This window comes from Streptomyces sp. CB02056 (assembly GCF_001905545.1).
In the GTDB taxonomy this organism is placed as follows: domain Bacteria; phylum Actinomycetota; class Actinomycetes; order Streptomycetales; family Streptomycetaceae; genus Kitasatospora.
This window is the reverse complement of the sequence record NZ_LIPD01000011.1, coordinates 116,838-232,180: the sequence shown is the minus strand read 5'-3', so window position 1 is coordinate 232,180 and position 115,343 is coordinate 116,838. Positions and strand designations below refer to the sequence as shown.

Below are 115,343 nucleotides of genomic sequence, written 5' to 3'. Positions count from 1 at the left end.
GCACCGCGTGGAGCGAGGGCGTCGGCATGCTGATGCTGGAGCGGCTCTCCGACGCGCGCCGCAACGGGCACCGGGTGCTCGGCGTGATCCGCGGCAGCGCCGTCAACCAGGACGGCGCCAGCAACGGCCTGACCGCCCCCAACGGCCCCTCCCAGCAGCGGGTGATCCGGCACGCGCTGGCCGACGCCCGGCTGGCGGCGGCCGAGGTCGACGTGGTGGAGGCGCACGGCACCGGCACCACCCTCGGCGACCCGATCGAGGCCCAGGCGCTGCTCGCCACCTACGGCCAGGAGCGTGAACTCCCGCTGCTGCTGGGCTCGGTGAAGTCCAACATCGGCCACACCCAGTGCGCCGCGGGCGTGGCCGGGGTGATCAAGACGGTGCTGGCCATGCAGCACGGCGTGCTGCCCCGCACCCTGCACGTGGACGAGCCCACCCCGCACGTGGACTGGACGGCCGGGTCGGTCGACCTGCTCACCGAGGCGCGCGCGTGGCCGGAGACCGGCCGCCCGCGCCGGGCCGGCGTCTCCTCCTTCGGCGTCAGCGGCACCAACGCCCACGTCGTGCTGGAGCAGGCCCCGCCGGTCGAGGCTCCCTTGGTCGAGACCCCCTCGGCCGCGCCGACCGGCCCGGTCGCGCTGGCCTTCTCCGCCAAGAGCCCGGCCGCGCTCCGGGACCAGGGCGCGCGGCTGCGCGAGCTGCTCGCCGCCGACCCGGCGCTCATCCCCGCCGACCTCGCCTCCTCGCTGGCCTCGTCCCGCTCCGGCTTCGTCCACCGCGCGGCGGTGGTCGGCGCCACCACCGCCGAACTCCACGACGCCCTCGGGGACTTCGCCTCCGGTACGGCGGACGTCACCGGCCGGACGGTGTTCGTGTTCCCCGGGCAGGGCTCGCAGTGGGTCGGGATGGCCGTCGAACTCCTCGACAGCGAGCCGGTGTTCGCCGCCCGGATCGCCGAATGCGCCGACGCCCTCGCCGAGTTCACCGACTGGAACCTGATCGACATCCTGCGCGGCGCCGACGGCGCACCCGGCTACGACCGGGTCGACGTCGTCCAGCCCGCCCTCTGGGCCGTCATGGTCTCCCTCGCCACCCTCTGGCAGGCCCACGGCGTCCAGCCCGACGCCGTCATCGGCCACTCCCAGGGCGAGATCGCCGCCGCCACCGTCGCCGGCGCCCTCACCCTCCAGGACGGCGCCCGCGTCGTCGCCCTGCGCTCCCAAGCCATCACCGCCATCGCCGGAAACGGCGGCATGGTCTCCATCGCCCTCCCGGCCGAGGACATCGACCTCACCCCCTGGCAGGACCGGATCTCCGTCGCCGCCGTCAACGGCCCCACCTCCACCGTCGTCGCCGGAGACGCCGACGCCCTCGACGAACTCCTCGAACGCCTCACCACCGACGGCATCCGCGTCCGCCGCGTCCCCGTCGACTACGCCTCCCACTCGGCCCACGTCGAGCGGATCCAGGACGACCTGCTCACCGCCCTGGCCGACCTGCGCCCCCGGCCCCCGAAGGTCCCGTTCTGGTCCACCCTGGACAGCCGCTGGACCGACACCGCCGCCTTCGACGCCGCGTACTGGTACCGCAACCTCCGCCACCCGGTGCAGCTGGAGGAGGCCGTCCGCGCCCTGCTCGCCGAGGGCTTCACCACCTTCGTCGAGATCAGCCCCCACCCCGTCCTCACCCCCGGACTCCAGGAGACCCTGGACGAGGCGACCGCCCCCACCGTCGCCTGCGGCACGCTCCGCCGCGACCAGGGCGGGCTCGCCCGCTTCCTGGCCTCCGCCGCCGAACTCTGGGTGCGCGGCGTGGCGGTGGACCTCTCCGGCCGCTCGGCCGGCGCCCGCCCGGTCGACCTGCCCACCTACCCCTTCCAGCACGAGCGCTACTGGCTGGAGCCCTCCTCCGGCACCGGGGACGTCACCGCGGCCGGTCTCGGCGCCACCGACCACCCGCTGCTCGGCGCGGCCCTGCCGCTGGCCGAGGGCGACGGGGTGGTGCTCACCGGCCTGCTGTCGCTGCGCAGTCACCCGTGGCTGGCCGACCACGCCGTCTCCGGCACCGTCCTGCTGCCCGGTACGGCCTTCGTGGAGCTGGCCGTCCGCGCCGGTGACGAGGTCGGCTGCGGCCTGGTCGAGGACCTGGCCATCGAGGTCCCGCTGATCCTCCCCGAGCGCGGCGCCGTCGTCCTGCAGGCCGTGGTCGGCGCGGCCGACGAGTCCGGCCTGCGGCCGGTGGCCGTCTACGGCCGCCCCCAGGACGCCCCGCACGGCGAGCCGTGGACCCGGCACGCCGGCGGTCTGCTCGCCGCCGACGACGCCCAGGCCCCCGCCGAGAGCGGGCCCTGGCCGCCGGCCGGCGCCGCCCCCGTCGACCTGGACGGCTTCTACGACCGCCTGGAGCAGGCCGGTTACGGCTACGGCCCGGTGTTCCGGGGCCTGACCCGGGCCTGGCGGCTCGGCGAGCAGGTGCACACCGAGGTCCGGCTGCCGCGGCAGGCGCACGCCGACGCGGACCGCTTCGGCCTGCACCCCGCGCTGATGGACGCCGCCCTGCACGGCATGGGGCTGGCCCGCCGGGAGGGCGCGGCCGAGGGCAACGGCCTGCCGTTCGCCTGGAGCGGCGTCCGTCTGCACGGCACCGGCGCCACGGCGCTGCGGGTGACGGTCTCCCCCACCGGGCCGGACTCGGTGTCGCTGGCCCTGTTCGACGAGACCGGCGCCCCCGTCGCCTCGGTGGCCTCGCTGGCCGTCCGGACGATCTCCGCCGGTCAGCTGCGGGCCGCCCGGCGCGGGCAGCGGGACGCGCTCTTCCGGGTCGAGTGGACCCGGGTCGTGCCGGGCGACGGCGGGCGGGCGGAGCGCTGGGCGGTGCTCGGCGACGACCGGGCCGTCCCCGGGCTCCGGCTGGACGGCCTGGCCGGACTCGACCGCCTGGACTCCCTGGCCGGGGCCGCCTGCGGGCCGGAGGTCCTGCTCCTGCCCGCGCCGCCGGCGGACGGCGGGTCCCCGGCGGACGCCCACCGGGTGACCGGTGAAGTCCTCGGCCTGCTCCAGGAGTTCCTCGCCGACGAGCGGTTCGCCGGGACGCGGCTGGCCGTGCTGACCGGGGGCGCGGTCGCCGCCACCCCCGGCGACCCGGTGCCCGGCCTGGTCCACGCCCCGCTCTGGGGCCTGCTCCGCTCCGCGCAGGCGGAGCACCCCGACCGGTTCGTCCTGGTCGACCTCGACGGCACCGTCGACGCGGCCGCCGTCCTGCCCGCCGCGCTGGCCAGCGGCGAGCCGCAACTGGCCATCCGGGAGGGCGAGTTGTTCGCCCCCCGGCTGGTCCGGGCCACCCCGACCGCCGACCTCCGTCCGCTCGACCCGGCCGGGACGGTGCTGGTCACCGGCGGCACCGGCACCCTCGGCGCCCTGCTCGCCCGCCACCTCGTCACCGAACACGGCGCCCGCCACCTGCTGCTCACCAGCCGCAGCGGCCCCGACGCCCCCGGCGCCGCCGACCTCACCACCGAACTCACCGAACTCGGCGCCACCGTCACCGTCACCGCCTGCGACACCGCCGACCGCGACCGACTCGCCGCCACACTCGCCGACATCCCCACCGACCACCCCCTCACCGCCGTCGTCCACACCGCCGGCGTCCTCGACGACGCCGTGGTCGAGACCCTGACGCCCGAGGCCCTCGCCCGGGTGCTGCGGCCCAAGCTCGACGCCGCCGCGCACCTGGACGAGCTGACCGCGGAGCTGGACCTGGCCGCCTTCGTCCTGTTCTCCTCCGCCGCCGCCACCTTCAGCAGCCCCGGCCAGGGCAACTACGCCGCCGCCAACGCCTACCTGGACTCGCTCGCGGCCCGCCGCCGGGCGGCCGGGCGGCCGGCGCAGTCGCTCGCCTGGGGCCTGTGGGCGCAGCCCAGCGGCATGACCGGCCACCTGGGCGAGGCCGAGCTGGAGCGGATGAGCCGGGGCGGCACGGTGCCGCTGTCCGAGCGGGACGGGCTCGCCCTGTTCGACGAGGCGCTGGCCGTCCCCGCCCCGCTGGTGGTGCCGGCCGCGCTCGACCTCGCGGTGCTGCGCGGGCGGACCCCGGTGCCGCACCTGCTGCGCGCGCTGGTCCGGCCGGCCGCGCGGCGCGCCGCCCGGTCCCGTACCGGGGAGGACGGCGGCCGGCTGGCCGAACGGCTGGCCGCGCTCTCCGGGGCCGACCGCCGCCGTGCCGCGCTCGACCTGGTCCGGGCCCAGATCGCCGGGGTGCTCGGGCACTCCTCGGCCGAGCAGGTCGACCCCGAACTCCCGTTCAGCAAGCTCGGGTTCGACTCGGTGACGGCCGTGGAGCTGCGCAACCGGCTCTACCAGGCCTCCGGTCTGCGGCTGCCCGCGACGGCGGTCTTCGACTACCCGACGGCCGGCGCGCTGGCCGAGCGGATGCGGGCGCTGCTGCTGCCCGAGGCGGAGGCCGACGGCGGCACCGACGGCGGCACCGCCGAGGAGCAGGCCGCAGAGGAGGCCCGGGCGGCCGAGATCGACGGCATGGACATCACGGACCTGGTCGAACTGGCGCTGGGCACCTCGGTGGACCCCGCAGGCGTCTGAGGAAGAGGACAGCATGACTACCCCGCCGGAGCGGATCGTCGAGGCGCTGCGCGCCTCGATCAAGGACAACGAGCGGCTCAGGAAGCAGAACGAGCGGCTGTCGGCGATCGCCGACGAGCCGATCGCCGTCACCGGCATGGCCTGCCGGCTGCCCGGCGGGGTGCGCACGCCCGAGGACTTCTGGCGGCTGCTCACCGAGGGCGGCGACGGCATCGGGCCGTTCCCCGCCGACCGCGGCTGGGACCTCGGCGAGCAGAGCGCCACCGCCCAGGGCGGGTTCCTCTACGACGCCGCCGAGTTCGACCCCGGCTTCTTCGGTATCGGCCCGCGCGAGGCCCTCGCCATGGACCCGCAGCAGCGGCTGCTGCTGGAGACCTCCTGGGAGGCCGTCGAGCGGTCCGGCATCGACCCGCTCACCCTGCGCGGCAGCCGGACCGGCGTGTTCGCCGGCGTGATGTACCACGACTACGCCGCCCGGCTGGACGAGGTGCCCGACGAGGTCGCCGCCTACCTGGGCAACGGCAGCGCGGGCAGCGTCGCCACCGGCCGGGTCTCGTACGCACTGGGCCTGGAGGGCCCGGCCGTCACCGTGGACACCGCCTGCTCCTCCTCGCTGGTGACGATCCACCTGGCGGTCCAGGAGCTGCGCCGCCGGGGCTGCGACCTGGCCCTGGCGGGCGGCGTCGCGGTGATGTCCACGCCCGGACTGTTCGTGGAGTTCACCCGGCAGAAGGGCCTGGCGGCGGACGGCCGGTGCAAGGCCTTCGCGGACGCGGCGGACGGCACCGGGTTCTCCGAGGGCGTCGGCATGCTGATGCTGGAGCGGCTCTCCGACGCCCGCCGCAACGGGCACCCGGTGCTCGCGGTGCTGCGCGGCAGCGCCGTCAACCAGGACGGCGCCTCCAACGGCCTGACCGCGCCCAACGGCCCGGCGCAGGAGCGGGTGATCCGCCAGGCCCTGCTCTCCGCCGGCCTCACCGCCGCCGACGTGGACGCCGTCGAGGCGCACGGCACCGGCACCACCCTGGGCGACCCGATCGAGGCCCAGGCACTGCTCGCCGCCTACGGCCAGGACCGTGAACTCCCGCTGCTGCTGGGCTCGGTGAAGTCCAACATCGGCCACACCCAGAGCGCGGCCGGGGTGGCCGGGGTGATCAAGACGGTGCTCGCGCTGCGGCACGGCGTGCTGCCCCGGACCCTGCACGTGGACCGGCCGTCCTCGCACGTGGACTGGTCGGCGGGCGCGGTGGAGCTGCTGACCGAGCAGCGGGAGTGGCCCGAGACCGGCCGCCCGCGCCGGGCCGGCGTCTCCTCCTTCGGGATCAGCGGCACCAACGCCCACGTCATCGTCGAGCAGGCCCCGGAGGAGCAGCCCACCGAGCAGCCCGCCGAGCAGCCCGGCGAGGAGCAGGCCCCGTCGGCCGGCACCGGCGCCCCGTGGCTGCTGGCCGGCCGCACCGAGGCCGCCGTACGGGCCCAGGCCGGGCGCCTCGCCGAGCACCTGGACGCCCACCCCGCGCTCGCGGCCGTCGACGTCGCCCACTCGCTGGCCACCGGCCGCTCCGCCTTCCCCCACCGCGCGGTGGTGGTCGGCGCCGACCGGACCGCGCTCGCCGCCTACGCCGCCGGGCAGGACCCGGCCGCCGTGGTGGCCGGCACGGCGGACGTGACCGGCCGGACGGTGTTCGTGTTCCCCGGCCAGGGCTCCCAGTGGGCCGGCATGGCCGTCGAACTCCTCGACACCGAGCCGGTGTTCGCCGCACGGATCACCGAATGCGCCGACGCCCTCGCCGAGTTCACCGACTGGAACCTCCTCGACGTCCTGCGCGGCGCCGACGGCGCACCCGGATACGACCGGGTCGACGTCGTCCAGCCCGCCCTGTGGGCCGTCATGGTCTCCCTCGCCGCCCTCTGGCAGGCGTACGGAATCGAGCCCGACGCCGTCATCGGCCACTCCCAGGGCGAGATCGCCGCCGCCACCGTCGCCGGCGCGCTCTCCCTCCAGGACGGCGCCCGCACCGTCGCCCTCCGCTCCCAGGCCATCACCGCCATCGCCGGAAACGGCGGCATGGTCTCCGTCGCCCAGCCCGCCGGGGAGATCGACCTCACCCCCTGGCACGACCGGATCTCCGTCGCCGCCGTCAACGGCCCCTCCTCCACGGTCGTCGCCGGAGACGCCGACGCCCTCGACGAACTCGTCGAACGCCTCACCACCGACGGCATCCGCGCCCGCCGCGTCCCCGTCGACTACGCCTCCCACTCCGCCCACGTCGAGCGGATCCAGGACGAACTGCTCACCCTGCTCGCCCCCGTCACCCCGCGCGGCGCCGACATCCCCTTCCACTCCACCGTCGACAGCCGGTGGCTGGACACCACGACGATGGACGCCGCCTACTGGTACCGCAACCTGCGCCGGACCGTCCGGCTGGAGGAGGCCGTCCGCGCCCTGCTCGCCGAGGGCTTCACCACCTTCGTCGAGATCAGCCCCCACCCCGTCCTCACCCCCGGACTCCAGGAGACCCTGGACGAGACGGCCGCGCCCACCGTCACCTGCGGCACGCTCCGCCGCGACCACGGCGGCCCGACCGCCTTCCTGGCCTCCGCCGCCCGGCTGCACGTCCGGGGCGTCCCGGTCGACTTCTCCCCCGCCCTCGCCGGGGCCCGCCGGGTCGACCTGCCCACCTACCCCTTCCAGCGCGGCCGCTACTGGCTGGAGGGGCCCCGCGAGGACGCCTCGGCCGGCGCCCTGTTCCGGACGGTCTGGCGGCCCGTCGGGGGCGCCCGCACCGGCCGCCCGGACGGCCCGATCGCCGTCCTCAACGCCGGGCCCGGGTCCACCGACGGGCTGGTCCCGTACGCCGACCTGGCCGCCCTCGCCGCCGCCGAGGCCGTCCCCGCCACCGTCCTCTACCACCTGCCCGCCGCGGCGGGCCCGGACGCCGGGCTGCCGGCGGCCGTCCGCGCCGCCGTCAACGGGACCCTCGACCTGCTCCGCGCCTGGCTCGCCGAACCCCGGCTGGCCGCCTCCCGCCTCGTCCTGGCCACCCGCCGCGCCGCCGGCCCCGGCCTGGACGACCTCGCCCTGGCCCCGGTGTGGGGGCTGGTCCGCTCCGCCCAGGCGGAGTACCCGGGCCAGTTCGCCCTGCTCGACCTGGACGACTCCGCCGCCTCCGCCGCGGCGGTCCCCGCCGCCCTGGCCACCGACGAGCCCCAGCTGGTGATCCGCGACGGCGTTCCGCACGCGGCCCGCCTGCTGCCCGTCCCCCACGAGCCGGCCCGCCCGATCGACCCGGCCGGAACGGTGCTGGTCACCGGCGGCACCGGCACCCTCGGCTCCCTGCTCGCCCGCCACCTCGTCACCGACCACGGCGCCCGCCACCTGCTGCTCACCAGCCGCAGCGGCCCCGACGCCCCCGGCGCCGCCGACCTCACCACCGAACTCACCGAACTCGGCGCCACCGTCACCGTCACCGCCTGCGACACCGCCGACCGCCACCAACTCTCAGCCCTGCTCGCCGACATCCCCACCGACCACCCCCTCACCGCCGTCATCCACACCGCCGGCGTCCTCGACGACGGCATCCTGGACTCGCTCACCCCCGAGCGGGTGGACACCGTGCTCCGCCCGAAGGTCGACGCCGCCGTCCACCTGCACGACCTGACGGCCGGCCACGACCTGGCCGCCTTCGTGCTGTTCTCCTCCGCCGCCGCCACCCTCGGCAGCGCGGGCCAGACCAGCTACGGCGCGGCCAACGCCTTCCTCGACGCGCTCGCCGAGCGCCGCTGCTCCCGGGGCCTGCCCGCGCAGTCGCTCGCCTGGGGCCTGTGGGCGCAGCCCAGCGGCATGACCGGCGGGCTGGCCGAGGCGGAGCTGTCCCGAATGGTCCGCGGCGGGGTGGCCCCGCTCTCCTCCGCCGAGGGCCTGGCCCTGTTCGACGCCGCGCTGGCGGCCGGGGACGCCACCCTGGTGACCGCCCGCCTGGACCTGCCCGCCATCCGCCGCCGGGCCGCTCCCGGCCCGCTGCCCGCACTGCTGCGCGACCTCGCGGCCGGTACGCCGTCCCGGCGCCCGGAGCCGGCCGGGGAGTTCCCCGAGGACACCGCGGGCCCGTCCGCCGCCGAGCGGCTGGCCGGGCGGCTGGCGGACGCCGGGGAGGTGGAGCGGGAGCGGATCCTGCTCGACCTGGTGCGCGGCGCGGTGGCCGGGGTGCTCGGCCACGCGGGGCCCGAACAGGTCGACCCGGGGCTGCGGTTCCTCGAACTCGGCTTCGACTCGCTGACGGCGCTGGCGCTGCGCAACCAGCTGGGCGCGGCCACCGGGCTCCGGCTGGCCACCAGCCTGATCTACGACCAGCCCTCCTCGGCCCTGCTCGCCGCCCACCTGCGCGAGCGCCTCGCCGAGCGGGCCGACGCCCACGCCGACGGCCGGACCGCCGGAGCGGGCGCCACCACAGGCGCCGAGCCGGACGGCCCGCTGGCGACGCTCTACTGGCAGGCCTGCGAGCAGGGTTCCTCGATGGCCGCGCTGGACCTGCTCAAGGCCGCGGCCGGCTGCCGGCCCGCGTTCCGGACCGCCGAGGAGGCCCCGGCCGCCGAGCCGGTCCGGCTCGCGCAGAGCCCGGACGGCCCGGTGCTGGTCTGCCTGCCGTCCTTCGGCCCGGTCTCCGGCCCGCACGAGTACGCCCGGTTCGCCGCCGCCTGCCGCGGCCGCCGCGAGGTCCTGGTGCTGCCCCAGCCGGGCTTCCTGGCCGGTGAACTGCCGCCCGCCGACCTGGACGCGCTGGCCGGCCTGCACGCCGGGTCGGTGCTCCGGCACACCGGCGGCCGGCCGTTCGTCCTGGTCGGCCGCTCGGCCGGCGGCTGGATCGCGCACGCGGTGGCCGCCCGGCTGGAGCGGCTCGGGACGGGCCCGGCCGGGCTGGCCCTGGTCGACAGCTACGACCCGGACTACGACCAACTGCCGCTGCTGGAGCCGTCGATGTCCGCCGCGATGAGGGACCGCGAGTCGGCCTTCGCGCTCGCCGACGACACCCGGCTGGCCGCGATGGGCGCGTACCACCGGCTCTTCGCGGGCTGGCGCCCGGAGCGGATCGCCGTACCGACCCTGCTGGTGCGGGCGGCCGACCCGTGGACCGAGGAGATCCGGGAGTCGGCCGGCTGGCAGGCCGTCTGGTCGCTCCCGCACACCGCCCTGGACACCCCCGGCGACCACTTCTCGGTCCTGGAGGACCACTCCGACACCACCGCGCGCACCGTGCTGGCGTGGCTGGCCGACGCCGTCGAGCCCGCCCTCAGACCCCTCTGACGGCCGGCCGCTGATCCACCGTTCTAACCTCCTCAGGAGACAGCTCATGAAGATCGTCATCATCGGTGCAGGGCTCGGCGGCGTCGCCTCCGCCCTGGCGCTCACCCGCTCCGGCCACCAGGTCGAGCTCTACGAGCAGGCGGACGAGCTCCGCAAGGGCGGCTACGGGGTGATCCTGTGGCCGAACGCCACGGGCATCCTGACCCAGCTGGGCATCGACCACACCGACCTCGGCCACCGCCTCGACCGGGTGGACATCACCTCGGAGACCGGCCAGCCGCTGGTCAAGGTCGACCTCGACCGGATCGCGCGCGACTTCGGCTCGCCGAACAAGGTGATCCGCCGCAGCGAGCTGGTCGAGGTGCTGGCCGCCGCGCTGCCGCCGGGCGTGCTGCGGTTCGGTGCCCGCGCCACCGTCATCGACGAGCCCGCGCCGGGGACAGACGGGCCGGTCGCGATCACCTTCGAGGACGGCCGGCGGATCGAGGCCGACGTGCTGATCGGCGCGGACGGCCACCGCTCCTTCGTCCGCAAGCACCTCTTCGGCTTCTCGCCGGCCGAGCACACCGGCTGGGCGACCTGGCACGGCACCACCCCGCTGCCGGTGGAGCTGACCAACAGCAACCGGGTGCAGACCATGGCCGGCGAGCACGGCCTGTGCGTGATGCACCCGCTCGGCGAGTCCATGCTCTACTGGGCCTTCGAGACGCCGTGGGCGGACGGCGACGCGGTCCCGCCCGGCGCGCCCGGCTCCCCCGACGGCACCGGCCCGCTCGGCGCCGACGGCCGGCCGCAGTCCGCGGTGGCCAACCTGCGGGCCCGGTTCGCCGGCTTCTCCTCCCCGCTGCCCGAGCTGCTGGAGTCGATCAGCGACGAGGACGTCCAGGTCTTCCCGCACATCCTGCACCAGGTCCCCAAGGTGTGGGGGCGCGGCCCGGTGACGCTGCTCGGCGACTCGGTGCACGCCGTCCCGCCGCGCACCGGCATGGGCGCCAACCAGGCGCTGGAGGACGCCTGGGTGATCGGGCGGGCGCTCTCCGGCCAGGGCTCCCCCGCCGAACTGCTGCGCCGCTACGAGAAGATCCGCCGCCGCCGGGTCAAGATGCTCTACCACTACGCCGCGGCGACCGGGAAGCAGGGCCAGTCGGTGCCCGGCCTCTTCAAGCGCTCCAAGGACGGCATCTCCTTCACCGGGTTCCAGCGCTTCCAGATCAAGGCCTTCAGCAACTACCTCAACGCCAAGCCGCGCTGACGGTCCGTCAGTTCACACGCCACCCGTTCCCAGAGAGAGTGACACCCGCCATGAAGATCATCCGTCAGCACGCCTACGGCGGCCCCGAGGTGCTGGAGCTGGAGGACCTCGAACTGCCCGAGCCCGGCCCGGGCCAGGTGCTGCTGCGCACCCACGCCGCGGCCGTCACCTTCTTCGACATCCTCAACCGGCGCGGCGACCTCGCCAAGCGCGACTACTACCGGGCCGACGCCGCGCTCCCGCTGGAGCCCGGCTACCAGGGCTCCGGCTACGTCGAGGCGCTCGGCCCGGACGTGACCGGCGTGCGGGTCGGCGACCGGGTCGCCTGGGCCCTGGCGGCCGGCTCGTACGCGAGCCATGTCATCGCCCCCGCCGCGCAGTTGATCCCGGTGCCGGAGGACATCGACCTCGGCGAGGCGGCCGGCCTGCCGGTGCAGGGCCTGCTCGCGTACAAGCTGACCCACGAGGCGTACCCGCTGGCCGAGGGCGACTGGGCCCTGGTGCAGTCGGCGGCCGGCGGCGTGGGCACGCTGATCACCCAGTTCGCCCGGATGCGCGGCGCGCGGGTCATCGGCGTGGTCTCCGCCGAGGAGAAGGCCGTCGTCGCCAAGGAGGCCGGCGCCGAGGCGGTGATCGTCTCCGGCGGCACCGAGGACGTGGCCGCCGAGGTCAAGCGGATCACCGGCGGCGAGGGCGTCCGGGTGGTCTACGACGCGGTCGGCAAGGACACCTTCGAGGCGAACCTCGACAGCCTGGCCCCGCGCGGCTACCTGATCAACTTCGGCCAGGCGAGCGGCTTCGTCCCGCCGCTGGACCTGATGACGCTGAACGACAAGGGCTCGCTGTTCGTCACCCGCTTCTGCCTGCCGCACTTCTTCGACGAGTCCTGGCCGCCGCTGAACTTCCTGGAGCGCTGCTTCCAGTGGATGCGCGAGGGGAAACTGACCGTCCGGATCGACTCCCGCTTCCCGCTCGGCCAGGCCGCCGAGGCGCACGCCGCCGTCGAGGAGCGCCGCACCAGCGGCCGCGTCCTGCTCATCCCCTAACACCCCCCTACACCCCCTGAATTCCCCTCAGAACACGCTTCTCGCACCATATTCGGATCTGCCTCGCAGACCGGGACGGGTAGGCTCCGCATCATGAGTGACACGAGTGCGATTTCGGTCGCGCGCGCCACGATCGACGAATTCACCGGCTCGACCCCCGCCGAAATCGACGGCGTATTCCGCCGGCTCGCCGCGGAATTCCAGGCGGACGGTTCCCTCCGCCCGGACGCGCTCGCCGGAATTCCGGCCCTGCTGGACGCGCTGGACACCGTCCCGCCCGCACACCAGGCCAGGCTCGCCCTGCTGCTCGGGCTGCTGGCCGAGGCCGCCGGCCCGGACGGCGGCTTCCCCGCCCACGAGGCCGTCCGGGCCGGCCTGGACCGCTACCTCCGGCTGCTGTCGGACGGCGGGACGGACGCCGGTCGCGGCGCCGCCCTGTTCTTCCTGCTGGGCCACTTCCCCGAGGACGGCGAGCGGATCCTCGCCGCCCTCCCCGGCACCGGGGTGGACCGGGACGACCTGTCCCGGCTGGCCCGCTGCCTCCAGCCGTGGGAGACCGCGGACGCCGCGACCCGGTGGAACCTCGGCCGGGTCTTCCCCTCCCCCGCCGTCTGGGGCCTGACCGAGCAGGAGCGGGCCACCGCCCCCGCGCTCGACCAGTGGCTCGGCCTGCCCGCCGAGCGCACCGCCGAGCTGTGGGCGACCGAGACCCGGGCGCTGCTGGCCTACTCCGGTGCCAAGGCGGTCTGGGCCTGCGAGCACGGCGCCACGGTGTCCCCGTTCGTGGTGCCCGCCCCCGAGGAGGAGCGGACCGCCGAGCCGTCCCCGGCCGCGGACGTCCTGCGGGGCCACGCCCGGGCCGTCCGCTGCCCGCGCTGCCGGCAGCCGCTGGCCGGCGGCGCCGAGGCCGCCGTCTGCACCGGCTGCGAGGCCGTATTCCCGTCGGTGGACGGGCTGTTGGACTTCCACGACCAGCCGTCCGGCCCGAGCGACCCGCTGCTGGCCGGCCGGTACGAGCGCGGCCTGCGGGCCGGGTTCGTCCGGATCATGGGCGCCAACTGGGGCGGCTGGGTGTCGCTCGACGACGAGGACGCCTACCTCAGCGAGCACGTCCGGCCGGTCGACGGCCCGGTGCTCGACCTGGCGGCCGGCGCCGGCCGCTGGACCAGGGTGCTGGCCCGTTCGCTCGGCGAGGAGCGGGTGATCGCGCTCGACCTCTCCGCCGAGATGCTGGCCCAGCTGCGGGCCAAGCTGGACCGGGTCCTCACCGTCCGCGGCAGCGCCCTGGAGCTGCCGTTCGAGGACGCCTCGCTGGGCGGGGTGAACTGCTGGAACGCGCTGCAGGCCATCCCCGACCCGGAGCGGGCGATCCGCGAGGTCGGCCGCTGCCTGCGCCCGGGCGGCACCTTCACGGTCATGACCTTCCGTCAGGCCGCCGACCCGCTCTACCGACAGTTCCAGAGCCGGCTGGAGCGCCAGGCGCACCGCGGCTCCTTCGACCCGGAGCAGCTCACCGGCTGGCTGGCCGACGCCGGGATGACCGTGCGCGACCTGTCCGGCCCCGGAAACTTCCTGTTCGTCACCGCCGTCAAGGCATAGTCCCGCACGAGGAGAGGCCATGCCCGTCAGCCCCGACCCTTCCCAGACGTACCTTCCGGGAATGGACAACAAGGTGGTGTTCCTGAAGAACCTGATCAGCTCGCCGCTGATCGAGGTGGGGGAATTCACCTACTACGCCGACATCGACGACCCGGCGGCGTTCGAGACCCGGAACGTGCTCTACAACTTCGGGCCCGAGAAGCTGGTGATCGGCAAGTACTGCGCCATCGGCACCGGCACCCAGTTCATCATGCCGGCCGCCAACCACCCGATGATCGGCTCCACCACCTACCCGTTCTTCATGTTCGGCGGGGACTGGACCGCGCGGACGGTGGACGCACTGGCTACTGTCGCCAGCCGCGGCGACACCGTCATCGGCAACGACGTGTGGATCGGCCGGGAGGCCGTGATCATGCCGGGCGTGACGATCGGCGACGGCGCGATCATCGGCACCCGGGCCGTGGTCACCTCCGACGTGCCGGCCTACGGCGTGGTCGGCGGCAACCCCGGCAAGCTGATCAAGAAGCGTTTCGAGGACGCGGACATCGACCGGCTCGCCCGGATCGCCTGGTGGGACTGGCCGGTCGAGGCCGTCACCGAGCACGTCCGCACCATCTTCACCGGCTCCCCCGCCGAGCTCGAACTGGCGGCCAAGGAAGCCGGTCTGATCAACTGATGTTTTCCCCGGTCCCCGGCCGCCCTCGGCCGGGGACCGGCGTACGTTCGGCCCGATCACCTGTGAATGGAGTAGCACCATGGACGCCGCAGTCCTCCACACGCTCGGCAAGCCGCCCCGCTTCGAGCGGTTCCCCGAGCCGACCGCGGGCGAGGGCGAGGTGCTCGTCCAGGTCCTGGCGGCCGCGCTCAACCCCTCCACCAAGGCGGTGGCCGGCGGCGGCCACTTCGCCAGCTCCGACAACCTGCCCGCGGTGGTCGGCCTGGACGGCGTCGGCCGGCTGGAGGACGGCAGCCGGGTGTTCTTCGGCGGGGCCCGCAAGCCGTACGGCTCGATGGCGCAACTGACCGTCGCCCGCGCCCCGTTCACCTGGCCGGTGCCGGACGGCGTGGACAACCTCACCGCCGCTGCGCTGCCCAACCCGGCGCTCTCCTCGTGGATACCGCTGGAGCACGCCGCCAAGCTGCAGCCCGGCGAGACCGTCCTGGTGCTGGGCGCCACCGGCGCCGCCGGCAAGCTCGCCATCCAGATCGCCAAGCACCTGGGCGCCGGACGGGTCGTCGCCGCCGGCCGCAACCAGGAGGTCCTGGACACCCTGGGCGAGTACGGCGCGGACGCCACCGTCCCGCTGAACGGCACCCAGGAGGAGATGGCCGAGGCCTTCGCCGCCGCGGCCGGCGACACCGGGTACGACGTGATCCTGGACTACCTGTGGGGCAAGCCGACCGAGGCGCTGCTGACCGCGATGACCCGCAAGGACTTCCACCTGAAGAGCTCCGGCCCCCGGCTGGTGCAGATCGGCGAGTCGGCGGGCGCCACCATCGAGCTGTCGGCCGGCACGATCCGCAGCGCGGGCCTGACCATCGTGGGCGGCGGCTTCCCGCCGCCGCAGGCGTTCCTGGACATGTTCAACCGCCTGATGGCGGGCGCCGCCGCCGGTGAGATCCGAATCGACACCCGGGCCGTGCCGCTCGCGGAGATCGAGCAGGCCTGGCAGGCCGAGGACACCGGGCACAAGCGCCTGGTCATCGTCCCGTAGTCGCCGCGGTCGACGCGGTCACCGCACGACGACCGAGGCCGCCGCCGGATTCCCGGCGGCGGCCTCGTCGTTGCCGTCACTGTCGCGTCAGGTGCCGGTCCACTCCGGTTCGCGCTTCTCCAGGAAGGCCAGCGGGCCCTCCTCGGCGTCCCGGCTGTGCATCCGGCGCTCCTCCCAGACGTAGCGGGTGGCGAAGGACTGCTCCAGCGGCGTGGTGAGGGCCTTGGCCGCCGCCTCCTTGACCGCGCGGACGGACAGCGGGGCGCAGCGCAGGATGTCGCGCACCCAGCCGTCCACGCAGTCGTCCAGCTCCCCGGCCGGCACCACGTCGTTGACCAGCCCGTACTCCAGCGCGCGCCGGGCGCTCAGCCGGCGGCCCGTCATCAGGTGGCCCAGCGCGGCCCGGTAGGGCAGCTGCTGGGCCAGCCGGAACACCCCGCCGGCGCCGGCGATCAGGCCGAGCTTCGCCTCGGGCAGCGCGAAGACGGCGTCCTCGGCGGCGACGATGATGTCACAGGCCAGCGCCAGCTCGAAGCCGCCGCCCATGGCGAAGCCCTGGACCCGGGCGACGACCGGCTTGGAGAGCGCGAACCGCTCGGTGAGCCGGGGGTAGCCCGGCTTGCCCCGGCTGCCGAAGGTGGAGGTGGCGGTGCCGGCCCTGACCCGTTCGGCCAGCTCCTTGAGGTCCTGGCCGACCGAGAAGGCCCGGTCCCCGGCGCCGGCCAGCACCACCACCCAGACCTCGGGATCGGCCTCGACCTCGTCCCAGATCCCGCACAGCTCCTCGTGCATGCGCAGGTCCATCGCGTTCAGCACCTCGGGCCGGTCGAGGGTGACGTACCCGACCCGGCCCTTCCTCTCGTACCGCACCCGTGTCGGCTCGGCCATCAGAACGGGTACCTCGCCGGGGTCTCGCGGACGGTCAGCCACTGCCACTGGGTGTACTCGTCCCAGCTGTGCTCGGAGCCGTGCCGGGTGCCGTTGCCGGAGGCGCCGCGGCCGCCGTGCGGCACGTGGGCCTCGTCGTTGATGGTCTGGTCGTTGACGTGGACCATGCCGGTGCGCAGCCGGTCGGCGATCGCCCGGCCGCGCCGTACCGAGCCGGTCTGGACGGCGGCGGTGAGCCCGTACGCGGTCCGGTTGGCCAGTTCGACGGCCTCGTCGTCGTCGGCGACCACGGTGACCGGGGCGACCGGCCCGAACACCTCCTCGGTGAAGGCGGGCATGTCGGGGGTGACACCGGCCAGCACCGTCGGCTCGAAGAACGGGCCGCGCCGGGCGCCCCCGGCCAGCACCACGGCGCCGGCCGCCACCGACTCGCGGACGATCCGCTCGACCCGGTCGAGCTGCCGCTCGCCGATGACCGGGCCGAGGTCGACCTCCTCGCGGAAGGGGTCGCCGAGGCGCAGCTTGCGGGCGCGGTCGGCGAGCAGCTCCAGGTACCGGTCGGCGACGGCGCGGTGCACCAGGTGGCGCCCGGCGGCCATGCAGATCTGGCCCTGGTGGAAGAAGGAGCCCCAGGCCCCGGACGAGGCCGCGGCGTCGAGGTCGGCGTCGTCGAGGACGATCAGGGCGTTGTTGCCGCCGAGTTCGAGCGAGACGCGCTTGAGCATGCCGCCGGCGACCGCGCCGATCCTGGCCCCGACCTCGCTGGAGCCGGTGAAGGCGATCATCGGCACGTCGGGGTGGCGGACCAGGGCCTCGCCGACCTCGGCGTCGCCGGGCAGGACCTGGAGCAGCCCGGCGGGCAGGCCCGCCTCCTCGAAGAGCCGGGTGATCACCCGGCCGCCGGAGACCGGGGTGTGCACGTCGGGCTTGACCACCACGGCGTTGCCGAGGGCCAGCGCGGGGGCGACCGCGCGCATCGCCAGCACCAGCGGCACGTTCCAGGGGCTGATCACGCCGACCACCCCGAGCGGCACCCGGCGGGCGAAGCTCTCCCGGCCCGGCTCGGAGGCCAGCAGGTGGCCGTTGGGGCGGGTGGGCAGCGCGGCGGCGGACCACAGCTCGTCCAGGACGGCGCCGACCTCGAAGTCGGCCTTGCCGCGCACCGATCCGCCCTCGCGGACCAGCAGGTCGACGATCTCCTGGCGGTGGCGCTCCAGCACGGCGGCGGCGCGGCGCATGACGGCGGCGCGCCCGGTCGGCGGGGTCGCCGCCCAGCCGGGCTGGGCCTGCGCGGCGGCGGCCACGGCGGGGTCCACGTCCGCGGCCGCGGCCAGCGAGACCACGGCGATCGGGCGCCCGGTGGCGGGCTCCCGTACCTGGAGCTCGCCACCGGAGAGTGCCGGGTCGAGCCCGGCGTCCAGCTGAATGAGACCGCTCATCGCGGCCACCTCCCTTGTCAGTGGTTCGGCCCCGACGAACGGCGTACCGGGGCGTGTCCGTCGGGCACGCCCCCGGTTCAACGAGGCGGGGTGTGCCCGGTGATGGGCACGTCGACCAGGAGCGGCGCGGTCGCGGACGCCGACTTGGCGACGATCTCGGTGAGTTCGGCGGGGTGGGAGGCCCGGACGGCCTCGATGCCGAAGAACTCGGCGGCGGCCCGGAAGTCCAGCCGGTGGCGCCCGCTGTCCGGGCCGAAGGCCAGGTCCAGGCCGAGGTAGCGCCCGCCCCGGGTGGAGCGGCTGTCCCAGGTGTCCAGGGTCTCCTTGAGGGTGCGGTACTCGCCGTTGTTCATCACCACGAAGGTCACCGGGACGCGGTAGTGGCCGGCCGCCCACAGGCCCTGGAGGCCGAACATCGCGCAGCCGTCGCCGAGCACGGCGACCACCGGGCGGCTGTCGTCGCCCATCCGGCGGCCGACGGCGGCGCCGATGCCGTGGCCGAGGCCGCCGCCGACGGTGTGCAGGTACGAGCCCGGGCGGTCCTGGCGGAGCACCTGGCGCAGCCGCAGGCCGGTGGTGATGGCCTCCTCGACCACGACGGCGTCCTCGGGCAGTCCGGCGGCCACGGCGTGGGCGGCGGCCAGCGGGTCGAGCGGGCCCGGTCCGTACGCGGCGAGCGCGGCGCGGTCGGTGGCGGCCCACCCGGCCGCCGCCCGCCGGCCGGCGGCGGCGGTCCGCTCGGCGGCCCGCGGGACGCGTCCGGCGAGCTGCTCCGCGAGGGTGGCCAGGGAGGGCCGCAGCGCGCCGTGCAGGCCCAGTCGGACGCCGAAGTTGCGGCCCAGTTCGGCGGCGTCGGCGTCCAGTTGGAGGACGGTGGTGGTCTCCGGGATCGGCGAGCCGGGGGTGTAGTGGTGGGCCATGAAGGCGTGGGTGCCGACGATCAGGACGGTGTCGTGGGCCGCCAGGGTCTCCCGGATCGCGGCGTGGGTGGCGCCCAGCATGCCGCCGTACAGCGGGTGCGAGGTGGGGAAGTCCAGGTTGTCGTTCATCGGCTGGTGGTACGTCACCGCGCCGAGCGCCTCGGCGAGCGCGGTGAGTTCGGCCACCGCGCCGTCGCGGCCGACGGCGTCCCCGGCCACCAGGGCGGGGCGCTCGGCGGCGGCCAGCAGCCCGGCGGCGGCGGCGAGTTCGGTGGCCGGGCCCTGCGGGGCGAGGGTGGAGCGGCCGGGCATCTCGACGTCGACGTCCTCGGTGAGCAGGTCCATCGGGATGGACAGGAACACCGGCCCGGCGGGGGCGCGCCGGGCGGCGGCGAAGGCCCGGGTGAGCATCAGCGGCAGGTCGTGGGCGTGCTGGACGTCGAAGGTCTGCTTGACCGCCGCGGAGGCCAGGCCGATCAGGTCGCCCGAGAGCATCGGGTCGAAGGCCAGGTGGCGGCGGTCCTGCTGACCCGCGGTGACGACCATCGGGGTGCGCGAGCGGCTGGCGTTGAGCAGCCCGACCAGGCCGTTGGCGAGGCCGGCCGCGATGTGCAGGCTGACGAAGGCGGTGCGGCCGGTGGCCCGGGCGTAGCCGTCCGCCATGGCGACCACCGAGCCCTCGTGGGCGCCGAGCACGTAGTCGATGTCCCCGGCCGCGCTGAGCGCGTCGGTGAAGGGCAGTTCGCTGGTGCCGGGGTTGCCGAAGACGGTGGTGACGCCCTCGGCCCGGAGGATCTCCAGCATCGCCTCGACCGGGCGCATCAGGCGTCCTTCGCGGGGCGGCGGGTCCAGGACGCGCCGACCTTGGCGATCACGTCCAGCCCGTACAGCCGTAGGGCCTGCTGGAGGGCGAACTCGGCGAGGTAGTGGCGGAAGGTCTCGACGGGCTCCTCGGCGTGGTGGAGCATGTGCCGGTTGGCGACCACCGCGGGGCTGGCCAGCCGGGCGGCGGCGGCCTCCACGGCCGCGTCCATCGCCTTGGGCTCGACCACCTCGTCGAACAGCGCGGCGGCGTCGGGCTCGCGGGCCCAGATCTTGCGCCCGCCGAGGATGACCTGGCGGGAGACCCGGCCGCCGGCGAGCCGGGTGAGGCGCAGGTTGCCGAGGCCGGGGACGATGCCCTCCTGGGCGGCCGGCAGGCTGAAGTAGCTGTCGGCGGCGGCGATCACGTGGTCGAAGACCATCAGCAGCTGCGCCCCGCCGCCGATCGCGAAGGTGTCCACGGCGGCCACCCAGGGCTTCTCCAGCGTGCGCTGCGGCCAGGCGCGGTCGTCGTCGACCAGCAGGCCGCGGTAGATCTTGCTGATGTAACCGATCTCGCGGCGCATCAGGAAGTCCGCGTACGAGATGGTGCCCTCGTGCAGCTCGGTGAGGTTGATCCCGGCGCTGAACACCCGGCGGCCGAGGTAGCGCCGGTGGGTCATCTCGCCGCCGCGCAGGACGCCGACCTCGGTGGCCGGGTCGAGCAGGACGAGGTCCACCGCGGTCTCCATGTCCTCGACATGGGCGTTGGTCTCGGCGTTCAGGCAGTGGTCGTTGTGGACGGTCACGTGGGCGGTGCCGTCGCGGCGCTCGATCCGGACCACCCCGAGGTCGGCGCTGCCGGTGCGGCTGAACTCCGGGAGCAGGGCCAGCGCCCGCTCGGTGGGGCGCAGCATCGCGTCGATCAGGTGCCGGCCGCACTCGGGGTGGGCGAGGACGGCCTGGAGGAAGATGCCCTGGTCGATCTCCAGGCCCTCCTTGTCGGCCTGCCGCAGCCCGTGCTCGGCGGCCAGCTGCGCCTCGCCGGGCACCAGGCCGGGGTAGCGCTCCCCGGCCCGGCGCAGCAGCTCGTCCAGTCGCAGGTGGACGGTGCGCTCCTCGGTGAGCGCACCGTAGACCTCTGCGACGTGCTCCCGCAGGAAGCGCTGCCGGGACAGCCTGGCCTCCGGGGCGGTGTCCACGCTGCGCGCGGTGTCCAGGGTGAAGACTGGGACGGTCATGACAGCTGTTTCCCTCGGTGGGTCGGGTACGGGTCGGGTCGGGCGCCGGCCGGCCCGGGCGCGGGACGGTCGGGCGCCGGACGGGTCAGGCCCGGTCGGCGGACTGGTTGCGGAGCGTCCGGTCGCAGGCCGCCAGGTGGGCGCCGAGCGACTCCTCGAAGCTGGTGGTGGTGGCGTCCAGCAGCAGCCGGCGGCGGATCGCCAGTTCGCCGCCGACCAGCCCGCCGAGCAGCGCGCCGGCGCTCTCGACGGCGGCGGCGACGCCCGCGCGGTCCTCGACGACCCGGTCGAACAGGCCCAGCTCGGCGCCCTCCGCCGCGGTGACCTCGGTGCCGAACAGCACCAGGCGGCGGGCGCGGGCGACGCCCAGCTGCTGGACCAGGCGGTGGACGGCCATGCCGGGCCACAGCCGGCCGGCGGTGACCGCCGGGCTCAGCCGGGTGTCCGCCGTGGCGATCCGGTGGTCGGCGGCCAGCAGCAGGTCCAGCGCCGGGCCCGCGCACTCGCCGGCCGCGACGGCGAGGACGCCGGCCGGGACGCGCTCCAGGCGGCGCAGCGCGCGCTCCCACTTGTTGACCAGGTGGATGCCGACCTCGCCGGGCCAGGCCTGCTCGCGGACGCCGGCCGTCCCCTCGACGTGCAGCACGGCGAAGGTCGCCCGGTCGGCGTCCTCCAGTTCGTCGCAGACCTCGACGACCTGGCCGATCAGCTGCTCGGTCAGCGGCGCGGAGCAGTCGATCAGGACGTGGCGCCCGGCCGACCCGGTGCGTTCGGGAAGCAGTTCGCTGACGGACATGGGAATTCCTCTTTCGGAAGGTGCGGGCTGTGTCTGGTGCATTCCGGTCAGTACCGGACGAGGGCCGTCTCGATGGTCGATCCGGGGCCCATCGTCATGAAGACCCCGAGGTCGCCGGGCCGGACCTGCCCCTCGGCCATCAGCCGCTCGTAGGAGAACAGGAACGAGCCGCTGGAGAGGTTCCCGTAGTCCCGCAGCACCCCGGTGGTGTGCCGGACGTCGTGCCGGGTCAGTCCGAGGTTGATCTGGACCGAGTCGATGACCTTCTTGCCGCCGGAGTGGACGATCCAGTGGGCGATGTCGCTGCGCCGCAGGCCGGTGTCCTCCAGCAGCCTGTCGACGACGAGTTCGGCGTGCGCGCCGACCACGTACGGCACGTCGCGGTCCAGGAAGAAGCTGAACTTGCCCTGGTCGTCGTCCCAGTCGTAGCGCATCGCGTCGACGGCCTCGGGGATGATGCGGCTGGAGAACTTGAGGACGGTCGGGCCCTCGGCCCGCACGCCGCTCTCCGGGCGGTCCAGCAGGCCGTCCGGGTCGGCCATCAGGATCACCGCCGCGGCGCCGTCGCCGAACAGGCTGTTGACCACCGCGGTGCGCATGGTGCCGTCGAAGACGTAGGCCGCCGAGCAGGTCTCGACGCAGACCATCAGGGCTGGCCGCCCGGGGTTGGCGGCGGCCCAACCGGCCACCGCGGTCAGGCCGTTGAGCCCGGCGTTGCAGCCCATGCCGACCACGTCGAGCCGGCTGGTCCGGACGTCGAGGCCCAGTTCCTTGATCAGGTGGGCGGAGAGCCCGGGGGTGAGCAGACCGGTGGTGGTGACGCAGCAGATGTAGCCGATCTCGGAGAGGTCGAGGCCGGTGCGGGCCACGCACTCGCGCACCGCCCGCGCGCCCGTCTCCACGCCCGACGCCCGGTGCTTGCGGAGCAGTTCGCCCTGGGTCTCCATCCGGCGCCCGCCGTCCGGCCCCTCCGGCGGGAGAATGAGGAAACGGCGATCGATCGCGCTGTTCATGAAAAGCGACCGAATGCGCTGGTCGGTTATCCCGAATATGTCGAGGATATCGCTCTGCGCATAGGAGTCCGGCGGGTTCGCGGTGGCGATGCCGATGATCCGGGGCAATGCCCCGTCCTGTTCCGCGAGCGGTGGCACGTCCTTCTCTGACAAGGTCAGCGCCATGTCGCCCCCCTTTCTGGAAAATTCCGGCCATGGACGACTGACAGACGCATTCCAGCAGGGGCGGACCCGCTCGAACACCCCGGTCCGCCCCTTAGGGCCCCCTGTCCCGGCGGGGCCCCCTGCCCGGCCCCGCCGGGGCTCGGCCGGGGCTCAGCCGGCCCGGGTCAGCGCGCCCATCGCCGTGGGCAGGTCGACCCGGGAGCTGACCCGCAGCTTCCGGTAGGCCCGGGTCAGGTGCTGCTCCACGGTGCTGACCGTCACGTACAGCCGCTTGGCGATCTCCCGGTTGGTGTAGCCGTGCGCGGCCAGCTCGGCGACCCGGCACTCGGCGTCGCTGAGCACCGCGTCGGACACCGCCGGGGCGCTCTCCCGGGCCGACTGGTCGCCGCCGCTGCTCCAGCCGAACTCCACGCCCAGCAGCCGGGTGAGCGGCTGGGCCTGGCACTCCTCGGCCAGCATCCAGGCGCGGCGGGCGGTGAGCCTGGCCCGGCGCAGCTCGCCCAGGTCGTGGTAGGTCCTGGCCAGGTCGGCGAGCGCCCGGGCCAGCTCGTACCGGTCGCCGGCCTCCTGGAGCACGTCCGCGGCCTTGCGCAGCAGGGCCGGGCGCTGGCGCAGGTCGCCGGTGGCGGCGAGCTGGCGCATCGCCACGCCCCGCGCCCGCGGCGCGCACTGGTCGACCATCGCGAGCTGCTCCTCCAGCAGGCGCCGGGCCCCGTCGCGGTCGCCCAGCTGGAGCATCGCCTCGGCGGCCTCGCCGCGCCAGGCGACCAGGCCGGGCACGTCCAGCCCCCACTGGCGCATCAGCTCGCCGCAGGCGAGGAAGTCGCCGAGCGCGGCGTTCAGGTGGCCGGTGGCCAGCTGGTACCGGCCGCGGGCCTGGAGGTAGTGGAGGCCGTAGCGGCTCTGCAGCATCGCCTCCGGGACGGGCAGGTTGAGCTGGTCGGCGGCCTCGTCGTGGCGGCCCATCGCGGTCAGCGCGGTCAGCAGGCTGGCCAGCGCGCCGCCGACCGCCACCCCCCAGCTGCTGGCCGGGATGATCTCCAGCGCCTGCCGGGCGTACCGCTCGGCGCCGGGCAGGTCGCCCTGCCGTACGGCGATCTCGGCCCGGATGGTCGCCAGCCGGGCCTGGCGCCCCGGGGACTGGCGGGCGGCCGCCTCCGCGATCAGGCCGTCGCACCAGGGCGCGGCCCGGTCGGCCCGGTCGCCGTAGGTCAGCGCGAGCAGCGCCGACTCGACGGTGTCCATGCCCGTCTCGTCCAGCCGGGAGGTGCGCAGGATCCGCTCGGCCTCGGCGACCGCCTGCTCGGACGGGCCGCGGCTGAGCACCGAGTCCAGCGCGGTGGCCGCCTCCAGCCGCCAGCTGACCGCGGTGGACGGCGCCGGGCGCGGGTCCGGCTCCTCCTCGGCGGACGGCACGTGCGCCAGCAGCGGCGCGTACCAGCAGCGCAGCCACGGCCGGGTGGTCCGCAGCTCGGCCGCGGTCTCCGGGTCGTGCGGGCCGCTCTCCAGGCCGAGCCGGGACAGCACGTCCCTGGCCTCCTCGAAACGGCCGTGCCACAGCAGGGCCTTGGCGAGCACCAGGCCGTCGCTGGGGCGCAGGTGGCCGCGGTGCAGGGCGGTGGTGAGCTCGGTGAGGTGCGGGGTCGGGGCGCCCGGGTTGATCCGCCACTCGGCGCGGACCAGGGCCGTCCTGATCCGGGCCAGCCGGGGCCCGTCCGCGCAGACCCGGCAGGCCAGCCGCAGGTACTCGACGGCCTGGCCGACCCGGCCCTCGGCCAGCGCCAGCGTGGCGGCCTCCTCCAGTACGGGGACGGTCCAGGCCTCCTCGACCCGCCCCGAGGCGAGCAGGTGCTCGGCCGTCGCGGCCGCGGCGCCCCCGCCCGCGTGCAGCAGTCCGGCGGCCCTGCCGTGCAGTTCGGCCCTGCGCTCGGAGCCGGTGTCGAGCAGCACGGCGGCCCGGGCGGCCGGGTGGCGGAAGCCGTCGGGGGCCAGCAGGCCGCAGTCCGCCAGCTCGCGCAGGCCGCGCGCCGCCTCCGCGCCGTCCACGCCGAGCAGCCGGCCGACCCCGTCCGGGGCGCCGAGCACGGCGAGGGCCTGGACGAGCGGGAGCAGCCCGGGGGCGCTCCGGTGCAGCAGGTCGCGCACCGCCTGCCCGTAGCCGTCGGCGACGGCCAGCCCGCCGTCGTCGGTGCCGGCCCGCACCGCCGCGAGCTGGCCGTCGAGCAGGGCGGTGAGCAGCAGCGGGTTGCCGCCGCTGATCCGGTGGCAGTCGGCGGCGAGCCGGTCGGCGGCCTCCCGGCCCAGGCGCTCGGCGACCAGCCGCTCCACACCGTCGGGGGTGAGCAGGGGCAGGACCAGGCTGTGGCAGCCGGGGCGGCGCAGCAGCTCCTGGTGGAACTCGGCGGTGCGGTGGGCGGCCCGGCCGGTCCGGCCGAGGACCGCCATGATCCGGGAGCGGCCGAGCCGGCGGGTCAGGTGGGAGAGGCAGGCCAGCGAGTCCGGGTCGGCGTGCTGGACGTCGTCCACCACCAGGGCGAGCGGCTGCCGTTCGGCCAGGTCGAGCAGCAGGGCGCTCAGTTCCCGGGCGGCCGACTCCCGCCGGTCCGGGCCGGCCGCGAGCAGTTCGCGGACGGCGGCCCGCTGCTCGGCCGGCACCGGGGCGCCGCGCAGCAGCTGGCCCAGCACGCCGAGCGGCAGGCCGGTCTCGGCGGCCGACCCCACCGCCGTCAGCGGCAGGACGCCCGCCCCGGCCGCCTGCTCGACGAACTCGTCCAGCAGGGCGCTCGTTCCGGTGGCCGCCGGGCCGCTCACCACGGCGATCCGTCCCCTGCCCCCGACCGCCTCGGTCAGCAGACCGGCCAGGAAGGCCAGGTGCTCATCGCGTTCGACCAGCATCATTGCTCAGACTTTCTCTCGTGCGTACGTGCGGGTGTGGGTGGGGGAACCGGCTGCGTGGGACTCAGCGGTGCTCGGGTGGTGCTGGGTGGTGCTCGGTGCTGCTCCGGGGCTCCCGGTGGTGCCCCGTCGGTGGGTCTGTGGTGGGCCCAGCTGGTGTTCGGGCTCAGCGGTGCTCAGCGGTGCTCGGCGGGGAGCGGGGCGGCGCCCCGGGCCCGGGCCGACTCCGGTGCGGGCGGGTCCGGTTCGGCCGGGCCCTGGCCGGCCCGGGCGGCGGCGGCCCGGATCGCGGAGAAGGCGGCGGCGTGCAGGCCGGGGCCCCGGCCGAAGCCCCAGGCCGGCCCGTCGGGGAAGGCGCAGCGGGCGTAGACGGCGGCCTCCCGCCCCGGGTCCGCGGACTTGCCCTCGGGGCCGGTGTGCCGGACGTCCCGGACCTCGACGCCCCAGGGCGCCAGGGTCGCGCCGAGGCTGCGCACCTCCTCCGCGCGGACCGTGCCGTCCGCGCTGGCGGGGCCGGCCCCGTCGACGAACAGCTCGGTGGGGACCGGCGCGTGGCGTACGGCCAGCGGCTTGGTCTCGTCCGCGGTGGACCGGTACTCCCGCTCGAAGAGCCGGCCGATCCGGTCCGGCGCGACCTCGGCGCCGGTGGCCTCGGCGACCGCCTGCACGGTGCGGGCGAACTCGATCTGCAGCCCGCGCGGCAGGTCCAGGCCGTGCCGGGCGCTCATGACGTGGGCGACGCCGCCCTTGCCGGACTGGCTGTTCACCCGGACCACCGCCTCGTAGCCGAGGCCGAGGTCCTGCGGGTCGATCGGCAGGTACGGCATCCGCCAGGCGCGGTCGCGCGGGCTCTCGCCGGCTGCGGCGGCCTCGGCCTCCAGGGCGGCGAAGCCCTTCCTGATGGCGTCCTGGTGCGTGCCGGAGAAGGCGGTGTGGACCAGTTCGCCGCCGTAGGGGTGGCGGGGGGAGACCGGCAGTCCGGAGCAGTGCTCGACGGTGCGGCGCACCCGGTCGATGTCGGAGAAGTCGATGCCCGGGTCGACGCCCTGGGTCAGCAGGTTGAGGCCGAGGGTGACCAGGCAGACGTTGCCGGCCCGCTCCCCGCCGCCGAACAGGCAGCCCTCGACCCGCTTCGCCCCGGCCAGCAGGGCCAGTTCGGTGGCGGCCACCCCGGTGCCCCGGTCGTTGTGCGGGTGGATCGACAGGCAGCGGTGCTCGGGACGGGAGAGGGTGCGGTCCAGCCACTCGATCTGGTCGGCGAACACGTGCGGCATCGAACGCTCGACCGTGGCCGGGAAGTTCAGCACGATCTCGCGGCCCGGGCCGGGCTCCCAGAGGTCCATCACCGCCTCGCAGACCTCGACGGCGAACTCCGGCTCGGTCTCGTTGAACAGCTCCGGGGAGTACTGGTAGCCGACCTCGCAGTCGCCCAGCAGCCGCTCGGTGTGCCGCATCATCGACCGGGTGCCGCGCAGGGCGAGGTCGACGCACTCCGGCCGGCCGATCCCGAGGACGAGGTCGCGGAAGAGCGGCGCGGTCGCGTTGTACACGTGGACGGTGGCGGCGCGGGCGCCGCGCAGGCTCTCCACGGTCCGTTCGATCAGCTCGTCGCGGGCCGGCACCAGCACCGAGACGCGGACGTCCTCGGGTATCCGGTCCTGCTCGATCAGCATCCTGACGAAGTCGTACTCGTCCTGGCTGGCGACCGGGAAGCCGACCTCGATCTCCCGGTAGCCCATCGCCACCAGGAGGTCGAACATGGCGAGCTTGCGGGCCGGCGTCATCGGGCGGGCCAGTGCCTGGTTCCCGTCCCGCAGGTCCGTGGAGAGCCAGCGCGGCGCCGCCGTGGGGGTCCGGTCCGGCCAGGTGCGGTCGGGCAGGGTCATCGGGACGAACGCCTGGTAGCGCCGGGGCAGCCGGTCAGCCTTCACGGTCTGGTTCCTCACAACTGTTTCTTGTTGCGAACATGCGGGAAGTACTGGTCTTGTTGCGGACATGCACGAAGTGATGCTCTTGTTGCGGACATGCAGGAAGTACCGGTCGATTGCGGACGTCCTGTGAACGTCACGCTAGAGAGCCGCCGTAGTCCCGGACAACGGTCTCGCCGGCGCTGTCGGCCCATCCGCGCCGGAGGGATGAGCGGGGGGTATCGAAGGGAGTAGTGGACACTCCACCCCCGGGCCACTCCGCTCCGGCCCCGGTACCACCGGCGGTCCCTCCGCCCGCGCCCGGCCGGGTGGCGGCCGGCACGACGGGACGACTTCCGGCCACCTCCGCCGTCCACTTCTTCACGGCGCGGCCGACCCCCCCTTTGTCACCGGTCCCGGCATTCCGGCCACGCCTTTGAACTAGTTGAAGATTCGAACACGCTCGACCGGCGAGGGGGGCTCCCGGAGGCCATCTTCACGCCCTCGAATTCGCACGGCGTTCTGGTATCTTGACCCCGCTTGGCCAAGGCGACACGGGGGCCGGCACGTGACCGGTTTGGAGAAGGCAGCCTTGACGACTCGCCAACAGGTGGCGGACCTGATCGAACAACGCACGCCCGAGATAGTCGAGGCCTACGAGGCCTCGCTCCGGGCGGCCGGCAACGCCATCGCGCAGAGCCCGGCCTCACTGGACCAGGCCCTGGCCACCGCCCGCCAGATCGTCGCCGACGTGGTCACCAGCCTGCGCGTGGGGCAGGTCGAGGTCGACCAGACGTGCAAGCTGCTGGCCTGGGACGTCGGCGCGACACGCGCGGCGGACGGGGTCCACCCCCGGGAATCCGTCCAGGCCTCCTCGGCCTTCTTCCACGCGGCGCTGTCGACGATATTCAGCCACCTTCCGCCCGGATCGAGACAAGTCGACACCCTCACCCTGATCACCCTCGCACTGGAGCGCGGTGTCGCCCTGCGGATCCGCGAGTCGGTGGCCGCGTACACCGGGTTACTCGTCGACAAGATCCACGAGGCGCAGCTCGACGAGCGGCGCCGGATCGCCCGCGAGCTCCACGACCGGATCGGGCACGGCATGAGCGTGACCCACCGCCAGCTGGAGCTCTACACCCTCTACCTGGACAAGCAGCCGGACCGGGCGAGTGTCAAGCTGGCCACCGCCCAGCAGGCCATCCAGGAGTCGATGCACCACCTGCGCGCGGTCACCTCCGACCTGCACACCCGCCAGCCGTTGAAGAGCCTGGAGAAGGCCCTGCTCAACGACCTGGAGTCGCTGGGCCCCGACGGCGTGGCCGCCCGGCTCCGGGTGAACGGGGACGAGGCCTGGGCTCCGCCGGAGGTGCTCGACGAGGTGTTCCTGATCCTCCGCGAGGGCGTCCGCAACTCCCTGCGCCACGCCCGGGCCACGGTGCTGCTGGTGAACGTCGAGATCACCCCCAACGAACTCCGCGCCACCGTCGAGGACGACGGCTGCGGGCTGCCGCAGGAGCGGCCGGCCGACGCCGGCGTCGGCCTGTCCTCGATGCGCGAGCGGGCCGAACTGCTCGGCGGCCGACTGCTGGTCAACGGCCGTCCGGACAACGGCACCAGGGTGGATCTCTCGGTACCTCTCAAAGGACGGCTCCTCGATGAACCCGCGCGACGCCGTAGCTGCTGACCCCGCGTCCGCCACCACCCGCGTCGCCCTGGTCGACGACCACGCGCTGGTCCGCGAGGGGGTGCGCGAGATCCTGGAGTCGCAGGACGACATGGTGGTGGTGAGCGAGGCCGCCAACAGCGGCGACGCCATCGCCCAGGTCGCCCGGCACCGGCCGGACGTCGTCCTGCTGGACGTCGAACTCCCCGACGGCGAGCCCACCGACACCGTCACCAGGATGCGGGCGCTCTCGCCGTCCTCGCAGATCATCATGCTGTCCATGTACGACGGCCCCCAGTTGCTCCGACGGCTCATCAACGCCGGCATCCGGGGCTACCTGCTGAAGAGCGTGTGCGGCGACGAGCTGCTCGCGGCGGTCCGCAGCGTCCACCGCGGCTCGGACCGGATGGTCCTGGCCGTCTCCCGGGACAGCCTGGCCCGGATGCAGGGCATCACCGAGAACGTGCTGTCCGCCCGGGAGCTGGAGATCCTGGAGCTGGTCGCGCAGGCGCTGAGCAACGGCCAGATCTCCACCCGGCTGACGATCACCGAAGCCACCGTCAAACGCCATCTGCGCAACGTCTTCGCCAAGCTGGGCGCGGTCTCCCGGATCGACGCCGTGAACAAGGCGATCGCCGCCTCCCTGATCGCGCCCCCGCACGACCAGTCCTGCCACCGCCACCGGGCGGGCTGAGACCTCCTCCGCACGCTCCTTCCCGACTCCCCCGCGCGGCCGGCCGGCACCCCGCCCGGCGCGCCGCCCCGTGCACCGGTCGGCCCGGTCGGCCCGGTCGGCCCGGTTCCAAGCCTCGCCGCGGCCGGCCGGGGCCTCAACCCCTGCCGACCACCTACCGCCCCTGCACCCCGACGGCCGGACCCGCGCCCCACCCCACCGGTGCTCCCGCCCTTCGCCGCCGAAGCGCCGGTCCGTACCGGCATGCGGAGGCCGGGGAACCGGGGGGGGAATTCAGGGCCGGAGCGGATTCGACGGCCATGAGGGACTTCTCCCCACATCCGCCGCCGGCGGTGGTCACCACCCGCTCGTGCGACGGCAGGTGACGACACCTCAAGGTCAAGGACAGCCCTTCGGGGGCCAAAGCCGGCACCAAGGTACGGAACTTCGGCCCGCCCGGCAATGTCGACGGCCACCACACCGCCGGGCGGGCGGATGGTGCCGGCCCCCGGGGGCGGGACGGCCGGGGCCGTCCCGCCGTTCCCGCGGCCCCCGCTACAGGCCGCGCAGGGCATGGCGCACCGTCCTCACGTCGAAGCAGTCGTCGCGGACGACGTGGGCCTCGTGGAAGATCCGGCCGGCGAGGAACTCGAGGTCCCCGTCGCCCGTCGGCACGCCCAGCAGGCGGCGCACGTCCTGGCCGATCAGCCGGTCGGCCAGCTCGTTCACCAGGGAGTTGGCCTCGTGCAGCGGGGTGGTCGCGGTGATCCGCGTCCGCGTCCGCGCGATCCTGGCCAGGACGTCCCGCACGGCGGCCCCGGTCGGGTCCGGCAGGGCGGAGACGGCGTCCCGCAGGCCGTCCAGGGACCGCTCGACCGCGGCCGGGTCCGGTGCGGGGTCGCGCAGCGGCTCCAGCAGGTCCAGCAGGGCGGCGGCCAGCTCGGCCCGGGCCTGCTCCGCCGCGGCGGCCTCCTCCCCCGGGTCCGCCGAGGAGCCGTGGAGGACGTACCCGGCCCGGAGCAGCAGTCGGGCGTCCTCCTCGTGCGGGAGTTCGGCGAACAGCTCCGACGGCAGGGCCGCCACCAGCGCGTCCGCCTCGGCCAGCAGGTCCGCCGCCACGTGCTCGGGGGCGAGCCACTCCCGCAGCATCGGCAGCAGCCGGCCGCGCTCCTGGCGGTAGGCGCGGTTGAGCAGTGCGCGGACGGTGTCCCAGGGGATCCGGGACTCCCGCGGGTCCGACGGCGAACCGGCCCGGACGGCCGAACTCGCGTACGGGGGGCGGCCGGTGAGGCCGGTCCCGTCGAACCGCAGGCCCCCCAGCGCGGGCAGCGGCGGCGGCCCGGCGGGGACCACCGGCGGCGGGGTCGCGGACACCGGGGCGGAGCCGGTGCTGGCCGGGGCGGCCAGGACGGCCGGGGCCGCACCGAAGGCCGCCGGCGGCCGCACCGGCGGCACGGCGGCCGGGGTGACCGGGGCAACCGGGGCCGCCTCCACGACGGCCGGCTGCTCCTGCTCGACGGCCTCGTGCGGCCCGTCGTCCCCAGCTTCCTGGAGCTGCCGCCCGGTGGCCGGGCGCAGCGCCATGAGTGCCGGCGGCCGCTGCCCGGCGGGGCGCGGTCGGCGCTGGTTCTCGAAGGTCTGGCCCGGCGTGCCCTCGAAGCGGACGATCCGGCCGTCCTCCAGCGTCACCCGGAGTTCCACCCCCGCGAACCGCCCGGTGACCGTGCCCGTCCGCCCGTCCCCCAGCTCGGCCAGGTGCTCCCGCGCGACCATGCGCGCCGCGTGCCCGCCCTCGGCGGCCGTCCACGCGGCGGGCAGTCCCCCGGGCCTCTCAGCTCCCTCGGCCCGCTCGTCCGCGAGGGCGAGCGCGCGAGCGAGGGCCGGGTCGAGGGCCGGCGCGTCGATGCCCGCCGCCTCCAGGTCCTGGAGGCGGGTACGGGCAGCCGGGCGCTCGCCCGTGCCCGGGGTCACCGGGGTGAGCAGCGGCGGCTCCGGCGCGGGTGCGCCGTGCAGTCCGGCGACCAGCTCCTCGGCCTCCTCCAGCCGCGACCGCAGCTGCCGCACGAAGGCGCTCGGGAAGGACGAGACCGGCGGCATCGCCTCCGGGCCGTCCGCCTCGGGGACGAACCGGAGCCGGATGCGGACCGGCCGGCCGCCGGGCTGAGCCGTGGCCGGGAACAGCTCCGCGGCCTGCTCGTCGGCGAGCCGCTGGAGCCCGGCCCGCTCCTCGGCGGTCAGGTCGCCGTGGTCCCGCACCTGGACGACCAGTTCGGTGTCCGGCAGGCCGGCCCCGCCCGGCCGTACGCGGCGGTAGCCGATGGAGTAGTCGACGTCGTCCCGCACCAGGGGACGCTCCCAGACCGGGACCGCCCCGGCCCCGGTCTCCCGACGGGACCGCTGCCAGTCGGTGGGCCGGTGGACGAGGTGCCGCCCGTCCCGGGTGACGCCCTCGATCCACACGTCGTGGGCCACCCCGACCCAGCGCACGGCGCCGTCCGGCAGCACCTCCTCGAACAGCCTTTCCTGGTAGGCCCGGTCGACCCGCTCCAGGACGTCCTCGGACACCCAGGACTCGGGGTAGAAGGTCCGGGCCTCCTGGTTCTCGGGGCGGCGCCACCGGGACGGGAACTCGCTCAGCGGCGCGCCCGGCGCGATCCCCGGGTCCAGGAAGTACACCGGCGCCCGGTAGGTGCCGTTGGCCCGCGGCGGCCGGACCGGCCCGAGGTGCAGGCCGTGGTCCGCCGGGTCCACCGCGAGGGCCCCGCGGAGCCGGGCGCGGTGGTGGAAGCCGGTGAGGGTGTGCCGGTCCCCGTAGCGGTTGAGGTCCTCGACCCGGTGGCCGAAGGGCAGCGTGGCGGGCTCGGGCGCGGGGGCCGTCGCGGTGAGCCCGGACTGGTCCTCGGCGGGGCGGAAGGAGATGAACTCCCCCGACCGGATCCGGCCTTCGATGCGCACGCCGTCGTACTCGCCGACCCAGCGCTGCGCGAGGTCTCCGTGCCCGCTGATCCCGCCGGTGCGGCGGGCGTGCAGGTAGGCCTGCCGCGCCGCGTACACCGCGTCCTCGGCCGTCCAGTGCGCGGGGAACATCGTCCGGTACCGGTCCAGCGCCGCTTCGCCCGCGTCGGCGCGGTACGTGCCGTTGGGGTTCTCCGCGCCGACCCGGGGCAGCCTGCGCCGCCCCGACTCCGCCGGCGGGGTCAGGTACCCGCCCGTCCGGTCCGGCCCGTCGAAGAGCGCGGTCCGCAGCGCGTCCTCGCCGAAGGCGGCCCGCACCGGGAACTCCCCGGCCGGCACCGGCCGGAGGTCCGTCCGGAAGACCCGGTCGAGGACCGCGCCCAGCTCGTTCAGGTTGTGCGGCCGGAGCGAGACCGCCGGGTTCGTGACGCCCAGCTCCACCGGGTGCCCGGCGTCGTACCAGACCCGGCCGTAGGTGTCGCTCCCGGGCGCGGTCATCAGACCGAACTCCGGGTGGACGGGTCGCGGGCCGGCGCCCCGGCGCCGGTACTCGTCGGCCAGGCCGAGCAGGTGGCCGACCTCGTGGCCGATCACCCTCGGCGGGGAGTCCACGCCCCAGTGCTGGGCGTGCTCCTGGGAGGTGTAGGAGCGCACCTCGACGACGTGGTGGGCGCTGTCCCGGTCGACGAACCGGATCGCGACCTCCAGCAGGCTGCCGTCGGGCAGCCGCAGCCCCTGGCCGAAGACGTCCCGGACGCCCGCCTCGGCGTTGAGCCGCACCCGGTCGAGGCCCCGCTCGGTCTCGGCGCGGCTGCCCACCAGGCCGTCGTCCTCCAGGTGGACCCGCACCGTCAGGACGGTCCTGGTGTCCCCGTCGGAGTCCACCACCCGCCGGACTTCGTACGACTGGATGAACTGGGCCTGCAGCGAGCGCAGGAACCGGCGGACCGGCGGACGCACCTCCGCCGTGGCCAGCACCCGTACCGGCTCGGCCGGTTCGGTCGCGTCGAAGCGCTGCCCCGGCTCGGCCCAGTAGTCGATGATCTGCCGGTTGCGGACCAGCAGCCTGATCCGGACGTCACCGTACGCGCCGGTGACGATCTCGTCCCCGTTGCGTCCCCTCGCCTCGCCGTTCTGCTGCTCGTACACCCACAGGGCCGCGTGGCGGGTCTGCTCCCGGGTCCATTCCGGGGGCAGCCCGGTGCCGCCCTCCCGCCTGGCCTGCTCGCCGAACACGCGCAGCTGGTCCGGGGTGAGCACCGGGGCCCCGTCGAGCGACGGGACGTCGACCGCGCCGGCGCCCGGCGCGTGGGCGGGCGCCACCAGGCCGCGCTGGTCGGCGGCCGGGCGGAAGGCGGTGACCGTCCCGTCCTCGTCCGACCTGCCCTCGATCCGGACGCCCTCGTACACGCCCTGCCAGAAGATCCCGTTCTCGGTCACCTGGAAGGTCTCGTTGCGGACCGCGTCGACGGCCGCCTGCTCGACGGCGTACCGGGCCTCGGCGGCGGTCCAGTGCTCGGGGAACAGGGTGCGCCGGCCCGCGCCGGTCTCCACCAGCAGGGTGCCGTTGGCGTGACGGCGCACCAGCTCCAGCTGTTCGGCCCCCTCCTCGCCGATGGCCGACGGCAGGTGGCCGCCCCGCGTCCCGACGGCCGGGCCGAGTTCGGCCTCCAGGACGCCGTCGGCGAACTCCGTCCGGGGCGACTCGCCGTCCTCGGTGTCGTGCCCGAGGCGGCCCAGCCGGTCGTCCGCGAGCTCGCCGAGTTCGCGCAGGACGCGCACCGACGGCGCCGGGACGACGTGGGTCGTGCCGCCGCCCGCGTACTCCGTGACGGAGATGCCGAAGGCCCGGCCCAGCTGGTGGACCAGCGCGTCCCGGGAGATCTCCAGGTGCCAGTTCCCGGCGTCCTGGGCGACGCTCCGCTCGTGCAGGAGCACCGTCCGGTGCGGATCGCCGGTGGCGTCCACGAACTCCACCCGCACCAGCAGCGGGGTGCCGTCCGGGAGCCTGGTGCGGTTGTCGAACCGCGCGGCGGCGTCCCGGATCCGCGCGCCCAGCGCGGCGACCCTGGCCCGGGCGTCCTCCCCGGTCAGGCCGGAGCCGTCCAGGTGGACGCGCAGGACGAGGACGGTGACGTCCTCGCCGCCCGGTACGAGCGGGCCGCGCCGGAGCTCGAACGGCTGCGCCGCCGGGTCGTCCGGTACGGCCTCGGCCGAGGCGTGGCCCGGCAGCAGCGCCGTCGCCGGGTCCTGCGCCGGCTGCGGGATCGCGCCGGCGGGCGCGGAGGACGAGGACGACGAGGAGGAGGACTCGGGGGCGTGGCGCGGGCCGGTCGGGAAGACCAGGCCCTGGCCGGACGGCTCGGGGACGGCCTTGGTGAACTGGGCCGGGACACTCCGGTCCGGCAGGCCGCGGAAGTCCACGATCCGCCCGTTCTCGGTCCGGACCTCGATCGGGACGCCGTTGAAGCGGCCCTTCACGAGCTCGCGCCGCCGGCCGCGCCAGCCGGCGAGCACCTGGAGCGCCGCGTACCTGCCCTCGCCCGGCGTCCAGCCGGACGGCAGTCCCCGCCCGGCGTTCCCCGCGAGCGTCGGGGCGAAGGCCCCGTCGATCATCCACTGCTGCCCCGCCATCTCGGTGACGGTGACCGGGCGGGTGCCCGTTCCGGGCCCCGCGGGCTCGGTCAGCTCCGGTTCGACGAGCACCCGCTGTCCGTACCCGGCCTGCGCCCTGGCGGTGGCCGTGGCCGGGCCCGCGCTGCCCGCGACCGTCGCGGAGAACCCGGGCGTCAACGCCCCGGCCACACCGGGCAGGAGCACGTCCAGCCCGGCGCCGTCGGGGAGGGAGTCCGCCCCGGCCACCGCGCCCGGAAGGGCGTCCGCCTCCGTGTCGACGAAGTCGAGGGTCAGCAGGACCGGCGGGTCGCCGGCGGCGCGAGGCTGCCGGACGAAGTCGTCGGCGGCCCGCTGGAGCCGCTTGCGGGCGTCCGCGACCGCCGCGGGCGTGGTGCCCGCCGCGACCCTCAGGTGCACCGGTGCCGCGACCTCGATGCCCAGCTGTCCGTCCACCGTCCGGACGCGGCGGCCGCGCAGGCCGGGCCCGGTGGACCCGTCCGCCGCCGGGGGCGCGTACCAGTCGGTGAGCGGCTGCCGGGCGGTCGGACGGTGCGTCAGGTGCCGGCCGTCCCGGGTGATCCCCTCGATCCGCACGCCGTCGGCCTCGCCCACCCAGCGCACGGCGCCGGAGTCCAGCGGCTCGGAGGCGTGCCGGGCCGCGTACGCCCGCTCCACCGCGGACAGGATGCGCGACGGCGTCCACGCCTTCGGGTAGAGGGTGTGGGTCTCCCCGTCCGCGTGCTGGTGCCACCGCGACGGGAACTTCGCCATCGGGGCGCCGGGGGTCACGGCCGCGTCGAGGAACCAGACGTCGGCCCGGTAGGTGCCGTTGTCGTTCTCCGCGAGCACCGAGCCCACCTTGACGCCGTGCGCCGTGGCGGCCGCCCTCTCCGGCTCGGCGTGGACGCCGGTGAGGGTCTGCCGGTCGCCGTACCGGACGAGGTCCTCGACCCGGGTGCCGAAGGCCCCACCGGTCGGGCGCCACGGCATGTACGCCGGGGTGTCCAGCCCGCTCTGGTCGTCGGAGGGACGGAAGGAGACGAACTCCCCCGCCCGGATCCGGCCCTCGATCCGCACCCCGCCGTACTCGCCGACCCAGTGGTGGGAGTGCAGGCCGGTCGCGGTGACCCGGCCGGTGCGCAGGGCGTGCTGGTACGCCTGCTCGGCGGCGTACACCGCGTCGTCCGCCGTCCAGTGCTCGGGGAACACCGTCCGGTTCCGGCGCGGGCCGGGCAGGTCGCCGGCCAGGGCGCCGACCTGCGTGGCCGCCGCGTCGGCGGGCCCGCCGACCACCTTGAACGTCCCGTTGCGCTCCTGCGACCCCGGCACCCGCTCCGGGCGGGGGCGCGTCGACCCCCGCGGCGGCACCAGGTGGCCGTCCCGCCCGCCCGGACCGCCGTACAGGGCGCGCCGCAGCACCTCCTCGCGGAACCGGGCCCGGGTCGGCGCGTCGCCGACCGGCGTCGGGCCGCGGTCCTCGCCGAAGGCCTCGTCCACCACCCCGCCGAGCTGCCGCAGGTTGCGGGCGGCCGGCGGCGCGAAGGGGGCGAGGATCTCCAGCGGGCCCTCGTGGAGGTGGTTCATGTCCAGCCAGGGGCGGCCGAACCGGTCGGTCTGCCGGCCGCCCATGATCCCGCTGTCGTCCGGATGGATCGGCCGGGGCGTGGAACCCGCCTCCCGGTACTCGTCGTCCAGGCCGAGCAGGTGGCCGATCTCGTGGGCGATCGTCCGCGCCCCGGTGTTCAGGCCCCAGGTCCGGTGGTTGGCCCGGTCCTGGCGCTCCCGGACGGCGACCGTGTGGTGCGCCGTGGACCGGTCGGGGACGAACTCGACCTCGACCCGCAGCAGATCGCCGCTGGGCAGCCGCTGCCCGGTGTTGTAGACCTTCTCGACCCCCTCCCGGCCCGCCTCCCGGAGGGCCTCCACGGCCGCGGCCGTCGGCCCGTCCGCGAGGTCCAGCCTCGCTTCGAGGTCCAGGTACAGCCGGACGGTCAGCACCGTCTCGGTGTCCCCGTCCGGCAGCCGGACCCGGCGGGCGTCGAAGGACTCCAGCTCCCGGGCGGTGATGGCCCGGATGAAGGCGTCCTGGGGCGGCCTGACCTCCTGCGCGGGGACCAGCACCGCCTCGGTGCCGGCCACCGGGGCGGTCAGCTGCGGCCGCAGCTTCTGGTGCGGCTCGCCCCAGACGTCGGTGATGACGCCGTCCTCGACCCGGACGTTCAGCCGCACCCCGGCGAACCGGCCGCGGCGGACCTCGGGGGCCGGGCGGCCCGCGGCCGCCTCGCCGACGACCTCGGCCGTCCCCGTCCGCAGCACGTGGTGGGCGGCGTACCGGGCCTCGGCGGTGCCCCACTCCGGGGGCAGCCCCCGGCCGGGGCGGTCCCAGGCCGGAGCCGTGAACGACGGGCGCAGCCCGGCCGTCCAGTCCCCGCCGACGTGGACCTCCCGCACCGGCGGGGACTTGCGCAGCTGCGTCCCCGTCACGAACTCCAGGTCGACCGTTCCGGCCGCCTCCCTGAACTGCCGCGGCAGCACCTGCGCCAGGCTCGGCACCGCGCCCGGCGCGACCGGGAGCGTGGTGACGCCGTCGCCCGCCTCCTCGGTGAACTCCACGCCCACGTTCAGCAGCCGGTCGAAGGCCCCGACCTGCTGCCCGGCCGTGAAGTCGGCCATGAGCGTCCGCACCTGCTGCCGCACCGCGTCCAGCTCGGCGGGCGTCATGCCCGCGGACGGCTCCAGGTGCAGCCGGACGGTGAACTCGAAGCCGTCCTGCCCGCTGTCGAACCGCACCCGCTGGAGCAGCACGCCCGGGTACCCGAACAGGTCGACCCGGTCGCCCCGGCCGACCACCGCCTCCTCCTGCCACGCCGCGTACGGCGCGGGGGAGTTGGGGAGCGGGTGGTGGTACAGGATGTATCCCTGCTGGTCCAGGACCGCCTCGACCCACAGGCTCCCGGACCAGCCGACCGCCCGGTCCAGGCCGTCCGGCCCCGGCGCGACGCTCGGATTGTTCCGCATCGCCGCCTGGACGTGCCGCAGGACCGTGTCGGCGCTCCAGTCCTCCGGGTAGTACGTCCACTCCGGCGCCGCCACCGGCCGCTGCCAGGCACCCGGGAACCGCGTGATCGGCGCCCCCGGGACCGCTGTCGGCTTCAGCTGCCAACCGCCGTGGTCCCGCACCACCCCGTTGGGGTCGGTCTGCGGGCCCGGGCCGGGGCGCGGCGTACGGTCGGGGCGGAGCGGCTCGGCCGCCGTCCCCTGGGCGGTCGTGAACGGCTGCCAGCCGGGGAAGTTCGCCGGGTCCGTCGCCGCGGGCGGCTGCGGCACGGCCTGCTGCTGGGGCGTGCCGCGGGTCGGCGCGGTGGTGCCGGCCGTCGTGCCGTCGGTGCCGTCGGTGCCGCCGGTCGGCGCGTGGAACTGCCGGCCGGGTGCCTGACCGGCCTGGCCGTCGGCCGTCTCCTCCTGTCCGGTCGCCTCCTCCTCTTCGGCCACCTGCTGCTGCCCCGCCGGTGCCGCGGTGGGCACCGTCGCGGCGGGCGGCGGCACGTCCTCGGGCCGCAGCATGCGCACCCGTTCCACGCCCGGCCTGGGCTTGGCCTCCTCCACCCTGACCAGCAGGCTGTCGGACCACGGCGGGAGGACGACCGGAGTGCCGACCGGCTTCGTCGCCCCGTCGTACTTCTGGACGGTGCGCCACTGCACCCGCTCCCGCAGCTCGGGATGCCGGGCCAGGAAGCCGATCACCGTGTCCCAGAGCAGGTCGGGCCGCGGGTGCCGGGCGACCCGCGCGGCCACCTCACTCAGCGCCAGCTTCCCGCTCTGGTAGGAGAGTTCGCGGATCAGCGTGTTGATGATGCGACGGGCCGCCAGCAGCGTGGCCTCGCGGTCGGGCACCTCGGGCAACTGGACGGCCGCCGCCGGCCGCTCCCGCGGCACCCAGGTGTTCCCGGTGCCGATCTCGAAGATCTCCGAGGGGACCAGCGGGAGCGCTTCAGGGCCATCGAGCCCCAGGCCGTGCGCCAGGTCCGCCCAGATGTTGACACCGGTCCCGCTCAGGTACAGGACCGCGTTCTTCTCCCCGTCGTCCGTGTGGCGCTGCGCCTCGGCGGGGACCTTCCCCACCCACTCCTCCGCCTCCTCGAACTCCTCGGCGGTGATGTGCGCCCGGTCGCGGGACTGGAAGTACATCCCGCGGACGGTGTTCTCGTGCGAGCTGCGCAGGTAGTTACGGCGCAGCACCTCCAGGTGCTGCTCCACACCCGGGTGCCTGGCCGGGGCGATCAGCACCGCGTTCGCCATGCCCGCGTTGCCGACCTTCGCGACGGCGAAGCTCCGCCGGGCGTTGACGATCCGCTCGACCACCGGGGCGGGGTCGGCCTGGAGCCGGTTGTCGCCGTCGGTGTAGACCCCGCCGAACCGGCGGAGGACCTCCAGTCGCAGGATGTCGCTGGCCGAGGCGTACCCCTGCCCCAGGCCCTTGGCGGTCTCCATCTTGTAGGCCGCTTCGAGGCTCATCGGCGCCTCGGCCGAGAAGACCTCGTCGACGTTGACCAGCACCACATTCCCGTGCGGTCGGGTCCCCGCCCACGCCACCATGGCACGTACCGTGGCGAGTTCGGGCGTGTCCCGGTCCGTCCCCGCGGCCGCCCTGGCCTCGGCGACCCGCGCACGGGTGACGTCCGTCCAGATCACATGGGTGAATCCCTGGCCGAGACCGTCGGCCGAGTCCTGCACATTGGTCATGAACGGGCCGGTGTGCTCGTTGTCCATCGACAACGGGCCGCCCAGCCAGATCGAGTGCACCAGGCGGGGAATCCGCACCCGCTTCCGCCCGAACGCCGGACCGGTACTCCGCGACATCGTCTGGAACCGTCCGGACTCGACGACCGAACCCTGCTCCAGGCCCAGGGCCTCCGGGGCGAGCCCCTCGGCCGTCGGCGCCGTTCCGCTCGCCAGGTCCAGCGCCCGGAAGAACGCCACCCGGGACTCGGACTTCAACTTCCGGTAGTCGTACCCCTGGAGGAACTCCGGGGCGGCCGGGACGACCCGGTCACCGAACACGTCCGGACCCAGCAGACCCACCGGCGCCACCGACGCCTGCGGAACCCCGGGCATCAGGCCGATCAGCTCGTCGATCAAATCCTGGGCCGAGAAACGGAGTTCCGGCTGCACGACGACCTGAACCGGCACCGCCGGCTGGGCAGACCCCGATCCCTCTCCCTGGTTCCCGGGGTACTGGGGCTGACGCGACCGCGCGATCGCCTCCTCCAGATCGAGCTGTTCCAGGTCGTCCAGGTCCTCCTCGGCGGCCTCGTCGACCCTGCCCTTGCCCTTGTCCGTACGGGAGTTCGCGGCCGGGAGCTCGTCCTCCTCCTCGCCCTCGACGCCCGTCATCGCGACGTCCGTCGAACTCTGCGACGGCACCAGGGGAACGCTGGCACGCGGCGCCGGGCCCGCCTCAGAGGCGCCCATCGACTCGTCCGAGGCCTGGGCGGACTCAACGCCGTTCGGGGTGAAGCGGATCCAGGCACCCGGCGTACCGTCGGCCGCCGGGTACATCAGGAAGCCCGCATCAGCGTCCAGGTCGGTCGACAGCGCCGCGATCTTCCCCGTCGGCGCCCACACCACCCGACCGGTAGCGTTCGCCACCTCCTGCGCCAGCGACAACCCGCCGTCCGAAGCGGGCAGCGCCGCGTCGCACGCGGCCAGCACGATCTCGTCGCCCGCCGCCAACTGCTGAATGCTGGGCCTGCGCCGCAACGTCCGGGCCAGACCCGTCGCCGTGACCTTCACCGTGCCGACCGGGCCGGACAGCGGCAGCACCGCGAAGTCCCGGTTCCCGTGCAGCAGCGCGAGGTAGCGCCGTCCGCCGGTGCCCCACGGCACCTTCCGGTACCCGATGACCTCCTGCCCCTGCCCGTCGACCTCCAGCAGCCACCGCCGGCCCAGGTCGAAGTTCCTCAACACCTCGTGCCGCTGCGCGAGTTCGTCATCGGTGTGGAAGGCCCGACCCTGCGGAAGACCCGTCCCCGGCGCCACGACGGTCAGGCTCTGCACATCGCCCAGCCGCACACTGCCGCCACCGACCAGCGGCAGCTCCAGATCCGCGTCCCACAACTCACCCGGTTCCACGGTGCCCGGCACCACCGGACTGTGGACCACCGGCGCCACGGACTGGTCCACCGGACGGGAACGCCCGAAGAGGTTCTTCCAGCGTGACGGGGCCGAAGCCTTGACCTTGGTCCACAAGTCATTCAGGCCCCCCTGCACCTCGTGCAGGGCCCCGAGCGCGGCGGCCAGTTGCTCCTGCTCCTCCGGTAGCAGGCGCTCCAGCCCGTTCGGCGGCTCGGCCACCTGCGCGGTCGCGGCCTTGTCCTGCTCACCCCCGTACGCCCGGTGCAAGCGCTGCCGCAGACTGAGAGCCAGGAGGTAGGCGTCCACCAGCCGCCGGCCGAGGTCCGGCGGCAGCACCTTCCCGTCGGTCAGCTCCTCCAGCCGCTCGCCGGTGCTGAGCCGCCACGGCGTGTCCGGCTTCGCCACCGCCCGGTAGGCGGCATAGAGGTGCCGCGTGGCAACCGTCAGCTGCCGCATGAAGTCGGCCTTGACGTTGACGCTGTCGACCTGCGCCAGCGTCTCCGGACGCGGGAGACGGTCGAACGCCTCGCGCAGGGCGATCCACTCCACCTCGGGGTCGATGCGCCGGCCCCGCTCCTCCGTGAACGTCCGGAACAGCCCCCGCTGGCCCTCCGACGACGTGACGGCCGCGAGGGCGCCGGACAGCGGCGCCAGCTCGATCAACCGGGTGTCGTGCATGACACCGTGCTTCAGGCCCGGCTCCTCCCCCGGAGCGGCGAGCGAGCCCGCCAGCACCGCCCTGGGGTCGAAGACCCTGAGGTTGGGGTTGAACCACATGATGTCGGCCTGGAACGGCGCCGGCACCGACCCGTTCACCGGCAGGAACTGGCGGGCCAGGTCCAGCCAGCCAGCCGTCAGGTTGGTCAGCGACCGCAGCCAGACCTCGTCCTCGTCGGAGCCGAGCAGGCCGAAGTCCAGGTCGGCGGCCGGCGTCAGGTCCGTACGACCGTAGCCCGCCACCGCCACCACCGCGTACGGCGCGGTCGGAGCCCCCCGCATCGACTCACGGGCCCACCCGACCGCGTCCGCCATGATGCCGTCGGCGAACCCGGTCAACCGCCTGGCCAGGTCACGCGGGGACTCCCCCGCGGCCGCCACCGGCACCTCGTCCCGGATCTGCTGCGCCGCGGCCAGGACCGTCACCAGCAGCGCCACCATCGGCTGCGCCCCGTGCCCCAGGCGATCCCGCAGCGCCTGCGCCAGCAGCCGGAGCACCTGCACGCGCTGCGTCTGACCAAGGTCCGCGAACGCCTGCCGGAAGGACCCCATCTGCAGGGCCACACCGACACCCTGCCGGTCCTCCGCGTCCGCACCGCTCTCGTCCAACGCCGCCAGCAGCTCGTCCAGCCGCGCGCCGATCTCGGCCCGCTCCCCCTCATCCGCACCCGCCGCGACCAACTGCTCGCGGGCCCGGTCCAGCTCGGACTGCTCCTGAACAACGGTCTCCACCGCCGTGGCGACGCCGTCGACGGACTGAGTCGGTACCTGGAGCAACCCCGCCACGGCCCCCGTCGCGGCGGGCGGCGGCACCTCCCCGGGCGCCACCATGCGCACCCGCTCGACATCCGACCCGGCGGTGAACCCCGCCACCGGCTCGGACGCGGGCACCAGGAGACCGGCGGACCACGGCGGGAGCGCCACCGGCTGGTCGGCCGGCCCGGTTCCCGCGCCGACCTTCCGGACGGTGCGCCACCGCACCAGGTCCCGCAGCTCGGGGTGCCGGGCCAGGAACCCGATCACCGTGTCCCACAGCAGCTCGGGTCGCGGGTGCCGGGCGACCCGCGCCGCCACCTCGCTCAGCGCCAGCTTGCCGTTCTGGTACACCAGTTCACGGATCAGCGTGTTGATGATGCGACGGGCCGCCAGCAGCGTCGCCGCGCGGTCGGGCACCTCGGGCAGCTGGGCGCCCGGCACCGCCGACGGCCTCGGCGGCACCCAGGTGTTCCCGACCCCGATCTCGAACACGCCCCGCTCGACCACGGGAAGCGCACCGGGGCCGCTGAGCCCCAGGCCGTACGCCAGGTCCGCCCAGATGTTGACACCGGTCCCGCTCAGGTGGAGGACCGCGTTCTTCTCGTTCTCCTCCGTGTGGTTCTGGACCCAGACCGGGGGCCCCGCCACCACGTCCGCCTGCTGGAAGTTGGCCTCGGTGTTGTCCTCCTGCCCCCGGGGCCGGAAGTACTCCCCGCGGAAGGTGTTCTGGTGCGAGCTGCGCTGGTAGTTGCTTCGCAGCACCCTGAGGTGCTCCTGCACGGCCGTGTTCCCGGCCGGGGCGATCAGCACCGCGTTCGCCAGACCGCCCCTGGCGGTCGTGCCGGCCCTGGCGCCCGGCGCATCCGCCAGGCTGGCCGTGGCGACGGCGAAGTGCCGCTTGGAGTCGGCGATCCTCCTGACCTCGGGAACGGGGTTCTTCAACAGCCGGTTGTCGCCGTCGGTGTAGACCCCGCCGAACCGGTCCAGGACCTCCAGCCGCAGGATGTCGCTCGCCGAGGCGTACCCCTGCCCCAACCCCTTGGCGGTCTCCATCTTGTAGGCCGCTTCGAGGCTCATCGGCGCCTCGGCCGAGAAGACCTCGTCGACGTTGACCAGCACCACGTTCCGGTGCGTCCGGCTCCTCGCCCACGCCACCATCGCCCGTACGGTGGCGAGTTCGGGCGTGTCATCGCCCGTCCCAGCGGCCGCCGCGGCCTCGGCGACCCGCGCACGGGTGACGTCCGTCCAGATCACATGGGTGAACTCCCGGCCGAGACCGTCGGCCGATTCCTGCACGTTCGCCATGAAGGGGCCGGTGTGCGCGTTGTCCGCCGACAACGGGCCGCCCAGCCAGATCGAGTGCACCAGCTGCGGAATGCGCACCCGCTTCGGCAGGTGCATCGACCCCGACCTGCGCCGCACCGTCTGGAGCGCCCCGGACTCGATGACGGACTCCGGGTCCTGGCCCAGGGCCTTCGGGGCGAGCCCCTCGGCCGTCGGCGTCGCCGCCTCGCTCGCCAGGTCCAGCGCCCGGAAGAACGCCGTCCGGGACTCCGACTTCAACTGGTCGTAGCCGTAACCCTGGAGGAACTCCGGGGCGGGCGGGACCACCCGGTCGCCGAACAGGTCCGGCCCCAGCATGGCCTCCAGCGGATCCGCAGGCGCCGCCGGCGCCTGCGGGCCGCCGGGCATCAGGCTGACCAGCTCGTCGATCAACTCATGGGCCGTGAAGGGCGGTTCCGGTGCCTGCGCCTGCGCCTGGGTCGACCCTTCTCCCTGATTCTCGGGGAGCTGGGGCTGCTCCTCCACGACGTCCGTCGTCGCGACGCCCGTCGAGCTCTGGGACGGCACCTGGGGAGCCGTGCCACGCGACACCGGGCCCGCCTCGGAAGCGCCCACCGACTCGTCCGATACCTGGGCGGTCTCAACGCCGTTCGGGGTGAAGCGGATCCAAACACCCGGCGTGCCATCGGCCGCCGGGTACATCAGGAACCCGGCGTCCGCGTCCAGGTCGGTCGACAGCGCCGCGATCTTCCCCGTCGGCGCCCACACCACCCGGCCGGTAGCGTTCGCCACCTCCTGCGCCAACGACGGCCCACCGTCCGAGGCCGGCAGCGCCGCGTCACACGCGGCCAGCACGATCTCGTCACCCGCCGCCAGTTGCTGGACACTCGGCCGGCGCCGCAGCGTCCGGGCCAGCCCCGTCGCGGTGACCTTCACCGTGCCGACCGGACCGGACAGCGGCAGCACCGCGAAGTCCCGGTTCCCGTGCACCAACGCGAGGTAGCGCCGCCCACCCGTTCCCCATGGCACCTTCCGGTACCCGGTGACCTCCTGGCCCTGCCCGTCGACCTCCAGCAGCCACCGCCGCCCCAGGTCGAAACTCCGCAACACCTCACGCCGCTGCGTGAGTTCGTCCTCCGTGTGGAACGCCCGCCCCTGCGGCAGGCCCGTCCCCGGCGCCACGATGGTCAGGCTCTGGACGTCACCGAGGCGCACACTGCCGCCACCGACCAGCGGCAGCTCCAGATCCGCGTCCCACAACTCGGCCGGCTCGACCGTGTCCGGCACCAGGCCGACGGACTGGTCCGCCACCGGACGGCGCCCGAACAGGTTCTTCCAGCGCGACGGAGCCTGGACCGGGGGCCTGACCGTGACCCACAGGGCGTCGAGGCTCCCCTCCAGCTCACGCAGGGCCCCGAGCGCGACGGCCAACTGCTCCTGCTCCTGCGGCAGCAGGCGCTCCAGCCCGTTCAGCGGCCCGGCCGCCGTCACCGTCGCGACCTTGTCCTGCTCACCCCCGTACGCCCGGTGCAGCCGCTGCCGCAGACTCAGGGCCAACCTGTAGGCGTCGACCAGCCTCTGGCCGAGCGCCGCCGGCAGCACCCGCGCCGTGATCAGCTCCTCCAGCCGCTCGCCGGTGCTGAGCCGCCACTCCGTCTCCGGCTTCGCCACCGCCCGGTAGGCGGCATAGAGGTGCCGCGTGGCGACCGTCAACTGCCGCATGAAGTCGGCCTTGACGTCGACGGTGTTCGCCTGCGCCAGCGTCTCCGGACGCCGGAGACGGTCGAACGCCTCCCGCAGGGCGATCCACTCCACCTCGGGGTCGAGGCGCAGGCCCCGCTCCTCCGTGAACGTCCGGAAGAGCTCTCGCTGGCCCTCCCGCGACGTGACGGCGGCGAGGGCACCGGGCAGCGGCGCCAGCTCGATCAGCCGCGTGTCGTGCATGACACCGTGTGTGGGCCCCGGCTCACCTCCCGGACCGGCGAGCGCGAACTCCAGCACGGCCTCCGGGTCGAAGACCACCAGGTTGGGGTTGAACCACAGGATGTCGGCCTGGAACGGCGCCGACACCGTCCCGTTCACCGGCAGGAACTGGCGGGCCAGGTCCAGCCAGCCCGCCGCCAGCTTGGTCAGCGACTCCAGCCACACCGCGTCCTGCTGGGAACCGAGCAGACCGAAGTCCAGGTCGGCGGCCGGCGTCAGGTCGGTACGGCCGTAACCGGCCACCGCCACCACCGCGTACGGCGCGGTGGCCTCACCCCGCATCGACTCACGGGCCCAGGCGACCGCGTCCGCCATGATGCCGTCGGCGAACCCGGTCAACCGCCTGGCGAGATCACGCGGGGACTCCCCCGCGGCCGCCACCGGCACCTCGTCCCGGATCTGCTGAGCCGCGAGGAGCACCGTCACCAGCAGCGCCACCATCGGCTGCGCCCCGGGCCGCAGACCGTCCAGCAGGGCCTGGGCCAGCAGCTGGAGCACGCCCAGACGCTGCGTCTGCCCCAGGTCGGCGAAGGCCTGCTGGAAGGGCCCCATCTGCAAGGCCGTGCCGACGCCCTGCCGGTCCTCCGCGCTCGCGCCGCTCCCGTCCAAGGCCGCGACCAGCCGGTCCAGGCCCGCACCGATCGCGGCCCGCTCCCCCGCATCCGCACCCACGGCGACCAGCAGTTCACGGGCCCGGTCCAGCTCGGACTGCTCCTGAACAGCGGTCTCCACCACCGTGGCGACGCCGTCGACGGACTGGGTGGGAACCTGGAGCAGCCCCGCCGCGGGTACCGTCGAGGCGGGCGGCGCCACAGTCTCGGGCGCCACCATGCGCACCCGCTCGACGCCCGCCCTGGGCTTGGCCTCCTCCACCCTGACCAGCAGGCTGTCGGACCACGGCGGGAGGACGACCGGACTGCCGGTCGGCTTCGTCGCCCCGTCAAGCTTCTGGACGGTGCGCCACTGCACCCGTTCCCGCAGCTCGGGGTGGTGCGCCAGGAAGCCGATCACCGTGTCCCAGAGCAGATCGGGCCGCGGGTGCCGGGCGACCCGCGCGGCCACCTCGCTCAGCGCCAACTTACCGCTCTGGTAGGAGAGTTCGCGGATCAGCGTGTTGATGATGCGACGGGCCGCCAGCAGCGTCGCCTCGCGGTCGGGCACCTCGGGCAGCTGGACGGCCGCCGCCGGCTGCTCCCGCGGCACCCAGGTGTTCCCGGTGCCGATCTCGAAGATCTCCGAGGTGACCAGCGGGAGTGCGTCGGGGCCCTTGAGCCCCAGGCCGTGCGCCAGGTCCGCCCAGATGTTGACACCGGTCCCGCTCAGGTACAGGACCGCGTTCTTCTCCCCGTCGTCCGTGTGGCGCGTCGGCTCGCCAGGGTCCGTCTTCACCCACGTCTTCGCCTCCCGGAAGTCGGCACCGGAAATGTGCGACGGCTTCCGGGACTGGAAGTACACCCCGCGGACGGTGTTCTCGTTCGAGCGGCGCAGGTAGTTACGGCGCAGTACCTCCAGGTGCTGCCGCACGGCCCGGTGTCCGGCCGGGGCGATCAGCACCGCGTTCGCCAGGCCGCCCTTGGAGGTCCTGGTGGTCTTTGTGAACCCGGTGGTCGTACCGATCGTGCTGGTCGTGGCGCTCGGCACCGTGGTCGCGGCACTGGCCCTGGCGACGGCGAAGCCCTGCTCGGACTCGACGATCCGCCGGACCTCCCGGTCCAGGTCCTTCAACAGCCGGTTGTCGCCGTCGGTGTAGACCCCGCCGAACCGGTTCAGGACCTCCAGTCGCAGGATGTCGCTCGCCGAGGCGTACCCCTGCCCGAGACCCTTGGCGGTCTCCATCTTGTAGGCCGCCTCCAGGCCCATCGGAGCCTCGGCCGAGAACACCTCGTCGACGTTGACCAGCACCACGTTCCGGTTCGGCCGGCTCCTCGCCCACTCCACCATGGCCCACACGGTGGCGAGTTCAGCCGGGACGTCGTCCGTCCCCGCGGCCGCCGCGGCCTTGGCCTCGGCGACCCGCGCACGGGTGACGTCCGTCCAGATCACATGGGTGAACCCCTCGCCGAGACCGTCCGCCGAGTGCTGCACATTGGTCATGAAGGGACCGGTGTGCTCGTTGTCCATCGACAGCGGGCCGCCCAGCCAGATCGAGTGCACCAGCCGCGGAATGCGCACCGGCTTCGGCAGGTGAATCGGGCCCGACCTGCGCGGCATCGTCTGGGACTGGTCGGACTCGACGACCGACCCCGAGTGCAGGCCCAGGGTATCCGGGGTGAGCTCCTGGGCGGTCGGCGCGGTCTCGCGCGCCAGGTCCAGCGCCCGGAGGAACCCCACCCGGGACCGCGACTTCAACTTCCGGTAGTCGTAACCCCGGAGGAACTCCGGCGCGGCCGGGACGATCCGGTCGCCGAACACGTCCGGACCCAGCAGACCCACCGGCGCCACCGACGCCTGCGGAGCCCCGGGCATCAGGTCGATCAGCTCGTCGATCAACTCCTGTGCCGTGAAGGGCGCCTCCGGTTGCATGACGGTCGACACCTGGGCCTGGACAGACCCCGACCCCTCGCCCTGGTTCCCGGGGTGCTGGGGCTGCTGCGACCATGCGAACCCCTCCGCCGGATCCAGCTCTTCCAGGTCGTCCAGTTCCTCCAGGTCGTCCGCGTCCTCCTCGGACTCGGACTGTTCCTCCTCGGTGTCCTCGACGCCCGTCATCACGACGCCCGTCGAACTCTGCGACGGTGCCAGGGGAACGCTGGCACGCGAAACCGGGCCCGCCTCGGAAGCGCCCACCGACTCGTCCGAGACCTGGACGGTCTCAACGCCGTTCGGGGTGAAGCGGATCCAGACACCCGGCGTGCCGTCGGCCGCCGGGTACATCAGGAACCCGGCATCAGCGTCCAGGTCGGTCGACAGCGCCGCGATCTTCCCCGTCGGCGCCCACACCACCCGGCCCGTGGCGTCCGCCACCTCCTGGGCCAGCGACGGCCCGCCATCCGAAGCGGGCAGCGCCGCGTCACACGCGGCCAGCACGATCTCGTCACCCGCCGCCAACTGCTGGACACTCGGCCTGCGCCGCAGCGTCCGGGCCAGCCCGGTAGCGGTCACCTTCACCGTGCCGACCGGGCCGGACAGCGGCAGCACCGCGAAGTCCCGGTTGCCGTGCAGCAGCGCGAGGTAACGCCGACCGCCCGTCCCCCACGGCACCTTCCGGTACCCGGTGACCACACGTCCCTGCCCGTCGACCTCCAGCAGCCACCGCCGCCCCAGGTCGAAGTTCCTCAACACCTCACGCCGCTGCGCGAGTTCGTCCTCCGTGTGGAACGCCCGCCCCTGCGGAAGACCCGTCTCCGGCGCCACGATGGTCAGGCTCTGGACATCACCCAGCCGCACACTGCCGCCACCGACCAGCGGCAGCTCCAGATCCGCGTCCCACAACTCACCCGGCTCGACCGTGTCCGGCACCAGGTCGACGGACTGGTCCGCCACCGGACGGCGCCCGAACAGGGTCTTCCAGCGCGACGGCGCCGAGGACTGAACCTTGGACCACAGGGCGCCGAGGCTCCCCTGCACCTCGTGCAGCACCCCGATCGCGGCCGCCAACTGCTCCTGCTCCTCCGGCAGCAGACGCTCCAGCCCGTTCGGCGGCTCGGCCACCTGGGCCGTCGCGACCTCGTCCCGCTCACCCCCGTACGCCTGGTGCAACCGCTGCCGCAGGCTCAGGCCCAGCACATAGGCGTCCACCAGCCGTCGGCCGAGCGGCCCCGGCAGCACCTTCCCCGCGATCAGCTCCTCCAGCCGCTCGCCGGTGCTGAGCCGCCACGGTGTGTCCGGCTTCGCCACGGCCCGGTACGCGGCATACAGGTGCCGTGTGGCGACGGTCAGTTGGCGCATCAAGCCGGTCTTGACGTTGACGCTGTTCACCTGCGCCAGAGTCTCCGGACGCGGGAGGCCGGCGAGCGACTCCCGCAGGGCGGCCCACTCCACCTCGGCGTCGCCGCGCCCGCTCCGCTCCTGGGCGAACCTCCGGAAGAGCTCCCGCTGGCCCTCGTGCGACGTGACGGCGGCGAGGGCGCCGGTGAGCGGCGCCAGCTCGATCAGCCGGGTGTCGTGCATGACACCGTGCTTGGGCGTCAGCTCGTCCGCCGAAGCGGCGAGCGCGTGCTCCAGCACGGCCTCCGGGTCGAAGACCGCCAGATTGGGGTTGAACCACATGATGTCGGCCTGGAACGGCGCCGCCGCCGACCCGTTCACCGGCAGGAACTGGCGGGCCAGGTCCAGCCAGCCGGCCGCCAGGTTGGTCAGCGACCGCAGCCAGGCCGCGTCCGCCTGAGCGCCGAGCAGACCGAAGTCCAGGTCGGCGGCCGGCGTCAGGTCGGTGCGGCCGTAGCCCGCCACCGCCACCACCGCGTACGGCGCGGTCGGAACACCCCTCATCGACTCACGGGCCCAGGCGACCGCGCCCGCGAGGATCCCGTCGGCGAACGTGGTCAACCGCCTGGCGAGGTCGCACGGGGACTCCCCCGCGGCCGCCACCGGCACCTCGTCCCGGATCTGCTGCGCCGCGAGGAGCACCGTCACCAGCAGCGCCAGCATCGGCTGCGCGCCGGGCTCCAGCCCGTCCCGCAGCGCCTGCGCCAGCAGCCGGAGCACCTCCAGACGCTGCGCCTGCCCCAGGTCGGCGAACGCCTGCTGGAAGGAACCCATCTGCAAGGCCGTGCCGACACCCTGCCGGGCCTCCGCACCCGCACCGATCTCATCCAGCGCCGCGACCAGGTCGTCCAGGCGCGCGACGATCGCGGCCTGCTCCTCCGCCCCCGCGCCCACGGCGACCAGCTGTTCGCGGGCCCGGTCCAGGTCGGTCACCGCCGGGACCACGCCGTCGACGGCCTGGGTGGGGACCTGGAGCACCCCCGTCGCGGCGGGCGGCGGCACCTCCTCGGGCGCCAGCATGCGCACCCGCTCGACACCCCGCCCGGTCTTGATCCCCTCGACCTCCCCGGGCTCGGGCACCAGGAGGCCGGCGGACCACGGCGGGAGCGGAACCGGGGCGCCGATCGGCCTCGTCCCCGCGTCGTACTTCTGGACGGTGCGCCACTGCACCCGCGTCCGCAGCTCGGGGTGGCCGGCCAGGAAGCCGATCACCGTGTCCCACAGCAACGCGGGCTGCGGGTGCCGGGCGACCCGCGCGGCCACCTCGCTCAGAGCCAACTTGCCGTTCTGGTAGGAGAGTTCGCGGATCAGCGTGTTGATGATGTTCCGGGCCGCCAGCAGTGTCGCCGCGCGGTCGGGCGCCTCGGGCTGCTGGTCGCCCTCCGCCGGCTCCGCCTCCGCGGCCGGCTGCTCGCGCGGCACCCAGGTGTTCCCGACCCCGATCTCGAACACACCCGGCTCGACCACCGGGAGCCTGCCGGGGCCCTTGAGCCCCAGGCCGTGCGCCAGGTCCGCCCAGATGTTGATGCCGGTCCCGCTCAGGTAGAGGACCGCGTTCTTGTCCCGCTCCTCCGTGTGGCCCTGCACCCAGACGGGGTCCTCCCCCGCCATCTTGTCCGCCTCGCGGAAGTCGGTCTTGGACACGGACATCCGGTCCAGGTACTGGAAGTAGCCTCCGCGGACGGTGTTCTCGTGCGAGCTGCGCAGGTAGTTGCGGCGCAGCACCTCCAGGTGCTGCCGCACGGCGCGGTGCCCGGCCGGGGCGATCAGCACCGCGTTCGCCATGCCGGAGTTGCCGACCTTGGCGACGGCGAAGCCCTGGTCGGATTCGACGATCCGCCGGACCGCCGGGGTGGGGTCGGTCCGGAGGCGGTTGTCGCCGTCGGTGTAGATCCCGCCGAACCGGCCGAGGACCTCCAGTCGCAGGATGTCGCTCGCCGAGGCGTACCCCTGCCCGAGGCGCTTCGCCGTCTCCATCTTGTAGGCCGCTTCGAGGCCCATCGGCGCCTCGGCCGAGAAGACCTCGTCGACGTTGACCAGCACCACGTTCCCGCGCGGCCGGGTCCCCGCCCACGTCACCATCGCCCGTACGGTGGCGAGTTCGGGCGTGTCGTCGCCCGTCCCCTCGGCCGCCCTGGCCTCGGCGACCCGGGCGCGGGTGACATCCGTCCAGATCACATGGGTGAACTCCTGGCCCGGACCGTCCGCCGAGTCCTGCACATTGGTCATGAACGGGCCGGTGTGCTCGTTGTCCGCCGACAGCGGGCCGCCCAGCCAGATCGAGTGCACCAGCCGCGGAATGCGCACCCACTTCCGCAGAAACCCCGAACCGGTACTCCGCGACATCGTCCGGATCCCACTGGACTCGACGACCGACTCCGGGTGCTGGCCCAGCGTCTCCGGGGCGAGCCCCTCGGCCGTCGGCGCGGTCGCGCGCGCCAGGTCCAGCGCCCGGAAGAACGCCACCCGGGACTCCGACTTCAACTGCCGGTAGTCGTAGCCCTGGAGGAACTCCGGAGCGGGCGGAACGACCCGGTCACCGAACACGTCCGGACCCAGCAGACCCGCCGGCGCCTGGGGAACCCCGGGCATCAGGCCGACCAGCTCGTCGATCAACTCCTGCGCCGTGAAAGGCGCCTCCGGCTGCGCGACGACGGGCACCTCCGGCTGAGTCGACGCCGACCCCTCCGCCGGGGAGACCTCGTCGAGGGCCTGCGTGGGGACCTGGAGGAGCTTCGCCTTGGCCTCGGGCGTCAGCGCCGACCCGGTCCGGCTCCCGGACGCGGCCGACGCCGAGGTGATCGGACCCCCGCCCCCGCTCGGCTGCTGCCGGAGCCGCGTCGACAGCTCGATCGCCGCCGCCAGCTCGCGGGCCTCCCGGGCCTCCATCTGCGCCCAGGTCTCGTCCGGGTTCGGAGCCCGCAGAACCGTGATCTCCTCCTCGGGCTCCTTCACGACGGTCTCGACGGCCTCGACGGGCTTGCCGGGCTTGACGGCCTCGACAGTCTCAACCGGCTCGACGGCCAGGCCCTTGCCCTTGCCCCCGACCGGTCCGGTCTTCGAGACCGGGGACGCCTCGGCCTCGAAGGCGACCCTCCCGCCGGGCCGCTCCGGAAGGTTCCGGGGGAACGTCGGCATGAGGCCCTGCCGAGCCAACGAGCCCACGTTGATGCCGAGTTCGCGCGCCAGCTCGTGCCAGGCCTCGGCCTCGGCGGCCACCTGGTGGGGAGCCAGGTAGCGGTCCATCGCCTCGAAGTCCGCCGGCCCCGTGTACTCGCGCATGGGCTTGCGCAGCGCGGCATCGGCCCGCTGGGTGATCCGGGCCCTGGCCTCGGCGAAGGAGATCTCCCCGATCGTCCCGGAGTTCCCACCCGACTTGTCCCGCAGGTCCTGCAACAGCTCCCGCCACCGGGCGTCCTCGGCGGCCGCCGCCTCCGCTCGCCGGCGGTCGGCCCGGGCCTCGGCCTCCGCGACCTGCGCCTTCGTCCGCTCGGACGCCTCCCGCTCGGCAGCGGCCCGCTCCCGCCGCTCCGCGGCCACCTCCGCCCGCCGCTCCGCCTGCTTCTCCGCCGCCTGGCGCGCCTCCTCGGCACGCTGCTCCGTCAGCTTCCGGGTCTCCGGATCCTGCCGCTTGTGCTCCAGCCAGCGGTCCATGACCTCCGCGTGCTTCTGCGCCGCGAGCCGGGCCTCCTCGCCCCGCGCCCCCGGCGAAGGCTTCTCCGGCACCCGGGACCGGGCAGCCGATCCGGCGCCGGGCTTCTCCACCGCCGCCGCATCGGCCTCGGCCTTGGGCGTCACCCAAGCCTTCCCCGCGGCCTCCCGCTTCGCCGCGGCCTCCCGCTTGTCCGTCAACTCCGACGGCGACTTGACCCGCTCCGACGAACCCGAACCCCCCACCGCCGCACCGGACTTCTCGGACGCCCCAGCAGGCTCCTCACCCTTGGGCGTCACCCAATCCTTCCCCGCAGCCTCCCGCTTCGCCGCGGCCTCCCGCATCTCCGAAGACGCCGCCGACTCCGACGGCGACTTGACCCGCTCCGACGAAGCCGAACCCCCCACCGCCGCACCGGACTTCTCGGACGCCCCAGCAGGCTCCTCACCCTTGGGCGTCACCCAAGCCTTCCCCGCAGCCTCCCGCTTCGCCGCGGCCTCCCGCTTGTCCGTCAACTCCGCCGACGACTTGACCCGCTCCGACGAACCCGAACCCTCCACCCCCGCACCGGACTTCACCTTCGCCCCAGCAGGCGCCTCACCCTTGGGCTCCGTCGCCCAGGCATTCCCCGCGGCCTCCCGCCTCGCCGCGGCCTCCCGCTTGTCCGTCAACTCCGACGGCGACTTGACCCGCTCCGACGAACCCGAACCCTCAACCCCCGCACCGGACTTCACCTTCGCCCCCGCGTTGCCGGCCTCGGCCCCCGCACCCGCCTTCGCCGCTGCCGCCGCATCGGCCTCGGCCTTGGCCTTGGCGATCCGGGCGTTCGCCGCGGTCTCCTGCTTCGCCGCCAGCTCCGACTGCGGACCCCGGCTGTTCGTCGATGTCTCCGCGTTCGGGAACTCCTGCTGGGATCCGCTCCGCGGGCCGGTTCGGTTCGACGCTCCGGCGTCCTCGGAGACCCGCGCCCCCCCGCCGAGACGATCGCCCCGGCCGGAGAAGGGCTCCGTCTTGCTCACGGGCTTCTCGGTGGACGATCCGACCTTGGTCGAGCCGCCCGCCCCCGATTCGGTCGGCTTGGCCTCGGTGACGGTCTTCACATTGGAGCCGCCGGATCGCATCCCCGACTCCGAGGTGCTGCTCCTCGGCCCCGCCCCGTCCTGGGGGCCATCGGCGAGGGTCCTCACCTTCTCGGGACCGAACGGCCGCACGGTGGGCTTCTTCGGCGCCGAGCCCTCGGACTTCGTCGTCGTCCCCTCCTGCCGGCCGTTCTGCCGCGTCTGGTCCGGGGTGGGCCGGTCCCCCTTGCCCGGGGCCTCGCCCGCGGAGGGCTTCTGCTTCGACCCGTCGGTGCCGCCCTCGTGCTCCCTCGGCGAGGGGGTGTCCGCGTCCCCCGACTTCTTGAGGTCGTCCATGGTCGTCGACCTGCGGTCGCCCGAGTCCCGGGACACCCACTTCTCACCGGGCTTGCCGTCCAACGTGGACCCGGTGCCCCGGTCGACCAGCGGCTTCTCCTTCGGCGACCCGCCCTTCACCGGACCATCCGCCGGCAGGTCGTTCACGGTCATCGACCTGCGGTCGCCCGAGTCCCGGGACACCCACTTCTCACCGGGCTTCCCGTCCAACGTGGACCCGGTGCCCCGGTCGACCAGCGGCTTCTCCTTCGGCGACCCGCCCTTCACCGGACCATCCGCCGGCAGGTCGTCCATAGTCATCGACCTGCGATCAGCCGAATCCCGAGACACCCACTTCTCACCGGGCTTCCCGTCCAACGTGGACCCGGTGCCCCGGTCGACCAGCGGCTTCTCCTTCGGCGACCCGCCCTTCACCGGACCATCCGCCGGCAGGTCGTCCATGGTCATCGACCTGCGATCAGCCGAATCCCGGGACACCCACTTCTCACCGGGCTTCCCGTCCAACGTGGACCCGGTGCCCCGGTCGACCAGCGGCTTCTCCCCCGACGATCCGCCCTTCGCCGAGCCGCCCGCCCCGTGTTCGCTCGGGAGGTCGTTGAGGGTCCTCACGTTGGAACTGCCGGGTCGCATCCCCGGTTCCGGGGCGCCGCTCTTCGGCCCCGACCCCTCCGGGGGGAGGTCGGCGATGGTCATCACCTTCCTGGCACCGAACGGCCGCGTCGAGGGCTTCTTCGACGCCACACCCTCCGACTTCCCGGTCGTCCCCTCCTGCTGGCCGTTCTGCCGGGTCTGCTCCGAGGTCGGCCGGTCCCCCTTGCCCGGGGCCGTGCTCTCGGAGGTGGTCTGCTTCGTCCCGTTGGTGCTGCCCTCGTGCTCCCGCGCCGAGGAGGCGGTCGACTGCCGGTTGCTGTTCTCGGGTGCCTGGGGCTCCAGTTCCCTCGTCAGGGGCTTCTGCCCCCCGGTCGACTGGTTGGTCCGCTCGTTGCCCTTGGGCGCGGAACCGGAGGAGCCGCCGGACTTTCCGTTGTCCCGCATCGGCTCCAGCGGGGTGTCGCGGGGGGTGGTGCCGCCTCCGGTGGCGGTCCGCTGGTTGTTCGTGGGCGCCTCCGCGCCCTCCTTGAGGGGCTGCTTCACGCCCTCGGGCCGGTTGTTGTTGCCGCCGGGGAGGCCGTCGTGGTTTCCGGGGGTCTTCGCGGAGAGCGAGTTGCGGTCCGTGGCCACAACGGCGTTGTCGCCCTCGACGCGGGCGGAGGCCGAGGACGGCCGGCCGTTGGCGCCGACGTCGCTGCCGGGCCGCGTTCCGCCGGGCTGCCGGTCGAAGGAGGCCTTGTAGGTCTGGTTGTCGACGGGCGTCTCGGACTGCGAGTGGCCGGGGGTCTGCTCGTTCGGGCCGGGCCGGGTGACGTTGCCGGTGCCGTTGCCGTTGACGGTGCCGCGCGAACCGCCGTTCCCGCCCGTCTCGTTGACGGAGCGCGAGGTGGCGTCGGGCAGCGAGCCGTCCTTGCCGCCCAGCGGCCCGTGCGTCTCCTGGCCGCCGATCTGGCCGCCGGTGCTCTTCGGCGGGGCGACGTTGCCGATCCCGCCCGCCCCGGGCTCGTGCACTCCGGTCCCGGGCTTCACCTGACCGCCGGGGGTCGGCTGGTGGGTTCCCGACGGGTTGAGCTGGCCGGGCTCCCGGGTCACCGGCTCGGGGCCCCGGCCGGGCGTCGTGGTCCTGGGCGGGCCGGGCGGGGTGCTGCCGGGGGCCTCGTGGGGGATCCCGGTCTTGGGGGGCTCCACCCCGCCGGGGGCGACGGGCGAGCGTCCCGGCGGCACACTGCCCGGTTCGGCGCCCAGCGGCTTGCCGCCGCCCGGGAACAGCTCCGGCGGCGGGACCTTGCCGATGCCGCCCGGGGTGACTCCGCCGATGTGCCCCGGCCCTTCCGGAAGCGGCACGGAGCCGCGCCCCGGCAGCGGGACGTGCTCGGTGACCGGGGGCTTCACACCCGGCGGGTCGACCTTCGGCGGGGTCACGCCCTTGCCCCCGACCCCCTTGGGGCCGCCGCCGATCCCGACCTCCTTGGGGCCGCGCAGACCGGCCAGGCCCCCGAGGCCGCCGAAGACGGCCCCGAAGCCCATGCTCATGCCCTCGGCGGCCCAGTCGATCTCGAACGGGACGTCGTAGATCTTGTCGGCGATCAGCTGGGCCAGCAGGTCGGTGCCCAGCTGGAGCAGGCCGCCGGCCACGGCGCCGCCGATGAAGGCGCCGATGTTGAGGATGGTCTGCAGGCTCTCACCGATCGTCCTCAGGATGTTGGTGATGAGGGTGATGAGGCCTTCGAGGAGCGGCGCGATCAGCCTGGCCAGCAGGCCCAGGCCGAAGGGGAGGACGAACCCGAGGATGGTGGCGATGATGCTGGCCAGCCCGGCCGCGTTGGCGGCCTTCTGCTCGGCGGCCATGATCTTCTCCAGCGCCCGGCCGTAGTCGTTGATGGCGTCGCCGATCTTCCAGCAGGTGGTGACCGCCGGGTCGAGCACGCTGTTGCCGACGAGGTTCCAGGCGTCGTGCGCGGCCACCATGCCGTCACCGGTCCACTGGAACTTGTCCATGGCCATGCTGGTGCCGTACCGGGCCGCGTACACCGTGTTGCCCAGCTCGATCCACTGGTTGCCCAGGGCGTAGATGTCGCTGATGCTGAAGCCGTTGTCGGCCATCGGGGATCCACCTCGAAGCAACTGCCGCGGAGAGCGCGGGCGGGAAGGTACGAACGGGCCGGGGGCTGCGAGAGCCCCCGGCCCGGCGGGAGGAGCCCGGCTGGTCAGGCCGGCTCCTCCTCGCGGAGCGCGACCTGGAGCAGCCTGGCCGGTCCGGAGCGCCGGACGAGGACGCCGCGGCCCGGGGGGCGCTGGGCCGCGCGCTGGTCGCCCAGCAGGACGCCCTCGCGCGGGTCGCCGGAGAGGATCAGGCCGCCGGTGCCGAGGTCCTTGAGCCGGGAGAGCAGCGGGTCGGACATCAGCGGGCGTCCGACCCCGGCCACCCGGCGGGCCAGCACCACGTGCAGGCCGATCTCACGGGCCTGGGTGACGTAGTCGGCGAGCCTGGCCAGCGGGGACTGGTGGCCGACCGCGACCAGGTCGTAGTCGTCCACCACCACGTACAGCTCGGGACCGTCCCACCAGTCCCGGGCGCGGAGCTGGGCGGCCGTGATGCCGGGCGGCGGCATCCGCTCGGCCAGCTTGGCGACCAGCTGGTCGACGTAGGCCTCGGCGGCGGCCGCGTCGCCCGCGTAGGCGCCGATGTAGTCCTCCGGCACCGCGTCCAGCAGGCTGCGCCGGTAGTCGATCACCATGAACCGGGACTCCCAGGCGGTGCTCCGGGCGGCCGTGGCGGCCATCCAGGTGCGCAGGAAGGCGGACTTGCCGCTGCCGGCGTCGCCGAACACCAGGAAGTGCGGGTCGCCCGGCCCCATCGCCAGGCCGACCGGCGCCAGGTCGCGCTCGCCGACGCCGATCGGCACCTCGTCCGCGGCGAAGCCGGCCGTCCCCGTGGGGTCGAGGTCCTCGAGCAGCACCCGGTCGGGCAGCATCAGCACCGGCGGGGCGCCGGCGCCCGGCCAGGAGGCGGCGATCTTGCCGAGCGCGTCCTCCTGGGCCTCGGCCAGGCCGTCGGTGCCCTCGCGGCCGTCCAGCCGGGGCAGCACGGCCTGGTACAGCACGCCGGGCGACACGATGCCGCGGCCCTGGATGTTGGGGACCTGCCGGCTCGCCTGGCGGCTGACCTCCGACTCGGTGGGCTCGTTCAGCCGCAGCTCCAGGCGCCCGGAGAAGCTGTCGCGCAGGTTCGGCCGGATGTCGGCCCAGCGGTTGGCGGTGACGATCACGTGCACGCCCACGCCCAGGCCGCGGGAGGCGATGTCCAGCACCGAGGCCTCGGCGCCCTCCAGTTCGGTGCGGATCGCGCCCCAGTTGTCCAGCAGCAGGAAGACGTCGGCGGCCCGGGTCCCGGCCGGCAGCCGGTCGGCCTTGCGCAGCGCCCGGAAGGCCGCCACCGAGTCGACGCCCAGCTCCCCGAAGAGCTGCTCGCGGGCGGCGACCAGGAGGCCGAGCTCGGCCAGCACCCGGCGGGCCCGCTGCTCGTCGCGGCGCCCGGCCACGGCGCCCACGTGCGGGGCGGCCTCCAGCGGGCCGAGGCTGCCGCCGCCGTAGTCCAGTCCGTAGAACTGCACCTCGTCGGGGGTGTGGGTGAGCATCGCGGACAGCACCGTGGTGCGCAGCAGGGTGCTCTTGCCGGTCTGCGGCGCGCCCACCAGGGCGAGGTTGCCGTGGACGCGTTCGAAGTCGAACTGGAGCGGCAGCTGCTGCTGCTGGAGGGGCAGGTCGAGCACGCCGACGGGGAAGGCGAGCCGGCCGGTGCCGGGCCACAGGCCGGCCTGGCGGCCACGCCCCGGCTGCTCGGAGACCGGGCCGATCAGGCTGTCCAGCGGGATCGCGGCGGGCAGCGGGGCGAGCCAGACCTGGTGCACGGACTGCCCGAACCGGCAGACCTGGTCGACCGCCACCTCCATCTCGGTGGGGCCGGCGGGCAGGGCCGGCGGCTGGGACTCGGCGGGCTCCTCGGGCTCCTCCTGCGGCGCGGTGCGCAGCTCGAAGGGCACGACCGGGAGGCCGGCCGCGGCGCCGTCCTCGCCCGTGCCGGGCTCCTGGTACGGGCCGGAGATGTGGGCGACCCGGAAGCGCTGGTAGACCGACTCGTCCACCTTGAGGTAGGCGGAGCCGGGGATCGGGGGCAGCTGGTAGGCGTCGGGGGTGCCGATCACCGCGCGGCTCTCGGCGGCGCTGAAGGTGCGCAGGCAGACGCGGTACGACAGGTGCGACTCCAGGCCGCGCAGCCGGCCCTCCTCCAGCCGCTGGGTGGCCAGCAGCAGGTGCATGCCCAGGCTGCGGCCGACCCGGCCGATCTGGACGAACAGGTCGATGAAGTCGGAGCGCTGGGAGAGCAGTTCGCCGAACTCGTCGACCACGATCAGCAGGTAGGGCAGCGGCTCCAGCGGCTTGCCGTCCACGTCGCACTGCCCGGCCGCCTGGCGCAGCTGGTACTCGCGCAGCGAGTCGACGTTCCCGGCCGCGCGCAGCAGCCGCTGCCGGCGCTGCTGTTCGCCCTGGAGGGCGGCGCGGACCCGGTCCACCAGGGAGAGGTCGTCGGCGAGGTTGGTGATCAGGCCGGCCACGTGCGGCAGTCCGGTGACGCCGGCGAAGGTGGCGCCGCCCTTGAAGTCGACCAGCACCAGGCTGAGCAGCTCCGGGGAGTGGGTCATCGCCAGCCCGGTGACCATGGTGCGCAGCAGTTCGCTCTTGCCGGAGCCGGTGGCCCCGACGATCAGGCCGTGCGGGCCCATGCCGCCCTGGGCGGACTCCTTGAGGTCGAGCAGCACCGGGTCGCCCTCGCCGGACAGGCCGATCGGCAGGCGCAGCAGCCGCTCGTCGCCGGCCGGGATCCAGCTGACGGACGGGTCGAAGGCGGCCACGTCGGGGGTGCCGAGCATCTCGGGCAGGGTGATGGTGCGGGCCAGCAGCTGCTCGGGCTCCTCGGACAGGCTCAGCGGGGCCAGCGCCCGCGCGGTGAGCTCGCAGAGTTCCGGGGCGGGGGCGTCCGCGACGGCCCCCTCGACCCGGCTGTACAGCTCGGTGTTGCGGCCCTCCAGGACCAGCGAGCCGTCCTCGCCCACCCGGGCGCGCACCTCGGTGCGGGTGGGCTCGTCGCGCTCGGCGCCGACCAGGCAGATCACGGTGATGCCCAGGTCGGGCCCGGCCGATTCGAGCAGGGAGGTGGCCACCGGGCCGCGGGCCCAGGCGGCGGCCGGGTCGTACGGGTCGAGCAGGACGACGAGCCGGCGCATCACCGGGGCGGGGGCGCCCGCCAGGACGGGCCGGCGGGTGGTCCGTTCGGCCTGGGCGCGGGTGATCGCGCCCTCCAGGGCGTCGGCGAGCGCCTCGAACTCGGCGGCGACCAGCGGGACCACACCGGCCGGGCTCGGGGCGCCGGCCTCGTGGGTGTGCGGGAGCCACTTGGCCCACTCCCAGTCGGGGTCGCCGCCGGTGCAGACCACGACGGTGACGTCGTCGGGGGCGTGCAGCACCGCGAGCTGGCAGAGCAGCGAGCGGGCCAGCGCCCTGGTCCGGTCGGCGGGGCCGAGCAGGCTGAGCACGCCGGTCCTGACCAGGTCGACCAGGGCGGGCTGGCGGCCGACCGTACCGGCCTGGTCGACCACCCGCTGCGCGGCGGCGTGGGTCTGCTCGTCGTACTCCGCGAGCGGGTCGTTGCGGGTGCCGAGCTGGATCGGGGTGGCCAGCGGGCCCTGCCCCTGGCCCAGGCGCAGCTGCAGGAAGTCCTTGTCGGTGGCGCGCCGTTCCCAGACCCGGCGGCGGCGCTCGGCGAGCGCCCAGAGCCGCTCCGGCGAGGGGTGCAGCCAGCCGGCCGCCAGCCGCTGGCTGTCGGCGACCTGGCGGGCCGTCTTCTTGACGTCGGTCAGGTAGCGCAGGTAGCGCTCGCGCTGGCGGTCCTTGGTCTGACGGGTCGCGCTGCGCATCTGGTGGCGGACGGCGAGGGTGGCGGCGATCGAGATCAGCACGAAGCCGACGCCCAGCGCGATCAGCAGCGGATTGCGGTACATCACCATGTAGGCGGCCATGCTGATGCTGCTCATCAGCGGCAGCAGCAGGGAGAGCCAGGTGCTGGCCGAGGAGTTGGCGCCCTGCGGGGTCTGCGGCGGGGCGGGCAGCACCACGCGCTGGTCGGGCAGGGCCGGCGGCAGGGCGCGGGTGGGCCGGTGGAAGGGGATCCTGCTCACCTGGTTGTGCCTCTCGGTGCTCGACTGCGGCGGTGGTGCGGCGGGCCCTGGCGCGGGGGCGCGCCGGGGCCGGGGCGGGGGTCGGGCGGGGTCAGAAGATCTCGGCGACCACGGTGTTGCTCTTGTCGTTGACGAGGTCCTTCGGCGGCGGGTTGTAGGCGTTCGGGTCGCCGGAGCCCGTCGAGGGGGCGCCGATGGCGGCGGTGAGCGGCGCGAAGAGCTTGGTGACGATGAAGTCCTCGGCGTGGTCGTAGTTGGCGGCCGCGCTGCCCACGGCGATCATCAGCCGCTGGAAGACCCCGTCCGCGCCGTCGGGCTTGGCCTTGGTCTTGGTCCCGACCAGTTCCGCCATGCAGGCGTTCCACTGGTCGAAGATCGCTTTGGCCTGGTCCGCGGTCTGTCCCGCCCAGCCCAGCTTGAGGTCGGCGAGGGTCTGCTCGATCGTGACCAGGCTGTCCAGGATGCTGTTCAGGGAGGTCTCGACGGTGGCCTTGACGGCCGCCATCTCGTGCAGCGGGATGGTGAGCTTGACCGTGTCGTAGTCGGGCGTGGCCGGGGCGGGGGTGCCGGCGCCGGGGTCGACGCTCATCAGGCGCGCACGTTGTTGTAGTTGGCCAGTTCCATGTCGTGGTACATCCGGTAGGCCGACCGCATCCGCCTGGTCATCTCGTCGAGCAGGTTCTGCAGGTCGACCATGTCGTCCTTGTAGACCTTGGTGATGGCGGCGAAGGAGGTTCCGGCCGGGCCGATCCAGCCGGTCTCCAGGGGTGCCAGGGCCGTCGCGATCGCGTCGATCTCCCCCTTGATGTTCTCGCTCTCGGCGCCCAGCGTGCCGGACGCTTCGAGCAGTTGCTGCAGGTCGACCTTGAATTCCTGCAAGGTGTAGGCCACGGCAGGCGCTCCCCGGGGGCTCGTCGTTCGGCCGATCCGCACCGGTCCGGCCCGGCCCGATCCGCGTACGGCTGGTCCACGTACGCACGTCGGCCCTGCGGAGTCTAGGCAGCGGCCGGACGGGCGGGACAGACCCGCTTTCTGTCCCCCCGGCGTCCCCGAACGGGGACCTCCCGCCCCGGGCGGCCGGTGGGCGAGGATGGCCCTGTTCACTGCCCGCTCCCTGCTCCGGAGGTCCGCGTGGTCGCCCCGATCAACTCCCCGATCTACGTCCCGTCGCCCGAGGACGGCGGCGGCGGAGACCCCAAGCCGGGCGGGGGCGCGGCCGACCCGACCCTGAAGATGCTGTGGGAGAACGGCTACGTCCCGGGCTTCAACGAGGGCTTCACGAACCCCGCCAACGCCCCGTCCGGGACCGGCCCGTCCGGGACCGCCCCCGCGCCGCCCAGCCACGCGTCCTTCTCGGTGGACCTGTCGACGGTCTACTCCGTCATCGTCGGCGGGGCGTCCACCACCTCCGGGGTGGTGGACGCCTACAACGCCCTGAAGGCCAAGGTGGACGCCGTGGTCGCCAGCGGCACCTTCTGGGGCCAGGAGTTCGCCCCCGTCGGGACCTGGTACGACAACTCGGGGCTGGCCGGCGGGATGGGCCCGATCGCGCGGACGGGGCCCATCCCGGACAAGGGCGTCCAGAAGGCCGCCCAGAAGTTCGCGCCGATCATCAACCCCGAGCTGCAGACGGCGCTGCGCCAGGTGGCCGACGCCGTCGAGATCTACGGCGTCTACCTGGCCCGGCTGGACCTGGCGGGCCAGGCCTACGCGTCCGCCGACCACGGGTCGATCCTCCCGGAGGTCGCGCCGAGGCCGACGGCCTGACCGGTCGCCGGCGCCGTGCCCCGGGGCGGGGAGCCCCGGGGCGCCGTGCGCCGGACCGCCGTGCCCCGGACCGCCGCGCCTCAGACCGCCGCGCTCAACTCCGGCAGGTCCTCCGGCAGGACGGTGGTCAGGTCCTCGGCCGTCGGGGCGTCGAGGTCGGCGATCCGCTGGGCGTGCCGCTCCGTGATCCACTGGAAGACCTGGCGGGCGGTACGGCCGTTGCCGAAGCCCTCGTCGCGCGGCAGCTCCGTGAAGTACCCGGCCAGCGCGGCCAGGGTCGGCTCCGGCAGGTCGTAGCGGTGCTGCTCGGCCTGGTGGGCGACGATGTCGACCAGCTCCGGGCCGAGGTAGTCGTCGAAGGTCAGCGTACGGGTGAACCGGGAGGCCAGGCCCGGGTTGGCGTCGATGAAGCGCTGCATGTCCCCGGGGTAGCCGGCCACGATCACCACGACCTCGTCGCGGTGGTCCTCCATCAGCTTGACCAGCGTCGAGATGGCCTCCTGGCCGAAGTCGCCGCCCTGGCCGTGCGGCACCAGCGCGTAGGCCTCGTCGATGAAGAGCACCCCGCCCAGCGCCCGGCGGAACACCGCCGTGGTCTTGGGCGCGGTGTGCCCGACGTACTCGCCGACCAGGTCGCCGCGGTCCGCCTCGACCAGGTGGCCGCTGGAGAGCATGCCCAGCGCGTGCAGGATCCGCCCGTACAGCCGGGCCACGGTGGTCTTGCCGGTGCCCGGGTTCCCCGCGAAGACCACGTGGCGGCTGGTGGGCGGCGGCGGCAGGCCCAGCTCCTTGCGGCGCCGGACCAGCTGCATCAGCTTGACCATGGTCTCGACGTCGCGCTTGACCCGCTCCAGGCCGACCAGCCGGTGCAACTCCGCGAGCAGGGCCGCCAGTTCGGCCTCGGCACGGTCCCGCTCCTCCGTCCCGCCCGCCTCGCCGTCGCCCGCCGGCGCGCCGGCCCCCGCCGTCGCCCCGGCCGTCGTTCCGGCCGTCGTTCCCGGCAGCGACCAGGGCCGGGCGATCCCGGCCGGGGTGCCCGGGGCGACCGGCTCGCCGACGGCCGGCAGGGTGGCCTGCTCGACCCGCTCGGTCCGGCAGTCCTCCAGCACGGCGGCGGCCCGCTCGGCCAGCGCGACGTCCTCGGCGGTGTCGTGGACGAGGCAGCGGCGCAGCACGGGATCGGCGCCCGCGCCGACGTACAGGGCCGGGTAGCCGGTCTCGGACAGCGCGCAGTCCTCCAGCAGGCCGTGCGCGCCCTCGTCCAGGTACAGGCCGTTCTTGGCGGTGCGCGCGATCGTGCTCGCCCGCACCCGCGGGTCGGCGCCCGCCCGCACCACGATGCCGCTGCCCGCCGTGTCGGTGATCTCGCAGCCGTCCAGCACGGGGGTGCTCCGCTCGGCCGCGAGCAGGCCGGAGCCGCCGGTGTCGTGGATCCTGGTGCGGTTCAGCAGCACGCCGGTGCGCTCGCCGACCTCCACGCCCGCGCCCGCCGTGGCGGCGATCTCGCAGTCCTCCAGCAGCGGGCGGTGGCGGGTGTCCAGGCGGACGCCGACGCCGGTGGCCCGTACGGTGCAGCCGCGCAGCACCGCGTCGGCCCGCTCCTCCACCGAGACCCCGGCCATCCGGGCCTGCTCCACGGTGGTGCCCTCGGCGCTCAGCAGGGAGTTGCCGGTGACCCTGATGCCGTGCTCCGGTGTGCCGTGCAGGCGGCAGTCGGCCAGGTCGGCGGAGCCGCCCTCGCCCAGGTGCAGGCAGCTGAAGCCCGCGTCCGCCACCTCGCTGCCGCTCAGCGCCAGTTCGGCCTCGCCCGCCACGTACACGCCGTTGCCGGTGGCGCGCAGGAAGCCGCCGCCCTCGACCCGCGCCGAGGCGCTCTGGCCCAGGGCCAGCCCGGTGTCGCCGGTGTCGGTGGTGACGGTGTCGTACAGGCGCAGGCGGCTGCGGTCCACGGCCACGATCCCGGCCCCGCCGGTCCGCGCGACCCGGCAGTCCCGCAGCAGCACCCGGGCGTCCTCGTCGGCGAGGACGCCCACGGTGGCGGCGCCCGTGATCTCGCAGTCCGTCAGCACGGTGCCGCCCTCGGCCGGGTCGGCCGACCCGGCCGCGAGCGGCTCGGGGGTGTCGGCCGAGACGTGCAGGCCCGCCGCGTGGTTGCCGTGCAGGCGGCAGGCGCGCAGCACCGGGGCCGCCGCGTCGGCCACCCGGACGGCCGCGCCACCGCTGCCGGTCACCTCGCAGCCCTCGAACGAGCCGCCGCCGGTGCCGCCGACGTACAGGCCCTGGGCGCTGCTCGGGCCGATCCTGGTGCTCCGCACCTCGGGGACGGCGCCCTCGGCGACCAGCAGCCCGACGCCCTCGGTGTCGGTCACCGCGCAGCCCTCGACCACGGCCCGGCTGTCCCCGCCCAGGCGCAGGCCGACGCCGACCGCCCCGCGGACGGCGCAGTCGCGCAGCACCGGCGCGGCCCGCCCGGCCACCTCGACCCGGCCGCCGACCACCTCGCAGTGCTCCAGCACGGGTGCGCCGCCGCCGATCAGCACGGCCGGCTCCCGCGGGTCGGCGCCGCGCAGCAGCAGCCCCCGCACGGTGGGGCTGCCGCCGGCCACGGTGAGCGCGGGCCCGCGCGCCGGGGCGATCGTGACCGTCCCCGGCCCCTCGGCCGCTTCCAGGCTGACCCCGCGCTCCAGCAGCACGCTCTCCGCGTACTCGCCCGGCATCACCGAGACGACCCCGCCGTCGGCGGCCGTGCGCACCGCCGCGCCGATGCTGCGCTGGACGCCCCAGCCCCGCTGGGCGACCTTGACCCACGTCTTGCTCATGCGCGCATCCCTTCGGGGCCTGGTACCGCACCCACAGGGCTCAATTGCAGGTCGCCCGCATCTGGGCGACCGCCAGGTGGGCGTTGGTCTTCGTCTTCCCGTGCCAGTCCAGGCCCCGGCTGTCCAGCTTGATCATCAGCACCCCGGTCGTGGTCCTGAAGGTGCCGACGTCCTTCCACTCGCCGAGGTGGCCCCGCTGGTCGACGTCGAAGGCGTTCAGCATCCCGGAGGAGAGGCTGGACGACCCGTAGGCCTCGAAGTGCGCCGGCTCCCCGCCGACGTGCGTGATGTCGCCGTCCTTGGGCGTGTACACCTGGACCTGGCAGGTGGCCGTGCGCAGGCCCGCCGCGCCCGGGGAGAAGGTCCACAGGGCGTAGTTGCTCCGGTCGTCCTCCTTCGCGTCGCCCGACATCGGCATCGCGTCGAACTGGCCCTTGCAGCCGTCCTGCGCCCAGCCGGCGCTGCCCACGCTGACCCAGCCGGCGCTGCCGTTGGAGTACCGGCCGGCCTCGGAGAAGCCCTGGAGGCTGTTGGACGGGCAGCCGTAGCCGGCCACCGCCGTGTAGGCGGCGGACTTGGCCGCCGCCAGGTTGGGCGCCGGGACCGCCGGGGCCGGGGCCGCCGGGGCGGGAGCGGCCGGGGCGGGAGCCGCCTGGTTGTTCTGGGGTACGAGCGGAGCGCCGCCGGCCGGGGCGGGCGCGTTGTTGTTCGAGGGCGCGGGCGCGTTGTCGCCGGGCGCGGGGGCCGACCGGCCCTGCGGGTTGCCGCCGCCCGAACCGCCGCCCGAACCGCCGGCACCGGTGTCGGTGTTCGCCAGGGGCGGGGCCGCGTTGCCCGGGGTGCCGGGCGCCGGCTGGCCGGAGCCGGTCGAGGCGCTCGGCGAGGGGGTGGCCGTCACCGGGTGCTCGGCCGCCGCCTTCGCCGGCCCGTGCTGACCGCTCTTGGCCAGCATGCCGACGCCGACCGCGCCCGCACCGACGACGAGCACGGTGAGGCCCACCGCCCAGGCGCGCGGCACCACCTTCGAAGGGCCGCCGTCCCCGCCCCGGACCTCCTTGACGAAGGCCGCCACCATGTTCCGCCGGTCCGTACCGTCCTGCTCGGCCTCAGCCATGATCAACCTCCACGGGCGCGGGCGGGCGCGCGGCCCCCCGACCGAATACGACATGTTCCGGTGCGGGCGCCCGGACGAACAGCCCGTGCCGCTCCGCACACTGATGGTTCGACGGAGCGTGCGCGAGCGGGCGCCGTCGCCGTCTCGCAACCGATCCGAACATCTCAGGCCCCGGCTGCGTAGAACGGAGTGACGGCACGTGACGCAGACCTCCCGACGCGGCTCAGCTGGCGCGACCGCACGGGAGACGGAGAGAGGGAAGGCCGGTTATGCCGACCATAGGCATCGTCGAGGACCACCGCATGACACGCATGGGGATCGAGCAGGTCCTGGCCCGCAGCCCCCGGCTGGAAGTGATCGCCTCGGTGGACACCGTGCACGACCTGGCCGAGAGCGGGCTCCGCCCCGACGTGGTGGTGCTGGACCCCACCCCCTACTCCGGCACGTCCGTCCTGCACGTGATCGGCGCCCTGAGCGCCACCAGCGCGGTCCTGGTCCTCTCCCCGTCGGCCGAGCCCAGGGACCTGCTGACCGCGCTCAAGGCCGGCGCGTACGGCTTCGTCACCAAGCACGCCGACGACACCGAGTTCCTGTCCGCCGTCGAGGCGGTCGCCCGCGGCAGCTTCTACCTGGCGGCCGGCCTGGGCGGCCACCTCCACTCCGAGCTGAGCCGTCGCAGCCCCGGCGAGAGCCAGGGCCTGGCCCGCCGCGAGGTGGAGACGCTGCGGCTGATCGCCCAGGGCTACACCCACGGCCAGATCGCCCGGCTGATGGCGCTCAGCGAAGCCACCGTCAACACCTACGTGAAGCGGATCCGGGCCAAGCTCAACGCCGGCAACAAGGCGGAGCTGACCCGCAAGGCGATCGAACTGGGCTACGTCGACGAGACCGGTCCCGAGCCGGCGGCCTCTCCCGGCCCGACGGCTCCCGCCGCGGTGGCGGACCCCCTCCGGTTCGGCGTCCCGGAGCAGTTGAGGGTCCACCAGCTCAGCGGGCGCTAGGCCGTCCGACCAGCCGTCCGACCGGCCGCCCGGGACCGGCCGGGGCAGGACCGGGCGGCAGGCCGTCCGGCTCACAGGTGGTGTCCGAACGCGGCGAGGTTCTGGAACACGCCGAACACCCCGAGCGCCAGCGGCACCGCGGCCACCCCGCAGAGCGTGCCCAGCACGTTCAGCGCCGGCGGCCGCGCGGCCTCGCGGGCCGCCGTACGGCGGAAGGACAGCGCCACCCCGGTGCCCGCCATCAGCACCCCGACCACGCAGAGCGCCACCGGGCCGACCCAGCCGGGAGCCGCCATCGCCTCGGGCGCGAACAGCAGGGTGGTGGCCAGGCCGACGGCGCCGGCCACCACCACGGGGGCCGCCTCGGCCAGCAGCCGGAAGGTTCCCGCCCGCAGCAGCGCGGCGACCGCCAGGCAGCCCGCCAGCGCCGGCGGGTAGCCGCCGTGCGCCGAGCCCAGCACGGCCAGCGCGACGGCCAGCAGCAGGGAGACCGCAGCGGTCCAGCAGAGCAGCAGGGTCCGCGCCCGGTGCACCATCACGCGGACCGCGCCGTCCTCCGACCCGCGCTCGGTGGGCCACAGCGCGGCCAGCTGGCCGGCCAGCCAGGGCGCGATCAGCAGCATCCCGTAGCCGACCACGGCCACCGCGGCCGCGCCCTGGGCGAGGTCCGCGTGCACCGCCTCCAGCAGTCCCACCACGGCCGCCCCGGCCACGCCGAACAGCAGCACGGCGGCGGCGACCACCGAGGGCGCCGCCCAGAGCGCGGCCCCGGCGCCGACCATCGCCCCCAGCGCCGCCGCGGTGGCGTTGCCGTCCACGGGGTCGGGCAGGAACCAGCCGGCCACCGCCGCGCAGGGCACGGCGGCCAGCGCGATCGGCAGGCCCAGCCGGGACGGCAGGTCCAGGGTGGAACGGCCCAGCAGCCAGCCGGTGATGACCAGGACGAACGCGGCGCCGACCGCCACCGGGCCGGCCACCGCCCCGGACCAGCCGCCGCGCGAGGCGGCCGTCACGCAGGCGGCGGCCAGGCCGAGCGCGCCCAGGACCGTCGCGCAGACCGCGCGGGCGCGTGAGGTCCAGCGCAGGTCGCCGAAGGAGTCGGCGACGTCGGCGACCAGCTCGTCGACGTCGCGGATCAGCGGTTCCTCGAACTCGCCCTCGGCGGCGTCCCGCAGGTACAGCAGCTGGCCGTCCTGCACCCCGGCCTCGCGCAGCGAGGAGACGGGGTGGAGCGTCGGCCCGCCCGGCACCGCCAGCGACCACGCCGCCGGCAGCGCCTCCAGCTCCTCCTGGCCGACCAGCCGGGCCAGCGTCGTGACGTATTCCGCGATCGGGGCGGCGGCGGGGACCGCGAGGTCCACCCGCTTGTGTTCGCCGACCACTGTCACTCGGCAGTGCCCGTCAGCCATGCGTAGCTCTCTTGCCCTCGTTCATGCGGAATGTCGTACGGATGGCGGCCGACCGCGACGGCGGCGGCGGCCCCGGCCTCAGCGCCGGCCGGCGGTGTTGTTCCAGGTCTGCGAGTTGGCCCACTCGGCGCTGCTGTAGTTCGCCCAGTTGACGTTCATGGCGTGCGCGATCTGGCCGAGCACGCCGTCGGGGCCGAACAGCCCCTCGGCCGCGATGTTCCACTCGGCCTGGAGCCCCTGGTAGTAGCCGGAGGCCGCGCCCTGCCAGAGCTCCGGCAGCTGGTTCAGGTACATGGCCAGCTCGTGCAGCTGCTGGGCGATGTCGGCCGCCTGCGCGTTGAGGTAGGGGCCGGCGTGCTCCAGGTCCTGCTGGACGCTGATCGGGACGGCGTCGGAGAAACTCATCGCGGTGCTCCTGGGAGGGGGTGGGGAGGGACGCGGCGTCAGAACTTGGCGGCGGGCAGCGTCACCTTGCGGAGGTTGGCGAGGTTCGCCTGCTCCGACTCGACGTAGTTGACGTAGTTGCCGCGCAGCCCGGAGGCGATGTCGGTGAGCGCGTCGTGCATCATGCGCGCGTAGATGTCGTAGTCGGCCATCAGCACCTCGAAGGCGCCGTGCGCCGAGCCCTGCCAGCAGCCGCTCAGCCCCGCGACGTACGTCCGGAGCGTGGCGATCTTGGTGTCGATCTCGCCGGCCTGGTTGGTCACGTAGACGGACGCCGCGGAGACGTCGTCGGGCGTGACCTTGTAGCCGCCCATCGACGGACCGCCACTGCCCGTGGTGTTGCCCGGCGTCGTCATCCCTGGCCCCTTCGACGTCTGCTGACGGAGAGCGAGCGGCGGCCGGCCGCCACCCGTCGGGGCGCGGCCGCGAGCACCACGCCCGGATTGTCGCCGCCAGCCTCCCCCACCACCCCGGGACGCCTCCAGTCACCGTTTCGGATGTCCCTCGCCCCCCCGCCCCGCCGTGGCGCCGCCCCCGCCCCGCCGCGGCGCCGGCCGGGAGCCCGGTCCCGGCCGGGGCGGCTCCCGGGAGCCCGCTCCCGGGTGCGCTCTCGTCCTGGGAACCGATGAACTCCCGTGCCCCTGAATGGTCTTCTTGCCGCAGGCCGGGAATCCCCGGCGCCAACCACCAGAGGGGATCCTCCGTGTACGAGCACGCACCGCACCACCGCCTTCCGCTCCGCCGCCGCAACGGCCGGCACCGGGTGGCGGTGGCCGTGGCGGCGGCCGCCGCCGTGGCCGCCGGCGTCCTGGCACCGACCGCGGCGTTCGCGGGCGGCAGGCCCGACAGCGTCCAGTCGAGCCTGGACACCCTGGCCAAGGACGACGGCGTGCCCGCCGCGCTGGCCGCCGTCAAGGGCCGCGACGGCCGCACCCGCACCTACACCGCCGGCGTCGGCGACCTCGCCACCGGGGCCAAGGTCCCCACGGACGGCCAGATACGGATCGGCAGCAACACCAAGCCCTTCACCGCGGTCGTCGTCCTCCAGCTCGTCGCCGAAGGAAAGGTGGGCCTGGACTCGCCCGTCGAGACCTACCTGCCGGGCCTGCTGCGCGGCGACGGCATCGACGGGCGCGGCATCACCGTCCGCCAACTGCTCCAGCACACCAGCGGCCTGCCCGAGTACGTGGACAAGGGCGCCATCCTCGCCAACCCGAACCGGTACTACGAACCGCGCGAGCTCCTCGACGCGGCCCTGGCCCAGAAGGCCCACTTCGCCCCGGGTGCGCGGTGGGAGTACAACAACACCAACTACCTGGTGGCCGGCCTGATCATCCAGAAGGTCACCGGGCGGCCGCTCGGCGAGGAGATCAACCGGCGCGTCGTCGACCGGATCGGCCTGCGCCACACCTACTTCCCCACCCCCGGCGACACCACCATCCGCGAAGCCCACCCCAAGGGCTACCACCAGGAAGCCGACGGCTCGTTCCGCGAGTACACGGACCTGGACCCGTCCTGGGGCTGGGCGGCGGGCGCCGTCGTCTCCACCACGAGCGACCTCAGCCGCTTCTACGCCGCGCTCCTCGGCGGCCGGCTCCTGCCCGCGGCGCAACTCGCCGAGATGCGCACCACCGTCCCCGCCGACTCGGTGGGTCCCGGCGTCCGCTACGGGCTGGGCCTGATGAGCAACCCGCTGTCCTGCGGCGGCCTGTACTGGGGCCACCTCGGGACCATCCCGGGCTACTTCAGCTCCGGGGGCGCCACCGACGACGGCCGCGCCGCCGGCGTCGCGGTGACCATGATCCCGGGCGACGCGGCCGAGCAGCACGTCAAGGCCGCGGTGGACACGGCCCTCTGCCGCTGACCCGGTCCGAGCGTCCGCACCGGCACGACCACGACCAGCGGGTTCCGCGCGCCTCGGCGCGCGGAACCCGCCCGCCCCGCCAATTCCCGCCTCCAGCAGAGGAGTTCCTCCATGAACGAGCACGTACAGCACAACCGAACCCATCGCGGACGCCGTGGCCGGCACCGGGTGGTGGCGGCCGTGGCGACCGTCACCGCCGTGGCCGCCGGCGTCCTGGCGCCGACCACGGCGTTCGCCGGCGGCAAGCCCGACATCGTCCAACAGAGCCTGGACGCCCTGGTCAAGGACGACGGCCTGCCCGCCGCACTGGCCGCCGTCAAGGGCCGCGACGGCCGCACCCGCAACTACACCGCCGGCGTCGGCGACCTCGCCACCGGGGCCAAGGTCCCCGTGGACGGCCAGATCCGCGCCGGCAGCAATACCAAGACCTTCACCGCCGTCGTCGTCCTCCAACTCGTCGCCGAAGGAAAGGTGGGCCTGGACTCCCCCATCGAGACCTACCTGCCGGGCCTGCTGCGCGGCGACGGCATCGACGGGCGCGGCATCACCGTCCGCCAACTGCTCCAGCACACCAGCGGCCTGCCCGACTACATGGACTCCCCCGAACTCTCGGACTTCACCACGGTGCAGTACCGCTACTTCGAGCCCCGCGACCTTCTCGACGGCGCCCTCGCCCAGAAGGCCCTCTTCCCCGCGGGTACCGGCTGGGCGTACAGCAACACCAACTACATCGTCGCCGGTCTCCTCGTCCAGAAGATCACCGGACGGCCCGTCGGCGAGGAGATCACCAAGCGCGTCATCGACCGCATCGGCCTGCGCCACACCTACTTCCCCGCCGTCGGTGACACCACCGTCCACGAGGCCCACCCCCACGGCTACCTCCCCAGCACACCGGGCGCACCCCGGTTCGACTACACCGAGATGGACTCCTCGATGGCCTGGGCGACGGGGGCGATCGTCTCCACCAACACCGACCTCAACACGTTCTTCACCGCGCTCCTCGGCGGCCGGCTCCTGCCCCCGGCGCAGCTCGCCGAGATGCGCACCACCGTCCCCGCCGATCTGATCGGCCAGGGGATCCGCTACGGACTGGGCCTGCAGAGCAGGCCGCTCTCCTGCGGCGGCCTCGTCTGGGGCCACGGCGGCACCGCCCCCGGCTACCGGTCCCGCGGCGGCGTCACCGAGGACGGTCGCGCCGCCACCATCACCGTCACCACCGTTCCGGGCGAGGCCGGCGCGCAGCACATGACGGACGCCCTGGACGCGGCCCTCTGTCGCTGACCCGGGCCTCGGGCCGGCCCCCTGCCCACGCCGGGGGCCGGCCCGACCCGGCTCGGTCCGACTCGGCCCGGCTCGGCCCGGCTCGGCCCGGCTCCAGCCCGCTTCGGCCCGCTTCAGCCCGCCGGATTCGCGGACCGGGCCTCGACCAGACCGGACTCGTAGGCCGCGATCACCGCCTGGGCACGGTCGCGGACGCTCAGCTTGGCGAAGACGCTGGTGATGTAGTTCTTGACCGTGGAGACGCTGATGCCCATCGCCGAGGCGATCTCGGCGTTGTCGAGGCCGGTGGCCAGCAGGTGCCACACCTCGATCTCACGGGGCGTCAGTTCACCCGGAGCGAACACCGGCACCGGCGCCGACACCGGCGGCCGCGGCAGCCGGGGCGAGGTGACGTAGGTGGAGATCAGCCGGGTGAGCAGGCGCGGCGCCACCACCGCCTCCCCGCCGTGCACCGTCCGCACGGCCGCCGAAAGCTCCTCCGGGGAGACGTCCTTGGGCAGGAACCCGGAGGCGCCGGCGCGCAGGGCGGCGACCACGTACTCGTCCATGTCGAAGGTGCTCAACGCCAGGACCCGGCACGCGGGCAGCTCCTGGGAGAGCCGCTCGGTCGCCTGGACCCCGTCGAGGACCGGCATCCGGATGTCCATCACCACGACGTCGGGCCGGTGCAGGTGCGCGAGGTCCACCGCCCGCTGCCCGTTGTCCGCCTCGGCCACCACCTCGAACGCCGGGTCGGGGGCCAGGATCAGCGCCAGGCCTCGCCGCACCAGCGGCTGGTCGTCCGCGATCAGCACCCTGATCCGTTCCGTGGTTCCCGTCATCCGAGCCGTTCCTCTCCGTCCGCCGGCGCCACCGGCAGACTGGCCACCACCCGGAAGCCACCACCGTCGATGCCCCCGGCCACCATGCTGCCGCCCTGCAGCGCGACGCGCTCGCGCATGCCCATCAGACCGTACCCGGTGCGGTGCGCCCGCGGTCCGGGCGCACCACCCGCGCCCACCGGGGCGCCCGCCGGGGAGTCGGGCGGCGCGGCGGTGCCGTTGTCGGACACCTCGACGGTGACCCGGTCCGGGTGGTAGGTCAGCCGGACCCTCGCCCGGGCGGCCCGGCCGGCGTGCTTGCGGGTGTTGGTGAGGGCCTCCTGGACGATCCGGAACACCGCCAGGCCGGCGCTCGGCGGCAGCGGGCGCTCCTCCCCCAGGACGGCGAAGTCGGTGGGCAGGCCGGCCCTGCGGGACTCCTCGACGAGCTGTCCGAGCTGCCCGACCCCGGGTTGCGGCGCGGACGGCGCCCCGCCCGACGCCCCGCCCGGCGCCTTGCCCGGAGCCCGGTCCGCCCCGTCCGGCTCGTCGTCGGCCCGCAGCACGTCGAGCAGGTGGCGCATCTCGCGCAGCGCCATCCGGCCGGAGCCCTCCAAGGTGACCAGGGCCTCGCGCACCACCTCGGCGTCACCGCCGAGGTTGGCCCTGGCACCGGCGGCCATCAGCTGCATGGTGGTGATGTGGTGGGCGACGATGTCGTGCAGCTCCCGCGCGATGCGCCGCCGTTCCTGCGCCACCGCGCGGTCGGCCAGCAGCCCGCGCCTGACCTCCGCCTCGCGCTGCCACCACGTCAGCCCCTCGGCCGTGACGACGACCAGCGCCGCGGCGACCACGTTGCCCGCCACGTCCCCCACCGCGGGCGGCAGCGGATACCCCCGGCCCACCAGCGGTACGGCGGCCGCCACGAGGCCGGCCGGCACGGCCACCGCGACGCCGCGGGACCGGGCCACGGCGAACAGCGCGACGCAGAGCGTGCCGGTGAAGTGCGGCGGCATCGACACACTCAGGTTCAGCGCCAGGCCGAGGACCAGCACCCCCGCCAGCGAGGCCAGCGGGTGGCGGCGCCTGGTGAGCAGCGGCACGGCCGCCAGTACCAGCAGGACCAGCGCGGTCGCGGCGATCGGCGGTCTTCCGTCCGAGCCGCCGATCGTGTAGCCGAGGAGGTCCAGGACGGCCACCCCGACGGCCACCAGCGCGTCACCGGCCGTCCAGGGCAGGCCGGCGCCGCTCGGCTCCGGCGCCGGCCGACGTGGCAGTGGCAGTGGCAGCAGTGGCCCGTGGTGCGTCGACATGCTGTGGCGCTCCTCTCTACGGCCGGTCGGCCGCCCCGGGCCTCGCCGGTCCACCGAGACCGCCGCCCGTGGGCCGTCCCCTCGCGGCGGCCCGCGGCCCGGGGAGCGCTCCGGCGTCCCCGGTCGATCCTCCCAGCGGCCCCCGGCCCCGGGCAGGCTCCCGGGACCGATCCCGGACCGGGCCCCTGGTCCTGGCCGGGGCCGTACCCCGGGGCCCCGGTCCTGATCGCGTTCCCGCCCCCGGCGCCGCCGTCGTCGCCGTTACCGCCGGGCCGGGGCCTGCTCCCAGGCCTGCCCGCCCGCCGGGTAGGCGTACAGCGGCCGGTCCTTCACCGCGCTGGTGCGGAACGGGGTGCCGTGGCCGAGGTCGACGGGCAGCATCCCCTTCCGGTTGCCGCTGGTCCACTCCAGTTCCAGGTACCAGCTGACGTCGTGGGTGGTGGTCTCGGCGGTGACCTCGATGACCGCCGGTTCGCTCTGGGTCACGACCACCGGCAGGCTGCCGCTGCCGTCGGCCACGACCGGGACGGGGCGGGCCGCGTCCAGGTCGATGCGGTAGGAGCGGGCGCCGACCCCGCCGGCGCAGCCCTCGCCCATGGAGTAGGCGTTCCAGGCGAGCGGGGCCGCGACCCGGGTGACCCGGACGTTGAGACCCGTCAGCAGCACGGTGTCCCAGCCGGTGCCCTGCACGGTGAGCTTGACCGACCGGGAGTGGCCCGGCACCGCGCCGACCTGGGAGGCCCAGCCCGCCGCCTCCGGCACGGCGGGCGGTCGGGGGACCTCGGACGGCGGGCGGTTGACGACGTACTGGTCGCACTTGGCGTCCCAGCCGGACGGGTGGACGGCGACGCTGATCGGTGCGCTGGTGCTCGGGTCCGCCCCGCCGGTCGCCCCGGACGGGCTCGCCCCGGCAGCGGCGACGGCGGCGGCGACGGCGGCCGCGGACAGCTGCGGGGACAGGGACGGGGCCGGGGATCCGGCGGACGACCCGGCGACGGCGGCGCGGGCGGGGTCGGTCTCCCCGTCCGGACGGAGCCTCAGACCGGTGACGACGACCCCGACGGCGACCAGCAGCGCGATGACCGTCACCGCGGCGAGGACGCCCCGGCGGCGGGTGCGCCGCCGCGGCGGCACCGCGGGGGCGCGGTCCGGGACGGGCTCCGGTGCCGGGGCCGCCTCCGGTACCGCGGTCGCGGGCGGTGCGGGTGCCACCGGCTCAGGGGCGGCGGTCGGCCTGTTCCCACGCGTCGCACGGACGACGACCCACAGCCGGTACAGCTCGACACGTTCCTGCGGCGTCGCCTCGCACACCCGCGAGAAGTGGTCCAGCGGGGCGAACTCCGTCGGCATCACATCGCCGTTGCAGTAGCGGTGCAGGGCCGACGTGCTCAGGTGCAGCCGCTTCGCCAGCGCTCCGTAACTGAGCCCCGACCGGCTCTTCAGCTCCTGCAGCAGCCGGGCGACCTCGTCCGTCTCCCTCAACTTCCCGATTCCCTTCGGCACTGTTCCTTCACCCGCCCCCGGCGGTCGGGCTCGGCACCGTCACGTCCCCCGCCCCCGCCCCCGACGGCTGTGGCGCGGGCTCCGGCAGACAAGCACGCGGCACGCCGTCCCACGGTTCCGCCATCCCGCGAACGCGTCCCAGGAAGCTTACGTCTTCCCAGCTCAGAGCGGGTACGGGCGTCCCCGGGTCCCTGATCGCCGGCTCACCGTTGTGGCCGGGACGAGCGGGCGGACAAGCTGGCGACCAACACCGAGAAGGAGCACCTGTGAGCACTGTTCGGGCGGCCCGTTCCGCCATACGCACCACCGACCGTTTCAACCGCGGCGCGGTGGCACTGACGATGGGCGGGGTCCTGCTGATGACCGCGGCCTGCGGTGACGAGCAGGGCAAGGGCGGTGAAGCGGCCGGCCCGGCGGGTGCCTCCGCCACCACCGCCCCCGGCGCCACCGGGGACGGGAACGCGAGCACGACCACCTCGAAGACGTCCGCCGCCGTGCTGGACGTCGAGCCGAAGGACGGCGCCCGCGGCGTCGCGCCGAACGCCCTGCGGGTGTCCGTCTCCAAGGGCAGGCTCACCACCGTCGACGTGACCGACAAGGACGGCAAGCCCGTCCAGGGCTCGATCACCCCGGACGGCACCGGCTGGAAGCCCGCCGCCGCGCTCACCCCCGGCACGGCGTACACGGTGAACGCCCAGGCGGCGGACGCCGACGGCCTGGTGGCCGCGTCCACCTCCGCCTTCACCACGCTCACACCCGAGAAGCAGGTGTCCACCAACGACAACATCGGCGACGGCCAGACGTACGGCGTGGGCATGATCGTCAAGGTGGACTTCAGCACGAAGGTCGTGAACAAGGACGCCGTCGCCAAGGCGATCACCTTCGAGACGGACAACGGCACCGAGGTGAAGGGCCACTGGTTCGACGACAACCGGCTGGACTTCCGCCCGGCCGACTACTGGAAGCCGGGCACCAAAGTGACCATCCACTACCGGCTGAAGAACGTCGAGGTCGCCCCGGGCGTGTGGGGCGACGTCGACAAGGACGAGCCGTTCAGCATCGGCCGCTCCCAGGTCTCCACCGCGGACGCCGCCACGCACCAGATGACGGTCGTCCGGGACGGCAAGAGCACCACCGTCGTGCCCGCCACGCTCGGCGACGCGAAGCACCCGTCGTGGGGCGGCACCATGGTGATCATGTCCAAGGAGAAGGTCACCCACATGAACTCCCAGACCGTCGGCCTCGGCAACGAGTACGACATCCCCGCCGTCCCGCACGCGATGCGGCTGACCAGGAGCGGCACCTACCTCCACGGCAACTACTGGTACGAGGGCGACCCCTTCGGCAAGGCGAACACCAGCCACGGCTGCGTCGCGCTCAAGGACACCGAGGGCGGCAGCGACACCTCCAGCGCGGGGGCGTTCTTCAACAGCTCGCTGATCGGCGACATCGTCACGATCGTGAACACCAAGGAGAAGACCGTCGCCCCCGACAACGGCCTGGGCGGCTGGAACCTCCCCTGGGCGAACTGGTAACCCCCACCCGCCCCGGCCGGCTCCAGAAGCCGACGGACTGCCACCGACCGCGACAGCGACAGCGGATCCGCCGTGCAAGAGGCCCCCGGGCCCCTCCTCACCACGGCGGCTCCGCCACGCCTGGGCGCGGCCTCGGGCAGGCGTCAGGCGTCAGGCGTCAGGCGGGCATGCCCGGCTCGGCGAGACCGCTCTCGTAGGCGATGATGACCAGTTGGGCCCGGTCCCGGACGTTCAGCTTGGCCAGAAGGCTGCTCACATGCGTCTTCACGGTGGGCAGGCTGATCACCAGCCGCTGGGCGATCTCGGCGTTCGACAGCCCGTTCGCGATCAGCACGAGCACCTCCTGCTCCCGCCTGGTGAGCCCGACGAGCCGCGGAGCCGGCCGCGCCGTCGGCCGGGTGCGGGAGACGGTCTCGATCAGGCGGCGTGTGACCGTGGGCGCCAGGACGGCCTCGCCGGTGGCGATGACGCGAATGCCGGCGACCAGGTCCGAGGGCGAGGCGTCCTTCAGCATGAATCCGCTCGCGCCCGCCTGGAGGGCCGGGTAGACGTACTCGTCCATGTCGAACATCGTCAGGGCCAGCACCCGTACGCCGGCCATGGTCTCGTCGGAGCAGATCTCCCGGGTGGCCGCGATGCCGTCCATGACGGGCATCCGCAGGTCCATCAGGACGACGTCGGGCCTGAGCTCCCGGGCGAGTTCCACCGCCCGGGCGCCGTCACCGGCCTCGCCGACAGTCTCCATCCCCGGTGTCGAGTCGACGAGGACGCGGAAGCTCCCGCGCAACAGCGCCTGATCGTCCGCGATCAGCACCCGGACCGCCTCGGCCATCCCGCATTCCCCGCAAACTGCTCATCGAGCCCTCGAAGTCCGCGATTCTAGCAGCAGCGCCTGTTCCGTCCCCTCAACTGCCGTTGAGCATACGGCCTGTTGAGGGCGGTCCGGCCGGGGCTGAAGGACCCCGGCCGGCCGCGCCCGTCACGATCCGTCGAGCACCAGCTCGCCCGTCCCGGCCTCCCCGACCGTCACCCCGGTGCCGTAGGGCTCCGCGAGCCGGACGACGTCGGCGAGGATCTCCCCGGCGACGACGGAGTCCGCCAGCCGGGGGCGGCCCCGGTGGTGGACCGGCCGGCCGAAGCCCAGGTCGACCGGGTGGAGGCGGGCGCCCACCAGGACGCCGTCGTCGAAGGTGAGCACCGGCACGAGCGACTGCCAGTACCGGCGATGCGGGGCGAACATCCGGCGGCCGTGGCCGCCGAGTTCGTCGAAGTACCGGCCCGGGGTGAGCTGCTCACCGGCGGAGACCTTCGCGTAGTCCTCGGCCGGCACCCGGTCGGCGAGTTCGATCTGGCTGACGATGTTCCCCAGGCTGTAGAAGATCGGCTTCCCCCGGTGGAGCTCCACTCCGCGCAGGTGGTGCGGGCCGTGCCCGACCACGATGTCGGCGCCCTCGTCGATCATCCGGTGGGCGAACTCGCGGAGGAACTCGCCGGGTGTCTCCGGCGTCAGTCCGGGCTCGTGGGAGTGCACGCTGACCAGGACGAGGTCCGCGCGGCGCCGGGCCTCGGCCACCCACCGGGAGATCCCGTCGAGGTCCGCCGGATCGCACCGGGTGGTGAAGCCCGGCGCGTCCGCGGTCTCGAAGCGGGTGCCGAACAGGTTGAGCCGGCCGGGCGAGGGCATGGCGGGATCGAAGCCGAGCAGGGTGCGCGCCTCGGCCCGCCGGTCCCGCAGCCCCGTATCGCCGTCGATCCCGCGCAGGACGTCCATCTGCGCCGGCGTCACCCGCAGCGTCGCGCTGTGCCGCAGCGGGCTCAGCCCGGGCCGGCCCGGCAGGTCCGGTGACGGGGCGGCCGCCTCCTGCCCGGGCAGGAACGTGGAGCTGCATGAGATCACGGCCAGGCTGCCGGCGGGACGGTCGACGTAGACCGGCCGGCGGGCGGCGGCGAGGTCGGCGCCGATCCCGGCGAACGGGACGCCCTTCGCGCGCAACAGGTCCACGGTGCCGAGCAGTCCGTCCGTGCCCAGGTCCAGCGCGTGGTTGTTGGCGCAGCCGAGCACCGTGAAGCCGGCCGCCGCGACCTCGTCGACCACGCCCTGGTCCGCGACCAGGCAGCCGCCGCCCGCCGCGTTGTGCACCGGGTGCCCGCGTCCGGTGGCGGGGACGACCTCCAGGTTGGTGAAGGCGAAGTCCGCTGCGCGCAGGGTCTCGCGCAGCCCGGCGGCGGCCGGTTCGGAGCTGATCAGCGCTCCCCGGGTCGCCATGCAGTCCCCGGAGAGCGCCACGGTCAGCCGGGTCATCCGCGGGCCTCCGTCACCGCGCGGGTGAGGGTGGCGACCGCGTCAGCCCCGGTGACCTCGACGCGTTTGCCGTTCACCGTGACGGTCGGGGTCAGCGCGACCTTGCGGGACGCGGCGACGTCGGAGACGTACCGCACCCAGGGCGTGTACGTGCCTGCCCGGACGCACTCCTCGAAGGCGGCGCCGGTGATCCCGGCATCCTGCCCGGCCGCGATCAGCTGGGCCTCGCTCAGGCCCGGCCCGCGTTCGGCGGGCTGCCGGTCGAACAGCACCGCGGTGTACTCCTCGAACCTGCCCTGCTCGACGGCGCAGGCCGCGGCGGAGGCCGCCCGGGTCGAGTAGCCCGCGGGGCTGCTGCGGTTGTCGAGGAAGGTGACCGGGTGGTAGACGACGCTCACGTCGCCGCTCGCCTGGAGGGTCTTCAGCTCGCCGGCCAGCGCCTTCTCCGTGTTGCGGCACTCGGGGCAGAGGTAGTCGAGGTAGAGGTCGACGCGCACCTTGCCCCTGGAGGCGAGCAGCCCCGCCTTGTCGTCCGTCGCCTGGGCGGGGACGGTGCCCGGCACCTTGTCCGGCATGGTGTTGCTCGCCCGGACGAGGCCGACGCCCACCAGCGCGGCCCCGACCACCACGACCGCGGCCAGGAGCGACACCAGCAGGGTGCGCCGCCGGCGGTGCCGTTTCCGCACCATCTCCCGCACCATGGCGTCCGTTGCCTGCATGGCCTATCGCTCCTTCGTGTCCAGGACCCAGGGGTCCAGCGCGTAGCGGGTTCGCGGATTCCGGATCAGGAGGACGGCCGCGGCGAGCAGGACCAGGTCGCGCGCGATGTCGATGACATAGCCGCGCACGGCTCCGTCCGTCACGGTGCCTCCGCTGCTGAAGCAGCCGCAGTCGATGGACAGTCCCCGGGCCCAGACCGAGGTGATGGCCGCGATGTACACCACCATCAGCACGGCCGCGCCGGCCGCCACCACCCTGGTCGCCAGCCCCGCGAGCAGCAGCACGGCGAGCGAGACCTCGATGAACGGCAGGACGCCGCCGACGAGTTGGGCGGTGTCATCGGGCAGGATCCGGTACAGGACGACCGTGCGGCCGGCCTCCGTGAGGTCCTGGACCTTCAGTAGGCCCGCGTAGCCGAGGACCGCCGCCAGCAGGAGCCGGGCCGCGGTCCCCGTCCACTCCCATGCCCGTACGGCACGCGCCGGGTGCACTCCGGTTCCGTTCACGGTCCCGCTCACCGCGACCGCGCGAACCGGTGGGTGGCCACGCCGAGCGCGGCGGCGGTGATCGCCACCAGCAGCCCGAGTTCCGCGACCACGGGCGGGTGCCAGTGCCCGAGCATCAGCCGGGTCTGCTCCGAGGTGAGGATGTCGGGCCCGGGCAGGGTCCGGCGGACCGCGTCGACGCCGTAGGTGAGGGGGTTCAGTTTGACCACGGTGTCGAGCCAGCCCGGCAGCCCGTTCGGCGGGAACATCGCGCCGGAGAAGAACATCAGCGGCATCAGGCTCAGGTTCACCACGATCTGGAACGTCTCGACCTGTCGGATCGTGACCGCGGCGAGCAGCCCGATCGAGGTGAACATCAGCGAGACGAGCAGCGTCTCCAGCAGGACGACCAGCAGCATCGGCGTGTACCGGATGCTCGCGATGCCTCCGACCGACAGGAGCATGAGGCCGTAGACCGCGCCCGTGGTGGCCCCGCCGAACGCGAGGCCTAGCACGATGCTGGAGCGCGGGAACGGCGAGACGAGCATCTGCCGGAGCATGCCGAGCTTGCGGTCCCACACGAGCGAGATGCCCACGGCGACCGCCGGCGCCTGGACAGACATGATCAGCGTGCCGGGGAACAGGAAGGCCCGGTAGTCGTTCAGCTGGGCCTTGCCGAGGCTGGAGGACGCCGCGTCGAGGCCGGTGCCCAGGACGACGAGGAACAGCAGCGGCGTCACCAGACCCATGATCAGGCGCACCGGGTTGTGCCGCAGTCGCGTCATCTCCCGCCGCCAGAGCAGCGCGTACGGCCTGAGGGCGAATCCCCGGCGGCCGGCGGTCGGGCCGGCTGGGGCCGCCTTCCCGGCGGGAGCGTCCAGTACGGTGTCCAGACCGCTCATCGCATTCCCTCCCCGATATCGCTGAGTGTGCGGGTCTTCGTCCCGCTCTCCCGGATCTCGGACCCGGTGTGGTGCAGGAAGACGTCGTCCAGGGTCGGCGAGGTGGTGGTCACCGAGAGCACGGTCACCCCGAGTCCGGCGCACAGCCGCGGCACCAGGGTGGGGCCGTGGGGGACCCTCAGGCGCAGTCCGTCGGGCGCGGGCTCCGTCGTCAGGCCGAAGCGCTCGGAGAGCTGTTCCGCCGCGAGCGTGTCGTCCTCGGTGCGCAGCACGACGAGGTCGGACCCGATGATGGACTTCAGTTCCGCGGGCGACCCCTCGGTGACGACCTTGCCCTTGTCGAAGATCGCGATCCGGTCGCAGTGCTCCGCCTCCTCCAGCTGGTGCGTGGTGAAGAAGACGGTGATGCCCTGCTCCTGGCGCCGCCTGCCCAGGTACTCCCAGACGGCCGCGCGGGTCTGCGCGTCGAGGCCGGTGGTCGGCTCGTCGAGGAAGAGGACCCTGGGGGAGCCGAGCAGGCCCCGGGCGATCTCCAGGCGGCGGCGCAGACCGGTGGAGAACTGCCCCACGGGGACGTTGCTGCGTCCGGACAGTTCCATCATGTCGAGCATCTCGGCGATCATTCCGCGTGCCTCGCGACGGCCGAGCCCGCACAGGTCGGCCTGGAAGCGGAGGTTCTCGGCCGCGGTGAGGTCCTGGTCGAGCGTCGACTCCTGGAAGACGATGCCGATCCGGCGGCGCACCTCGGCGGGCCGGCTCACCACGTCGACACCGGCCACCTCCGCCCGGCCCGCCGTGGGCTTGAGGAGCGTGGTCAGCATGCTGATCGTGGTCGTCTTGCCGGCGCCGTTGGGCCCCAGGAAGCCGAACGTCGCGCCGTCGGGGACGGTCAGGTCGAGGCCGTTGACGGCCGCGTTCGTACCGTAGTAGGCGTAGAGGCCCTCGGCCCGGATCGCCGTCATCGGAGGTTCCTCCTCTCGGGGCGGCGCACGGCCAGCACGGTCTGGAACACGCCCATCTCACCCGGTTCGTCCACCGGCCGTCCGTCGATCTCGACCCAGGCGTGGGCGGCGAAGGGCTGGGTGCGGAACCCCGTGCACCAGTCCGCCCATCTGCCCCGGGCCCTGCACAACAGGACGGTGGCGACGGACCGTTGGAGGCAGCCGAGGCCGGCGCAGCGCGTGCTGACCGAGACGACCGACCGTCTGGCCCGCGCCGTCTCGGCGTACCCGGCGGGCCGGGTGCCCCGGCTGATCACGCGCAGCACCCGCTGGAGCCGGGCCGGAGGCAGCCTGACCAGCAGCCGGGCCGCGCCGGCCGCGCACCTGGGCGCGATCTGGCGGTGCAGCGGAAGTCGCGGGGCCTGTTCCGCGACGGCGGGGGTGGTCACCGCGAGACCTCCACGAGGTTGGCCGCGCTCAGTCCGTCGACGAGGTCCATCACGTCCTGGTGGGCCTGGTCCCGGCTCACGGGGGCGGCCTCGGACATGAGTACGGCGAGCGTGTCGGGGGAGTCCCCGTCGAGCAGCTTGCGCAGGATGGCGGAGCCGGTCGCGTTCAACTGCCAGTAGCGACCCCGGCGTCCGTCGAGCAGTACCGCCCCGGTCTCGATCGGGGTGAGGGTGACGTCGCGGGCAAGGCTCAGCTTCATCTGCGTTCTCCCGTGTCCTGGAGGTGGGGCCGAAGGTGCGTCCTGAGCCAGCTCTCGCAGGCCACGGTGGTCTCGATCGGCTGGATGTGATGGGCCATCGGCCCGGGGTTGAGCACCGCGGACCGGAACTTCGCCGGGTCGATGAGGCCGAGCCGGGCGAGCTGCGAGTCCTCGCAGAGTTCCAGGAGCCGGGCCCGGTTGCGGGCAATGCCCCGGAACGCCTCGGCGCTGAACTCGCCCTTGTCGCGGCGGTCGAGGATGTCCGCGGGCACGAGACCCCGGACTGCGTCGATCAGCAGCGGCTTGAACCGCCCGGTCGCCAGTCGCTCGTCGATCCGGGTGGACATCGCCGCCTCCAGGACGCGGTCGTCGAGGAAGGGGGCGTCCCAGACGATGCCGCTTGCGGCGACGACGGTGTTGACCTGACGGACCGTCTTGCCCTCGAAGGCGATCGAGGCGAGCGCCTGGTGCCGGGCCCGGTCCGCGTCGAGCGGCTCGGGGGTCTCCCGAGCGGCGTCGGTGAGCAGCTTCCGGACGGCCGCCGCGGCGTCCGGCGTGGCCCAGGCCGGCAGGCGGGGCGCGAACACCCAGCCGAAGTCGGGCTCGTCGAGCGGCGAGGGCGGGTCGCTGATCCGGGCGGCGACCCGGGCGAGGCTCTGGGCGAACGTCGACCGGTCCGTGAGCGCCCGCACGGTCCCGCCCAGGGACCAGCGGTTGGCGAGCCGGTAGCGATTGAGCAGCTTCAGGCCGTTGACCGGCTGGGCACGGGCCAGCGACCAGGCGCAGGCGGGCATCCTTCCGAACAGCTCGTCCCCTCCGAAGCCCGTCAGGTGCAGGGTCGCGCCCTCGCCGGTGGCCCGTGTCGCCAGGTCCCGGATGTGTGCGAGCCCGGAGGCCCAGGTCGACGGCCCTTCCGGGGCCAGGTCCGCGTAGTCGGCGGTGTAGCCGACGTCGAGCAGGTTCTCGGCGCGGTCCGAGGAGAGCATGTGGTGCTGGGCCGACGGGAGCATGGCGGCGGCCTTGCGCGCCCAGGCGGTGTCCTCGTTGGCGCCGTCGATCGGCATGACGTGGTACGTGACCAGGTCGGCGCCGGCCGCGTCGGCGAGGAAGCAGAGCGAGGTCGAGTCCAGGCCGCCGGACAGGTCGGCGCTGATCGTCCGGTCCGGACGGATCCGGGTGGCGACCGCCTCGGACAGCGCGGTGCGCACGGCCCGCGCGCCCTCCGCGAGCGGGAGGCGGGCCTCCGGCAGGTTCCACCAGCGGATCTGCCGCGACCGACCGGCCGCGTCCAGTTCGAGCCAGTGCCCGGTGGCGAGCGCGTCGACACCCCGGCGGACCGGGCGCAGGGACAGCGGCCACGGCGCTCCGCCGGGTGCCAGGAGGCGGGCGGCCAGCAGCGTCTCGTCGAGGCCCGCGCCGGTGAGGCGCAGCAGCGGCCCCACGGCGCCGGCCGCCACGGTCACCCCGTCCACCACGGCGGTGAAGACCTGGCGCACACCGGAGACCGAGCCCTGCACTCGGACCTTGCCGTCCATCGAGGCCATCAGGTGGACGAGGCCCGGCAGGCGGGACGCGACGGCGTCGATGTCGTGGAGGGAGCGCATCCGCCCGAGTGCGGCCGTGGTGGCCTGCTCGTCGAGCCGGGTGCGTCCCAGGAGCGCCAGGCGCCGTGGACCGGCCTGGAGCACCGTCATCTCGTCCTGCTGCCAGTCGCCCACGATCCAGGGCCGCCCCGACGCGTGGTCGATCCGGTGTGTCGCCCGCAGCCGCGCGGCCGCCTCGGCGCCGGCCGCGCTGTCCGGAAGAACTACGAATTCCATGTCGTCTCGCTCCCTGGGGTGGTGCCGGTGCGCCTGAGCGCACCGGCACCCCTTGTGATCAGAAGAAGCAGACGACGGCGTAGCCGCAGCCGACGAAGTCCTGGCAGCTGCCGATGCCGAGGCACTTGGTGAGCTCGTCGAAGTCGCCGACCTCGTGCAGTGCCGGGGGCTCGTAAATGGCGGACATGGTTCCTCCCAGATGGGGATCGTCCGGGCCGACCAGTTCGGCCCGTGACATGTCTGGGAATCTACGCAGCGTCATGTCCCACGGTCATGGGTCAGGTGCCTCACGACCGTCCCGCCGCCCGTCCCGTCAACCGTCCCAACGCCGGTGGCGCAGCCAGCCGGCCGCCAGTGCCACGACGGTCCACGCGAGGAGGACGGCGAACCCGGTGAGCGCGTCGTCCGAGCCGACCGTGAGCATCCGCATGCCGGCCCGGTCGGGGAGGTACCGGACCATCTCCTTGGTCGCGCCGATGGTGGACAGGATCTGGGAGCCGGCGAGCACCATCGGGAGCAGGACGGCCAGCGGGACGACGGCGCCGCGGGCCGTCGAGGCCACGCCCGCCGCGAACAGGCTCATCATCGTCAGATAGACCACGGCGCCGGCGAGGGCGCGGGGGACACCACTCGTGTCGATGCCGGCGCCGTGGGGACCGAGGGCGAACTGCGTGAGCAGGTAGCCGAGGACGGTGACGGGGATCGCGACGGCCACCGCGGCGGCGGCGGTGACGGCCGCCTTCGCCAGGTAGAGCCGCCCGCGCCGGGGCACGGCGAGCAGCGAGACCCGCATCATGCCGGACGAGTACTCGCTCGAGACGAGGAGCACGGCGAACACGATCAGCGCCAGCTGGCCGTAGAGGACGCCGTCCATGCCGGTCTGCTCGGGGGTGAAGTCGGAGCGGAGCAGGGGGTTGTCCGACTCGATCGCCTTCCTCGCGGACCAGCCGCCCAGGGCGGAGAGGAAGAGGCTGGCGGGGGCGAACAGCAGCAGCGCGACGAACGTGCCGCGGACGCCGCGCAGTTTGGTGAACTCGGCCCGCATGGCCGCGGCCGTCTCAGACACGGGTGCTGCTCCCTTCGGGGCCGGTGAGCTTGAGGAAGGTGTCCTCGAGCGATCCCGTGTGGGTGCTCAGCTCTTCGAGCGGGAGGTCGCCCGCCGCGGCCAGCCGGTTGATCTCGGCCGCCGTCATGCCGTCGACCTCCAGGCTGCCGTCGTGCGCGAGGCTCAGCGAGGCGCCGTTCCGTTCCAGTTCCCGGTGCAGGCGCAGGGGTTCGGAGGTCCGCACCCGCACGTAGGTCCGTGCGTGGCGCCGGATGAACTCCTCCGTGCCGGTCTGGGTAAGCAGTCGTCCGCGGCCGATGACGACCAGGTCGTCCGCGACCACGGACATCTCGGCCATCAAGTGGCTGGAGACGAGGACGGTCCGGCCCTCGGCGGCCATCGAGCGCAGCAGGTCGCGCAGCCATCGGATGCCCTCGGCGTCCAGGCCGTTGACCGGCTCGTCGAGCACCAGGACGGGCGGGTCGCCGAGCAGGGCCGCGGCCAGGCCGAGCCGCTGTCCCATGCCGAGGGAGAACGTGCCGACCCGCCGCCGGGCCGCTCCGGTCAGGCCGACCGCCTCCAGGACCTCCGCGACCCGTCGCCGGTCGATCCGGTTGCTCTGCGCGATCCAGCGCAGATGGTCGGCGGCGGTCAGGCTGCGGTGCGCGACCGCCGTCTCCAGCAGGGCGCCGACCTGCCGGGCGGGGTACGTCAGTTCGTGATAGGGGCGGCCGCCGATGAGGGCGGTTCCGGCATCCGGGCGGGTGAGGCCGAGGATCATGCGCATCGTCGTGGACTTCCCGGCCCCGTTGGGGCCCAGGAATCCGGTGACGGCGCCCGGCCGCACCGTGAAGGTGAGGCCTGCCACGACGGTGGTCTCCCCGTACCGCTTGGTCAGGTTCTGGACTTCGATCACGGGACGAGTCTCGTCGGGCGGGCCGGCCGGCCGCATCGGTCCGGGGTCGGGATTCCGCGGCGGCCCGCGCGGGCCGAACCCATACCTGCGGATGAGTCCGGCACCCGGGAACGGGTCGGGCTCAGTACGGCAGTGTCACCACGATCCGAAAGCCGCCGCCCGGCCGCGGCCCGGCGCCGAAGGTGCCGCTGTGCGCGGCGACCCGCTCCTTCATCCCGACCAGGCCCATCCCCCCGCCGGGCACGGTGGGCCGGTGCCCGGGCCCGGGGCCCTCGTCGGTGATGTCGATCGTCAACGTGCCCTGGACGGCCGCGATCCGGACCCGGCAACGAGTGGGCGCGGCATGCTTGACGACGTTGGTCAGGGCCTCCTGGACGATCCGGAACACGGACAGCGCGACACCGTTCGGGGGCTCCTCCTCGTACTCGCTCCGCAGGTCGACGCGGACTCCGGCGGCCTCGGCCGTGCGCACCAGGGCCGGCAGGTCCGTCAGCCCCTGGACCGGCCGCAGGTCGCCGGCGCCGCCGTCCTGCTCGCGGCGCAGCACCTTGAGGGTGGCCCGCATGTCACGCAGCGCCCGGCGGCTGATGTCCTCGATCACCGCCAGGGCTTCCCGCGCCTCCTCGGGGCGGGTGGCGGCCACGTGGTTGGCGACGCTCGCCTTGATCGCGATCACGCCCACGCTGTGGGTGACGACGTCGTGGATGTCACGGGCGATGCGCAGGCGTTCCTCGGCCTTCGCCTGCTCGGCCGCGTGCTCGATGGCGCGCCGCAGGCTCTCCCGCCGTTCCCTGACCGCGGCCCCCGTCGCCCAGGTGGCGCCGAGGACGAGCACTCCGAGCACGACCTGTACGGCCCTGCTCCCGCCCTGGTACCCCTGCCCTCCCGACACCGTCATCAGGACCGCGCCGGCCGTGCACAGCCCGGCGACGAGGGCCACGGAAAGCCCCGGTCGCCCCCTCCTGGTGGTGGCCACCAGGTACAGGGCGTAGGCGGCGGCGAGGAAGGGGGTCGGCCCGACCCCGGCGACCAGCGCCAACCAGGCCGCGGTGAACGCGACCACGAACACCGGGACCGGCCACAGCCTCCGTACGACCAGCGGCAGCGCGGTGCCCAGGGACAGCAGCCACACGGCGGTGGCGCCCACCTCGCCGCCGTCGGCCGGACGCAGCACCGACACCTGCGGGAGGATCACGAACCCGAGCGCGGCCAGCCCGTCCAGTGTGATCAGGCGCCGACGAGGAGCATTACCCATGTGCCGAACGTAGGGGGCCGGTTCGAGGCGCGTCCAGTACGGGCGTGGATCAAGGTCGGCGTGTACCGCAATTCGCCCTGCGGGTGTACTGTCGCCCGCCGGCGACCAGGCCCATTGGTCCACACCATATGCCTGTCGACAATGCCCCCCCTGTCTCTGGATAAACATCCGTTCCTCGGGAAACAGTCGTCACCTCCCCGTTTCGGCCACCGTCCGCCGCGCCCGCACGGTGCCCGGCGCGGAGGGAGGGCAACTGGTGACGGGGCCGCGCCGGGCCCGTGGCCCCAGGGACTCCGGGCTCACCCGCGAGCCCAGGGGACCGCCGGCGTCCCCGCGCCACACCCGTCCGGCGAAGACATACCGGATGACCGGATAGTCACTCATCAAGCGGAACGATCCCTTGCAGTTAAGAGCGGAACTTGCGTTTCGATCATTCGTCTACCCATACTCGCTGGAGCACCGGACCGGCCTTTCTCCTGCAAAGAATGACGCACCGAAGAAAAACGAGCCGTACGACGTGCCAAACGGGGGACGTACAAATGGAGATCAACCTGTTCATCATCAGCGACAATCCGGTTTCACTCGCCGGACTGGAGACAATCATCGAACAGGATGGCAGATTCACACTCGTCGGCCGGGCCGTGGGCGTCCTCGACGGCATGCGATGTCTCGAGAACACCGAATTACAGCCGCACGTGGTCATCCTGGGCGAGCCGTCCTCGAAGAGGTCCATCTACGAGAACGCCCAGCAGATCGTCTCGACATACCGCCGCCACAAGACCAGGCCCAAAATGATGGTGGTGTCGCAGAACGACGACGACGACGCCGTCTTCACCGCCCTGCGCGTCGGGGTCAGCGGATACCTCTCGCACATGAGGTCCTCCGAGGAACTCCTCCACTCCATCGAGATCGTGGCCAAGGGGGGCGCCGTCTTCAGCCGGACCATCGCCTCCCGGCTCAGCCTGCATTTCTCCACCATGCGGATCCTGCCGGAGACGACCGGGCTGTCCGAACTGACCAGCAGGGAACTCGAGATCCTGGAACTGGTCGCCGGCGGACTGAGCAACCACCAGATCGCCCGTCGGATCTTCCTGGCGGAAAAGACCGTACGCAATTACGTCTCGCGGATCTTCGCGAAACTGGAGGTGCACGACCGGGCCTCCGCCGCCGTGCTGGCCCGCGACGCCGGTCTCGGAAAGGAGACGCGGGAAGTCCGCACCGCGTAGCACGAGTTCACCTCAGGCGTGGCATGACATAGCTCTGCCGAACGCGCCTGACCCGCAGGAAGAAGCTCCGGTTGGAGCGGGTGGCCGACGTCGGCCCCGCCGAGCCGGGGCTTCGGCGTGCCATGCCCGAAATGAGCATTCCGGCCCCATCGGAACACAAGGAGTGAACGAGTCGTGTCCCCCACCGAGTTGCCCCTCGTCTGCCTTCCCTTCGCGGGCAGCGGAGCCGGGTTCTACCGCGCCTGGAACGTCGCACCGCCCGGCCTCAAGGTCGTACCCCTCCAACTTCCCGGCCGCGAGGAGCTGTTCCTGGAGGAGCCGTTCACCGACGCGTCGGAGGCCGCCGCCGACCTCGCCCCGCGAATACTGGAACTCGTGGGCGGCGAGGCGCCGTTCGCGCTGTTCGGCCACAGCCTGGGTGCCGTCCTCGCGTACGAGCTGGCCCGCGAGCTGGGCGGACGATCCGGACTCCGCCACCTCTTCGTGAGCGGGTCCCCCGGCCCCGGCAGCGGGCGCGAGCGGCGGGCGACCGGGCTGGACGACGAGGAGTTCCTGGCCCGCGTCGGCGAGTTCGCCGGCTACCGGCACGCGGCCTTCGACGACCCCGACCTGCGGGAGCTGCTCCTGCCCCTGCTGCGCGCCGACGTGGCGATGCACGAGGACTACGTCCCCGCCTCCGACACCCCGCTGCCGCTCCCGGTCACCTCGCTGCGCGGCGCCGAGGACGGGCTCGTCTCCCGGACGCAGGCCGAGGAGTGGCGGAGCACCACCGGGGCGTCCTTCGACTACCGGGAACTGCCCGGCAGTCACATGTACCTGGTCGACTCCCCGGAGGTGCTGCTGGCCACGGTCGCGCAGGTACTCTCCGACGGCGGCGCCGCCCCGGCCGACCCCGACCGCGGAGGGTCGCCGTGCAGCTGAAGGGCAAGACGGCCGTGATCACGGGGGCGGCGCGCGGGCTCGGCCGCGCCTGTGCCGTCCGCTTCGCGGCGGAGGGCGCCGACCTGCTGCTGCTCGACATCGCCGACGACCTCCCCGGCGTGGGGTACCCCATGGGCTCGGCCGCCCAGCTCGCGCACACGGCCGACCTGTGCGCGCGGCACGGCGTCACGGTGCTCCCGGCGCACTGCGACGTGCGCGACCTCCGAAGGGTCACCTCGGTCGTGGCGGAGTGCCTCGACCGGTTCGGACGGCTGGACGTCCTGGTCAACGGCGCGGGGATCGCCGCGCCCTCCGGCCGCAGGGTCCACGAGATCACCGAGGACGAGTGGTCGCTCATGCTGGACGTCGACCTGTCGGGCGCCTGGCGGATGACCAAGGCCGTGGTTCCGGCGATGATCGAGCAGCGCTCGGGCAGCATCATCAACATCGCCTCGACGGCCGGTCTCGTGGGCTACCGGCACTTCGCCGGCTACGTCGCCGCCAAGCACGGCATGATCGGCCTGACCAAGGCGGCGGCACTGGACTACGCGCCGCACCGCGTCCGGGTGAACGCGCTCTGCCCCGGCTCCGTCCGGGACGACCCCCTGGTCGAGGGCCGGATGCTCTCCGAGATAGCGCGCTCGCTCGACGTCCGCGTCGACGAACACGAGGAGGTGTTCGTCCAGGCCCAGCCGATGAACGCCCTCATCGAGCCCCCGGACGTCGCCGGTGCGGCCCTCTGGCTGGCGGGCGACGACTCGCGCCAGGTGACCGGCAGTGTGCTCACGGTCGACGGCGGCTTCAGCGCCCGGTGACCGTGCCCGCCCGCCCCCTTCGGAGACGGAGATCTGATGACCGTACGCACTCCTGCCTGCCACAGCCTGGTGGTACGCGCCCGGTACCCGGTCGACCGGGAACAGAGCCGGACGTTGTTGGAACAAGAGAGCAGGGAACGGCCGGAGCTGGCAGGGTCGAGGCTGTGGACCCTGCCGCTCGCGGTGGACTCCTCGACCGGCCCCGGGCACGCCCGCGTCCGCCAGGAGGCCGAGCGGCCCCTGCACCCCTGCGGACCCCCGTTGCGCGCCGTGCTCGTGGAGTACGCCGACGGGGTCGTCGACGCGGTCCTGGTGGCGCGGCGTTCGGTGCCCTACGGCGTCCTCGTACGGCTGGCGGCGCTCCTCCTGGACGGTGAGCCCCTCGACGGCGACCCGCTGCCCTCCCTCGACACACCGGACGCACAGGACGCGCAAGACGGGTCGGACGGGGACACCACGCCGCTCACGGTGCCCTGGGGCCTGGGGGACCGCCAGGCGCCGGACCTCACCGCCGCCGCCGGGACGGTCCAGCTGACGGACCGTCCGGAGTGGCCCGGGGAGGAGCCGCTGGTGGCCGCGGCGGCGCTGGCGCTGGCGCGCTACCAGGGCGGGCCGGAGGCGCGCATCGCGGTGTTCGACCGCGCGTTCCGGGCGGGCGGTCCCGCGGTGCGCTCCGTCCGGGTCGACGCGGACGGCACGGTCGCGGACCTCCTCGCGGCCGGCACCGGCACTCCGCTGCCCGGCGCTGCGGTCGCGAGCGTGGGCGTGGTCCTCGGTGACGCCGCCTCCGGGACGTCCTACACCCCGTTCCCGGGTTCCGGGTTCTCCCTCCTCCTCCATCTGGAACGGCAGCCCGACGGCACCTGCGCCGCCCGCCTCCACCACGATCCGCGCACGGTGGCCCCGCCGACCGCGGAGTGGTTCGGACGGAGCGTCCTGCACCTGGCCGAGCGGCTGCGCACCCTGCCCGGGACGACTCCGACGGCGCGGCTGGGCCTGCTGGACCACGCCGCGGCCGAGGCCGTGACCCGGCTGGGCGGCTTCCGTCCCGCGGCCGACCCCGGCGAGCCCGCGCCCGCCGGGCCCGGGCCGGAGCGGCGGACGCCGCCGGAGACCATCGACGGGCGGATCGCGGAGCTGGCCCGGCAGCGGCCGGACGCCGTCGCGGTGACCGACGACGCGAGCAGCCTGACGTACGGCCAGCTGGACGACCGGGCGGAGCGGGTGGCCGCCGGGCTGCGCGCCCTCGGGGTGGGCGGCGCACGGGTGGGGGTGTGCCTGGAGCGGGACACCACGCTCGTCGCCACCCTGCTGGGCGTGCTGAAGGCGGGCTGCGCCTACGTCCCGATGGACGCCCGGTACCCCGAGGAGCGGCTGCGCTACACCGCGACCGACGCTCAGGTGCCGGTCGTCATCGGGGACCCGGCGCGCTTCCCCCGGATCGAGGGGGTGACCGTGGTCTCGCCCCAGGAACTGACGGACGCGCAGGAACCCCTGGAGACCGGGAAGACCGGCAACACCGACACGGCCGCCTACGTCATCTACACCTCGGGATCCACCGGCCGCCCCAAGGGGGTCGTGGTCCCCCACCGCAACGTACTGGCCCTGGTCGGTGCCACGTCCGCGGACCTCGGGCTCGGACCGGACGACGTGTGGACGTTCTTCCACTCCAGCGCCTTCGACTTCTCCGTGTGGGAGATCTGGGGCTGCCTGCTCACCGGGGGTCGGCTGGTCGTCGTACCGCACTGGGCGGCCCGTGACCCGGACGAGTTCCACGAGCTGCTGGCCCGGCGGCGGGTGACCGTCCTCAGCCAGACCCCGTCCGCGTTCTCCCAGCTCATCGAGGCCGACACCCGGGCGGCCCCGGGCGCCGCACCGCTCGCCCTGCGGCTGGTCGTCTTCGGCGGCGAACCGCTGAACACGGCGATGCTGGGACGGTGGTTCGCCCGTCACTCCCCCGCCCGGTGCCGGCTGGTCAACATGTACGGCATCACGGAGACGACCGTCCACGTCACCGCGCAGGAGGTGACCCCGCGCGAGGTCCTGGAGCGGTCCCGGTCCGTGGGCCGGGCGCTGCCCGGCTGGTGGGTGTCGGTCCGGGACGAGCACGGGCATGTCCTGCCGCCGGGGCCCGCCGGTGAGATCTACGTGGGTGGTGCCGGGGTGGCCGACGGCTACCTCGGCCGTCCCGAGCTGACGGCGGAGCGTTTCCTCGACGACCCGGTGACCGGGGAGCGGGTCTACCGCAGCGGCGACCGGGGCCGGCTGAGGCCGGACGGCCGGCTCGACCACCTCGGCCGGCTGGACAACCAGGTGAAGGTGCGGGGCCACCGGATCGAGCTGGACGAGATCACCTCCGTCCTGGCCTCGGACCCCGGGGTCGCCGACGCGGCGGTCGTCTTCCGGGAGGGCGAGGCGGGGGACCCGGCCGGCGCCCGCATCGACGCCTACGTGGTGCTCCGGGACGGCGGTTCGGTGGACCAGGTCTGGCGGACGGCCCGGCGCGTGCTGCCGGACCACATGCTGCCGGCCGGCCTCACCGGGGTGTCCGGCATCCCGCTGACCCTCAACGGCAAGCCGGACCTCTCCCGGCTCCCGGCCCCGTCCGCCGGCCCCGCCCCGGCCCCGGCTCCGACCGCGGCACCGGCACCGGCACCGGCACCGGCACCGGTCACGGACCGGGACGGCGCCACGGCGGATCCGGAGGCGAAGGGCGGCGACCTCGGGACCGAGATCCTCGCCGTGTGGTCCGGTCTGCTGGGCGTCGACGTGGAACCCGACGGCAACTTCTTCGAACTCGGCGGCAACTCCCTCCTGGTGGTCCGCATGCTGTCGGACCTGCGGCAACGGGGGCTGCCCAAGGTGACGCCGCGCGAGTTCTACGGGAACTCGACGGCGCGGTCCTTCGTGGAGCTGGTCCTCGGCCGCGTCGGGGAGGCCCCATAACGGTCCCCACACCAGCGGTGTTCACACCAAGGGGGCGAAGAAGTACGTGACGCGGTGGGCGAAGAGGCCGGTGCCGTCCGTCCGGAAGAAGTCGGCGAACCGCAGGCTCACCGCGTCACCCCCCTTGAGCGTTCCGGTGAAACTGCCGCGCACCGCGGCCTCCCGCCCGGACAGCAGCAGCTGGTCGACCGTGTGCCGGCCGTCGGCGATGACCCGCTCCCCCTGGTAGAAGGCGGTCAGTTCGCCCCGGCCGACCAGGGGCTGGTAGCCCGGCCGTTCGTAGGTCGCGTCGGCGGTGAAGAGTGCCACCAGTTCGTCGAAGCGGTTGGCGTCGACCAGCGCGTAGTAGCGGCGGACCGCGTCCTGGATCGGGGAGGCTCCGGTCATGACTGCATGCTCCCCGCCAGGCCGCGCGGCCGCATGTCGGTCCACTGCCGGTCGATGTACTCCAGGCAGGTGTCGCGGGTGTCCTCGGCGTGGGCGACCGCCCAGCCGCCGGGCACCGCGAGGGAGGCCGGCCACAGGGAGTGCTGCCCCTCGTCGTTGACGAGCACGAGGTAGCCGGCGTCCGGGTCCTCGAACGGGTTCGTCATGGGATGTCCTCATCTCTGCGTCTACGGAAATCTCTGCGTCTACGGATCTACGGACTTCTGGAGCTGGTCTCCGGTCTCTCCCCGCGGGCCCGGGGAACCGTGGCCGCGGTTGCCCGGGCCCACGGTTCCCCGGCACGCGGTTCCCCGGCCGACGGTTCCCCGGCACGCCGCTCAGGAGAGCCGGCGCATCCTCTCGGCGAGGATCGGCCCGATCACCCGCAGCGCCTCCGGGCCGGCCATCGCGGCGTGGCCGCAGTCGACCGTGCGGTGGTCGAGCGGGCCGTCGATGTACGGGGCCCACATCTCCGGGGTGACCAGGTCGGACGGGTCCTTCCGGGTGGCCGCGAACACGACGGCCTCCGTCGCCACCGGCGTGTGCCGGTGGGCGGGGGTGATCCGGAGGTCGTTGGCCATGACCCGCAGGACGTCGGCGATCCGGTCCTCGGTGAAGTCGGCCACGGCCGCGTGGTGTTCACGGGCCAGCTCCGTGAACCGCGCGTGCGTGAGCGGTTCCCCGTCGCCGACGGGCACTCCGAACGCTGTCAGCAGCGTCCGGTACACCATGGACGTGTCGAGGGTCGCCTCCTCGGCGAGTTCCTCGGCGGTCCTGGGCCGCGCGGGCTGCGCGTCGAGGAGGACCAGGAACGGGACGTCGAACCCGCGCTCCCGCAGCCGGGCCGCCATGGCGTGGGCGACCACCCCGCCGAACGACCAGCCCAGCAACGGGAAGGGGCCCTCGGGACGCAGCCGGAGGAGCTCGGCGATGTAGTCGTCGGCGATCTCCTCGACGCTGCCCGGCAGGTCGTCCGGCTCGGACAGTCCACGGGCCTGGATGCCGTAGACGGGCACCTCCGCGGGCAGGTGGCGCAGCAGTCCGGCGTACGACCAGCTCAGGCCGCCGCCCGGGTGGACGCAGAACAGCGGCACGCCCTCGGCGCGGGGCCGCAGGGGCAGGACGACACCGAAGGCGTCGGCCGAGCCGTCGTGGTCCGCGTCGAGGCGGCGGGCGAGCCCGGCCACGTCGGAGGTCTCGAACAGGGCGCGCAGCGGCAGCTCCACGCCCAGCACGTCCCGGACGCGGTCGATCAGCCGGGTGGCGAGCAGGGAGTGGCCGCCCAGGTCGAAGAACCCGTCGTCCACGCCGACCCGCTCCACCCCGAGGACCTCGGCGAACAGCCCGGCCAGCACCGCCTCCTGGGGGGAGGCGGGCCCGCGGCCGGCGGCGCCCCGGTCCGGGGCCGGCAGGGCTCGGCGGTCGAGCTTGCCGTTCGGGGTCAGCGGCAGGGCGGGCAGGGTGAGCACGGCCGACGGCACCATGTACTCGGGCAGCCGCAGGTGCAGGGCGTCCCGGAGGTCGCGGCGTTCGGCGAGGTGCGGCGCGTCGGCCGGCTCGTCGGGCACCACGTAGGCGACCAGCCGCTGGTCACCCGGCCGGTCCTCCCGTACCACCGCCACGGCGTGCGCCACGCCGGGCTGTTCCCGGAGCAGGACCTCGATCTCGCCCGGTTCGATCCGGAAGCCCCGGATCTTGACCTGCTGGTCGGCCCGGCCGGCGAACTCCAGCAGGCCGTCCCGGTTCCGGCGCACCAGGTCGCCGGTGCGGTACATGCGGGTGCCGGCCGGACCGTACGGGTCCGCCACGAAGCGCTGGGCGCTCAGCCCCGGCTGCCCCAGGTACCCGCGCGCCACGCCGGCGCCGGCGATGTACAGCTCGCCCACCACGCCGGGCGGCACCAGGCCGAGGCGCTCGTCGAGGACGTGCACCCGCGTGTTGGCGATCGGCGTTCCGATGGGCGTGCGCTCCGGTGCCGCCCCGGGGGCGATGCCGGCCGCCGTGGACCAGATGGTGGTCTCGGTCGGTCCGTACAGGTTGACGACCTCGGCGGCGCGGGCGGCGAGGGTCCGCGCGAGGTCGGGCGGGAGCGCCTCGCCGCCCACCAGGACCCGGAGCCCGTCGAGGCACCCGGGCTGCTCGTCGGCGAGGGCCCGCCACAGCGTGGGGGTCGCCTGCATGACGGTGGCTCCGGTGGCCCGGAGCAGACCGGCGAGCGCGGCGGGCGTGCGGGCCGTGTCACGGTCGGCGAGCACCAGCGTGGCGCCGCTGGTCAGCGGCAGGCAGAGCTCCAGCACGGAGATGTCGAACCCGACGGTCGTCACACCCAGCCAGCGGTCCCCGGTGGTCAGCGGGAAGCGCGCGGCCATGTCGGCGAGGAAGTTCGACAGCGCCCCGTGCTCCACGACCACGCCCTTGGGCGCGCCCGTGGATCCGGAGGTGTAGAGGACGTACGCCGGGTCCGCGGCACCGGCGACCGGCGCCGGGTCGGTGTCCGGGCACAGTGCCAGGGCGGCCGCGGTATCGGGGGCGTCGGTGACGACCGTCGCCGAGGAGGGGCGCTCCGCGAGGGCGCCTGCTCCGGCGCCCGTGGCGACGGCGTCGCTGGTGAGCAGGAGGGCGGGAGCGGCCTCGGTGAGGATGTGCGCCACCCGGGCGCTCGGGAACTCCGGGTCGACCGGCAGGTAGGCCGCACCCGTCTTGAGGACGCCGAGGAGCGCGGCCACCAGGTCCGCCGACCGCTCGTACATCAGCGCCACCGTGTCGCCCGGTCGGATGCCCCGGGCGAGCAGCCAGTGGGCGATCCGGTTGGCCCGGGCGTTCAGCTGGGCGTAGCTGAGCCGCGCGGCCCCGGCGACCAGGGCCTCGGCCTCGGGCGTCCGGGCCGCCTGTGCGGCGAACAGCTCCGGCACGGTCGTCGCCGGCACGTCCCGGCCGGTGTCGTTCCAGCCCGACAGCAGCTGGTGCCGCTCCTCGGGGGTGAGGATGTCGACCTGGGCCACCGGCAGTTCCGGCCGCGCGGTCAGCCCCTCCAGCAAGCGCACCCACCGGTCCAGGAACCCCTCGACGGTGGACCGGTCGAAGAGATCCGTCGCGAACTCCGCGACCCCGCGCACCCCGCCACCCGGCTCCTCGACCAGGCTGAGGGTGAGGTCGACCCGGGACACACCCGTGCCCACCGGCTCCTCCGCCACCTCCAGACCCGGCAGCTCGAAGCGGGCCTGCTCGGTGTTCTGCAAGGCCAGCATCACCTGGAACAACGGATGCCGAGCCGCCGACCGCCGGGGGTTCAACTCCTCCACCAGGTACTCGAACGGCACATCCTGGTGCGCGAACGCGCCCAGACCCGCCTCACGCACCCGGCCGACCAGCTCGGCGAACGACGGATCACCCGACACATCCGTCCGCAGCACCAGCGTGTTCACGAAGAACCCGACCAGATCGTCCAGGGACCCGTCGGAGCGACCGGCCACCGGAGAGCCGATGGGGACGTCCTCCCCCGCACCCAGGCGGGACAGCAGCACGGCGAGACCCGCCTGCAACACCATGAACAACGTCGCGTTCGACGACCGCGCGAGCTCGCCCAGTGCGCGGTGCAGGTCCGGGCCCAGCTCGAACGACGCCGTCCCTCCCGCGTACGAGGCCACCGCCGGCCGAGCACGGTCGGCGGGCAGGCTCACCTCCTCCGGAAGTTCCGCCAACTGGCCGCGCCAGTAGGCGATCTGGTCGTCGCGCACCTCGTCCAGGACCTCGCGCTGCCACAGCGTGTAGTCCGCGTACTGCACCGGCAGCGGCTCCCACCCCGGCGCCGAACCCTCCAGCCGGGCCGTGTACGCCTCCGCCAGATCACGCGCCAGCGGCGCCAACGACCAACCGTCGCCCGCGATGTGGTGCAGCACGACGAGCAGGACGTGCTCCGACGGGCCCGAGGCGAACAACCACGCCCGGAGCGGGATCTCCGCCGCCAGGTCGAAGGCGTACCGGGCGGCCTCGGCCATCGCGTCGCGCAGTCCGTCGGCGTCGACCTCCACCGTCACCAGCGGGACCGGCGCCTCGGCCAGCACCCGCTGGCAGGATTCGCCGTCCACTTCGGCGAACACCGTCCGCAGCGACTCGTGCCGGCCCACCACGTCGTCCAGCGCGGCCGCCAACGCACCACGGTCCAACGCGCCCGACAACCGCAGCCCCAAGGGCATGTTGTACGTCGCCGACGGACCCTCCAAGCGGTGCAGGAACCACAGCCGCTGCTGAGCGAACGACAACGGCAACCGCTCCGGCCGCACCCCCGCCACCAACTCCGGGCGCACCACACCACCGGAAGACAACCGCTCCGCCAGCCCGGCCACCGTCGACGACTCGAACACCGCACGCAACGGCAGCTCCACACCCAGCACCGACCGCACACGGCTCACCAGCCGGGCCGCCATCAACGAGTGACCGCCCAGACCGAAGAACCCGTCGTCGATCCCGACCCGGTCGACCCCCAGCACCTCCGCGAACAGACCGCAGAGGATCTCCTCCTGCGGCGAGCGCGTCGTCCGCACCGCCCGCGGCACGTGGTCGGGGCCGGGCAGGGCGGCCCGGTCGAGCGCACCGTCCGCCGTCAGCGGGAGGGCGGGGACGGGCATGACCACCGCGGGCAGCCGGTGTTCCGGCAGCCGGTGCTTCAGGTCCTCGTGCAGGCGCGACACGGAGAACTGGTTCATGACGAGCGGCACCACATAGGCCACCGACCGCGTCGCCTCGCCGTCCACCACCACGGCGGCCTCGGCGACGCCGGGCAGTGTCCGCAGGACGGCTTCGATCTCCAGGGCGGCGGCCAACGGGTCGGCGGGGCCGACGAGTTCCAGGTGCCCGTCGTCGGTCCGGCGGCGGGCCAGGTCGCCCGTGCGGTACATCCGCGCGTCCGGCGCACCGAACGGGTCCGGCACCCAGCGCTCCGGGTCACTGCCGGCCAGGTCGCTCTCCGCGCCCCTGGCGTACAGCTCGCCCACGACACCCCGTGGCACGAGTCGGAGGTTCCGGTCCAGGACGTAGTCCAGCCGCGACAGTTCGCGGTATTCGTCGGAGGTGAGGATGTCGGCCTGGCCGACCGGCAGCTCCGGCCGCGCGGTCAACGCCTCCAGCAAGCGCACCCAGCGGTCGAGGAGCACCTCGACGGTGGACCGGTCGAAGAGATCCGTCGCGAACTCCGCGACACCCCGCATCCCACCGCCGGGCTCCTCGGCGAGGCTGAGCGTGAGGTCGACCCGGGACACGCCCGTGCCCACCGGCTCCTCCGCCACCTCCAGACCCGGCAGTTCGAACCGGGCCTGCTCGGTGTTCTGCAACGCCAGCATCACCTGGAACAGCGGATGCCGCGCCGCCGACCGCCGGGGGTTCAACTCCTCCACCAGGTACTCGAACGGCACGTCCTGATGCGCCAACGCGCCCAGACCCGCCTCACGCACCCGGCCCACCAGCTCGGCGAACGACGGATCACCCGACACGTCCGTCCGCAGCACCAGCGTGTTCACGAAGAACCCGACCAGATCGTCCAGCGCCTCGTCCGAACGCCCCGCCACCGGCGAACCGATGGGAACGTCCTCCCCCGCACCCAGACGGGACAACAGCACGGCCAAGGCCGCCTGGAGCACCATGAACACCGTGGCGTCATGGGCACGCGCCACCTCGCCGACGGCACAGTACAGGTCCGGATCGAGGACGAAGGACGTCATGTCGCCGGCGTACGAGGCCACGGCCGGCCGGGCCCGGTCGGCGGGCGGGCTCACCTCCTCGGGAAGATCCGCCAACTGACCACTCCAGTAGGCGATCTGGCCGTCGAGAACGTCGTCCAGGACCTCGCGCTGCCACAGCGTGTAGTCCGCGTACTGCACCGGCAGCGGCTCCCACCCCGGCGCCGCACCCTCCAGCCGGGCCGCATAGGCCTCGGCCAGATCACGGGCCAACGGCGCCATGGACCACCCGTCACCCGCGATGTGGTGCAGCACCACGAGCAGGACGTGCTCCGACGGACCGGTACCGAACAGCCAGGAACGGATGGGCAGTTCAGTCGAAAGGTCGAAGGCGTACCGCGCGGCCTCGTCCAACTCCCGGCGCAAAACTGCCGGTTCGACCTCGGACACCGAGAACGGCACCCGCACCCCGGTCAGCACCCGCTGGCACGGCTCGCCGTCCACCTCCGCGAACACCGTCCGCAGCGACTCGTGCCGGCCCACCACGTCATCCAACGCGGCCGCCAACGCACCCCGGTCCAACGCGCCCGACAACCGCATCGCCAACGGCATGTTGTACGTCGCCGACGGACCCTCCAACCGGTGCAGGAACCACAGCCGCTGCTGCGCAAAGGACAGCGGCAACCGCTCCGGCCGCTCCCCCGCCACCAGCTCCGGCCGCACCACCGCACCCGAAGCCAGCCGCTCGACCAGCCCGGCCACCGTCGGCGACTCGAACACCGCACGCAACGGCAGCTCCGCACCCAGCACCGACCGCACCCGGCTCACCAGCCGCGTCGCCAGCAGCGAATGCCCGCCCAGGTCGAAGAAGTCGTCGTCGATCCCGGCCCGGTCGACTCCCAGCACCTCCGCGAACACCTCGCACAACGCCGCCTCACGCGCCGAACGGGGCCCCCGGCCACCCTCCGACACCGACCCGCCGAAGTCGGGCACCGGCAACGCGGCCCGGTCCACCTTCCCGCTCGGGGTGAGGGGAAGCCGGTCCAGGGGGACGACGGCTGCCGGGATCATGTGGTCCGGCAGGGTGGCCCGCAGGTGCTCCCGGAGCTGCCGGGTGTCGATCCCGGCGCCCTCCTCCGGCACCGCGTAGGCCACCAGGGCGTTCTCCCGGGCGACGACCAGGGCCTGGCGAACCGCCGGATGGCTGGTGAGAGCCGCCTCGATCTCGGCCGGCTCGATCCGGAAGCCCCGGATCTTGACCTGCTGGTCGGCCCGGCCGAGGAACTGGAGGACGCCGTCGGCCGTCCAGCGGGCGAGGTCTCCCGTGCGGTACATGCGGTCGCCGGGTGCGCCGAAGGGGTTGGCCACGAACCGCTCGGCCGTCACCCCCGGCCGCCGCAGGTAGCCGTCGGCCAACTGGACTCCGGCGATGTACAACTCGCCGGGGGCGCCGGGAGCCACCGGTCGCAGCGCCGCGTCGAGCACGTACAGGCGGGTGTTCCAGACCGGCCGGCCGATGGGTACGACCCCCGGGTCGGCGACGCTGTGCCAGGAGCTGACGTCCACCGCGGCCTCGGTCGGGCCGTAGAGGTTGTGCAGTTCCGCGTGGGGCAGCGTGTCGTGGAACCGCGCGGCCAGGTCCGCCGGGAGCGCCTCCCCGCTGCACATCACCCGGGTCAGGCCGGTGCAGCGGGCGGTGGACTCGTCGGCGAGGAACGCTTCCAGCATGGACGGCACGAAGTGGACGGTGGTGACGGCCTCCGTCTGGATCAGCCGGCTCAGGTACGCCGGGTCCCGGTGGCCTCCGGGTTCCGCGACCACGAGCGTGGCGCCGGTGACGAGCGGCCAGAAGAACTCCCAGACGGAGACGTCGAAGCTCGACGGGGTCTTCTGGAGCACCCGGTCGTCGGGGCCGAGCCCGTACTCGTCCTGCATCCACAGGAGCCGGTTGACGATGGCCCGCTGCGGGACGACAACGCCCTTGGGGCGCCCGGTGGAGCCCGAGGTGTAGATCACGTAGGCGGGAAGGCCGGGGTGCTGTTCGACGGCCGGGTCGGTGGCGTCACCGCCGTCCCCGTCGAGCAGCCCGCTGATCAGGTCGAGGTCGTCGACCACGTACGCGGGCTCCGCGTCACGGCACATGAACGCGGTGCGCTCCGCCGGGTAGTCCAGGTCCAGCGGCAGGTACGCGGCACCGGCCTTGTGCGTGGCCAGGAGCACGGCGACCAGTTCGACCGACCTGGGCAGCGCCACGGCCACCGTGTCGCCCGGTCGGACGCCCTGGGCGAGGAGCCAGTGGGCGATCCGGTTGGCCCGGGCGTTCAGCTGGGCGTAGCTCAGCCGCGCGGCCCCGGCGACCAAGGCCTCGGCCTCGGGCGTCCGGGCCGCCTGCGCGGCGAACAGCTCCGGCACGGTCGTCGCCGGCACGTCCCGGCCGGTGTCATTCCAGCCCGACAGCAGCTGGTGCCGCTCCTCGGGCGTGAGGATGTCGACCTGGCCGACCGGCAGTTCCGGCCGCGCGGCCAGCCCCTCCAGCAGCCGCACCCACCGGCCCAGGAACCCCTCGACGGTGGACCGGTCGAAGAGATCCGTCGCGAACTCGGCGATTCCCCGCATCCCGCCGCCGGGCTCCTCGGCGAGGCTGAGCGTGAGGTCCATCCGGGACACGCCCGTGCCCACCGGCTCCTCCGCCACCTCCAGACCCGGCAGCTCGAAGCGGGCCTGCTCGGTGTTCTGCAAGGCCAGCATCACCTGGAACAGCGGATGCCGAGCCGCCGACCGCCGGGGATTCAACTCCTCCACGAGATACTCGAACGGCACGTCCTGGTGCGCCAGGGCGCCCAGACCCGCCTCACGCACCCGACCCACCAGCTCGGCGAACGACGGATCACCCGACACATCCGTCCGCAGCACCAACGTGTTCACGAAGAACCCGACCAGATCGTCCAGCGCCTCGTCCGAACGCCCCGCCACCGGCGAACCGATGGGGACGTCCTCCCCCGCACCCAGACGGGACAGCAACACCGCCAAGGCCGCCTGGAGCACCATGAACAATGTCGCGTTCGACGACCGCGCGAGCTCGCCCAGTGCGCGGTGCAGGTCCGGGTCGAGGGCGAAGGTGGTCACGTCACCCGTGTACGAGGCGACTGCCGGCCGCACGCGGTCGGCGGCCAGGCTCACCTCCTGCGGGAGCTCCGCCAACTGGCCGCGCCAGTAAGTGATCTGGTCGTCGCGCACCTCGTCCAGGACCTCGCGCTGCCACAGCGTGTAGTCCGCGTACTGCACCGGCAGCGGCTCCCACCCGGGCGCCACACCCTCCAGCCGGGCCGCGTAGGCCTCCGCCAGGTCACGGGCCAGCGGCGCCATGGACCAGCCGTCACCCGCGATGTGGTGCAGCACGATGAGCAGGACGTGCTCCGACGGTCCGGTACTGAACAGCCATGCCCGAATGGGCAGTTCAACCGAAAGGTCGAAGGCGTACCGCGCCGCACCCGCCAACGCCCCACCCAGACCGCCGGGTTCGACCTCGGACACCTCGAACGGCACCCGCACCCCGGTCAGCACCCGCTGGCACGGCTCGCCGTCCACCTCCTCGAACACCGTCCGCAGCGACTCGTGCCGGCCCACCACGTCATCCAACGCGGCCGCCAACGCACCCCGGTCCAGCACACCCGACAACCGCAGCCCCAAGGGCATGTTGTACGTCGCCGACGGCCCCTCCAACCGGTGCAGGAACCACAACCGCTGCTGCGCGAACGACAACGGCAAACGCTCCGGCCGCACCCCCGCCACCAGCTCCGGCCGCGCCACCGCACCCGAAGCCAGCCGCTCGACCAGCCCGGCCACCGTCGGCGACTCGAACACCGCACGCAGCGGCAGCTCCGCAGCCAGCCGTTCACGGACGCGGCTCATCAACCGCATCACCAGCAGCGAATGGCCGCCCAGGTCGAAGAAGTCGTCGTCGATCCCGACCCGTTCGACTCCCAGCACCTCCGCGAACACCTCGCACAGCGCCGCCTCACGCGCCGAACGGGGCCCCCGGCCGCCCTCCGACACCAGGGCGCCGAAGTCGGGCGCCGGCAACGCGGCCCGGTCCACCTTCCCGTTCGGCGTCAGGGGTATCGCGGGGACGGCCGTGATCAGGGCGGGGACCATGTACTCCGGGAGTCGCCCGCGCAGTTCCCCGGCGATCGCGGACGGGTCGAACCCGGTGCCGGGCTCGGTCACCACGTAGGCGACCAGACGGACATCGCCCTCCCGGACGGTGTGGACGACGACAGTGGCGTGCGCTACTCCGGCGCAGCGCCGCAGCCCCGACTCGACCTCGCCCGGCTCGATCCGGAAGCCCCGGATCTTGACCTGGTGGTCGGCCCGGCCGGCGAACTCCAGCAGGCCGTCCCGGTTCCAGCGGGCGAGGTCGCCCGTGCGGTACATGCGGGTGCCCGCCGGGCCGTACGGGTCCGCCACGAAGCGCTGGGCGCTCAGCCCCGGCTGCCCCAGGTACCCGCGCGCCATGCCGGCGCCGGCGACGTACAGCTCGCCCACCACGCCGGGCGGCACCAGGCCGAGGCGCTCGTCGAGGACGTACACCTGCTTGCCGGTGACCGGCCGGCCGATCGGCAGGGACGGCTCGGGGTCGTGGCCGGGCGCCATCGCGTGCAGGGTGGCGAAGGTGGTGGTCTCACCCGGTCCGTAGCCGTTGACCACGGTGAGGTCCGGGCAGGCCGCCATGACGCGCCGCACCGGGCCCTGCGGGACGACCTCGCCGCCGGTGAAGACCTGGCGCATGGACGCGAAGCAGTCGGGGTGGTCCTCGGCCATCGCCTTGAACAGTCCCGCGGTGATCCACATGGAGGTGATGCCGTGGTCGCGGACGATGTCGCGCAGATGCGGTCCGTCGAGCGGCACGTCGGGGGCGATGACGACCCGGCCGCCGAGCAGGAGGGGCATCCACAGCTCGAACGGCAGGGCGTCCCAGGCGGTCGGCGAGTGGAGGAGCACCCGTGCGGGGTACCCGCCGACCACGGGGTCGTCGGCCAGGGACGTGATGTCGGCGTGGGTGAGCCCGATGCCCTTCGGGGTGCCGGTGGATCCGGACGTGTAGATGACGCAGGCCAGCTGGTCGGGGTCGGGGGCCGCGCCGCGGTCGCCGGCGGGCGGGGTGGACGGGGCGGACGGGGACGTGGACGTGGACGGGACGTGTGCGGCGTCGTCCTGGACGAGCAGCACCTGGTCCCCGGGCACGAAGGCCGGGACGCGGGTCGGCGAGTCGGTCAGCAGCAGGTTGACGTCGTTGTCCGCCCACATCCTGCGGACCTGGCTCTCCGGGTACCGCGCGTCGAGCGACAGGTACATGCCGCCGGCCTTGACCACGGCCAGCACCGCGACCACGAAGCCGATCGACCGCGGCATGGCGATGGCCACCAGGCGTTCCGCGCCGACCCCACGGCCGATCAGCTCGTGGGCGAGGCGGTCGGCCCGCTCGTCGAGCTGGGCGTACGTGAGCCGGGTGCCGTCGGCGACGACCGCGACGGCGTCGGGGACCCGCTCGACCTGCGCCCGGAACGCCGTGACCAGGCTGCGCACGGGCAGGTCCGTGTCGTTCCGGCCCGACAGGAGCTGCCGGCGCTCCTCGGGGGTGAGGATGTCGACCTGGGCCACCGGCAGTTCCGGCCGCGCGGTCAGCCCCTCCAGCAGCCGCACCCACCGGTCGAGGAGCACCTCGACGGTGGACCGGTCGAAGAGGTCCGTCGCGAACTCCGCGACCCCGCGCATCCCGCCGTCAGGGTCCTCGGCGAGGCTGAGGGTGAGGTCGACCCGGGACACGCCCGTGCCCACCGGCTCCGCCGCCACCTCCAGACCCGGCAGTTCGAAGCGGGCCTGCTCGGTGTTCTGCAAGGCCAGCATCACCTGGAACAGCGGATGCCGCGCCGCCGACCGCCGGGGGTTCAACTCCTCCACCAGGTACTCGAACGGCACGTCCTGATGCGCCAAGGCACCCAGACCGGCCTCACGCACCCGGCCCACCAGCTCGGCGAACGACGGATCACCCGACACATCCGTCCGCAGCACCAGCGTGTTCACGAAGAACCCGACCAGATCGTCCAGCGCCTCGTCCGAACGCCCCGCCACCGGCGAACCGATGGGAACGTCCTCCCCCGCCCCCAGACGGGACAACAGCACGGCCAAGGCCGCCTGCAACACCATGAACACCGTGGCGTCATGGGCCCGCGCCACCTCGCCGACGGCACGGTGCAGAGCCGGGCTCAGCCCGAACGACGCCGTCTCTCCCGCGTACGAGGCCACGGCCGGCCGAGCCCGGTCGGCGGGCGGACTCACCTCCTCCGGCAGGCCGGCCAACTGACCGCGCCAATACGTGAGTTCATCCTCCCGTACACCGTCCAGCAGCTCGCGCTGCCACAGCGTGTAGTCCGCGTACTGCACCGGCAGCGGCTCCCACCCCGGCGCCGCACCCTCCAGCCGGGCCGCATAGGCCTCCGCCAGATCACGGGCCAACGGCGCCATGGACCACCCGTCACCCGCGATGTGGTGCAGCACCACGAGCAGGACGTGCTCCGACGGACCGGTACCGAACAGCCAGGAACGGATGGGCAGTTCGGCCGCCAGGTCGAAGGCGTACCGCGCCGCGCCCGCCAACGCCGCATCCAGAGCTGCGGGTTCGACCTCGGACACCTCGAACGGCACCCGCACGCCGGTCAGCACCCGCTGGTACGACGCGCCGTCCACCTCCGCGAACACCGTCCGCAGCGACTCGTGCCGGCCCACCACGTCGTCCAACGCGGCCGCCAACGCACCCCGGTCCAGCACACCCGACAACCGCAAGGCCAACGGCATGTTGTACGTCGCCGACGGACCCTCCAGCCGGTGCAGGAACCACAGACGCTGCTGCGCGAACGACAACGGCAACCGCTCCGGCCGCTCCCCCGCCACCAGCTCCGGGCGCACCGCACCGCCGGAGGACAACCGCTCGACCAGCCCGGCCACCGTCGGAGTCTCGAACACCGCACGCAACGGCAGTTCCGCGCCCAGCACCGACCGCACCCGGCTCACCAGCCGCGTCGCCAGCAGCGAGTGACCGCCCAGGTCGAAGAAGTCGTCGTCGATCCCGGCCCGGTCGACTCCCAGCACCTCCGCGAACAGGCCGCAGAGGATCTCCTCCCGCGGCGTACGGGGCCCGCGCGCCGACCGCGACGCGTAGTCGGGAGCCGGGAGGGCCCGCCGGTCGAGCTTGCCGCTGGAGGTGAGCGGCAGCGCGTCGAGGGCGATGACGGCGGACGGCACCATGTACTCGGGCAGCCGTTGCCGCAGGGCGTCCCGCAGCCCGGCCAGGACGCGTCCGGTCGTCCGGGAGCCCAGGGGGTTGTTCACCAGGGCCGACAGGGGCTTGTCCTGGGTGTACGCCGGCCGGTGCACGTCCGTGTAGACGGCGTCCGCGCGCCCGCCGGGAACGAGTACGGCGTCGAGGGCGTCCGGCGCCCCGGGCGCCCAGGTGGTCAGCACCTGGCAGCCGTGCCGCTCGCCCCACTCGTGCAGGGCCTCCGGGTCGACGGCCTCGGGCGCGTTCCCGTCGGCCCGCCCCGTGCTCAGCCGGGCGCGGAGCCGCTGCGGCGACGCCTCGTGCGCGAGTTCCTCCGCCGCCGCGACCTCTCCGGTCAGCCGGCTGTTGACGAGGCCGGTGACCCGGACCGGCCCGGCCCCGGAGGTGAGGGCGTCCAGGCCCGCCAGGTCCTGGAGGCTCGTGAGATCGCGGCCCCAGACGAGTTCCGGCACGTCCGCGAGGGACTCGGCCCGGGCGGTCCCGTCCGCCTTGTGCAGGACGACCTCGTAGCGGTGCCTGGTCAGCTCGTTGTGGTGGGCGCCGCGCTTGAGCCGGATGTCGACGCCGGCCACCGCCTCGGGGTGGCGCCGCGCCCAGACGGTGAAGAAGTCCGGGTCGATGACCAGTTCCTTCTCCATGATCACCGCGTGTTCCACGGCCGCCCTGAGCTGCTCGCCGGTGCCGTCCTCCGCCGCGTGGCCGAGGTGGATCCCGGTCTGGAAGGCGCGCAGCGAGCCGCGGTGGCGGACGTCGCCCACGACGATGCGCCCGCCGGGGGCGAGCCGGCCGAGCGCGCCGTCCAGGACCCGGGCCAGGTAGTCGGCGTCGGGGAAGTACTGGATGATCGAGTTGAGGACGACGGTGTCGAAGTACTCGGCCGGGATGTCGTCCACGACGTCGGCGGGCCGGCACAGCAGCCGTACCCGGTCGGCGAGTCCGGCGGTCTCGCACTGGGCGGTGAGGCGTTCGATCACGGGCGCGGAGAAGTCCGTCGCCCAGTAGGTCTCGGCCCGGGGGGCCAGCGGGCCGAAGAGCAGGCCGGAGCCCACACCGATCTCCAGGACGCGCCGGGGCGGGCGTTCCGTGATGCGCCGCACCGCGGCGTCGCGCCAGTCGCGCATCTCGTCGAGCGGGATCGGCTCACCGGTGTAGGAGCTGTTCCAGCCGGTGAAGTCCTGGCCGAACCCGGGCGTCTCCGTCCCGGCGCCGCCGTAGACGTCGTCGTAGATCTCGCGCCACTCGTCCACCTGGTCGTCCTCGGCGCCCTCGCCCTCGGGCACGATGTACGCGACGAGCCGCGGGTCGCCCTCGCGGTCCTCGCGGACCACCACCACGGCCTGGGCGACACCGGACTGCTCGCGCAGGACGGCCTCGATCTCGCCGGGTTCGATCCGGAAGCCGCGGACCTTGACCTGCTGGTCGGCCCGGCCCAGGTACTCGAGTTGCCCCTCCGCCGTCCAGCGCACGACGTCGCCCGTGCGGTACATGCGGGTGCCGGCCGGGCCGAACGGATCGGCCACGAAGCGCTGGGCGCTGAGCCCGGGCCGGTCGAGGTAGCCGCGGGCCAGGCCCGCGCCCGCCAGGTACAGCTCGCCGGGGACGCCCGGCGGCACCGGCCGCAGGCGTTCGTCCAGGACCCGGACCCGGGTGTTGTCGACGGGTCGTCCGATCGGTACGTCACCGCCGGTGAGCGGCTCGCTGATGGCCGCGACGACCGTGGACTCGGTCGGGCCGTAGGCGTTGACCATGCGGCGTCCCGGCGACCAGGTCCGCACCAGGTCGGCGCCGCACGCCTCGGCTCCCACGATCAGGGTGCGGAACCCGGTGAGCGCCTCGGCGGATCCGGCCGGCAGGGTGCCGAGCACGGACGGCGGGACGAGCGCGTGGGTGATCCGGCGGTCGGCCAGGACGTCGGCCAGTTCGGCGCCGACGAGGCGGTCCCGGCCGCCCAGGACGAGGGCGGCGCCGGCCGCGAAGGCCATGGTCAGTTCGAGGACGGCCGCGTCGAAGCCGGGCGACGACAGCTGGAGCACCCGGGAGTCGGGGGTGACCGCGCACTGTCGCAGCAGGGTGCTCGCCAGGCTCCCGAGGCCCTGGTGGGTGACGACGACGCCCTTGGGCACGCCGGTGGAGCCGGAGGTGTGGATGACGTAGGCCGGGTGGCCGGGGTGCGGCGGTGCGGCGGGCTCCGGGTCGTGGTCGGGGCAGCCGGCCAGGGCGGCGGCCGTCCCCGGGTCGTCGGTGGCCACGGTCTCGGTGCCGTCGTGCAGGGTGCCGATCGTGTCGGCGAGCGCCCGGGTGGTCAGGATCAGCTCCGGGGCGGCGTCGGCCAGGATGTGGCCGACCCGCTCGGCGAGGTACTCGGGGTCGAGGGGGACGTAGGCGGCGCCCGCCTTGAGGACGCCGAGGACGGCCGCGATCTGCTCGGGCGAGCGCTCGTAGAGGACGGCCACGTGCTGCTCGGCGCCGATGCCCCGGGCGCGCAGCCAGTGGGCGATCCGGTTGGCGCGGGCGTCCAGCTCCCGGTAGGTCAGTTCGACGTCCTCGCAGACCAGGGCCGTCGCGTCGGGGGTGCGGGCGGCCTGGGCGGCGAACAGCGCCGGCAGGCTCGAGCCGGTGGTGTCGCGGGTGGGGCCGGCGTTCCACCCGGTGATCCGCGCGTGCTCCCGCGGGGTGAGGATGTCCGCCGCGCCGATGGGGGCCGCGGGGTCGCTGACCAGGGCGCGCATGAACGCGGTCCACCGGTGGATCAGGGCGTCGACGGTGGAGGCGTCGAAGAGCTCCGTGGCGTACTCGACGTACGCGTCGATGCCGGCGGGTTCGCCGTTCGCGCCGTGGCTCTCCGTCAGGCTGAAGAAGAGGTCGAAGCGGGAGGTCCCGGTGCCGACGAGTTCCGGGCGGACGTCGAGTCCGGACATCCGGAACCGGGCCTGCTCGTTGTTCTGCAGGGTCAGGGCCACCTGGAACAGCGGGTGGTGGGCGGTCGAACGGTGCGGGTTGATCTCCTCCACCAGGGACTCGAAGGGGACGTCCTGGTGGGCGTAGGCGGCGAGGCTGGTCTCCCGTACCCGGGTGACGAGTTCGGCGAACGACGGGTCGCCCGAGGTGTCCGTGCGCAGGACCAGCATGTTGACGAAGAAGCCCACCAGCCGGTCGAGCGCCTCGTCGGTCCGGCCGGCGATGCCGCTGCCGAGCGGGATGTCGGTGCCGGCGCCGAGCCGGGTCAGCAGGGCGGCGAGAGCGGCTTGCAGGACCATGAAGACGGTGGCGTCGTGGGCGCGGGCCAGTTCGCTCAGCGCGCGGTGCAGGTCCGGGTCGAGCGCGAAGGGGGTCACGTCTCCGGCGTACGAGGCCACGGCGGGCCGCGCCCGGTCGGCGGGGGCGCTCACCTCCGTCGGGAGGTCGGCCAACTCCTGTCGCCAGTAGTCCACTTGGCGGCCGAAGAGGCTGTCGGGGTCGTCCGCCCCACCCAGGAGGTCCCGCTGCCAGAGGGTGTAGTCCGCGTACTGCACCGGCAGCGGCTCCCACCCCGGCGCCGCACCGTCGAGTCGGGCCGCGTAGGCCTCGGCCAGGTCGCGGGCCAGCGGCACCATGGACCACCCGTCGCCCGCGATGTGGTGCAGCACGACGAGCAGGACGTGTTCGGACGGCCCGGTGCTGAACAGCCAGGACCGGATGGGCACTTCGGTCGCCAGGTCGAAGGCGTACCGGGAAGCCACGGTCAACTCGCCCCGCAGGTCGGCGGTTTCGAGCCGCCGCGTCTCCAACGGCACCTCGAACTCGGCCAGCACCCGCTGGCACGGCTCGCCGTCCGCCTCCTCGAACACCGTCCGCAGCGACTCGTGCCGGCCCACCACGTCGTTCAGCGCGGCCGCCAGCGCCGCCGGGTCCGGCTCCCCCGACATCCACAGCGCGAGCGGCACGTTGTACGTCGCCGACGGGCCCTCCAACCTGTGCTGGAACCAGAGGCGTTGCTGCGCGAAGGAGAGGGGAAGGACGTCCGGTCGGGAGACGGGCGCGAGGCGGGTGCGCCGCTCCCCGGTTCCGTGACCGAGACGGAGTGCCAGGGCGCCCGGGCTCGGGTGCTCGAACAGCTCGCCGGGCTGGATCTCGGCGTCGAGGACACCGCGGACACGGCTGATCAGGCGGGTGGCGAGCAGGGACTGGCCGCCGATGTCGAAGAAGCTGTCGCCGGGTGCCACCCGGGTGAGGCCGAGCAGTTCGGCGAAGAGCCCGCAGAGGACCGCCTCCCGGGCGTGCGGCTCGTCGGCGCCGAGGATCTCGACGGGGGCGAGGTGGGCCGGCAGGCGGTCGCGGAGCTCCTGGAGCACCTTCGGGGACGGGCCGGGCAGGACGTAGGCCACGAGCCTGGTCTCGGCCCGGGCCGTCGTCCGCTTCTGTTCCTGCTCCTGCTCCTGCTCCTGCTCCTGCTCCTGCTCCTGCTCCTGCTCCGCGGGATCTTCGGCCCGCACCAGGACGGGAATCGCGTGGGAGACCTCGGGGTGTTCGAGCAGCTGGTCGCGCAGTCGGTCGAGCAGACGGCGGCCCCGCTCGTCCTCCCGGCCGCCGGACAGCAGGCCGGCCAGGGAGAACGACTCGGCACCGGTGGCCGCGATCCGGCGCGGGCGGCGTACCAGTCGGCGCAGGACGGAGGGCACCGGCCCGGCGGAGCGCTCGCGCAGGCCGACGGAGTCCAGGCGGACGGGAGCCATCACGGGCCGGTCCGTGCGGATCGCGAGGTCGAGGAGGGCGAGCGCCCGCGGCGTGGGCAGCGGCAGGACGCCGGAGCGCCGGATGCGGCCGAGGTCGCCCTCGTCGAGGCCGGCGGTCATGCCGGACTCCTGCTCCCACAAGCCCCACGCCAGCGAGAGACCCGGCAGCCCCCGGGCCGACCGCTCCTGCGCCAACGCGTCCAGGAAGGTGTTCGCCGCCGCGTAGTTCGCCTGACCGGCACCGCCGATCAGGCCCGAGACCGAGGAGTACACGACGAACGCGGCCAGCCCGGGGCACCGCTCCCGCGTCACCTCGTGCAACGCCCACGCGCCGTCCACCTTCGACCGCAGCACCTCCCCCAGCGCCTCCGCACCCAGCGACACCAGCACCCCGTCGCGCAGCACACCCGCCAGGTGGAACACGCCCGCCAGCGGACGCCGGGCCACCACCTCGTCGACCAGCACCCCCAGCGCCACCCGGTCGGCCGCGTCACACGCCCGCACCACCACAGTGCGCGCGCCCAACTCCAACAGCTCGTCCCGCAACCCCACCGCCCCGGGCGCCTCCACACCCCGACGGCCCACCAGCACCAGGTGCCGCACCCCGCACGCCACCACCAGATGACGCGCCAGCAACGCCCCCAACACCCCCGTACCACCCACCACCAGCACCGCACCCTCCGGATCCAACGACACCGGGGCGCGGAACTCGGCCGGTGCCGTCCGGGTGAGTCGGGGGGCGAGCAGAGTGCCGCCGCGCAGGGCGAGTTGCGGCTCGCCGGTCGCGAGGGCCGCGGCCAGGGTGTCGCGGTCCGGGTCGGTGTCGACGTCCAGGAGGACGAAGCGGTTCGGGTGTTCGGTCTGGGCGGAGCGCAGCAGACCCCACAGGACCGAGGCGGACAGCGCGCTCACGCCCTCGTCGGGGGCGGTCGCGACGGCCCCGCGGGTGAGGACGACGAGGCGCGAGCGGGCCAACCGCCCCTCGGCCAGCCAGTCCTGCAGCACCTCCAGTGCGCGCTGGGCGACGGCCCGGGCCGCGCCGGGCACGTCCCGCCCGTCGCCCTCCACGTCCAGGCAGGGGAGGATCACCGTGCCGGGCACCTCGGCGGCCCGGGCCAGGGCGGCCGGGTCGGGGTACGCCACGGCACCGGGGAG

Annotated in this window: 54 protein-coding genes (2 of these 54 cut by a window edge); 18 read left to right on the top strand and 36 right to left on the bottom strand. The window is 74.2% G+C overall.

Annotated elements, in window-relative coordinates; translation table 11 throughout:
* The 7 genes from AMK13_RS29100 to AMK13_RS29070 all read left to right on the top strand — a co-directional run.
* Positions 1-4,595 carry the 3' portion of a type I polyketide synthase gene (locus AMK13_RS29100; RefSeq protein ID WP_074004761.1) on the top strand. Its footprint begins 793 nt before the window's first position, so the window shows 4,595 of its 5,388 coding nt (coding positions 794-5,388); its start codon lies off the left edge, out of view; its stop codon occupies positions 4,593-4,595.
* A gap of 13 nt (positions 4,596-4,608) precedes the next feature.
* Positions 4,609-9,900 carry an SDR family NAD(P)-dependent oxidoreductase gene (locus AMK13_RS29095; protein ID WP_074004760.1) on the top strand — a complete coding sequence of 1,764 codons (5,292 nt, stop codon included), beginning with the start codon at positions 4,609-4,611 and terminating at the stop codon, positions 9,898-9,900.
* A 46-nt stretch (positions 9,901-9,946) separates the two neighbouring features.
* Entirely contained in the window at positions 9,947-11,152 is a 1,206-nt protein-coding gene (locus AMK13_RS29090) for an FAD-dependent oxidoreductase (protein ID WP_074004759.1), read from the top strand.
* Positions 11,153-11,202: 50 nt separating this feature from the next.
* Positions 11,203-12,198, top strand: a complete 996-nt coding sequence (locus AMK13_RS29085) for a quinone oxidoreductase family protein (protein ID WP_049652986.1) — start codon at positions 11,203-11,205, stop codon at positions 12,196-12,198.
* 93 nt (positions 12,199-12,291) lie between these two features.
* On the top strand, positions 12,292-13,797 hold the full coding sequence (locus AMK13_RS29080) for a class I SAM-dependent methyltransferase (protein WP_074004758.1): 1,506 nt from the start codon (positions 12,292-12,294) through the stop codon (positions 13,795-13,797).
* A gap of 19 nt (positions 13,798-13,816) precedes the next feature.
* Positions 13,817-14,473, top strand: coding sequence for a CatB-related O-acetyltransferase (locus AMK13_RS29075; RefSeq protein ID WP_074004757.1), 657 nt, complete (start codon positions 13,817-13,819; stop codon positions 14,471-14,473).
* A gap of 79 nt (positions 14,474-14,552) precedes the next feature.
* Entirely contained in the window at positions 14,553-15,512 is a 960-nt protein-coding gene (locus AMK13_RS29070; RefSeq protein ID WP_074004756.1) for a quinone oxidoreductase family protein, read from the top strand.
* An 87-nt stretch (positions 15,513-15,599) separates the two neighbouring features.
* Here the strand turns inward: AMK13_RS29070 and dpgD are convergent, their stop codons facing one another.
* From dpgD to AMK13_RS29030, 8 genes are all read right to left on the bottom strand, one after another.
* A complete protein-coding gene (dpgD, locus tag AMK13_RS29065) occupies positions 15,600-16,400 on the bottom strand; it encodes an enoyl-CoA-hydratase DpgD (RefSeq protein ID WP_049652977.1) in 801 nt (266 codons plus the stop codon).
* The gene (locus AMK13_RS29060) at positions 16,400-17,839 is read right to left on the bottom strand and encodes a benzaldehyde dehydrogenase (RefSeq protein ID WP_049652975.1); all 1,440 of its coding nucleotides are present in this window, start codon (positions 17,837-17,839) and stop codon (positions 16,400-16,402) included. Before AMK13_RS29060 ends, dpgD begins: the two co-directional genes overlap by 1 nt.
* Before the next feature lie 77 nt (positions 17,840-17,916).
* Positions 17,917-19,581: a thiamine pyrophosphate-binding protein gene (locus tag AMK13_RS29055; RefSeq protein ID WP_074004755.1), complete on the bottom strand. Its 1,665-nt coding sequence runs from the start codon at positions 19,579-19,581 to the stop codon at positions 17,917-17,919.
* Positions 19,581-20,801: a (3,5-dihydroxyphenyl)acetyl-CoA 1,2-dioxygenase DpgC gene (gene dpgC, locus AMK13_RS29050; protein ID WP_074004754.1), complete on the bottom strand. Its 1,221-nt coding sequence runs from the start codon at positions 20,799-20,801 to the stop codon at positions 19,581-19,583. The genes AMK13_RS29055 and dpgC overlap by 1 nt, the downstream gene beginning before the upstream one ends.
* 85 nt (positions 20,802-20,886) lie before the next feature.
* Positions 20,887-21,597 (bottom strand): enoyl-CoA-hydratase DpgB, encoded by a 711-nt coding sequence (gene dpgB / locus AMK13_RS29045; RefSeq protein ID WP_049658312.1) that lies wholly within the window; start codon positions 21,595-21,597, stop codon positions 20,887-20,889.
* 47 nt (positions 21,598-21,644) lie between these two features.
* Positions 21,645-22,775 (bottom strand): 3,5-dihydroxyphenylacetyl-CoA synthase DpgA, encoded by a 1,131-nt coding sequence (gene dpgA, locus AMK13_RS29040; protein ID WP_074004753.1) that lies wholly within the window; start codon positions 22,773-22,775, stop codon positions 21,645-21,647.
* A 150-nt stretch (positions 22,776-22,925) separates the two neighbouring features.
* On the bottom strand, positions 22,926-25,673 hold the full coding sequence (locus AMK13_RS29035) for a helix-turn-helix transcriptional regulator (protein ID WP_074004752.1): 2,748 nt from the start codon (positions 25,671-25,673) through the stop codon (positions 22,926-22,928).
* 173 nt (positions 25,674-25,846) lie between these two features.
* Positions 25,847-27,616 carry a 2-isopropylmalate synthase gene (locus tag AMK13_RS29030; protein WP_443333956.1) on the bottom strand — a complete coding sequence of 590 codons (1,770 nt, stop codon included), beginning with the start codon at positions 27,614-27,616 and terminating at the stop codon, positions 25,847-25,849.
* Positions 27,617-28,169: 553 nt separating this feature from the next.
* Between AMK13_RS29030 and AMK13_RS29025 the strand changes: the two genes are divergently transcribed.
* Both AMK13_RS29025 and AMK13_RS29020 read left to right on the top strand, forming a co-directional pair.
* Complete coding sequence (locus tag AMK13_RS29025) at positions 28,170-29,264, top strand: sensor histidine kinase (protein ID WP_158077755.1); 1,095 nt, start codon at positions 28,170-28,172, stop codon at positions 29,262-29,264.
* Positions 29,236-29,937, top strand: coding sequence for a response regulator (locus tag AMK13_RS29020; protein ID WP_049659142.1), 702 nt, complete (start codon positions 29,236-29,238; stop codon positions 29,935-29,937). The genes AMK13_RS29025 and AMK13_RS29020 overlap by 29 nt, the downstream gene beginning before the upstream one ends.
* Positions 29,938-30,471: 534 nt before the next feature.
* Here the strand turns inward: AMK13_RS29020 and AMK13_RS29015 are convergent.
* The 4 genes from AMK13_RS29015 to AMK13_RS43730 form a co-directional block, all read right to left on the bottom strand.
* Positions 30,472-58,050 carry an EndoU domain-containing protein gene (locus tag AMK13_RS29015; protein ID WP_074004749.1) on the bottom strand — a complete coding sequence of 9,193 codons (27,579 nt, stop codon included), beginning with the start codon at positions 58,048-58,050 and terminating at the stop codon, positions 30,472-30,474.
* Positions 58,051-58,154: 104 nt separating this feature from the next.
* Complete coding sequence (eccCa, locus tag AMK13_RS29010; protein ID WP_074004748.1) at positions 58,155-62,183, bottom strand: type VII secretion protein EccCa; 4,029 nt, start codon at positions 62,181-62,183, stop codon at positions 58,155-58,157.
* Positions 62,184-62,274: 91 nt separating this feature from the next.
* Positions 62,275-62,772: a WXG100 family type VII secretion target gene (locus tag AMK13_RS29005; RefSeq protein ID WP_074004747.1), complete on the bottom strand. Its 498-nt coding sequence runs from the start codon at positions 62,770-62,772 to the stop codon at positions 62,275-62,277.
* On the bottom strand, positions 62,772-63,074 hold the full coding sequence (locus tag AMK13_RS43730) for a WXG100 family type VII secretion target (protein WP_049655551.1): 303 nt from the start codon (positions 63,072-63,074) through the stop codon (positions 62,772-62,774). Before AMK13_RS43730 ends, AMK13_RS29005 begins: the two co-directional genes overlap by 1 nt.
* 240 nt (positions 63,075-63,314) lie before the next feature.
* Between AMK13_RS43730 and AMK13_RS43725 the strand changes: the two genes are divergently transcribed.
* Positions 63,315-63,950, top strand: a complete 636-nt coding sequence (locus AMK13_RS43725) for a hypothetical protein (RefSeq protein ID WP_074004746.1) — start codon at positions 63,315-63,317, stop codon at positions 63,948-63,950.
* 80 nt (positions 63,951-64,030) lie between these two features.
* On the opposite strand, the gene AMK13_RS28990 is transcribed toward AMK13_RS43725, so the two are convergent.
* Positions 64,031-66,769: a right-handed parallel beta-helix repeat-containing protein gene (locus AMK13_RS28990; RefSeq protein WP_074004745.1), complete on the bottom strand. Its 2,739-nt coding sequence runs from the start codon at positions 66,767-66,769 to the stop codon at positions 64,031-64,033.
* Positions 66,770-66,809: 40 nt separating this feature from the next.
* Complete coding sequence (locus tag AMK13_RS42285; RefSeq protein WP_074004744.1) at positions 66,810-67,883, bottom strand: hypothetical protein; 1,074 nt, start codon at positions 67,881-67,883, stop codon at positions 66,810-66,812.
* Positions 67,884-68,152: 269 nt separating this feature from the next.
* Here AMK13_RS42285 and AMK13_RS28980 point away from each other — a divergent pair, with 269 nt between their 5' ends.
* On the top strand, positions 68,153-68,884 hold the full coding sequence (locus AMK13_RS28980; RefSeq protein WP_049660980.1) for a LuxR C-terminal-related transcriptional regulator: 732 nt from the start codon (positions 68,153-68,155) through the stop codon (positions 68,882-68,884).
* Between the two features lie 71 nt (positions 68,885-68,955).
* On the opposite strand, the gene AMK13_RS28975 is transcribed toward AMK13_RS28980, so the two are convergent.
* The 3 genes from AMK13_RS28975 to AMK13_RS28965 form a co-directional block, all read right to left on the bottom strand.
* Positions 68,956-70,293: an EsaB/YukD family protein gene (locus tag AMK13_RS28975; protein ID WP_074004743.1), complete on the bottom strand. Its 1,338-nt coding sequence runs from the start codon at positions 70,291-70,293 to the stop codon at positions 68,956-68,958.
* Between the two features lie 78 nt (positions 70,294-70,371).
* On the bottom strand, positions 70,372-70,698 hold the full coding sequence (locus AMK13_RS28970; RefSeq protein ID WP_049657206.1) for a WXG100 family type VII secretion target: 327 nt from the start codon (positions 70,696-70,698) through the stop codon (positions 70,372-70,374).
* Positions 70,699-70,736: 38 nt separating this feature from the next.
* A complete protein-coding gene (locus AMK13_RS28965) occupies positions 70,737-71,093 on the bottom strand; it encodes a WXG100 family type VII secretion target (RefSeq protein WP_049657205.1) in 357 nt (118 codons plus the stop codon).
* A gap of 347 nt (positions 71,094-71,440) precedes the next feature.
* Here AMK13_RS28965 and AMK13_RS28960 point away from each other — a divergent pair, with 347 nt between their 5' ends.
* Together AMK13_RS28960 and AMK13_RS28955 are read left to right on the top strand one after the other, a co-directional pair.
* On the top strand, positions 71,441-72,601 hold the full coding sequence (locus AMK13_RS28960) for a serine hydrolase domain-containing protein (protein ID WP_380716851.1): 1,161 nt from the start codon (positions 71,441-71,443) through the stop codon (positions 72,599-72,601).
* A gap of 111 nt (positions 72,602-72,712) precedes the next feature.
* Complete coding sequence (locus AMK13_RS28955; RefSeq protein WP_074004742.1) at positions 72,713-73,882, top strand: serine hydrolase domain-containing protein; 1,170 nt, start codon at positions 72,713-72,715, stop codon at positions 73,880-73,882.
* A 113-nt stretch (positions 73,883-73,995) separates the two neighbouring features.
* On the opposite strand, the gene AMK13_RS28950 is transcribed toward AMK13_RS28955, so the two are convergent.
* The 3 genes from AMK13_RS28950 to AMK13_RS28940 all read right to left on the bottom strand — a co-directional run bounded on the left by AMK13_RS28950 (position 73,996) and on the right by AMK13_RS28940 (position 77,477).
* Positions 73,996-74,703, bottom strand: a complete 708-nt coding sequence (locus tag AMK13_RS28950; protein ID WP_074004741.1) for a response regulator transcription factor — start codon at positions 74,701-74,703, stop codon at positions 73,996-73,998.
* A complete protein-coding gene (locus AMK13_RS28945; RefSeq protein WP_074004740.1) occupies positions 74,700-75,995 on the bottom strand; it encodes a sensor histidine kinase in 1,296 nt (431 codons plus the stop codon). The genes AMK13_RS28950 and AMK13_RS28945 overlap by 4 nt, the downstream gene beginning before the upstream one ends.
* Before the next feature lie 261 nt (positions 75,996-76,256).
* The gene (locus AMK13_RS28940; protein ID WP_074004739.1) at positions 76,257-77,477 is read right to left on the bottom strand and encodes a helix-turn-helix domain-containing protein; all 1,221 of its coding nucleotides are present in this window, start codon (positions 77,475-77,477) and stop codon (positions 76,257-76,259) included.
* A gap of 287 nt (positions 77,478-77,764) precedes the next feature.
* Between AMK13_RS28940 and AMK13_RS28935 the strand changes: the two genes are divergently transcribed.
* Positions 77,765-79,033 carry a L,D-transpeptidase gene (locus AMK13_RS28935; protein ID WP_241853075.1) on the top strand — a complete coding sequence of 423 codons (1,269 nt, stop codon included), beginning with the start codon at positions 77,765-77,767 and terminating at the stop codon, positions 79,031-79,033.
* A gap of 157 nt (positions 79,034-79,190) precedes the next feature.
* Here AMK13_RS28935 and AMK13_RS28930 read toward each other — a convergent pair whose 3' ends face one another.
* The 13 genes from AMK13_RS28930 to AMK13_RS28870 form a co-directional block, all read right to left on the bottom strand.
* Entirely contained in the window at positions 79,191-79,865 is a 675-nt protein-coding gene (locus AMK13_RS28930) for a response regulator (protein ID WP_049649020.1), read from the bottom strand.
* Between the two features lie 147 nt (positions 79,866-80,012).
* Entirely contained in the window at positions 80,013-81,335 is a 1,323-nt protein-coding gene (gene mslH, locus AMK13_RS28925) for a lasso peptide C-terminal Trp epimerase (protein WP_074004738.1), read from the bottom strand.
* Positions 81,332-82,054 carry a DsbA family protein gene (locus AMK13_RS28920; RefSeq protein ID WP_074004737.1) on the bottom strand — a complete coding sequence of 241 codons (723 nt, stop codon included), beginning with the start codon at positions 82,052-82,054 and terminating at the stop codon, positions 81,332-81,334. The genes mslH and AMK13_RS28920 overlap by 4 nt, the downstream gene beginning before the upstream one ends.
* A gap of 3 nt (positions 82,055-82,057) precedes the next feature.
* Positions 82,058-82,561, bottom strand: a complete 504-nt coding sequence (locus AMK13_RS28915) for a MauE/DoxX family redox-associated membrane protein (RefSeq protein ID WP_074004787.1) — start codon at positions 82,559-82,561, stop codon at positions 82,058-82,060.
* Positions 82,562-82,569: 8 nt separating this feature from the next.
* Complete coding sequence (locus AMK13_RS28910) at positions 82,570-83,442, bottom strand: ABC transporter permease (protein ID WP_074004736.1); 873 nt, start codon at positions 83,440-83,442, stop codon at positions 82,570-82,572.
* Positions 83,439-84,404: an ATP-binding cassette domain-containing protein gene (locus AMK13_RS28905; protein ID WP_074004735.1), complete on the bottom strand. Its 966-nt coding sequence runs from the start codon at positions 84,402-84,404 to the stop codon at positions 83,439-83,441. The genes AMK13_RS28910 and AMK13_RS28905 overlap by 4 nt, the downstream gene beginning before the upstream one ends.
* The gene (locus AMK13_RS28900) at positions 84,401-84,832 is read right to left on the bottom strand and encodes a lasso peptide biosynthesis B2 protein (protein ID WP_074004734.1); all 432 of its coding nucleotides are present in this window, start codon (positions 84,830-84,832) and stop codon (positions 84,401-84,403) included. The genes AMK13_RS28905 and AMK13_RS28900 overlap by 4 nt, the downstream gene beginning before the upstream one ends.
* A complete protein-coding gene (locus AMK13_RS28895) occupies positions 84,829-85,092 on the bottom strand; it encodes a lasso peptide biosynthesis PqqD family chaperone (protein ID WP_074004733.1) in 264 nt (87 codons plus the stop codon). Before AMK13_RS28895 ends, AMK13_RS28900 begins: the two co-directional genes overlap by 4 nt.
* A complete protein-coding gene (locus AMK13_RS28890) occupies positions 85,089-86,912 on the bottom strand; it encodes a lasso peptide isopeptide bond-forming cyclase (RefSeq protein ID WP_074004732.1) in 1,824 nt (607 codons plus the stop codon). The genes AMK13_RS28895 and AMK13_RS28890 overlap by 4 nt, the downstream gene beginning before the upstream one ends.
* Before the next feature lie 58 nt (positions 86,913-86,970).
* Positions 86,971-87,099 carry an aborycin family tricyclic lasso peptide gene (locus AMK13_RS28885; protein WP_103079659.1) on the bottom strand — a complete coding sequence of 43 codons (129 nt, stop codon included), beginning with the start codon at positions 87,097-87,099 and terminating at the stop codon, positions 86,971-86,973.
* Positions 87,100-87,225: 126 nt separating this feature from the next.
* Entirely contained in the window at positions 87,226-87,978 is a 753-nt protein-coding gene (locus AMK13_RS28880) for an ABC transporter permease (RefSeq protein ID WP_063780012.1), read from the bottom strand.
* Positions 87,971-88,873, bottom strand: a complete 903-nt coding sequence (locus AMK13_RS28875) for an ABC transporter ATP-binding protein (RefSeq protein ID WP_049649023.1) — start codon at positions 88,871-88,873, stop codon at positions 87,971-87,973. Before AMK13_RS28875 ends, AMK13_RS28880 begins: the two co-directional genes overlap by 8 nt.
* Before the next feature lie 121 nt (positions 88,874-88,994).
* Positions 88,995-90,128, bottom strand: a complete 1,134-nt coding sequence (locus AMK13_RS28870) for a sensor histidine kinase (protein WP_074004730.1) — start codon at positions 90,126-90,128, stop codon at positions 88,995-88,997.
* A gap of 539 nt (positions 90,129-90,667) precedes the next feature.
* Between AMK13_RS28870 and AMK13_RS28865 the strand changes: the two genes are divergently transcribed.
* The 4 genes from AMK13_RS28865 (at position 90,668) to AMK13_RS28850 (ending at position 96,036) form a co-directional block, all read left to right on the top strand.
* Positions 90,668-91,354, top strand: a complete 687-nt coding sequence (locus AMK13_RS28865) for a response regulator transcription factor (protein ID WP_074004729.1) — start codon at positions 90,668-90,670, stop codon at positions 91,352-91,354.
* A gap of 174 nt (positions 91,355-91,528) precedes the next feature.
* Positions 91,529-92,275: a thioesterase II family protein gene (locus AMK13_RS28860; protein WP_074004728.1), complete on the top strand. Its 747-nt coding sequence runs from the start codon at positions 91,529-91,531 to the stop codon at positions 92,273-92,275.
* Positions 92,266-93,090, top strand: coding sequence for an SDR family oxidoreductase (locus AMK13_RS28855; RefSeq protein WP_049649015.1), 825 nt, complete (start codon positions 92,266-92,268; stop codon positions 93,088-93,090). Before AMK13_RS28860 ends, AMK13_RS28855 begins: the two co-directional genes overlap by 10 nt.
* 36 nt (positions 93,091-93,126) lie before the next feature.
* The gene (locus AMK13_RS28850; RefSeq protein WP_079272570.1) at positions 93,127-96,036 is read left to right on the top strand and encodes an amino acid adenylation domain-containing protein; all 2,910 of its coding nucleotides are present in this window, start codon (positions 93,127-93,129) and stop codon (positions 96,034-96,036) included.
* A gap of 21 nt (positions 96,037-96,057) precedes the next feature.
* Here AMK13_RS28850 and AMK13_RS28845 read toward each other — a convergent pair whose 3' ends face one another.
* The 3 genes from AMK13_RS28845 to AMK13_RS43720 form a co-directional block, all read right to left on the bottom strand.
* Positions 96,058-96,423 (bottom strand): nuclear transport factor 2 family protein, encoded by a 366-nt coding sequence (locus AMK13_RS28845; protein WP_074004727.1) that lies wholly within the window; start codon positions 96,421-96,423, stop codon positions 96,058-96,060.
* Positions 96,420-96,629, bottom strand: coding sequence for an MbtH family protein (locus AMK13_RS28840; RefSeq protein WP_074004726.1), 210 nt, complete (start codon positions 96,627-96,629; stop codon positions 96,420-96,422). Before AMK13_RS28840 ends, AMK13_RS28845 begins: the two co-directional genes overlap by 4 nt.
* Before the next feature lie 171 nt (positions 96,630-96,800).
* On the bottom strand, positions 96,801-115,343 hold the 3' portion of the coding sequence (locus AMK13_RS43720) for a hybrid non-ribosomal peptide synthetase/type I polyketide synthase (protein WP_074004725.1). It continues 3,552 nt past the right edge of the window; the window shows 18,543 of its 22,095 coding nt (coding positions 3,553-22,095); its start codon lies beyond the right edge, outside the window; it ends in the stop codon at positions 96,801-96,803.

Bases quoted from the DNA above. Each gene is read 5' to 3' on its own strand.
- AMK13_RS29095 (WP_074004760.1), top strand. From the start codon at position 4,609: ATGACTACCCCGCCGGAGCGGATCGTCGAGGCGCTGCGCGCCTCGATC.
- AMK13_RS29090 (WP_074004759.1), top strand. From the start codon at position 9,947: ATGAAGATCGTCATCATCGGTGCAGGGCTCGGCGGCGTCGCCTCCGCC.
- AMK13_RS29085 (WP_049652986.1), top strand. From the start codon at position 11,203: ATGAAGATCATCCGTCAGCACGCCTACGGCGGCCCCGAGGTGCTGGAG.
- AMK13_RS29080 (WP_074004758.1), top strand. From the start codon at position 12,292: ATGAGTGACACGAGTGCGATTTCGGTCGCGCGCGCCACGATCGACGAA.
- AMK13_RS29075 (WP_074004757.1), top strand. From the start codon at position 13,817: ATGCCCGTCAGCCCCGACCCTTCCCAGACGTACCTTCCGGGAATGGAC.
- AMK13_RS29070 (WP_074004756.1), top strand. From the start codon at position 14,553: ATGGACGCCGCAGTCCTCCACACGCTCGGCAAGCCGCCCCGCTTCGAG.
- dpgD (WP_049652977.1), bottom strand. From the start codon at position 16,400: ATGGCCGAGCCGACACGGGTGCGGTACGAGAGGAAGGGCCGGGTCGGG.
- AMK13_RS29060 (WP_049652975.1), bottom strand. From the start codon at position 17,839: ATGAGCGGTCTCATTCAGCTGGACGCCGGGCTCGACCCGGCACTCTCC.
- AMK13_RS29055 (WP_074004755.1), bottom strand. From the start codon at position 19,581: ATGCGCCCGGTCGAGGCGATGCTGGAGATCCTCCGGGCCGAGGGCGTC.
- dpgC (WP_074004754.1), bottom strand. From the start codon at position 20,801: ATGACCGTCCCAGTCTTCACCCTGGACACCGCGCGCAGCGTGGACACC.
- dpgB (WP_049658312.1), bottom strand. From the start codon at position 21,597: ATGTCCGTCAGCGAACTGCTTCCCGAACGCACCGGGTCGGCCGGGCGC.
- dpgA (WP_074004753.1), bottom strand. From the start codon at position 22,775: ATGGCGCTGACCTTGTCAGAGAAGGACGTGCCACCGCTCGCGGAACAG.
- AMK13_RS29035 (WP_074004752.1), bottom strand. From the start codon at position 25,673: ATGATGCTGGTCGAACGCGATGAGCACCTGGCCTTCCTGGCCGGTCTG.
- AMK13_RS29020 (WP_049659142.1), top strand. From the start codon at position 29,236: ATGAACCCGCGCGACGCCGTAGCTGCTGACCCCGCGTCCGCCACCACC.
- AMK13_RS29015 (WP_074004749.1), bottom strand. From the start codon at position 58,050: ATGGCCGACAACGGCTTCAGCATCAGCGACATCTACGCCCTGGGCAAC.
- AMK13_RS29005 (WP_074004747.1), bottom strand. From the start codon at position 62,772: ATGAGCGTCGACCCCGGCGCCGGCACCCCCGCCCCGGCCACGCCCGAC.
- AMK13_RS28990 (WP_074004745.1), bottom strand. From the start codon at position 66,769: ATGAGCAAGACGTGGGTCAAGGTCGCCCAGCGGGGCTGGGGCGTCCAG.
- AMK13_RS42285 (WP_074004744.1), bottom strand. From the start codon at position 67,883: ATGGCTGAGGCCGAGCAGGACGGTACGGACCGGCGGAACATGGTGGCG.
- AMK13_RS28980 (WP_049660980.1), top strand. From the start codon at position 68,153: ATGCCGACCATAGGCATCGTCGAGGACCACCGCATGACACGCATGGGG.
- AMK13_RS28975 (WP_074004743.1), bottom strand. From the start codon at position 70,293: ATGGCTGACGGGCACTGCCGAGTGACAGTGGTCGGCGAACACAAGCGG.
- AMK13_RS28970 (WP_049657206.1), bottom strand. From the start codon at position 70,698: ATGAGTTTCTCCGACGCCGTCCCGATCAGCGTCCAGCAGGACCTGGAG.
- AMK13_RS28965 (WP_049657205.1), bottom strand. From the start codon at position 71,093: ATGACGACGCCGGGCAACACCACGGGCAGTGGCGGTCCGTCGATGGGC.
- AMK13_RS28955 (WP_074004742.1), top strand. From the start codon at position 72,713: ATGAACGAGCACGTACAGCACAACCGAACCCATCGCGGACGCCGTGGC.
- AMK13_RS28950 (WP_074004741.1), bottom strand. From the start codon at position 74,703: ATGACGGGAACCACGGAACGGATCAGGGTGCTGATCGCGGACGACCAG.
- AMK13_RS28945 (WP_074004740.1), bottom strand. From the start codon at position 75,995: ATGTCGACGCACCACGGGCCACTGCTGCCACTGCCACTGCCACGTCGG.
- AMK13_RS28930 (WP_049649020.1), bottom strand. From the start codon at position 79,865: ATGGCCGAGGCGGTCCGGGTGCTGATCGCGGACGATCAGGCGCTGTTG.
- mslH (WP_074004738.1), bottom strand. From the start codon at position 81,335: ATGACCCGGCTGACCGTGGCGCTCTCCGGGGACTGCATGGCGACCCGG.
- AMK13_RS28920 (WP_074004737.1), bottom strand. From the start codon at position 82,054: ATGCAGGCAACGGACGCCATGGTGCGGGAGATGGTGCGGAAACGGCAC.
- AMK13_RS28910 (WP_074004736.1), bottom strand. From the start codon at position 83,442: ATGAGCGGTCTGGACACCGTACTGGACGCTCCCGCCGGGAAGGCGGCC.
- AMK13_RS28905 (WP_074004735.1), bottom strand. From the start codon at position 84,404: ATGACGGCGATCCGGGCCGAGGGCCTCTACGCCTACTACGGTACGAAC.
- AMK13_RS28895 (WP_074004733.1), bottom strand. From the start codon at position 85,092: ATGAAGCTGAGCCTTGCCCGCGACGTCACCCTCACCCCGATCGAGACC.
- AMK13_RS28890 (WP_074004732.1), bottom strand. From the start codon at position 86,912: ATGGAATTCGTAGTTCTTCCGGACAGCGCGGCCGGCGCCGAGGCGGCC.
- AMK13_RS28885 (WP_103079659.1), bottom strand. From the start codon at position 87,099: ATGTCCGCCATTTACGAGCCCCCGGCACTGCACGAGGTCGGCGACTTC.
- AMK13_RS28870 (WP_074004730.1), bottom strand. From the start codon at position 90,128: ATGGGTAATGCTCCTCGTCGGCGCCTGATCACACTGGACGGGCTGGCC.
- AMK13_RS28865 (WP_074004729.1), top strand. From the start codon at position 90,668: ATGGAGATCAACCTGTTCATCATCAGCGACAATCCGGTTTCACTCGCC.
- AMK13_RS28850 (WP_079272570.1), top strand. From the start codon at position 93,127: ATGACCGTACGCACTCCTGCCTGCCACAGCCTGGTGGTACGCGCCCGG.
- AMK13_RS28845 (WP_074004727.1), bottom strand. From the start codon at position 96,423: ATGACCGGAGCCTCCCCGATCCAGGACGCGGTCCGCCGCTACTACGCG.
- AMK13_RS28840 (WP_074004726.1), bottom strand. From the start codon at position 96,629: ATGACGAACCCGTTCGAGGACCCGGACGCCGGCTACCTCGTGCTCGTC.